This window comes from Nitrobacter winogradskyi Nb-255, assembly GCF_000012725.1.
Classification (GTDB): Bacteria; Pseudomonadota; Alphaproteobacteria; order Rhizobiales; family Xanthobacteraceae; genus Nitrobacter; species Nitrobacter winogradskyi.
Window position 1 is genome coordinate 645,001 of the sequence record NC_007406.1, and the last position, 115,343, is coordinate 760,343.

General features: G+C 61.9%; 103 protein-coding genes, 2 tRNA genes, 3 pseudogenes and 1 riboswitch (1 of these 109 running past the window's edge). Of the genes and pseudogenes, 52 read left to right on the top strand and 56 right to left on the bottom strand.

From position 1 onward, the window contains the following. From NWI_RS02980 to NWI_RS02990, 3 genes and pseudogenes are all read left to right on the top strand, one after another. Positions 1-1,391 carry the 3' portion of an FAD-dependent oxidoreductase gene (locus tag NWI_RS02980; protein ID WP_011313898.1) on the top strand. It extends 130 nt beyond the left edge of the window, so only the last 1,391 of its 1,521 coding nucleotides appear in the window; the start codon falls outside the window, past its left edge; it ends in the stop codon at positions 1,389-1,391. A 207-nt stretch (positions 1,392-1,598) separates the two neighbouring features. After that, a pseudogene (locus NWI_RS02985) lies at positions 1,599-2,153 on the top strand (methylated-DNA--[protein]-cysteine S-methyltransferase). Positions 2,154-2,373: 220 nt separating this feature from the next. Further along, positions 2,374-4,860, top strand: a complete 2,487-nt coding sequence (locus NWI_RS02990; RefSeq protein WP_011313901.1) for a TIGR02302 family protein — start codon at positions 2,374-2,376, stop codon at positions 4,858-4,860. Here the strand turns inward: NWI_RS02990 and NWI_RS02995 are convergent. Together NWI_RS02995 and NWI_RS03000 are read right to left on the bottom strand one after the other, a co-directional pair. Continuing rightward, positions 4,847-5,239 (bottom strand): response regulator, encoded by a 393-nt coding sequence (locus NWI_RS02995; protein WP_011313902.1) that lies wholly within the window; start codon positions 5,237-5,239, stop codon positions 4,847-4,849. The genes NWI_RS02990 and NWI_RS02995 overlap by 14 nt on opposite strands. 3 nt (positions 5,240-5,242) lie before the next feature. Next, positions 5,243-6,100, bottom strand: coding sequence for an MJ0042-type zinc finger domain-containing protein (locus NWI_RS03000; RefSeq protein WP_011313903.1), 858 nt, complete (start codon positions 6,098-6,100; stop codon positions 5,243-5,245). A gap of 153 nt (positions 6,101-6,253) precedes the next feature. Here NWI_RS03000 and ftsE point away from each other — a divergent pair, with 153 nt between their 5' ends. From ftsE to NWI_RS03020, 4 genes are all read left to right on the top strand, one after another. Then, positions 6,254-6,913, top strand: a complete 660-nt coding sequence (ftsE, locus tag NWI_RS03005) for a cell division ATP-binding protein FtsE (protein ID WP_011313904.1) — start codon at positions 6,254-6,256, stop codon at positions 6,911-6,913. Continuing rightward, positions 6,906-7,877: a cell division protein FtsX gene (locus tag NWI_RS03010; protein ID WP_041344701.1), complete on the top strand. Its 972-nt coding sequence runs from the start codon at positions 6,906-6,908 to the stop codon at positions 7,875-7,877. Before ftsE ends, NWI_RS03010 begins: the two co-directional genes overlap by 8 nt. Before the next feature lie 93 nt (positions 7,878-7,970). Further along, positions 7,971-8,696 (top strand): YdcF family protein, encoded by a 726-nt coding sequence (locus NWI_RS03015; RefSeq protein ID WP_011313906.1) that lies wholly within the window; start codon positions 7,971-7,973, stop codon positions 8,694-8,696. A 78-nt stretch (positions 8,697-8,774) separates the two neighbouring features. Then, the gene (locus NWI_RS03020; protein WP_011313907.1) at positions 8,775-9,554 is read left to right on the top strand and encodes a lysophospholipid acyltransferase family protein; all 780 of its coding nucleotides are present in this window, start codon (positions 8,775-8,777) and stop codon (positions 9,552-9,554) included. Positions 9,555-9,679: 125 nt separating this feature from the next. Here the strand turns inward: NWI_RS03020 and NWI_RS03025 are convergent, their stop codons facing one another. Further along, the gene (locus tag NWI_RS03025; RefSeq protein ID WP_011313908.1) at positions 9,680-10,264 is read right to left on the bottom strand and encodes a gamma-glutamylcyclotransferase; all 585 of its coding nucleotides are present in this window, start codon (positions 10,262-10,264) and stop codon (positions 9,680-9,682) included. A gap of 230 nt (positions 10,265-10,494) precedes the next feature. On the opposite strand from NWI_RS03025, the gene NWI_RS03030 reads away from it, so the two are divergent. Continuing rightward, positions 10,495-11,691, top strand: a complete 1,197-nt coding sequence (locus NWI_RS03030) for a DUF2125 domain-containing protein (protein WP_041345333.1) — start codon at positions 10,495-10,497, stop codon at positions 11,689-11,691. Positions 11,692-11,855: 164 nt separating this feature from the next. Here the strand turns inward: NWI_RS03030 and NWI_RS03035 are convergent, their stop codons facing one another. From NWI_RS03035 to NWI_RS03045, 3 genes are read right to left on the bottom strand one after another with little or no spacing between them, the layout of a single operon-like run. Next, entirely contained in the window at positions 11,856-12,791 is a 936-nt protein-coding gene (locus tag NWI_RS03035; RefSeq protein WP_011313910.1) for a prephenate/arogenate dehydrogenase family protein, read from the bottom strand. Beyond that, entirely contained in the window at positions 12,788-13,885 is a 1,098-nt protein-coding gene (gene hisC, locus NWI_RS03040) for a histidinol-phosphate transaminase (RefSeq protein WP_011313911.1), read from the bottom strand. The genes NWI_RS03035 and hisC overlap by 4 nt, the downstream gene beginning before the upstream one ends. Before the next feature lie 36 nt (positions 13,886-13,921). Beyond that, the gene (locus NWI_RS03045; protein WP_011313912.1) at positions 13,922-14,776 is read right to left on the bottom strand and encodes a chorismate mutase; all 855 of its coding nucleotides are present in this window, start codon (positions 14,774-14,776) and stop codon (positions 13,922-13,924) included. Between the two features lie 149 nt (positions 14,777-14,925). Further along, positions 14,926-15,005, top strand: a riboswitch (SAM riboswitch). A gap of 92 nt (positions 15,006-15,097) precedes the next feature. Between NWI_RS03045 and metX the strand changes: the two genes are divergently transcribed. The 3 genes from metX (at position 15,098) to NWI_RS03060 (ending at position 17,942) form a co-directional block, all read left to right on the top strand. Next, positions 15,098-16,297: a homoserine O-acetyltransferase MetX gene (gene metX / locus NWI_RS03050; RefSeq protein ID WP_011313913.1), complete on the top strand. Its 1,200-nt coding sequence runs from the start codon at positions 15,098-15,100 to the stop codon at positions 16,295-16,297. Between the two features lies 1 nt (position 16,298). After that, a complete protein-coding gene (gene metW / locus NWI_RS03055) occupies positions 16,299-16,988 on the top strand; it encodes a methionine biosynthesis protein MetW (RefSeq protein ID WP_011313914.1) in 690 nt (229 codons plus the stop codon). A gap of 327 nt (positions 16,989-17,315) precedes the next feature. Next, positions 17,316-17,942 (top strand): TIGR02594 family protein, encoded by a 627-nt coding sequence (locus NWI_RS03060; RefSeq protein ID WP_011313915.1) that lies wholly within the window; start codon positions 17,316-17,318, stop codon positions 17,940-17,942. A gap of 68 nt (positions 17,943-18,010) precedes the next feature. Here the strand turns inward: NWI_RS03060 and NWI_RS03065 are convergent, their stop codons facing one another. After that, entirely contained in the window at positions 18,011-18,787 is a 777-nt protein-coding gene (locus tag NWI_RS03065) for an MOSC domain-containing protein (protein ID WP_011313916.1), read from the bottom strand. A gap of 216 nt (positions 18,788-19,003) precedes the next feature. On the opposite strand from NWI_RS03065, the gene clpB reads away from it, so the two are divergent. The 4 genes from clpB (at position 19,004) to metB (ending at position 26,953) form a co-directional block, all read left to right on the top strand. After that, positions 19,004-21,640 carry an ATP-dependent chaperone ClpB gene (gene clpB / locus NWI_RS03070; RefSeq protein ID WP_041344703.1) on the top strand — a complete coding sequence of 879 codons (2,637 nt, stop codon included), beginning with the start codon at positions 19,004-19,006 and terminating at the stop codon, positions 21,638-21,640. A 311-nt stretch (positions 21,641-21,951) separates the two neighbouring features. Further along, on the top strand, positions 21,952-23,793 hold the full coding sequence (locus tag NWI_RS03075) for an assimilatory sulfite reductase (NADPH) flavoprotein subunit (RefSeq protein WP_011313918.1): 1,842 nt from the start codon (positions 21,952-21,954) through the stop codon (positions 23,791-23,793). A gap of 10 nt (positions 23,794-23,803) precedes the next feature. After that, entirely contained in the window at positions 23,804-25,534 is a 1,731-nt protein-coding gene (locus NWI_RS03080; protein ID WP_011313919.1) for an NADPH-dependent assimilatory sulfite reductase hemoprotein subunit, read from the top strand. Between the two features lie 234 nt (positions 25,535-25,768). Then, complete coding sequence (gene metB / locus NWI_RS03085) at positions 25,769-26,953, top strand: cystathionine gamma-synthase (RefSeq protein ID WP_011313920.1); 1,185 nt, start codon at positions 25,769-25,771, stop codon at positions 26,951-26,953. A gap of 230 nt (positions 26,954-27,183) precedes the next feature. Here the strand turns inward: metB and NWI_RS03090 are convergent, their stop codons facing one another. The 10 genes from NWI_RS03090 to NWI_RS03135 all read right to left on the bottom strand — a co-directional run bounded on the left by NWI_RS03090 (position 27,184) and on the right by NWI_RS03135 (position 36,682). Then, the gene (locus tag NWI_RS03090) at positions 27,184-27,567 is read right to left on the bottom strand and encodes a BA14K family protein (protein WP_011313921.1); all 384 of its coding nucleotides are present in this window, start codon (positions 27,565-27,567) and stop codon (positions 27,184-27,186) included. Between the two features lie 323 nt (positions 27,568-27,890). Further along, the gene (locus tag NWI_RS03095) at positions 27,891-29,000 is read right to left on the bottom strand and encodes an ATP-dependent DNA helicase (protein ID WP_011313922.1); all 1,110 of its coding nucleotides are present in this window, start codon (positions 28,998-29,000) and stop codon (positions 27,891-27,893) included. A gap of 112 nt (positions 29,001-29,112) precedes the next feature. Continuing rightward, on the bottom strand, positions 29,113-30,492 hold the full coding sequence (locus NWI_RS03100; RefSeq protein WP_011313923.1) for a sigma-54-dependent transcriptional regulator FlbD: 1,380 nt from the start codon (positions 30,490-30,492) through the stop codon (positions 29,113-29,115). 42 nt (positions 30,493-30,534) lie between these two features. After that, positions 30,535-30,885: a flagellar motor switch protein FliN gene (fliN, locus tag NWI_RS03105; RefSeq protein WP_011313924.1), complete on the bottom strand. Its 351-nt coding sequence runs from the start codon at positions 30,883-30,885 to the stop codon at positions 30,535-30,537. After that, positions 30,875-31,528 carry a FliH/SctL family protein gene (locus NWI_RS03110; RefSeq protein ID WP_011313925.1) on the bottom strand — a complete coding sequence of 218 codons (654 nt, stop codon included), beginning with the start codon at positions 31,526-31,528 and terminating at the stop codon, positions 30,875-30,877. The genes fliN and NWI_RS03110 overlap by 11 nt, the downstream gene beginning before the upstream one ends. Continuing rightward, complete coding sequence (gene fliG / locus NWI_RS03115) at positions 31,528-32,619, bottom strand: flagellar motor switch protein FliG (RefSeq protein ID WP_011313926.1); 1,092 nt, start codon at positions 32,617-32,619, stop codon at positions 31,528-31,530. The genes NWI_RS03110 and fliG overlap by 1 nt, the downstream gene beginning before the upstream one ends. Positions 32,620-32,625: 6 nt before the next feature. Next, the gene (gene fliF / locus NWI_RS03120) at positions 32,626-34,251 is read right to left on the bottom strand and encodes a flagellar basal-body MS-ring/collar protein FliF (RefSeq protein WP_011313927.1); all 1,626 of its coding nucleotides are present in this window, start codon (positions 34,249-34,251) and stop codon (positions 32,626-32,628) included. A 170-nt stretch (positions 34,252-34,421) separates the two neighbouring features. Then, entirely contained in the window at positions 34,422-34,697 is a 276-nt protein-coding gene (locus tag NWI_RS03125; RefSeq protein ID WP_002714638.1) for a DUF1153 domain-containing protein, read from the bottom strand. Between the two features lie 184 nt (positions 34,698-34,881). Further along, entirely contained in the window at positions 34,882-35,574 is a 693-nt protein-coding gene (locus NWI_RS03130; RefSeq protein ID WP_011313928.1) for a flagellar hook assembly protein FlgD, read from the bottom strand. Positions 35,575-35,584: 10 nt separating this feature from the next. Next, positions 35,585-36,682, bottom strand: a complete 1,098-nt coding sequence (locus NWI_RS03135; protein ID WP_244374958.1) for a flagellar hook-length control protein FliK — start codon at positions 36,680-36,682, stop codon at positions 35,585-35,587. Between the two features lie 734 nt (positions 36,683-37,416). Between NWI_RS03135 and mnmA the strand changes: the two genes are divergently transcribed. The 11 genes and pseudogenes from mnmA to NWI_RS03190 all read left to right on the top strand — a co-directional run bounded on the left by mnmA (position 37,417) and on the right by NWI_RS03190 (position 48,743). After that, positions 37,417-38,619: a tRNA 2-thiouridine(34) synthase MnmA gene (gene mnmA / locus NWI_RS03140; protein ID WP_011313930.1), complete on the top strand. Its 1,203-nt coding sequence runs from the start codon at positions 37,417-37,419 to the stop codon at positions 38,617-38,619. Positions 38,620-38,641: 22 nt separating this feature from the next. After that, positions 38,642-39,280, top strand: coding sequence for a class I SAM-dependent methyltransferase (locus tag NWI_RS03145; protein ID WP_011313931.1), 639 nt, complete (start codon positions 38,642-38,644; stop codon positions 39,278-39,280). A 40-nt stretch (positions 39,281-39,320) separates the two neighbouring features. Beyond that, positions 39,321-39,670, top strand: a pseudogene (locus NWI_RS03150) (hypothetical protein). Between the two features lie 107 nt (positions 39,671-39,777). Next, positions 39,778-39,854, top strand: a tRNA-Met gene (locus NWI_RS03155). Between the two features lie 93 nt (positions 39,855-39,947). Further along, positions 39,948-41,672, top strand: a complete 1,725-nt coding sequence (locus tag NWI_RS03160; protein WP_011313933.1) for a cation:proton antiporter — start codon at positions 39,948-39,950, stop codon at positions 41,670-41,672. A gap of 139 nt (positions 41,673-41,811) precedes the next feature. Then, a complete protein-coding gene (gene ribB, locus NWI_RS03165) occupies positions 41,812-42,888 on the top strand; it encodes a 3,4-dihydroxy-2-butanone-4-phosphate synthase (protein WP_011313934.1) in 1,077 nt (358 codons plus the stop codon). 88 nt (positions 42,889-42,976) lie between these two features. After that, positions 42,977-44,191 carry an acyl-CoA dehydrogenase gene (locus tag NWI_RS03170; RefSeq protein ID WP_011313935.1) on the top strand — a complete coding sequence of 405 codons (1,215 nt, stop codon included), beginning with the start codon at positions 42,977-42,979 and terminating at the stop codon, positions 44,189-44,191. A 218-nt stretch (positions 44,192-44,409) separates the two neighbouring features. Then, complete coding sequence (locus NWI_RS03175) at positions 44,410-44,640, top strand: hypothetical protein (protein WP_011313936.1); 231 nt, start codon at positions 44,410-44,412, stop codon at positions 44,638-44,640. A 54-nt stretch (positions 44,641-44,694) separates the two neighbouring features. Further along, a complete protein-coding gene (locus NWI_RS03180; RefSeq protein ID WP_011313937.1) occupies positions 44,695-45,669 on the top strand; it encodes an MvdC/MvdD family ATP grasp protein in 975 nt (324 codons plus the stop codon). A 4-nt stretch (positions 45,670-45,673) separates the two neighbouring features. After that, positions 45,674-47,395 (top strand): ATP-binding cassette domain-containing protein, encoded by a 1,722-nt coding sequence (locus NWI_RS03185; protein ID WP_011313938.1) that lies wholly within the window; start codon positions 45,674-45,676, stop codon positions 47,393-47,395. A 430-nt stretch (positions 47,396-47,825) separates the two neighbouring features. Next, positions 47,826-48,743, top strand: coding sequence for an MBL fold metallo-hydrolase (locus NWI_RS03190; RefSeq protein WP_011313940.1), 918 nt, complete (start codon positions 47,826-47,828; stop codon positions 48,741-48,743). Between the two features lie 3 nt (positions 48,744-48,746). Here NWI_RS03190 and NWI_RS03195 read toward each other — a convergent pair whose 3' ends face one another. Further along, the gene (locus tag NWI_RS03195) at positions 48,747-49,601 is read right to left on the bottom strand and encodes a DUF1499 domain-containing protein (protein ID WP_041344704.1); all 855 of its coding nucleotides are present in this window, start codon (positions 49,599-49,601) and stop codon (positions 48,747-48,749) included. 116 nt (positions 49,602-49,717) lie between these two features. Continuing rightward, the gene (locus NWI_RS03200; protein WP_011313942.1) at positions 49,718-50,656 is read right to left on the bottom strand and encodes a LysR family transcriptional regulator; all 939 of its coding nucleotides are present in this window, start codon (positions 50,654-50,656) and stop codon (positions 49,718-49,720) included. Positions 50,657-50,773: 117 nt separating this feature from the next. On the opposite strand from NWI_RS03200, the gene NWI_RS03205 reads away from it, so the two are divergent. Then, positions 50,774-51,655 carry a pirin family protein gene (locus tag NWI_RS03205; protein ID WP_011313943.1) on the top strand — a complete coding sequence of 294 codons (882 nt, stop codon included), beginning with the start codon at positions 50,774-50,776 and terminating at the stop codon, positions 51,653-51,655. Between the two features lie 224 nt (positions 51,656-51,879). Here NWI_RS03205 and NWI_RS03210 read toward each other — a convergent pair whose 3' ends face one another. Next, positions 51,880-53,484: a fatty-acid--CoA ligase gene (locus NWI_RS03210; protein ID WP_011313944.1), complete on the bottom strand. Its 1,605-nt coding sequence runs from the start codon at positions 53,482-53,484 to the stop codon at positions 51,880-51,882. 99 nt (positions 53,485-53,583) lie between these two features. Here NWI_RS03210 and NWI_RS03215 point away from each other — a divergent pair. Beyond that, positions 53,584-54,670: pseudogene (locus NWI_RS03215) on the top strand (extensin family protein). A gap of 203 nt (positions 54,671-54,873) precedes the next feature. Here NWI_RS03215 and NWI_RS03220 read toward each other — a convergent pair. Next, positions 54,874-55,539: a L,D-transpeptidase gene (locus tag NWI_RS03220; protein WP_011313946.1), complete on the bottom strand. Its 666-nt coding sequence runs from the start codon at positions 55,537-55,539 to the stop codon at positions 54,874-54,876. Positions 55,540-55,696: 157 nt separating this feature from the next. On the opposite strand from NWI_RS03220, the gene NWI_RS17830 reads away from it, so the two are divergent. After that, the gene (locus tag NWI_RS17830) at positions 55,697-55,852 is read left to right on the top strand and encodes a hypothetical protein (protein WP_187148009.1); all 156 of its coding nucleotides are present in this window, start codon (positions 55,697-55,699) and stop codon (positions 55,850-55,852) included. 202 nt (positions 55,853-56,054) lie between these two features. Then, complete coding sequence (locus NWI_RS16630) at positions 56,055-56,288, top strand: hypothetical protein (protein ID WP_081431695.1); 234 nt, start codon at positions 56,055-56,057, stop codon at positions 56,286-56,288. 232 nt (positions 56,289-56,520) lie between these two features. Here NWI_RS16630 and NWI_RS03225 read toward each other — a convergent pair whose 3' ends face one another. Both NWI_RS03225 and pdxH read right to left on the bottom strand, forming a co-directional pair. Beyond that, on the bottom strand, positions 56,521-57,312 hold the full coding sequence (locus tag NWI_RS03225) for an SDR family NAD(P)-dependent oxidoreductase (RefSeq protein WP_011313948.1): 792 nt from the start codon (positions 57,310-57,312) through the stop codon (positions 56,521-56,523). Beyond that, positions 57,309-57,950 (bottom strand): pyridoxamine 5'-phosphate oxidase, encoded by a 642-nt coding sequence (gene pdxH / locus NWI_RS03230; protein WP_011313949.1) that lies wholly within the window; start codon positions 57,948-57,950, stop codon positions 57,309-57,311. The genes NWI_RS03225 and pdxH overlap by 4 nt, the downstream gene beginning before the upstream one ends. A gap of 164 nt (positions 57,951-58,114) precedes the next feature. Here pdxH and NWI_RS03235 point away from each other — a divergent pair, with 164 nt between their 5' ends. Further along, positions 58,115-58,471: an RT0821/Lpp0805 family surface protein gene (locus NWI_RS03235; RefSeq protein WP_347335897.1), complete on the top strand. Its 357-nt coding sequence runs from the start codon at positions 58,115-58,117 to the stop codon at positions 58,469-58,471. Between the two features lie 120 nt (positions 58,472-58,591). Beyond that, the gene (locus NWI_RS03240) at positions 58,592-59,542 is read left to right on the top strand and encodes a DnaJ C-terminal domain-containing protein (protein ID WP_011313951.1); all 951 of its coding nucleotides are present in this window, start codon (positions 58,592-58,594) and stop codon (positions 59,540-59,542) included. 161 nt (positions 59,543-59,703) lie between these two features. Here the strand turns inward: NWI_RS03240 and NWI_RS03245 are convergent, their stop codons facing one another. The 3 genes from NWI_RS03245 to NWI_RS03255 form a co-directional block, all read right to left on the bottom strand. After that, positions 59,704-59,871 (bottom strand): hypothetical protein, encoded by a 168-nt coding sequence (locus NWI_RS03245; protein WP_244374960.1) that lies wholly within the window; start codon positions 59,869-59,871, stop codon positions 59,704-59,706. Positions 59,872-60,104: 233 nt separating this feature from the next. Continuing rightward, complete coding sequence (locus NWI_RS03250) at positions 60,105-60,737, bottom strand: acyl-homoserine-lactone synthase (protein WP_011313953.1); 633 nt, start codon at positions 60,735-60,737, stop codon at positions 60,105-60,107. Between the two features lie 80 nt (positions 60,738-60,817). Next, the gene (locus NWI_RS03255; protein WP_244374961.1) at positions 60,818-61,570 is read right to left on the bottom strand and encodes a helix-turn-helix transcriptional regulator; all 753 of its coding nucleotides are present in this window, start codon (positions 61,568-61,570) and stop codon (positions 60,818-60,820) included. Positions 61,571-62,140: 570 nt separating this feature from the next. Here NWI_RS03255 and NWI_RS03260 point away from each other — a divergent pair. Together NWI_RS03260 and aroC are read left to right on the top strand one after the other, a co-directional pair. Continuing rightward, positions 62,141-62,734: a histidine phosphatase family protein gene (locus tag NWI_RS03260; protein ID WP_011313955.1), complete on the top strand. Its 594-nt coding sequence runs from the start codon at positions 62,141-62,143 to the stop codon at positions 62,732-62,734. Positions 62,735-62,875: 141 nt separating this feature from the next. Then, on the top strand, positions 62,876-63,982 hold the full coding sequence (gene aroC, locus NWI_RS03265; RefSeq protein ID WP_011313956.1) for a chorismate synthase: 1,107 nt from the start codon (positions 62,876-62,878) through the stop codon (positions 63,980-63,982). A 112-nt stretch (positions 63,983-64,094) separates the two neighbouring features. Here the strand turns inward: aroC and clpS are convergent, their stop codons facing one another. The 8 genes from clpS to NWI_RS03305 all read right to left on the bottom strand — a co-directional run bounded on the left by clpS (position 64,095) and on the right by NWI_RS03305 (position 73,508). Further along, on the bottom strand, positions 64,095-64,400 hold the full coding sequence (gene clpS / locus NWI_RS03270; protein ID WP_011313957.1) for an ATP-dependent Clp protease adapter ClpS: 306 nt from the start codon (positions 64,398-64,400) through the stop codon (positions 64,095-64,097). A 130-nt stretch (positions 64,401-64,530) separates the two neighbouring features. Further along, positions 64,531-65,799 (bottom strand): class I SAM-dependent RNA methyltransferase, encoded by a 1,269-nt coding sequence (locus tag NWI_RS03275; RefSeq protein WP_011313958.1) that lies wholly within the window; start codon positions 65,797-65,799, stop codon positions 64,531-64,533. Beyond that, on the bottom strand, positions 65,792-66,547 hold the full coding sequence (locus NWI_RS03280) for a TlyA family RNA methyltransferase (protein ID WP_011313959.1): 756 nt from the start codon (positions 66,545-66,547) through the stop codon (positions 65,792-65,794). Before NWI_RS03280 ends, NWI_RS03275 begins: the two co-directional genes overlap by 8 nt. Positions 66,548-66,875: 328 nt before the next feature. Further along, entirely contained in the window at positions 66,876-68,804 is a 1,929-nt protein-coding gene (gene dxs / locus NWI_RS03285; protein WP_041344705.1) for a 1-deoxy-D-xylulose-5-phosphate synthase, read from the bottom strand. Between the two features lie 467 nt (positions 68,805-69,271). After that, positions 69,272-69,523: an exodeoxyribonuclease VII small subunit gene (locus NWI_RS03290; protein ID WP_011313961.1), complete on the bottom strand. Its 252-nt coding sequence runs from the start codon at positions 69,521-69,523 to the stop codon at positions 69,272-69,274. A gap of 97 nt (positions 69,524-69,620) precedes the next feature. Continuing rightward, positions 69,621-70,550: a histone deacetylase family protein gene (locus NWI_RS03295; protein WP_011313962.1), complete on the bottom strand. Its 930-nt coding sequence runs from the start codon at positions 70,548-70,550 to the stop codon at positions 69,621-69,623. A gap of 81 nt (positions 70,551-70,631) precedes the next feature. Beyond that, positions 70,632-71,399 (bottom strand): enoyl-CoA hydratase-related protein, encoded by a 768-nt coding sequence (locus tag NWI_RS03300; RefSeq protein ID WP_011313963.1) that lies wholly within the window; start codon positions 71,397-71,399, stop codon positions 70,632-70,634. A gap of 330 nt (positions 71,400-71,729) precedes the next feature. Then, complete coding sequence (locus tag NWI_RS03305) at positions 71,730-73,508, bottom strand: acyl-CoA dehydrogenase (RefSeq protein ID WP_011313964.1); 1,779 nt, start codon at positions 73,506-73,508, stop codon at positions 71,730-71,732. Between the two features lie 291 nt (positions 73,509-73,799). Between NWI_RS03305 and NWI_RS03310 the strand changes: the two genes are divergently transcribed. Together NWI_RS03310 and NWI_RS03325 are read left to right on the top strand one after the other, a co-directional pair. Further along, positions 73,800-73,874, top strand: a tRNA-Gln gene (locus tag NWI_RS03310). 573 nt (positions 73,875-74,447) lie between these two features. Continuing rightward, positions 74,448-75,799, top strand: a protein-coding gene (locus tag NWI_RS03325) for an IS3 family transposase (protein ID WP_148203761.1) whose coding sequence is annotated in 2 segments (ribosomal slippage) — positions 74,448-74,784 and positions 74,784-75,799 — 1,353 coding nt in all. Because the reading frame shifts where the segments join, the coding sequence is not laid out codon by codon here. A gap of 325 nt (positions 75,800-76,124) precedes the next feature. Here the strand turns inward: NWI_RS03325 and NWI_RS03330 are convergent. From NWI_RS03330 to NWI_RS03380, 11 genes are all read right to left on the bottom strand, one after another. Beyond that, positions 76,125-77,804 carry a hypothetical protein gene (locus NWI_RS03330; protein WP_011313968.1) on the bottom strand — a complete coding sequence of 560 codons (1,680 nt, stop codon included), beginning with the start codon at positions 77,802-77,804 and terminating at the stop codon, positions 76,125-76,127. 168 nt (positions 77,805-77,972) lie between these two features. Beyond that, complete coding sequence (pseC, locus tag NWI_RS03335; protein WP_011313969.1) at positions 77,973-79,130, bottom strand: UDP-4-amino-4,6-dideoxy-N-acetyl-beta-L-altrosamine transaminase; 1,158 nt, start codon at positions 79,128-79,130, stop codon at positions 77,973-77,975. Continuing rightward, entirely contained in the window at positions 79,127-80,128 is a 1,002-nt protein-coding gene (pseB, locus tag NWI_RS03340; protein WP_011313970.1) for a UDP-N-acetylglucosamine 4,6-dehydratase (inverting), read from the bottom strand. The genes pseC and pseB overlap by 4 nt, the downstream gene beginning before the upstream one ends. Positions 80,129-80,731: 603 nt before the next feature. Beyond that, entirely contained in the window at positions 80,732-81,058 is a 327-nt protein-coding gene (locus tag NWI_RS17415) for a hypothetical protein (protein WP_148203762.1), read from the bottom strand. A 61-nt stretch (positions 81,059-81,119) separates the two neighbouring features. Beyond that, positions 81,120-81,845, bottom strand: a complete 726-nt coding sequence (locus tag NWI_RS03345) for a cytidylyltransferase domain-containing protein (protein ID WP_011313971.1) — start codon at positions 81,843-81,845, stop codon at positions 81,120-81,122. 282 nt (positions 81,846-82,127) lie between these two features. Next, entirely contained in the window at positions 82,128-82,748 is a 621-nt protein-coding gene (locus tag NWI_RS03355; RefSeq protein WP_011313972.1) for a pseudaminic acid biosynthesis-associated methylase, read from the bottom strand. Between the two features lie 94 nt (positions 82,749-82,842). After that, positions 82,843-83,895: a pseudaminic acid synthase gene (pseI, locus tag NWI_RS03360; RefSeq protein WP_011313973.1), complete on the bottom strand. Its 1,053-nt coding sequence runs from the start codon at positions 83,893-83,895 to the stop codon at positions 82,843-82,845. A 168-nt stretch (positions 83,896-84,063) separates the two neighbouring features. Beyond that, a complete protein-coding gene (locus tag NWI_RS03365; protein ID WP_244374962.1) occupies positions 84,064-84,762 on the bottom strand; it encodes an NUDIX domain-containing protein in 699 nt (232 codons plus the stop codon). A gap of 80 nt (positions 84,763-84,842) precedes the next feature. Next, positions 84,843-85,505, bottom strand: coding sequence for an HAD family hydrolase (locus NWI_RS03370; RefSeq protein ID WP_011313975.1), 663 nt, complete (start codon positions 85,503-85,505; stop codon positions 84,843-84,845). Then, a complete protein-coding gene (locus tag NWI_RS03375; RefSeq protein ID WP_011313976.1) occupies positions 85,505-86,323 on the bottom strand; it encodes a class I SAM-dependent methyltransferase in 819 nt (272 codons plus the stop codon). Before NWI_RS03375 ends, NWI_RS03370 begins: the two co-directional genes overlap by 1 nt. Positions 86,324-86,491: 168 nt before the next feature. Then, the gene (locus NWI_RS03380) at positions 86,492-87,193 is read right to left on the bottom strand and encodes an MOSC domain-containing protein (RefSeq protein ID WP_011313977.1); all 702 of its coding nucleotides are present in this window, start codon (positions 87,191-87,193) and stop codon (positions 86,492-86,494) included. A gap of 140 nt (positions 87,194-87,333) precedes the next feature. Here NWI_RS03380 and NWI_RS03385 point away from each other — a divergent pair, with 140 nt between their 5' ends. Both NWI_RS03385 and NWI_RS03390 read left to right on the top strand, forming a co-directional pair. Further along, on the top strand, positions 87,334-87,639 hold the full coding sequence (locus NWI_RS03385) for a DUF7681 family protein (RefSeq protein ID WP_011313978.1): 306 nt from the start codon (positions 87,334-87,336) through the stop codon (positions 87,637-87,639). Positions 87,640-87,819: 180 nt separating this feature from the next. Beyond that, positions 87,820-89,415: a serine hydrolase gene (locus NWI_RS03390; protein ID WP_011313979.1), complete on the top strand. Its 1,596-nt coding sequence runs from the start codon at positions 87,820-87,822 to the stop codon at positions 89,413-89,415. Between the two features lie 202 nt (positions 89,416-89,617). On the opposite strand, the gene NWI_RS16635 is transcribed toward NWI_RS03390, so the two are convergent. Further along, positions 89,618-90,561 (bottom strand): IS630 family transposase gene (locus NWI_RS16635; protein ID WP_187147962.1). Its coding sequence is split into 2 segments (ribosomal slippage): positions 89,618-90,223 and positions 90,226-90,561, totalling 942 coding nucleotides; the frame shifts between segments, so codons are not numbered across the junction. Between the two features lie 429 nt (positions 90,562-90,990). Here NWI_RS16635 and NWI_RS03405 point away from each other — a divergent pair. The 7 genes from NWI_RS03405 (at position 90,991) to NWI_RS03440 (ending at position 98,559) form a co-directional block, all read left to right on the top strand. Then, on the top strand, positions 90,991-91,506 hold the full coding sequence (locus tag NWI_RS03405; protein ID WP_041344708.1) for an RNA polymerase sigma factor: 516 nt from the start codon (positions 90,991-90,993) through the stop codon (positions 91,504-91,506). A gap of 140 nt (positions 91,507-91,646) precedes the next feature. Further along, positions 91,647-92,660: a FecR family protein gene (locus NWI_RS03410; RefSeq protein ID WP_011313981.1), complete on the top strand. Its 1,014-nt coding sequence runs from the start codon at positions 91,647-91,649 to the stop codon at positions 92,658-92,660. Between the two features lie 111 nt (positions 92,661-92,771). Next, positions 92,772-94,295, top strand: a complete 1,524-nt coding sequence (locus NWI_RS03415) for a TonB-dependent siderophore receptor (protein WP_011313982.1) — start codon at positions 92,772-92,774, stop codon at positions 94,293-94,295. 53 nt (positions 94,296-94,348) lie between these two features. Then, a protein-coding gene (locus NWI_RS03425; protein WP_148203761.1) for an IS3 family transposase occupies positions 94,349-95,700 on the top strand; the annotation gives its coding sequence in 2 pieces (ribosomal slippage) (positions 94,349-94,685 and positions 94,685-95,700; 1,353 coding nt in all). 12 nt (positions 95,701-95,712) lie between these two features. Beyond that, the gene (locus NWI_RS03430) at positions 95,713-96,852 is read left to right on the top strand and encodes a TonB-dependent siderophore receptor (protein WP_011313983.1); all 1,140 of its coding nucleotides are present in this window, start codon (positions 95,713-95,715) and stop codon (positions 96,850-96,852) included. A 625-nt stretch (positions 96,853-97,477) separates the two neighbouring features. Then, positions 97,478-98,104, top strand: coding sequence for a helix-turn-helix domain-containing protein (locus tag NWI_RS03435; protein WP_049750616.1), 627 nt, complete (start codon positions 97,478-97,480; stop codon positions 98,102-98,104). A gap of 20 nt (positions 98,105-98,124) precedes the next feature. Beyond that, positions 98,125-98,559 carry a hypothetical protein gene (locus tag NWI_RS03440; protein ID WP_011313985.1) on the top strand — a complete coding sequence of 145 codons (435 nt, stop codon included), beginning with the start codon at positions 98,125-98,127 and terminating at the stop codon, positions 98,557-98,559. Between the two features lie 187 nt (positions 98,560-98,746). Here the strand turns inward: NWI_RS03440 and NWI_RS03445 are convergent, their stop codons facing one another. Further along, positions 98,747-100,285, bottom strand: a complete 1,539-nt coding sequence (locus NWI_RS03445) for a porin (protein WP_011313986.1) — start codon at positions 100,283-100,285, stop codon at positions 98,747-98,749. Positions 100,286-101,257: 972 nt separating this feature from the next. On the opposite strand from NWI_RS03445, the gene NWI_RS03450 reads away from it, so the two are divergent. From NWI_RS03450 to NWI_RS03470, 5 genes are read left to right on the top strand one after another with little or no spacing between them, the layout of a single operon-like run. After that, complete coding sequence (locus NWI_RS03450) at positions 101,258-102,151, top strand: branched-chain amino acid ABC transporter permease (RefSeq protein WP_011313987.1); 894 nt, start codon at positions 101,258-101,260, stop codon at positions 102,149-102,151. Next, positions 102,148-103,197 (top strand): branched-chain amino acid ABC transporter permease, encoded by a 1,050-nt coding sequence (locus NWI_RS03455; protein WP_011313988.1) that lies wholly within the window; start codon positions 102,148-102,150, stop codon positions 103,195-103,197. The genes NWI_RS03450 and NWI_RS03455 overlap by 4 nt, the downstream gene beginning before the upstream one ends. Before the next feature lie 25 nt (positions 103,198-103,222). Next, a complete protein-coding gene (locus tag NWI_RS03460; RefSeq protein WP_011313989.1) occupies positions 103,223-104,494 on the top strand; it encodes an ABC transporter substrate-binding protein in 1,272 nt (423 codons plus the stop codon). Beyond that, the gene (locus NWI_RS03465; RefSeq protein ID WP_011313990.1) at positions 104,491-105,309 is read left to right on the top strand and encodes an ABC transporter ATP-binding protein; all 819 of its coding nucleotides are present in this window, start codon (positions 104,491-104,493) and stop codon (positions 105,307-105,309) included. Before NWI_RS03460 ends, NWI_RS03465 begins: the two co-directional genes overlap by 4 nt. Further along, positions 105,309-106,013, top strand: coding sequence for an ABC transporter ATP-binding protein (locus NWI_RS03470; protein ID WP_011313991.1), 705 nt, complete (start codon positions 105,309-105,311; stop codon positions 106,011-106,013). The genes NWI_RS03465 and NWI_RS03470 overlap by 1 nt, the downstream gene beginning before the upstream one ends. A gap of 204 nt (positions 106,014-106,217) precedes the next feature. Here the strand turns inward: NWI_RS03470 and NWI_RS17420 are convergent, their stop codons facing one another. From NWI_RS17420 to NWI_RS03495, 5 genes are all read right to left on the bottom strand, one after another. Beyond that, positions 106,218-106,835 carry a c-type cytochrome gene (locus NWI_RS17420; RefSeq protein ID WP_011313992.1) on the bottom strand — a complete coding sequence of 206 codons (618 nt, stop codon included), beginning with the start codon at positions 106,833-106,835 and terminating at the stop codon, positions 106,218-106,220. Between the two features lie 99 nt (positions 106,836-106,934). Further along, positions 106,935-107,774 carry an ABC transporter ATP-binding protein gene (locus tag NWI_RS03480; RefSeq protein WP_011313993.1) on the bottom strand — a complete coding sequence of 280 codons (840 nt, stop codon included), beginning with the start codon at positions 107,772-107,774 and terminating at the stop codon, positions 106,935-106,937. Continuing rightward, entirely contained in the window at positions 107,771-108,436 is a 666-nt protein-coding gene (locus NWI_RS03485; protein WP_148203765.1) for a hypothetical protein, read from the bottom strand. The genes NWI_RS03480 and NWI_RS03485 overlap by 4 nt, the downstream gene beginning before the upstream one ends. A gap of 11 nt (positions 108,437-108,447) precedes the next feature. After that, positions 108,448-109,308, bottom strand: a complete 861-nt coding sequence (locus tag NWI_RS03490) for an ABC transporter permease (RefSeq protein ID WP_148203766.1) — start codon at positions 109,306-109,308, stop codon at positions 108,448-108,450. Positions 109,309-109,311: 3 nt separating this feature from the next. Further along, on the bottom strand, positions 109,312-110,640 hold the full coding sequence (locus NWI_RS03495) for an ABC transporter substrate-binding protein (protein WP_244374964.1): 1,329 nt from the start codon (positions 110,638-110,640) through the stop codon (positions 109,312-109,314). Here NWI_RS03495 and NWI_RS17835 point away from each other — a divergent pair. Further along, positions 110,639-110,860, top strand: coding sequence for a hypothetical protein (locus tag NWI_RS17835; protein WP_041344710.1), 222 nt, complete (start codon positions 110,639-110,641; stop codon positions 110,858-110,860). The two genes, NWI_RS03495 and NWI_RS17835, sit on opposite strands and share 2 nt — an antisense overlap. Before the next feature lie 125 nt (positions 110,861-110,985). Further along, entirely contained in the window at positions 110,986-111,828 is an 843-nt protein-coding gene (locus NWI_RS03505; RefSeq protein WP_081431696.1) for a Crp/Fnr family transcriptional regulator, read from the top strand. Here the strand turns inward: NWI_RS03505 and NWI_RS03510 are convergent, their stop codons facing one another. From NWI_RS03510 to NWI_RS03525, 4 genes are read right to left on the bottom strand one after another with little or no spacing between them, the layout of a single operon-like run. Next, positions 111,829-112,791 carry a HEAT repeat domain-containing protein gene (locus NWI_RS03510; RefSeq protein WP_011313998.1) on the bottom strand — a complete coding sequence of 321 codons (963 nt, stop codon included), beginning with the start codon at positions 112,789-112,791 and terminating at the stop codon, positions 111,829-111,831. It lies immediately after the preceding gene. A gap of 1 nt (position 112,792) precedes the next feature. After that, positions 112,793-113,026, bottom strand: coding sequence for a 4Fe-4S dicluster domain-containing protein (locus tag NWI_RS03515; RefSeq protein ID WP_011313999.1), 234 nt, complete (start codon positions 113,024-113,026; stop codon positions 112,793-112,795). 10 nt (positions 113,027-113,036) lie between these two features. Continuing rightward, positions 113,037-114,773, bottom strand: coding sequence for a fumarate reductase/succinate dehydrogenase flavoprotein subunit (locus NWI_RS03520; RefSeq protein ID WP_011314000.1), 1,737 nt, complete (start codon positions 114,771-114,773; stop codon positions 113,037-113,039). Positions 114,774-114,786: 13 nt separating this feature from the next. After that, positions 114,787-115,080 (bottom strand): gamma-butyrobetaine hydroxylase-like domain-containing protein, encoded by a 294-nt coding sequence (locus tag NWI_RS03525; RefSeq protein WP_011314001.1) that lies wholly within the window; start codon positions 115,078-115,080, stop codon positions 114,787-114,789. Positions 115,081-115,343: the final 263 nt, after the last annotated feature.

Consider the following 115,343-nt stretch of genomic DNA (forward strand, 5'->3'; position numbering starts at 1 on the left):
GGATTTTCGCGATCGACGCTCATTGCAGCCATTACCACGGACCGCTTGCTGACGGGATCGTTGTCGACGGCACCGTCCGCTGTCCATGGCATCATGCCTGCTTCGATCTCCGCACCGGGGAAGCGACCTGCGCGCCGGCCTTCAACGCGCTCGATGTCTGGCAGGTCGAGCAACGTGACGGCCGGATTTTTGTTCGCGAGAAGCGAGCGCGGCCGGCGGTCAGGATCGCGAAGCCTGATCACCCCGGCAAGATCGTCATCGTCGGCGGCGGCGCGGCGGGTTTTGCGGCCGCTGAGATGCTGCGCCGTCAGGACTACGCAGGCAGCATCGTGATGCTGAGCAGCGACGATGCGCCGCCGGTCGACCGGCCGAACCTGTCGAAGGACTACCTCGCCGGTTCCGCGCCGGAAGACTGGCTCCCGCTGCGTCCCGATGATTTCTACCAGCAGGCCGGCATCGATCTGCGGCTGCGCACGACCGTTACCGCCATCGATCCGTCCGCGCGCCAGCTTTCGATCAACGGCGATGTCATTGGCTACGATCGGCTGCTTCTGGCGACCGGAGCCGAGCCGGTCAGGCTGCCGATTCCCGGCGCCAATCTTTCGCATGTCCATACGCTGCGCTCGCTCGCGGATTGCCGCGCCATCATTGATGGAGCCAAATCGGCCAACCGGGCGGTTGTCATCGGTGCGAGTTTCATCGGCCTGGAGGTCGCGGCCTCGTTGCGCGCCCGCGGGATCGAGGTCCATGTCGTCGCCCCTGAGTCCCGTCCGATGGAGCGCATCCTCGGCGCGGAAATGGGCGATTTCGTCCGTTCGCTGCACGAGGAACATGGCGTGATCTTCCACCTGGAGAATACAGTCACAGCGATCGGCGAGAAGAAGGTGACAATCAGCAGCGGCGAAACGCTGGAAGCCGATTTCGTCGTCTTCGGCGTCGGCGTGAAGCCGCGCCTGGAGCTTGCGGAGAAGGCGGGATTGAAGATCGACCGCGGCGTGCTCGTCAACCAGTACCTGGAAACAAGCGCGCCCGGAATCTTTGCGGCCGGTGACATCGCGCGCTGGCCCGATCCGCGGTTCGGGGAGAACATCCGGGTCGAGCACTGGGTGGTGGCGCAGCGCCAGGGGCAGGTGGCCGCGCGCAACATGCTGGGACACCGCGAAAAGTATGACGCTGTGCCGTTCTTCTGGAGCCAGCATTATGATGTGCCGATCAATTATGTCGGCCACGCGTTGAAGTGGGACCAGATCGAGGTCGAGGGTAGTGTCGCTGACCGGGATTGCCTGCTGCGCTACAAGCATCTGGGGCGCGTGCTGGCGGTCTCTTCGATCTACCGGGATGTCGACCACCTCAAGGCGGAAGTGGCGATGGAGCGCGCGGTCGCCGCCTGACATTCAGCCTCGCGGTATACCCACCCGCCGGAGCAGGCGTGATCACGGGGTTTTCTCAAGGCGCGACCCAACGCAGGAATGCGCTGTGGCGTTTTCGAGCGAGGTGGAATCCGGTTCGCGTAAAGAAAACGCGCCAGATCAAAATGCTGGAGTCTTTCTCCACTTCCGTGAGGCGGTGAAGGACTTCAGTTTGCGACGGAGCGATCCGTGAGTGAACCGCCAAATGATCGCGGGTTCGCGCTGTTCGAACCGCGATCGGAATCTGCGGTATGGTCTGGACCGCGCACGGCATCGAAGCGGTGCAACTGCCGCTGCCGGAGGAAGACAAGACCCGGATGCGCCTTCGCCAGCGTTATCGGAGCCTCGCGGAGGCGGCTCCGCCCGCCGTCGTGCGGGCCGCGATCGACGGCGTGATCGCGTTGCTTGAGGGTAAGCCGATCGATTTATCCGGTGTGGTGCTCGCTCTCGACAGCGTAGGCGAATTCGATCGCCGCGTTTACGACATCGCACGGACCATTCCGCCAAGGCAGCACGATGACCTATGGCGACATCGCCAAACGCCTTGGCGGCGTTGAGCTGTCGCGCGATGTCGGTCAGGCGCTCGGCCGTAATCCGTGTCCGATCGTGGTGCCGTGCCATCGCGTGCTTGCCGCCGGCGACAGGCCGGGAGGTTTCTCGGCGAGCGACGGCGTCACGACCAAGCTGAGAATGCTCGCCATCGAGGGCGCGATCGTCAATCACACGCCGGGCCTTTTCGATTGACCTGTTTCGCGCAAAGAGCGGCTCCGGTCTGAAACCCGGCGGTCACGCCGTCCGCCGATGCCTCATTGCCGCCGCCGTGGTAGGATGCTGTTTGGCGGCGTTTTACAGCGATGCGGTTACCGGTTCGCGTGAAGAAAACGCGTCCAACAACAATCTGGAGCTTCGCTTCTGATTCAATCGGGAGCGGGGTTGTTCTAGCTTCAGCAGCGCGGAGAACGAGTTGAGCGGCGTTACCCCCGATCCATCCCGTCAGGATGACGATCCGCGTGCGTTGGCGGGAGTTGAACTGACGCGCGCCCTGCGGCGCGCCAGGTGGGTGATCGCGTGGGAAAGGGGCTGGCCGCATCTTGCGCGGCTGCTTTGCGTCGGCGGGCTGTTTCTGGCGATTTCCTGGGCCGGGGCCTGGCTGGTTCTGCCGGCTTGGGTGCGCGCCGTTGCTCTTGCCGCATTTGTTCTGCTCGCCGTCGCGGCGGCGGTGCCTGCCGTCAGGTTCCGCTGGCCCAGCCGCGAGGACGGATTGAACCGGCTCGACCGCGGCGCCGGCCTTCGCCATCGTCCCGTCACCGCGCTCGCCGACACGCTGGCGACCCGGGATCCGGTTGCGCAGGCTTTGTGGCAGGCGCAGCGCGCCCGCACGCTGACCGCGATCAAGCGTCTTCGCGCGGGGCTGCCGTCGCCGCGGCTGCCGCTGCATGACCGCTGGGCCCTGCGAGCGCTGGTGATGGTGCTGATGGTCGCCACTTTCATCGCGGCGGGCGGCGAGCGGACCGAGCGTGTCGCTGCGGCGTTCGACAGGAATGGCGCGCTGACCTCGGCTCATGTCAGGGTCGATGCCTGGGTGGCTCCGCCGCCTTATACCGGCAAGCCGCCCATCATCCTGTCGGCGACCGGCAAGGACGCCAATCCGTCCGATACCGCGCTTCCAGTGCCTGCGGGCAGCACGCTGATCGTGCGTTCGAGCGGCGGCAGTCTCGACGTCGCGCTCAGCGGCGGTGTGACCGAGAAGGCTGTCGCCGACAAGCCCGCGGAAGGCGCGAGCGAGCGGCATTTCATCATTGCCGCGGATGGCGCGGCTCAGGTGCGTGCGCCGTTGGGGCAGCCGCGATGGACTTTCAGCGCGATTGCCGATCGCGCCCCGGCCATTTCGCTGGCCAAGCGGCCGGAACGCCAGGCGCGCGGATCGTTGCAGATGTCCTACCGCCTGGAGGACGATTACGGCGTGACCGAAGCCCATGCGGCATTCTCGGCCCGGCCCGCATCCGCTGTAAACGATGGGACGGCCGCGCGCCCGCTGTTCGATCCGCCGCAATTCGCGCTGGTGCTGCCGAACGCCAGGCCCCGTAGCGGCATCGGGCAGACGGTTCAGGATCTGAGCGAAAGTCCCTACGCGGGCGCCGAAGTGACCTTGACGCTGACGGCGCGCGATGACGCCGGAAACGAGGGTCGCAGCGAACCGCTCGACCTGCGCCTGCCGGAACGCGTGTTCACCAAACCGCTTGCGCGCGCGCTGATCGAGCAGCGTCGCATCCTGGCGCTGGACGCCAATCAGAACAGGCAGGTCCATACCGCGCTCGGTGCTCTGCTGATCGCGCCCGAGGTGTTTACTCCCAGGGCGGGCGAGTATCTCGGTCTTTACAGCGTCACGAAGCAGCTTGAGGAAGCGCGCATCGACGCCCAGTTGCGAGAAGTCGTCGCCAGTCTCTGGGGGCTCGCCGTCAGCATCGAGGACGGCAACATCACCGATGTGGAGAAGGCGCTGCGTGCCGCGCAGGATGCCTTGAAGGAGGCCTTGGAGCGCCGCGCGAGCGATGAGGAGATCAGGAAGCTCACCGAGAACCTGCGCGCGGCGCTGGATAATTACCTGCGCCAGTTGGCCGAACAGATGCGCAACAATCCGGAGCAACTGGCGCGTCCGCTCGACCCCAACGGTAAGGTGATGCGTCCGCAGGATCTCGACAACATGATCGAGCGCATGGAGCGTCTGTCCCGCTCCGGCGACAAGGAAGCCGCCAGGCAATTGCTCGATCAATTGCAGCAGATGCTTGAGAATTTGCAGATGGCGCAGCCGGGCCAGGGCGAGGGAGCGGGCGAGGACCTGCAACAGTCGCTGAATGAACTCGGCGACATGATCCGCAAGCAGCAGCAGTTGCGCGACAAAACCTACAAGCAAGGCATGGATTCGCGGCGCGATGACGATGACGGCCAAGAGCGCGGCGGTCAGAATGGCATGGGCGGCCTGCAGCAGGATCAAAAGGCCCTGCATGACAGGCTCAAGACATTGCAGCAGGAACTCGCCCGGCGCGGCATGGGATCGAGCCAGCCGGACGACGATCTCGGCCAGGCCGATTCGGCAATGGGCCAGGCGGGCGGCCGGCTTGGCGAGGGTAACGCCGATGGCGCGGTCGACGCGCAGGGCCGGGCGCTCGACGCGCTGCGCAAGGGCGCCCGGAGCCTCGCCGAAGCCATGCAGCAGGGCGAAGACGGGTCGGGTGGTCGTGCGGGCCGGCAGAGCGGCGGTCAGACCGACCCGCTGGGGCGGCCGTTGCGGGGTCGCGAGTTCGGCAACGAGACGACAGTCAGGATTCCCGGCGAGATCGATGTTCAGCGGGTCCGCCGCATTCTCGAAGAGTTGCGCCGCCGCCTCGCCGATCCGTCACGGCCGAAGATCGAACTCGATTACATCGATCGGCTGCTCAAGGACTACTGATCGTTCCGCCGGTCTGCGTCGTCAGCGCGCCCGCGACCGCGGCGCGGATATCGGCCACCGAAAACGGCTTGGTGACGACATCATGCACGATGGCGTTGAGGCCCGACGCGCGCTCGCGCTGATCGGCGAAACCTGTCATCAGCAGGATGATCAGGCCGGGAAAATCGCGCGCGGCGGCAAGCGCCAGCGCGATGCCATCCATGATCGGCATCTTGATGTCGGTGAGCAGCAGATCGAAGGTGTGTGCGTCGGCTGATAGAATATCCAGCGCTTCGGCGCCGTCAGCCGCGGTCACGATCTCGTGGCCGTCCATGGCGATGGCGCGGGCGACCAGCGAGCGCATCGAGTCCTCGTCGTCGGCGATCAGTACCCGCGCCATCGGTTAGGCTCCATTTCCGGCGGCAAGATCCTGCCGGTTGAAGAAGCGAACATCGATACTGCGGCCTTCAGGTGGCGGCGACGCCAGCCGTGTCCGGAACCAGATGTTTTCACCAGGCTTGAGCGCGGGCTGCTCTAGAACCGCGTTCCACGCGTAGATCTCCGTTTCATGCGCGTCGCGGATGCTGAAGCGCAGGCGCGGCAGTTCGACCGGCTTGCGGGTTTGCGCCGCGATCATGCCCTCGATCACCAGAACCTGCTTCCCGTCGACGGTTTCGGTCGAGGTGGTGACGTCCTTGAACGCCAATCCGCGCAGGTTCACTTCCAGTCCGGCGAGCCGGTAGAACGTTGCGGTTTGCGGAAGCAGGCGCACGATGTCGACGCGCCAGATCACAAGAGCCAGCACAAGGGGGGCCATCGCAACGCAGAAGGTGTTCAGGGTGATCGTCGGCCGGTGAAAGACGAATAAGGACCTGAGCCGGTCGCGGAACCGCGAGGCAATGGAAAGCGCGCGTTTGTTATCCCGAGTCGTATTGTCCCGGGGGGTGTTGTCCTGCCGGGCCGGCGGCGTCCTGGCGACGGCAAGGTTCTGTTGCGGCATTCGGGTTTCGGGAGATTCCGGCAAATCGCTGGCGATCGACGGACTGTCGATCGACGGCATCTCGCCGGCGTCGGGAGGGTCGGTCCATCCCGCCATCTCGTCCGCTCCCGCCATCGTGGGGACGCGAACCCTGGCGATATTGTCCGGCGTCGCCCGCCATGTTTCCTTGCAGCGCGAGCAGCGGACGATGCGGCCCTTTCCGCCGAGCTTTGCGGGGTCGACCGCATAGGATGTCGTACAGTGGGGACAGACAATGTGCATGGACGAATCGCCAGAAGTAACGCTGTACGAAATCTACGCGCCGACCGTTAACGAATCGGAAACCATAACCGACGCACAAAAGGACGATTGCGGGGGCTCCATGATCTTGATTTGACGCGTCCTCACGCGAACCAGGAAATCGGGACACAAGGCTTGATCCGGTTCGAAAATGTCGGCTTGCGTTACGGGCTCGGCCCGGAGATTTTGCGTGACATCAGCTTTCATCTTCCCGCCCGCTCCTTTCAGTTTCTCAGCGGCCCGTCGGGCGCGGGAAAAACCTCCCTGCTGCGGCTTCTGTTTCTGTCGCTGCGGCCGACGAGGGGGCTCGTCAACCTGTTCGGTCAGGACGTCTCGCTGCAGAGCAAGGATGCGATCGCCGACCTGCGCAAGCGTATCGGGATCGTGTTGCAGGACTTTCGTCTGCTCGACCACATGACCACCTACGAGAATGTCGCGTTGCCGTTCCGGGTCATGGGCCGCGAGGAGTCGACCTACCGTCGCGAAGTGATCGATCTTCTGAAGTGGGTGGGGCTCGGCGAGCGGATGGATGCGCTGCCGCCGGTCCTGTCAGGGGGGGAGAAGCAGCGCGCGGCGATCGCTCGCGCGGTGATCGCGCGGCCGCAGCTTCTGCTGGCGGACGAGCCGACCGGCAACGTCGATCCGACGCTTGGGCAACGTTTGCTTCGGCTGTTCATCGAGCTGAACAAGTCCGGCACGGCGGTCATCATCGCCACCCACGACATCGCCCTGATGGATCAGTACGACGCGCGGCGGCTGGTGCTGCATCAGGGGCGGCTGCATATCTATGAGTAAGGCAGGGGACGGCCACGATGTGCTGATGGATCTCGGGCGCGAGCGCCCTCAGGTGCCGGTCCGCGCGCGCAACATGTCGCCGATCGTGCCGCGTGCGTCGATCGCCGGCCGCGCGCTGGTGGCCGTGGTCGCCATCATGACGTTTCTGGCGTCGATCACCACCGGGGCGGTGCTTCTGATCAACGCTTCGGCCTCGGAATGGCAGTCGGAAGTCGCGAGCGAAATCACCCTCCAGGTACGTCCCGCCGCCGGCCGCGATCTCGAGCAGGATGTCGCGGCCGCCGCCGCCGCGACCCGCGAGCAGCCGGGGATCCTCGATGTCAGGCCGTACACCAGGGAGGAGTCGGCCAAGCTGCTTGAGCCCTGGCTCGGCAGCGGGCTGTCGCTCGACGATCTGCCGGTGCCGCGCATGATCGTCGCGCGCGCAGCGCCCGGAACCAGGCTCGATCTGGAAGGGCTTCGCAGCCGCGTGACGCAACTGGCGCCCTCGACCAGCGTGGACGATCATCGCGCCTGGATCGACCGGATGCGATCGATGACCAACGCGACCGTGTTCGCCGGTATCGGCGTTCTCGCGCTGGTTATCATTGCGACCATTATCTCGGTATCGTTCGCGACCCGGGGGGCGATGGCGGCCAATCGTCCGATCGTCGAGGTGCTGCATTTCGTCGGAGCGAGCGACCGATACATCGCCAATCACTTCCTGCGCCACTTCCTGCGGCTCGGGCTGAGGGGCGGCGTGATCGGGTGCGTCGCCGCGATGCTGATGTTCGGGTTCTCCGAATCGATCGCGAACTGGTTCTCGGGAACGCCGGTGGGGGATCAGTTTGCGGCGTTGCTCGGCACGTTCTCGCTGCGCCCTTCCGGCTATCTGGTGCTGGCGGGCCAGACGATCCTGATTGCGGCGATCACCGCCTTTGCGTCCCGCCGCACGTTGTTCGCGACGCTTGATGAGATCGATTGAGCGGCCGCTCTGGACGAATGCGCCATTCTGACGCTGCCGGACTCCACTTCGCCCCAAAACGCATTAAAATCGGGGGCCAGGGACACCGAATGTATGAGTAAAGAAGCACGTCACGACAATGTGGAAGCTCCTCGCCGGGCGCCGGGCCGCCGGCGCGGTATGCTGCTTGCGACCCTGGTTGCCGCCGCCGGAATCGCCTTTGTCGGGGCGGCGGTCGGCTTCGTCGGATTTCTGTCGCAGCTGCGGGGGGTGGAGACAAAGCCCGCGGCTAACGCGGACGGCATTGTGGTGCTCACCGGCGGCTCGTCGCGGATTTCCGATGCCGTTGATCTGCTGGCCGGCGGCTACGGCAAGCGGCTGCTGATTTCGGGCGTTCATCCGACGAACGGGGTCAGCGATATTTCGCGCTCGCTGCCGGACAGCCAGCGGCTTCTGACGTGTTGCGTCGATCTCGATCGCTCCGCGGTCAACACCCGGAGCAACGCAAGCGAGACGCGGCGCTGGGTCGACGGGCAAGGCTTCCGCTCACTGATCGTGGTGACATCCAACTACCATATGCCTCGCGCCATCGTCGAACTGTCGCATGCGATGCCTGATGTCACCTTGATTCCGTTCGCGGTCATTGGCGAAAAGTGGCGCGAGGAGCCATGGTGGACAAGCGGCGCGACCTTGCGGCTCCTGCTATCGGAGTATGTCAAATACCTCGCCGCCGAGGCGCGGGTTCGGCTGGCTCATCTTGGCCTCGACCTCGAACTCCCGCCCGAAAACGCGGATCAGTCGACCGGCGCGATCCAGCCACGACGGCCGGCCTCGGGCTGAAGGGCCTTCGCTTCTGATTCAATCAGAACCGAAAAGGCCCTAGAATGCGCCAAATAACGCCCCGCAACTGGATGCGTGATGATTTCCATCTTTCTGCGCTCGCTGGTTTTCAACATTCTGTTCTATGTGACGATGGCGATCTGGATGGTTGCCGCGCTGCCGACATTCCTGATGCCGCGCGCGGTGCTCGTCAGGATGGCGAAGGCCTGGGGGCGCTGGAACATCTGGCTGATGCGCGTCATCTGCGGCACGCGCGTCAAAATTCTCGGCACCGGGAAAATTCCGAAAGGTCCGCTGATTTTCGCCTCCAAGCATCAGTCGACGTGGGAGACTTTCGCCCTTTTCAGCCTCATCGATCAGCCGGTCTTCATCCTCAAGCGCGAGCTGACATGGATTCCGTTCTTCGGCTGGTATCTGCTGAAGACGGGAATGATCGGCATCGACCGCAAGGCCGGCCTGCGCTCGCTGAAGATGCTGGTCCGGATGACGCGGGAGCAGGTGCGTCTCGGCCGCCAGCTTGTTATTTTTCCGGAAGGAACGCGACGCCCGATCGGAGCCCCGCCGTCCTACAAGAGCGGCGTCGCCATGATCTATGCCGAAGGCGGCGTGCCCTGTGTTCCGGTGGCCCTCAACTCCGGCCTGTGCTGGCCGCGCCGGACGTTCCTGCGCTATCCGGGAACGATCACGGTCGAATTCCTCGATCCGCTGCCGCAGGGTTTGCGGCGTGATGAATTCATGTCGCGCCTGACGGCATCGATCGAGGGAGCGACCGCGTCCCTGGTCGAGGCGGGGCGGCGCGAGCAGGCGCGGCTGTCGGGTCGGGTGAAGGACGCGGGAGCGGGCGGGGGTAGAGCATGATCCCGACCCGAAGGGCCGCGTCAGCGCAAAGTAGAAATCGGTTTTCGGATAAGATCATGCTCCAGAGCGAAGATATTCCCAAGAGATAACCACGGTTTCCGTTCGACGCCTCCGCGGCGGCGCGCCTACCTCGGCATCGGCGTATCGTTGTGCAGCAGTTCAGCCAGCTGGTGCAGCTTTAGGTCGCGAAAGCCCTGTGACTCGATCGACCTCACGGTCGACAGGACATAGTCCCGGTTATGTCCGGAGCGGCCGTGCCCCTGCCGGACGTAACGGGCCTGGTCCGCCAGAGTCAGCCGACCGGCATACTGGACGTGACCGCGATCGACCACATAAGCGAGCGCGCTGACCCGCCGTCGCGCGTCGTCCTCCAGCCAGACGGAGCGCGTCACCTCGCGGTAGACGTGGGTGGTCTGCTCGCGCTCCCGCAAATATGCGATCGTTGCCTCGCGCCGGCTGGCCGCAACCCGGAATGCGATGCCCCGGCAGGCGCCCCCCCGGTCGAGCCCGAGAACCAGCCCCGGTCTCTCGGGCGTCCCGCGATGGTCGAACGAATAGACGCAGAGCGCCCGGTGCTCGCCGATCAGCCGCGCCGGAACCTGCTCGGCGAAATCGAATCCGGGTCTCCACATCAGCGAACCGTAGGCAAATATCCAGAGATCGTTGCCGGAACTGTCGAAAGCCGTTTCAAATTGTCGCTGCACGCTCATCGCGCCCTGCTCAGGGCGTATTCCGTCATGTTTTGTATGATCAGGATACGCACGAGCCATTAGAAATAAGGATTTTTGACGGCCAACCGGGAGTCTCGCGTCGCCGAACAATGCTTTAACAGAGCCGCGCCCCCAGGCGAAGCGAAACCGAAAGGGGCTGGTTTTGCCGGCGTCGCGCGACTATGGTCGAAGACCCCGCCGACCCGGCCCACCAAGAGCCCGCCTTCCGCATGAATGCTGCCAACAACGCCTCCAGCAAGTACCGTCTTTGGCCCATTTTCGTCATGCCCGTGCTGGTGGTCATCGCCGCCGCCGCCTGGAGCGCGTTCTGGTTTTATGCGGCCTCGCAGGTCGATCAGACTGTTGATGCCTGGCGGGCGCGCGAAGCGGCGTCCGGACGCATCTATGATTGCGCCAAGCGGACGGTCGCCGGATTTCCGTTCCGTCTTGAGGTCCGCTGCGAGGATGCGACCGTCGAGCTGAGGTCGCAGACAGCCGAGCAGGCCGCGGCGCAGATGCCTCCCTTGACCGCGCGCCTCGGGGACATCCTGGTGATCGCGCAGATCTACACGCCCAGGCTGCTGATCGCGGAGTTCAAGGCGCCTGCGACGCTCTCCCGCCACGGTCAGCCGGTGATGGTCGTCGATTGGCGTGTCGGGCGCAGCAGCATCGTCGGACTGCCCGATACGCCGAAGAGCGCGGATATCGTTTTCGACGACCTTGCGATCGACCGCATGGTGGAATCGGTTCGGACACCGGCCGCACGCGCCGCCCATGTGGAGCTTCACGGCCGCACCGCGGAGAAGTCCACACTGGACAAGCCCATGATCGAGACCGCCGTGGAGTTGAGCGGAGCCACTCTTTCGGACATTCACCCGGTGCTGACGCAACCGTTCAATGCCGAGGTCGGCGCGATCGTTCACGGGCTGAAGGATTTCACGCCAAAACCCTGGCCGGTACGGTTTCGTGAATTGCAGGCGGCCGGCGGCCGTATCGAGATCAGGCAGTCGCGGATCCAGCAGGGCGATCTGATCGCGATCGCCGCGGGTTCGCTGGGGCTTACCGCCGACGGGCACCTTGACGGCGAATTGCACATGACAGCGACCGGTTTCGAGAAAATGATCCCAGCGCTCGGAATCGATAAAATGCTGGAGCAGGGCGTCCCGCAGGAGACTCTCGATAAGGTCGCGCCCGGCGTGAAAAGTAAGGATATCGACAATCTGTTCGGTGCGCTCGACCGGGCGATTCCCGGCCTTGGCAGGGCCGTGCGCGAAAACGCCAATGTCGGCGTCGCCGCGGGTCTCGCCGCGATTGGTCAGGAAGCGACGCTGGAAAACAAAAAGGCGCGCTCCTTCCCGCTGCGGTTCGTTGCCGGCGCGGTCTTCATCGGGCCGTTGAAGGTCGCCCAGACGCCGCCGCTGTTCTGATCGAGCGCTGATATCCACCTCGGCGATCATGCGCGGGCCCGACCTGCGTATCCATCATTCCTCGTAAAACGGGGCTCTATGATATGTTTTGACGCGTTTTCTTCACGCGAACAGGTCATCCATCCTCGGCTCATGCCCGAGGGCATGCTTTGCTCGAAAACGCTCTATGTCTTCTGGACATCGGTCTGCAGCCGTCCGAAATCGGGAGCCGCGGAATCCTGGCCGATCTCGACGATGCCGCGGCGGATCGCGCGGGTGCGGGTAAAGTGCTCGAAAAGCGCTTCGCCGTCGCCGCGGCGCATGGCGCGCGTCAGCTTGGAAAGATCCTCGTTGAAGGTGCCGAGCATTTCCAGCACCGCATCCTTGTTGGTCAGGAATACGTCGCGCCACATGGTGGGATCGGAGGCCGCGATACGCGTGAAGTCGCGGAAGCCGCCGGCGGAAAACTTCATCACCTCGGAGGATGTTACCTCGCCCAGTTCGTCCGCGGTGCCGACGATGGTGTAGGCGATCAGATGCGGCAGATGGCTGGTGATCGCCAGGACAAGGTCATGATGCTTGGGGGTCATGATCTCGACCCTGGCGCCGATCGCGGTCCAGAACGCGCGCAACCTGTCGACGGCGGCGGCGTCCGTTCCGTCCGGTGGCGTCAGGATGCACCAGCGGTTGATGAACAGTTCGGCAAAGCCGGAATCCGGGCCCGAATGCTCGGTGCCGGCCACGGGGTGCGCGGGCACGAAATGCACTTCGGCGGGCAAATGCGGGGCGATGTCGCGGACGACGGCACCCTTCACCGATCCGACGTCGGAGACGATGGCGCCCCGCTTGAGGTGAGGCGCGATCTGCTGCGCCACTGAACCGCACGCACCGACCGGAACGCAGAGGATCACGAGATCGGCGCCGTCAGTGGCTTCGGCGTTGGTGTCCACCACGCGATCGACGATGCCGAGCTCCATCACCCGCGCCCGCGTTTTGGCGGAGCGCGCCGTCGCGACGATCTCGCCGACAACGCCTCGCATACGCGCGGCGCGCGCGATCGAGCCGCCGATCAGGCCGAATCCGATCAGCGCGAGCCGCCCGAATAACGGTTCTGCGGTCATGTCCGCGCCATGAAGTCGCGCAAGCCGTCCGCGACCAGGCGGTTGGCTTCCTCGGTGCCGATGGTCATGCGCAGCGCATTCGGCAGGCAGTAATTGTCGAGCGCACGAAGCACGAGGCCGCGCCGGGTCAGGAACGCGTCAGCTTCGGACGCCGTCCTGCCCCTGGCGTCCGGGAAGTGGATCAGGATGAAGTTGGTCACGCTGGGCGTGACCTTGAGGCCGAGATTTGTCAATTCGTCCGTCAGCCAGCTGCGCCACTTTTCCGTATGCATGCGGGTCATCTGGACGTGCGCGGTGTCCTCGATCGCGGCCGCGGCCGCAAGCATGGCCGGCGTCGAGACGTTGAAGGGACCGCGAATCCGGTTCATCGCATCGACGATATGCGCCGGGCCGAACATCCAGCCGATCCGCAGCGCCGCGAGGCCGTGGATCTTGGAGAAAGTGTGCGTGAGCACGGTGTTTTCCGTCGTCGCCACCAGTTCGATGCCGAACTCGTAATCGTTGCGCGACACATAATCCGAATAGGCGCCGTCGAGCACCAGCAATACGTGCGGCGGCAGCCCCGCTCGCAGTCGCCTGATTTCGTCGAACGGCAGATAGGTGCCGGTCGGGTTGTTTGGATTGGCGAGCCAGACCATCTTGGTCTTCGGCGTGACCCGCTCGAGAATTGCGTCGATGTCGGCGGTGTAGCCGGTCTCCGGCGCGACGATGTTTGTCGCCCCGTTCGCCATGGTCGCGATCGGGTACACCAGAAAAGCGTGCGTGGTCGAAATCGCTTCGTCGCCGTGACTGAGAAAGGTGTGCGCCAGCAGGTTGAGGATCTCGTCCGAGCCCGCGCCGCAGATGATGCGGTCCGGATCGAGGCCGTAGGCGCGTCCGATGGCTGCGCGCAGAACGCGTGAGGTGCCTTCAGGATAGTCTTCAAGGTGAGCAACTGCATCGCGGTAAGCGTCCATCGCCTTCGGCGAGGGGCCGAACGGCGTTTCATTGGCCGACAGCTTGAACACTTTGCGGCCCGCCTCCGGCGCCGGACTCTTGCCGGGCGTGTAGGGTGCAATATCGAGAATGCCGGGATTCGGCACCGGTCGGGACATCATTTGCTCCGGACTATAGCGCGTTCGAGCGGGACATTACGGACGATCGGCCCCGCCGGACGAGGGCATCGTATAGCGCGTTGCGTGGCTGCCGACGAGAGCCGTCGAGCGCACCGACGCGCCGGCCTCGATCAGCGCGGATTTGATCGTGTCGAGGGTGGTGTCGCCCGTAATGGATACCAATAGCGCCGCGCCGTCGAAGGCGGTATCGGGCACGGCGACAATCTCGGCGAGCGGCGACAGGGTGCGGGCCGTATTGGCGTTCCAGCCGGAAACGCGCACGCTCCAGGTCTCCACTTCCGTGACCCGCGCATCGTCGGCAACTCGTGAGATCACGAACACCGGCAGCGCGGCCGGATGATCGGCGCGCTCGATGAAGGGCAGGCGGGCGATGATCCTCGGCGCGCCGTCGGCTTCCAGAGCAAGCCACCATGGCGTCCGGCTCGATGTCGCCGAGACGAGTCCGAGGTCGCCTTTCGCATTCGCCACCGCTTCCACGGCGGCCTGCGCATTGAAATGCGGCACGAAGGGTATGGTGAAGCCGAAATGAAAACGCGCGGAATCCCGCATCGCGGATTCGCCGAGCGACAGATCGGCATGCAGCGAGAACGGCGCCTGGACGTAGGTGAAGGTCGCGATGATAACGCGCCAGATGCTTTCGACGGTGTCGAGCGGCAGGATGCCGCGATGACGCTGCGCCAGCCGCCGCATCATGTCGGCCTCGCGCGCCGGCCGGAACGCTGAGCCGACCTCCTGGGTCTGCTTCACCGATATCAGGCGGTCGATGATGTCGCCGCGCCGCATCAGCAGGTTGTGAACCTGCTCGTCGATGGCGTCGATCTCCTTGCGCAGTTCCTGCAGGGATCGCGGCGCGGGGGAAGGCTTCGTCATGGATGCAACCTGTCGGCCGCATGGAGGAGCCTCGGCCAGCGGTCCGCTTCTAACATTCGTATCCCGTTTCAGCGAGCCTTGTTGCGAATGCAGAAAGCGATCACCAGCCGATCCGCTTCTTGACGAGAAGCGCGCCGCGGATTATTTTTCTCCTGTTCCGTGGTCATTTGAGCCGGCCGGCTTGCAGCCACGTTAAACAACTCGCTAAACAGGCCGGGGACAGCGAAATCCTGATCCCGGCCGAACCCAAGTTCGGGCCGGGTTTTTTGTGGCCTGCGATCCGGGGGCTTCCCGCAGCCTCCGGCGGAGGTCAGCGGCAGGATGGTGAAAGTGCAATCGATATCGGGCCCGGCTCACCCCGAGCATCGTGCCCAGGAAGCAGACCATCCTACCTCGCAGGTCGCGACGTTCGATACCGATCAACCGCTCCCGCTCGATTGCGGCGTCGATCTCGCGCCGTTCCAGATCGCCTACCAGACCTATGGCAAGCTCAATCCCGCGAAATCCAACGCCATCCTGATCTGCCATGCCCTCACCGGGGATCAGCATGTGGCCAACCCTCACCCGGTGACCGGAAAACCCGGCTGGTGGGTGACGCTGGTGGGGCCCGGCAAGCCGCTCGACACCAGCAGGTACTTCATTATCTGCTCCAACGTGATCGGTGGCTGCATGGGCTCGACCGGCCCCGCCTCGACCAATCCCGAGACCGGCAGGGTGTGGGGTCTGGACTTTCCCGTCATCACCATTCCCGACATGGTGCGCGCGCAGGCCATGCTGATCGACCGCCTGGGAATCGACACGCTGTTTTCGGTGGTCGGCGGCTCGATGGGCGGCATGCAGGTGCTGCAGTGGTGCGTGGCCTATCCAAAGCGGGTGTTTTCAGCGCTGCCGATCGCCTGCAGCACGCGCCACTCCGCGCAGAACATCGCGTTTCATGAACTGGGGCGGCAAGCGGTGATGGCCGATCCCGATTGGCGCGAGGGCCGTTATGTCGAGCAGGGCACCCATCCCCGCCGGGGTCTTGGCGTGGCGCGGATGGCCGCGCACATTACTTACCTGTCGGACGCGGCGCTGCATCGCAAGTTCGGGCGGCGGATGCAGGACCGCGAGCTGCCGACGTTCTCGTTCGATGCGGATTTCCAGGTGGAGAGCTATCTGCGCCACCAGGGATCGTCATTCGTCGAGCGCTTCGACGCCAACAGCTATCTCTATCTGACGCGGGCGATGGACTATTTCGATATCGCTGCCGATCATGACGGCGTGCTGGCCGCCGCGTTTCGCGGGACCCGCACCCGGTTCTGCGTGGTTTCGTTCACGAGCGACTGGTTGTTTCCGACCGCCGAATCGCGGGCGACCGTGCATGCGCTCAATGCCGGCGGCGCGCGGGTCTCCTTCGCCGAGATCGAGACCGATCGCGGCCATGACGCCTTCCTGCTTGACGTTCCCGAGTTCTTCGATATCGCGCATGCGTTTCTGGAATCGGCTGGAAAAACCCGTGGCCTGGCCGATGCGGAACGATGAGATGAGCGCGGAGCAGCCGTCCCTGCCGTTGGATGAGGTCGCTTCGCGGCCGGTCGACCGCTATCGCAGCGATCACCTCCTGTTGGCGGAGATGATCGAGCCCGGCTCAAAGGTCCTGGACGTCGGATGCGGCGACGGCGATCTCTTGCAACTGCTCGAGACGCGAGGCATCAGCGGCCGCGGCATCGAACTGTCGCGCGAGGGCGTCAATCGTTGTGTCGCCAAGGGTCTTGCCGTGGTGCAGGGCGACGCCGATACCGATCTCGTCAACTATCCCGACGACGCCTTCGATTACGTCATCCTGTCACAGACCCTGCAGGCCACGCGGCAGCCGAAAATGGTGCTGGAAAATCTGCTGCGGATCGGCCGCCGCGCCGTCGTGTCGTTTCCGAATTTCGGCTACTGGAAGATGCGTGTTCAGCTTCTGGTCGGCGGTCACATGCCGCGCACGGACAATCTGCCGGCGACATGGTACGACACGCCGAATATCCATTTTTGCACCATCAAGGATTTCGTCCAACTCTGCGACGAGATCAATGTGAAGATGGAACGTGCGGTCGCGCTTAATCTTTACGGCCGGCCGCTGCGGTTCAACGCGCCCTGGTGGTTCTGGAATATGTTCGGAGAACAGGGCGTGTTTCTGCTCAGCCGCGCGGAGAAGATCGCCAGAACTCCGGGACAGGACGAGTAGACGCCCTTTCGTCCAGTCCGTTCAAAACGGGGTTCGATCATCCGCGTGACGGTCGCGTTGCGACGCAGCAGGCAGAGCGGGCCTCGACCGCGCGACGGCTTGGACGACAAGTTGATCAAAAAATTCCATTTTAAGTCAATGATTTGGAAATATCGCGCTGCGGTGCGCAGTTATCGCAATGCAGATATGCGTTACGCGCAATGCAGGTATGACTTCAAAAAGCCCGATCATATGATTACAAGGCGCCCGCGTTTTTCCCAGCACGACAAAAGAGCGGATTTCACCGCGCAGCGGGTGGGAATAGGGAGGTGTCACAGGGGAGCATGAATGTTCCAGTTAGTTGCGTTGCGCTGGATGCCGCGTATTTTGGCACTGGCGGTTTGTTTCGTGGCTGTCGTTGCATTTGCGATGCCGGCCTCGGCAAGACCTTATCATCGCGCGGGGCATCACGCGCACGTTCATCATTATAAGCACCATCATCATATTCGCCGGCATTATGGGTATCGTCATCACCGATACCGCCACGCGCGGCGCTCTCACGCGCGCGGGTGGAGGAACGCCAGCGCCGCGCTTACGCCGAAGAGCGGATTTTCGGGCGGCGGTCTGGTCTCGAATATCGTTGCCGAAGCTCGCCGTTACATCGGGGGCAACCCGACCGGCCGTCGCCGGTTGTGGTGCGCGCGATTCATGAACATGGTTCTGAAGCGCGCCGGGCATCAGGGGACGGGCTCCGACATGGCGCGTTCGTTCGCGCATTACGGCCGCAGGGTTTCCGGCCCGCAGGTCGGCGCCATCGCCGTCATGACAAGACGCGGCGGCGGCGGTCATGTCGGCGTCGTCAGCGGCGTCGATCGGCGCGGCAACCCCATTGTCGTATCCGGCAATCATGGTCGCCGGGTCGCGGAGTCGGTTTATCCGCGCAGCCGCGTCTACGCCTATGTAGTGCCGCACTGAAGCGAAACGGCACGGACGTTGTCCGTGCCGTTTTACCTTTGCCTGGGACATGCTTTGCGCGAAACGCCCTATTCCCGAAACGTTTCGATTCCGTCCTCGATCCTGACCGTGCCGCCGGTAACGACTTCCGCATAGATTCCGCAGTCGCGATGTCCCAGCGTTCGCGCCAGCGCGTTCGGAATATCGAGATCGCGCGCGCCGGTTTCCGGGTCGACGTTGGTGGCCGTGCATCGGACGATCCGCTTGACTACCTTGAGCCTGATGTCTCCGATCGCGAGCGTGTGGCCGAGCCGGTCGAGTTCGCTCCAGGCCGGCCAGCCACGGACGTACAGGTTGGCGCGGAAGCGTAGCGGGTGAACCGGCTGACCCACCATTTGTTCGATCGCGGCGACGCTGTCGAGGTTGATGATCGAGACTACTTTTCTGGCGACGTCCGAAAAGCTGTGTCCGTTGCCGACGAGAACCCGAGGCGGTCCCTTTAGCTCTTGCGCGAAGGTCGTAGCGAAGAACCGTTCAATCGCGGCGCGGCCCTCCACTGTACCGAGGTCGGCGCGCGCCGCCTCCTCGCCGCCGGTCAGGATTGTCAGGACCCGGCTGGCGTCGTCATAGCGGCTTTCGAGCGTGGCGAGCCGCTCGTCGCGCATCAGCATCAGAAACCTGGACTTTGGAAAATACCGGGGCGCGGCAGGATCGAATCCGGTCGGACCGTTCTCGATCGCATAGGAACGGTCACCGGGAACGGTCCCGCCGGGGGTCAGGGTCGTGTGTCGCAGAGGCTCGGCGGACAGGCCTTTGACGGGATAGCGGTAAAGCGCCGCAACGGTTGCCTTGGAAGATCCGGACATGACGCTCCTTACAAGATTCTCGCGAGGCTTGTCATCGACGCTATCTCAAACGCCCTTCATTTTCCGGGAGGCTGTTCCTACATCTGCCGCAGGCCGAATTGAACGATCCGGCGAGCCGGTCGCTGCCGGTTGAGGAATGTCAATGCGGCCGGCGTATGCAACGAGGATGCTGCTTCTGTGCTTTCGGGGCAGGGGCGGCAGGCCGGGGAGACTCACATGAACATTGAAAAATATACCGAGCGGGTGCGCGGGTTCATCCAGTCGGCGCAATCGCTGGCGATGCGTGAAGGCCATCAGCAGTTTACACCGCTCCATATTCTGAAGGTGCTGCTTGATGACAGCGAAGGTCTGGCGGGAAGCCTGATCGACCGCGCCGGCGGCAATTCGCGCGCGATCCTGAAGGCGACGGAAGCCGCTCTCGACAAGATGCCGAAGGTGTCAGGCGCCGGGGCGGGCCAGATTTATCTCGCGCCGGCGACGGCGCGCGCGTTCGATGCCGCGGAGCAGGCGGCCGGGAAGGCCGGCGACAGCTTCGTTACCGTCGAACGGCTGTTGCAGTCCCTGTCGCTCGACGCGGATAGCGACGCGTTCAAATTGCTGAAGGACGGCGGGGTCACGCCGCAGAACCTCAACGCGGCGATCAACGCGCTGCGCAAAGGGCGGACCGCGGATAGCGCCACGGCGGAAAACGCCTATGACGCGTTGAAGAAATACGCCCGCGATCTGACCCAGGCGGCGCGCGAGGGCAAGCTCGATCCGGTGATCGGCCGCGACGAGGAGATCCGCCGCACCATCCAGGTGCTGTCGCGGCGCACCAAGAACAATCCGGTGCTGATCGGCGAGCCCGGCGTCGGCAAGACCGCGATCGCGGAGGGACTGGCGCTGCGTATCGTCAACGGCGATGTGCCGGAGAGCCTCAAGGACAAGAAGCTGCTCGCGCTCGACCTCGGGTCGATGATCGCGGGCGCGAAGTACCGCGGCGAGTTCGAGGAGCGGCTCAAGGCGGTGCTGCAGGAGGTGACCTCCGCCGATGGCGGCATCGTCCTGTTCATCGATGAGATGCACACGCTGATCGGCGCCGGCAAGGCTGATGGCGCCATGGACGCCTCCAACCTGCTGAAGCCTGCGCTGGCGCGCGGCGAACTGCATTGCGTCGGAGCGACCACGCTCGACGAGTATCGCAAGCATGTCGAGAAGGATGCGGCGCTGGCCAGGCGCTTTCAGCCGATCTTCGTGTCCGAGCCGACGGTCGAGGATACGGTCTCGATCCTGCGCGGTCTCAAGGACAAGTACGAGCAACATCACGGCGTCCGCATCGCCGATAGCGCGCTGGTCGCGGCCGCCACGCTCTCTCACCGTTATATCACCGATCGTTTCCTGCCTGACAAGGCGATCGATCTGGTGGATGAGGCGGCGGCGCGGCTCAAGATGCAGGTCGACTCCAAGCCGGAAGAACTCGATTCGCTCGACCGCGAGATCGTGCGGCTGAAGATCGAGCAGGAGGCGCTGAAGAAGGAGAGCGACGCCGGCTCCAGAACGCGTCTTGAGAACCTCGAGAAGGAACTGGCCGATCTGGAGAAGCGGTCGGCGGACCTGACCTCGCGCTGGAACGCCGAGAAGAACAAGCTGTCTGATGCCGCGAGGCTCAAGAGCGAACTCGATCAGGCGCGGATCGAACTCGCCAACGCGCAACGGCGCGGCGAATATCAGATAGCCGGCGAACTGGCCTATGGGCGGATTCCCGAACTCGAAAAGCGTCTGCAGAGTATCGAGGCCGGCGAAAGCAATACGATGATGAATGAAACCGTGACGGCGGACAGCATCGCTCAGGTGGTGTCACGCTGGACCGGCGTTCCCGTCGACAAGATGCTCGAGGGCGAGAAGGAGAAGCTGCTGCGCATGGAGGAAAGCTTGGCGGCGCGCGTCGTGGGGCAGGGTGAAGCCGTGCGGGCGGTGTCAACGGCGGTGCGGCGTGCCCGCGCCGGTTTGCAGGACCCCAACCGTCCGATGGGTTCGTTCATGTTCCTGGGACCGACCGGCGTCGGCAAAACCGAACTGACCAAGGCGCTCGCCGCCTATCTGTTCGACGATGAGACGGCGATGGTCCGCATCGACATGTCGGAATACATGGAGAAGCACTCGGTGGCGCGGCTGATCGGCGCGCCTCCCGGCTATGTCGGTTACGACGAGGGCGGCGCGCTGACCGAGGCGGTGCGGCGTCGTCCCTATCAGGTCGTGCTGTTCGACGAGATCGAGAAGGCGCATCCGGACGTGTTCAACGTGCTGTTGCAGGTGCTCGACGACGGCCGCCTGACCGACGGACAGGGCCGCACCGTGGATTTCCGCAACACGCTGATCATCATGACATCGAACCTCGGTTCGGAATTCCTGGTCAATCAACCCGAAGGGGAAGACACCGGCGCGGTGCGCGAGCAGGTGATGGAGATGGTGCGCGGGCATTTCCGTCCCGAATTCCTCAACCGCGTCGACGAGATCATCCTGTTTCATCGGTTGCAGAAGAGCGAGATGGGCCGGATCGTGGAAATTCAGTTCTCGAGGCTGCAAAAGCTGCTGGAGGATCGCAAGATCGTGCTCGATCTCGACTCCGCGGCGCGCGACCGGCTGGCCGAGAAAGGCTGGGATCCCGCCTACGGCGCGCGGCCGCTCAAGCGCGTGATCCAGCGCAGCGTGCAGGATCCGCTGGCTGAAATGATCCTGGCGGGCGCCGTCCGCGACGGCGACCGGGTCGTGATTTCAGCCAGGGACGGCGTACTCACATTCAATGGCGAGGCGCCGCCGGCGGCTGATATCGAGCCATTCTCGCGGCCGGTGCCCAGGCGCAAGCTGCACTGAGGCGCGCCTGTTCAAGCCTTCCTGCGCCCGCAGGAGGCTTGACGCCGCCGTCACGCGAATCTCATGAATGCTCCCAGTGCAATTCTAAAAAAGGCCGATATTGTGAAATAATCATTTCGTTCTGGCCGCTCATGGAAGGGTATTATTCTTTGTTCTCAATAATGCTTGTTTTCTTTGGCGAACCAGCCCTATTCAAAGGGCCGAATTGTCGAAACGGATGCAGAGGCTTTCCATTTCGTGCGGCGTCTCGACCAGACCTGTGAAGTGTCAATCGCGGCGGCCGGCAGTTCGCTCCCGAGGTTTTGCTTGCGATGACAAAATTGGAATTTCCAGGTTCAGCACTCACGACGGATCAGTGGACGCAGGTCAACCAGCTCGCGACGTCTCTCAGTCATGAACAGGCGATCTGGATCAGCGGCTATTTCGCGGGTCTCAGCCATCGGGCCCGGGCTGGCGCTGCGGCCACGGAAATCGTGGAGCTTGCACCGCCTTCGCAGGTCGGCGCCGACGGCGCTGCTGCGACGCGGCTCCTGACGGTCCTGTTCGCAAGCGAGACCGGAAACAGCAAGACCCTCGCTAAAGCGCTGGTCGAAAAGGCCGCGGCCCAGGGAATCCAGGCGCGTCTCGCCGATATGGCTGAGTACAAGACGCGCGGCCTCAAGGACGAGCAGGATCTGCTCGTCATCACCAGCACTCACGGCGAGGGCGATGCCCCGCAGACCGCCGTCGGTTTCTTTGAATTTCTGGAGAGCCGCAAGGCTCCCAAGCTGCCGCAACTGCGTTACGCGGTGCTGGCGCTGGGCGATTCGACCTACGAGAAATACTGCGAGGCGGGCAAGCGGGTCGACCGGCGGCTCGAAGAACTGGGGGCGCAACGGCTCGCCGATCGTGTCGACTGCGATGTCGATTACGAGGATGCCGCCGATGCGTGGATCGCATCGGTCGTCACCAAGCTTGCGCCGGCCGCGCAGGCGCCTGCCTCCGCTCCGGGTGCATCGGCGGCGACGATGCGGAGCGGTGCGCCGTCGCCTGCGACATTCGATAAAAAGAATCCGTTTCAGGCCGCGGTCATCGACAATATCGTGCTGACGGGACGCGGATCGACCAAGGAAACGCGCCATATCGAGTTGTCGCTGGCGGATTCGGGTTTGACCTATCAGCCCGGCGATGCGCTCGGCGTGGTGCCGCGTAACGATCCGGCGCTGGTGGAAGCCATACTTGAGAAACTGTCGCTGTCCGCCGACGCTCCTGTCACGGTGAAGCAGGGTACGATAAGCCTTGGTGAGGCGCTGAGCGGCACATTCGAGATCACGGCGCTCACGCCGCGCTTTCTGGATCTTTGGTCCGAACTCACGGGCTCCGATGAACTGCAGGCGTTGCGCGCGCCCGATCAGAAGGAGGCGCGCGCGGCCTTCCAGCACAACTATCACATTCTGGATGTCATCGGCCGTTTTCCGGCCCCCGGCATCGATGCCGCGCGGCTCGTCGCGGGTCTCAGGCCGTTGCAGCCGCGGCTTTATTCGATCGCTTCGAGCCTTGCCGCCGCCCCGGACGAGGCGCATCTTACGGTCAGCACGGTGCGCTATACGCTGCACGACCTGCCGCGCACCGGCGTCGCATCCGGCTATCTTGCCGCGCGTACCGAGGCGGACGCCACGGTTCCGGTCTACATCCAGTCCAACGATCACTTCCATCTGCCGGATGACGATGTGCCGATCCTGATGATCGGCGCGGGCACCGGCGTCGCGCCGTATCGTGCTTTCATGCAGGAGCGTGAAGCCAGCGGCGCATCCGGCCGGTCATGGCTGTTTTTCGGCGAACGCAATTTCCGCAGCGACTTCCTCTATCAGGTCGAGTGGCAGGAACTGCTCAAGAATGGCGTGCTGAGCCGGCTCGATCTGGCGTTCTCGCGGGATGCCGCGCCCAAGACCTATGTGCAGGATCGCCTGCGCCGCCAGGGCCGTGATGTTTACGCATGGCTCGAGGAAGGCGCGTATGTCTACGTCTGCGGCGACAGCGCCCACATGGCGCCTGACGTTCACGCGGCGTTGACCGAGATCGTCGCCGAACATGGCGGCCTCGATCGCGAGGAGGCGGGCGCCTATCTCTCGGCGCTGCAGCGTGATCGCCGTTATCGGCTCGACGTTTATTGAGGCCAGTTTGGTGGACGCAAAGACACAACCCGATCGCAGCCGCGATGTCTCCCAGCCGCTCGACAAGCTCGGACCGGATGAAACGCTGAAGGCCAACAGCGACTATCTGCGTGGCACGATCAAGCAGAGTCTGGCCGACGAGATCACGTCGGCGGTGACGGCGAACGACGCCAAGCTGATGAAGTTCTTCGGAATTTATCAGCAGGATGACCGGGATATCCGCGACGAGCGACGGCGTCAGAAGCTGGAGGCGGCGTTCTCGTTCATGGTGCGGGTGCGGCTGCCGGGCGGCGTGTGCAGTCCCGGCCAGTGGCTGAAACTCGACGAGCTGGCGCGCAACTACGCGGGCGACACGCTGCGGCTGACCACGCGCCAGACGTTCCAGTTCCATCGCGTTATGAAGCACAACCTGCGCAGCCTGATCCAGGGGCTGCGCGATATCCTGCTCGACACCAGGGCGGCCTGCGGCGACGACACCCGTGGCGTCATGAGCACCGTCAATCCGGACCTGTCGAAGCTGCACGCCGAGGTTTATGCGCTCGCCAAGCGAGCGAGCGACCATGCGGTGCACAGGACCGGCGCCTACAAGGAAATCTGGTACGAAGCCGAGCGCGAGCAAACCGATGGGCCGGAGGAGCCTTTCTACGGACGCACCTATATGCCGCGGAAGTTCAAGATCGGCTTCGCGATTCCGCCCAGCAACGATATCGACGTCTACGGCCAGGATCTCGGCTTCATCGCCATCGCGCATCGCGGCAAGCTGAAGGGCTTCAACGTCGCCATCGGCGGCGGCCTTGGCCGGACCGATCAGTCGCCGAAGACCTATCCGCGACTGGCCAGCGTGATCGGCTATATCGACGCGGACAAGCTGTTTCCGACAATCGACGCGGTGATGTCGGTCCAGCGCGATTACGGCGACCGTCTCGACCGCTTGCACGCTCGCTTCAAGTACACCATCGACGAAAAGGGCATCGACTGGATCAAGGCGGAAACCGAACGCCGTCTCGGTTTCGCACTCAAGCCCGAGCAGCCCTACACCTTCACCTCGAACGGTGATCCGCTCGGCTGGGTCAAGGGCGAGGATGGTCGCGAGCATTGCGCCCTGTTCATCCAGAACGGCCGCGTGATCAATACGCCGGACCATCCGATGATGGATGGCTTGCGGGCCATCGCGCAGGTCCACAAGGGTATGTTCCGCGTCACGCCGAACCAGAATCTCATCATTGCCGACATCGCCTCCAGGGATCGGCCCGAAATCGAGGCGCTGATGAAGGAATACGGGCTCGATCAATTTGAGACCCGCAGCGGCTTGCGCCTCAACTCGATGGCCTGCGTCGCGCTGCCGACATGCGGTCTGGCGATGGCCGAAAGCGAGCGCTATCTCCCGGATCTCCTCACCAAGATCGAGGCGATTCTCAACACTTACGGACTGACGGACGACCCGATCACCATCCGGATGACCGGATGCCCCAACGGCTGCGCGCGTCCCTATATCGCCGAGATCGGCCTCACCGGCCGCGCGCCCGGCAAGTACAATCTCTATCTCGGCGGCGGCTTCCACGGCGAGCGGCTCAACAAGATGTATCTGGAGAATGTCGGGGAGCCCGCGATTCTGGAGGCGCTCGACAAGACGCTCGGCCATTATGCCCGCGACCGCAAGCCCGGCGAGCACTTCGGCGATTTCGCCATTCGCGCCGGCTATGTCGTCGAGGTCAAGGAAGGGCGGTTCTTCAACGATTGAGCTGGGGCCTGTGACTGGTTTCCGCGAACCGGCTTTTGTTCTCGAAGCGAGAAGATAGCGCTGTCCTATAACGACGCACACTCTTTGTGATCCATGCGCCGCGAACTGCGCCGGCGTTCCGGAATCGTTGTGTTTCGACGGAAGTGCTTTAAATAGGCCGAGACCGGCCGGCCGTGATATCCTGAACGGAATCGTCGCGGGTCCTCGCATTTTCATCGAAAGTCCACGAACGTTATGTCCGAATCCATGAATCCGAGAACTGTCGCGGCCGCAAACGGCATCGCGGCGGAAGATACTTTCGGAGCGGTGACGCCGCCGATCTGTCTGTCGAGCACTTTCACCTGGCCCGGATTCGGGCGCAAGGGTCCGCACGATTATACCCGCACCAGTAATCCCACGCGGACGCTGCTGGCGGATACCCTCGCCAAGCTCGAGGGTGGGGCGGGCGCGGTGGTGGTGTCCTCGGGCATGGCGGCGATCGATCTGGTGCTGTCGCAACTCTCGAGCGACGATATCGTGATCGTGCCGCATGATTGTTACGGCGGCACTCACCGTCTGCTTCTGAACCGCCGTGACCGGGGTCACTTCAAGGTGCGCTTTGTTGATCAGAACGATCAGGCGGCGCTGGCGTCCGCCTTGAAGGAAAAGCCCAGGCTCGTCCTGATCGAGACCCCGAGCAATCCCCTGATGCGCATCGTCGATATCCGGGCGATTGTCGCTCAGGCGAGAACGGTCGGCGCCAAGGTTGCCGTTGACAATACCTTTCTGTCGCCCGCGTTGCAGCGGCCGATCGCGCTGGGCGCCGATTTCGTCATTCATTCAACCACGAAGTATCTCAACGGCCATTCGGACATCGTCGGCGGCGCCGTGATCGCAGCCGATCCCGCTGACGTTGAGGCGTTGGAGACCTGGGCCAATATCGTTGGCACGACGGGAGCGCCGTTCGATTCCTTCCTGGCGCTTCGAGGCATCCGCACGCTGTTTCCCCGCGTGGAGTGCCAGCAACGCAATGCGCAAGCAGTTGCCGAGTTTCTCCTTTCTCATCCTCTTGTCGCCGCCTGTCACTATCCGGGGCTGCCGTCGCATCCGGGGCATGCCGTCGCCAAAGCCCAGCAATCCGGCTTTGGCGCGATGCTCAGTTTCGAACTGAAAGGAGGCGAGGTGGAAGCTGGCCGCTTCGTCGAGGCGGTGCGGCTTTTCTGTTTCGCGGAATCGCTCGGCGGCACCGAGAGCCTGGTGGCTCACCCGGCCACGATGACCCATGCCGGAATGTCGGACGAGGCGCGCAAGGCCGCCGGGATCACCAGCGGTCTTATCCGGCTTTCGATCGGACTGGAGGATGCCGCTGATCTGATCGCCGATCTTGATCAGGCTCTTGCCGCGATCGATCGATCGGTTCGATCAAAGGCGAGCGCCTGAATCGCGACGTCCGTCCTCAGGACAAACACGCAAGAAAAACGCGGAGCCGGTTGGCTCCGCGGCAGATCACTCGGACGCGAGCGGCGATATCGCATTTTCGAGCAAGGCATGACATCCTCGGGCTTGACCCTGGGACGGGCACCTGTTCTCCAGAAGAAAAGGCGCCTGATCAAAAAGAGGTCGCTCCTGATTGAATCAGAAGCGACTGCTTTTTCCCTCGAATCGCGGCGTTATGGGCAGGGGTGACGATAGCCGTCCGTGCCGAGATAGGTTCCGGACCTGGGGTCGTAGGAACGGAAGCGCTGCGCGCAATAGGCCATGTTCTGTTGCGCCGCCGCAGCAGCATTGGCCTGACCGGCTGCAATCGCGCCGCCGACAATGGCGCCAGCCGCCAGGCCGCCGATCAACGCTCCGGCGCCCCCTCCGTAACCCCGACCATAATACCCAGGGCCATAGTACCCGCGACGATAATACTGAACGGTTTCGATCGAGGACGGACCAGCCGTGCTCACGCCTGATTGAGCCATGAGCGGTGCCGCGGTCGCCGGAACGGAAAACGTGAGCGCAACGGAACCGGCGAACAGGGCCGTCAACAGAATTTTCGATCGCATCATTCAAGCTCCTCAACGGTGGGTATTATGGCCGAGACATGACTCGAAGGGATTTGTTCAGAATGTCACGTGCTCAAAGTGTCACATGCTCGTGATGTTAAGCGTCACATGCTCGTGACGTTACAAGCCGGCGGGGCTCCGGGGTGCCTCGGGGTCCGTAATTTCATGTGACCGATCATTGCATTGTGTTAGTGCCCGAAGATCGCCTTACGGTTCATTTTCTTAGTTCGATGATGGCATGAAGGCAAGCTGGCCCGTTCGAGCGAATTCTCCGCGACGGCTTGCGTGGATCGTGCGCGATGCGGCCGTGCTGTCCGGATGAACCGTTACACCACGACGCTCAGCCGCTTTGCCGCGCGTGTGATGCCCGTGTACAGCCATCGCGCGCGGCTGTCCTGAAATGCGAAGCTCTCGTCGAACAGAACGACGTCGTCCCATTGCGACCCCTGCGATTTATGCACCGTCAGGACGTAGCCGTAGTCGAACTCGTCGTAAGGTTTGCGCTGCTCCCACGGAATATCCTCGATGCCTCCGGCGAAGCAGTCCTGTCGTACCGAGACCTTCGTTACCTTGTGCGCAAACTCCTCATCGGGCGACAGCCGCATCGTGATGATCTTTGACCTTGAGACAGCGCGCGCCTTCACACGCCACAGTCCGCCGTTAAAGAGCGCCTTCTTGCGGTTGTTGCGCAGACAGACCAGCTTGTCGCCCGCCACCGGCAGCGGATCCTCGATGTTCTGCCGTTGCCGCATCCGCATGTTGTAGGCGCGACGGGTGTTGTTGCGCCCGACGAGCACCTGATCGGCATCCATCACGCGCGCGGGATCGAGTTCGCTGCGCGGCACCACCTCGCTTTCGCCGTAGCGGCCGATGTCGAGCTCGCGGCCCTCGCGTACATCCATGGACATGCGCACGATCGGGTCGTCCTTCGCCTGCCGGTGCACCTCGGTGAGCATCGCGTCCGGGGAGGCGTTGGTGAAGAAGCCGGCGCCCTGGATCGGCGGCAATTGCGCGGGATCGCCCAGCACGAGCAGAGGACAGTCGAACGACATCAGGTCGCGGCCCAGCTCCGCATCGACCATCGAGCATTCGTCGATCACGATCAGCCTGGCCTTCGAGGCGGGCGCGTCGTCCCACAGTTCGAAGCTCGGCTGCTCCTCGCCGGATTCGCGGGTGCGGTAGATCAGCGAATGAATCGTCGATGCGCCCCCGCAGCCCTTGTTGCGCATCACCAGCGCGGCCTTGCCGGTGAAAGCCGCGAACTTGACCTCTCCATCGACGCCGTCAGCGATATGACGCGCCAGCGTGGTCTTGCCGGTTCCGGCATAGCCGAACAGGCGAAAGACGGCGGGCGTGCCGTTCCTGCCGGGTTTGGCTTTGAGCCAGTCGGCGACGGCTTTCAGCGCTGTATCCTGATGCGGCGTGAAGGAGGTCATGATCTCGAAGCGTGGGGGAGCCGGCGGGGCGATGCCGCGACTCGCGATCTTCGAAAGCTAACCATTCGCGGAGCGAGCGCAAGGCGCCTTGCCCTGCTCTGCATTCGGATTGTCAGGCCGTCGCTATGAATGCGCGGTGGTCGCTGTTACCGGCGGGCGTGATCGCGATGCCGTCGTCGGCGTATTCGTTCAGCTTGTTGCGCAGGGTGCGGATCGAGATGCCGAGGATGTTGGCGGCATGAGTCCGGTTGCCGAGGCAATGCTTCAGCGTTTCAAGGATCAGGTCGCGCTCGACATTGGCGACGGTGCGGCCGACCAGCGCGCGCGTCACCTGCTCCGCGGCGAGCGTGGCATGGGCCACGGCCGGCGCGGTCCTGATGAGATCGAGACGGTCGCCCTCCGGCGTCAGGATGGCGTCGGCGCCGATTTCGTCGCCATTGGCCATCAGCACCGCGCGGTGGATGGTGTTTTCCAGCTCGCGGACATTACCCTGCCAGCGGTTGGCGCTCAGCACGCGCCGCGCGTCCGCCGAAAGCGGGCGTGCCGGCACGCCGTTGGCCGCGGCATATTTCCTGATGAAATGCTGCGCCAGTTCGATAATGTCCGCGGGACGCTCGCGGAGCGGCGGTATCTTCAGGTTGACGACATTGAGGCGGAACAGCAGATCCTCGCGGAAGGTGCCCTGCCGCACGGCGTCCGCAAGGTTGCGGTTGGAGGTCGCGATGATGCGGATATCCACCGGCACCGGCCGGGCGCCGCCGACCCGGTCGATCACCCGTTCCTGGATCGCGCGCAGCAGCTTTGACTGAAGCCGGACGTCCATTTCGGATATTTCGTCGAGCAGCAGCGTGCCGCCGCTGGCCTCCTCGAATTTGCCGATCCGGCGCGCGATGGCCCCGGTGAACGCGCCTTTCTCATGGCCGAACAGTTCGGATTCCAGCAGGTGCTCGGGGATCGCCGCGCAGTTGATCGAGATGAACGGCCGTTTGGCCCGGTTCGAGCGCGCGTGAACATGGCGCGCCAGGACTTCCTTTCCGGTCCCGGATTCGCCGGTGATCATGACAGAAGCGTCGGAGCCTGCGATCTGCTGCGCCAGCTTGATGACCCTGGCCATCGCCTCGTCGCGGTAGACCAGATCGCGGGAATCGTTCGCCACCGCGGCGAGGACCGCGGCGATCAGTTCCGGGTCCGGCGGCAGCGGGATGTATTCCTTGGCACCGGCGTGGATCGCCGCGACCGCCGCGCGCGCATCGCTGACGATGCCGCAGGCCACGATCGGAACGTGGATATGCTCCGCCTCGAGCCGGAGCACGAGGTCGCGGATATCGAGACCGACATCCACCAGCAGGAGATCGGCGCCCTTGCCGCCGCGCACCACCGCCATCGCCTGTTCGTTGCTCTCTGCGTGGGTGACGGAGGCGCCATTATCCATGGCGATCTTGGTGGCGGTCGTGAGCTGGCCTTTCAAGGAGCCAACAATGAGAAGCCGCATGATCTGCTCCTGTTAATATTCCCGTGCCCGTAGCGCTGGCGTTCAGGCTTTCTCGGCCTTGATGATTTCAGTCATGGTCACGCCGAGCTTGTCTTCCACGAGAACCACCTCGCCGCGCGCCACGAGCCGGTTGTTGACGTAGATATCGATGGCTTCCCCGACCCGCCTGTCGAGTTCCAGAACGCTGCCGGGCCCGAGCTTGAGCAGCGCGCCGACATCCATCCTGGAGCGGCCTAGCACGGCGGATACCTGGACGGGCACGTCGAACACCGCCTCGAGGTCGGAGGCGACCCGCGAGACCTGCTCGTCCTCGCTGTATCCGACGTCGTCGATCGACGGCGCGTCGGCGGCGTTGAGGTCGGGAAGCGGAACCTGGGTGTCGTTATCGCTCATTGTTCGCTACCATGCCTTCAGTACTGTTCGGTTTGCGCGACGCCATGTAGCCTCGCACCAGTTCGTCGATCCGGGTGTCGATATCAGCCCGTTCCAGCACGATCCCTCCGTCGGCCCATTCGATCCTGCAATCGCCGGTCGCGACGTCGGGCTCGGCGAGGATGACGAGTTGTCCGGTAAACCCGGTTTGCTTGGCCAGGCGCTCGATCTGATCGCGCGCCGCGTCGTAGAGTTGATCGTTGATCCGGACCACGAGGTGCGGCGTCGACACCAGATGCCGGACACTGTCGCGGACCAGCGCGATGATATCAGCCGATGGCTCGGCCGAGATCAGTGCGCCGCACAGCTTGCGCGCGACCGCAACCGCGACATCGACCGCTTCGGTCTCCATTCGCGCTTCGATGCCTGCGAATTGTTCGGCGACAGCCTTGATGTTTGCGGCGATGCCCTCCATCGCCGCCGCCATGCGGCGATCGCTCTGCACCCTGGCTTCGCGCTGCGCGGCATCGAAGCCCTTTTGATAGGCCGCCGCCTCGGCGGCAGCGATCCTCTGCGAAATCTCAAGAGCCGTCGGCGCCCGCTCCCTCGACTTATGAGGAGCCGAGAAGTCCGTATCGAACAGGAATTTCGCCGGAGCGCCCATCAGTAGACCAACTCGTCGTCGGCGCGGTTTTTCGAGAGCATGATCTCGCCCTTGGCCGCGAGGTCCTTGGCGAGATTGACGAGCAGCGCCTGCGCCTCATCGACGTCGCGCAGCCGCACCGGGCCAAGCGCCGCCATGTCGTCCATAAGCATCTTGGCGGCGCGCGTCGACATGTTGCCCATGAAGAAGGCGCGGACCTCTTCGTTGGCGCTCTTCAGCGCAATGCCGAGCTTGTCCTTGTCGACGTGCCGCATCAGGGTTTGCGCCGAGCCGGCATCGAGCTTCACCAGATCGTCGAAGGTGAACATCAGCGCCTTGATGCGTTCGGCGGCTTCGCGGTTTTCGTCTTCCAGCGCGGTGATGAAGCGGGTCTCGGTCTGGCGGTCGAAGTTGTTGAAGATTTCCGCCATCACCTCGTGAGCATCGCGGCGGCGGGTCTGTGACAGGTTGGACATGAATTCGCTGCGCAGCGTCTGTTCGACGCGCTCGATCACTTCCTTCTGCACCGCTTCCATCCTGAGCATGCGGCCGACCACATCGAGCGCCATGTCCTCGGGGAGGATGGCCAGCACCCGCGCGGCATGTTCGGGCTTCAGCTTCGACAGCACCACCGCGATGGTTTGCGGATATTCGTTCTTGAGATAGTTCGCGAGAACCTCCTCCTGAACGTTCGACAGCTTCTCCCACATGTTGCGACCGGCAGGGCCCCGGATCTCATCCATGATGCCGCTCACGCGTTCGGCGGGGAGGTATTGATTCAGAAGCCGCTCGGTCGCATCGAAATTACCCATCAGCGCTCCCGACGCCGACATCCGCGACACGAATTCAAGCAGCAGGTCCTCGACCACATCGGCCTCGACCGTGCCGAGGGTCGACATGGCCAGCGACAGATCGCGCACCTCGTCATCGTCCAGCATGGCCCACACCTTGCCGCCGTACTGTTCACCCAGCGCCAGCATCATCACGGCCGCCCGTTGCGGCCCGCTCATCGGCTTGGACCTGGGCCGGGCGCCTTGCCGGCTCGCAAGCGAGGCGACGACGCTGTTGATGTCGTTGGCGTTCTGGTTGGTGGTGGTTTGCGGGACGGTCATGTCGGGTTACGCGGGTTCGGCGAGCCATTGGCGGATGATGGAAGCGGTTTCGGCCGGGTTGCGCTCCGCCAGTTCACCGACCCGGTGCACCGACTGCGCATGGACCTGCCCCTGCACCTGGGCAACGTCGATCAGTTGCGCGGTGGCGTTGCTGCCGGGGATGAGATTTTGCCCGGTTTCCGTGGGTTGAGCGCTGGCGTCGGCCGGAACCGGGAGCGCGGCGGCCGGTTGCGCGCTGGGCGTGGCCGGCTCGGCGGCCAGGATGCGCTGGACCAGCGGGCGGATCACCATGAACGTCACCACGAGGCCAAGCAGCGCCATGACCCCGAGCTCGAAGACATACATCACGTCGTCCTTCGTCAGCGTCATCATTCCCAGCCATCCGGTCGGCTCGGCGAGCGGCACGACAACGGGCGGCTCGGCGAATTTGAGGTTGACGACCTCGACCTGGTCGCCGCGCTTCTGATCGAAACCGATCGCCGAGCGCACCAGCGTTGCGATGCGGTCGAGCTGTTCCTGGCTGCGTTCCTCGTAGACCATCTGGCCTTTGTCGTTCCTGGCATAGGCGCCGTCGACGAGAACGGCGACCGAAATGCGGTTGACGCGGCCTGCTTCGGTCACCTCGGTCTTGGTGGTCCGGGAAATCTCGTAGTTGTTGGTTTCCTCGCTCTTCTTGCTCTGGTCGCGCGCGGTGTTCGGATTGTCCGACGGCTGATTACCGGGCAGTTCGTTGTTGACCGTGACCTGGCCGTTATTGTCGGCCGTCAGGGAGGATTCCTCGCGGGTCTGGCTGGATCGCAGCACCCGTCCTTCCGGATCGAACTTGTCCGAGGTCTGGGTGATCTTGTTGTAATCGAAGTCGGCGGAGAGCTGGACGCGGGCGCGGCCGTTTCCGACCACCGACGATACGATCGCCTCGACCTGACTGCGCATGCGCTTTTCGAATGCGGCGCGTCGCTCGTCTCCGGACACGCCGTCGGCATCGGTCGCCGAGCCGTCGGCAAGCAACTGGCCGGTTTCGTCCACGATGGAGACCCGCTGCGGCTTCAGTCCGTTGACGGCGGAGGCGACGAGATGGCGGATGGCGCGAATCTGCTGCGGTTCGAGGCCGCCCCGGACGCGCAGGACGATCGAAGCCGAAGGCTGGGGCGCTTCGCGCGTGAAGAGCGGCCGCTCGGGCAGCACCAGATGGACGCGGGCGTCCTGAACGCGGTCGATGGCGCGGATGGTGCGCGCGAGTTCGCCTTCCAGCGCGCGCAGCCGATTGATGTTCTGGACGAAGCTGGTGGTGCCGAGCGCATCCGACTTGTCGAAAATCTCATAGCCGACGCCGCCGCCCTTGGGCAGGCCCGCCTCGGCGAGCTTCATCCGCAGCCGCGTCACCTTGTCCTTCGGCACCATGATCACGGCGCCGTCGTTACGAAGCTCGAAGGGAATGGCCTGGCGTTCGAGGTCCTTGATGATGCCGGAGGAGTCCTCGACGCTGAGATCGGTGAAGAGAGTCGTCATCTGCGGCGTCGTCACGCGCATGATGACGAACGCGAAGAAACCGATCAGCACGGCGGTGACCGCGACCATCGCCATCAGCCGGGATGCTCCCAGGCCTTTCAGAAATGCCAGCAGACCTTGCAACGAACCAGCCCCTTGGACCCGGTCCTGGAAGACCGGCTCGGCAAATATTGCCTACGGTATGGTTTCGATATGGTTAACGGTGGTTAAGACCCGTGACGAAATTGCAAAACAAAAGAACCGGCATTCGAATGAATGCCGGTTCTGAATGCGAAGCATCCTGAGGAGAAGCCCTACTGGCGATACTGCTGAATGCGGGTGGTGCGCAGCCCGGCAAGGCCATGCTGGTCGATCGAGAACTGCCACGACAGGAATTCATCGACGGTCAGTGTGTAGCGGCTGCAGGCTTCCTCCAGCGAGAGGAGTCCGCCGCGTACCGCGGCGACGACTTCGGCCTTGCGGCGGATGACCCAGCGTTTGGTCCCGGGCGCCGGCAGGTCCGCGATCGTTAGGGGACTGCCGTCGGGTCCGATAACGTATTTCACCCTCGGGCGGTGAGGTTCTGTCATGGCGTACTCACAAACTCTAAACCATTGAACTCGCCGACGAACCTACGCCCCGCGGCTTAAAATTTGCCTAAGTTCAGGGCTTCAATACGATTCTCCTTTGAAATGCCGTTCCGCACGCGGCGCCTGGCCGCGTGCCGGATCGCCCGGATAGGAGGATGAATGGACCGCCGTCAGCCACCCGCCGTCAATTCACGATGCGCCTGATCTGGTTGATGGTGTAGGTCTGGCCGCTGATCGACAGCAACGGAGGTGACTGGGTCAGATCGACGGAATTGACCTGGCCTTTAATCTGGGTCGAGACCCCGACCGGGTTTCCCGACGCATCGACAGCCGTCGCGGTCAACGTGTATTGGCCGTCGGGCCATTGGGTGCCGTCATTGCCGAGGCCGTTCCAGGAGAATGCCTGATCGTCGCCCGCATCGACGCCGTAAGAACCGGAGAAGACATTCTGGCCCGTGCTGCTCGCGATGTTGATCGTGAGAGTGGAGGCGGTCGGAATACCGAGATGCCACGTGACCGCATTGTTGGCCATGGTTGCGGTGCCGCCGTCGATCACGGCGTTCTTGCCGACGAAGTCGAGCGCCTGGGTGGCCTGCGTGGTCTGCTGCAGTGAGACCAGGTTCGAAAGCTGGTCGTTGGTCTTCAGTTGCTGCTCGACGCCTGCGAACTGGACGAGTTGTTGGGTGAACTGATTGGTATCCAGCGGGTCGAGCGGATTCTGGTTCTGCAATTGCGTCGTCAGCAGCGTAAGAAAAGTCTGGAAGTTGCCGGCCAGCGTACCGGTGCTGGATGTTGCCGATGAAGCGGCGGAGGAGGCAGGCTGCGCCGTTGCGCCGGACACCACCTGCTGAACCGCAGAACCCACTGACGTCGTCATCTCCGTCTCCTTAAACCCTGATGTCGAGGCCGCGATTCGATCCGAGGATCCGGCCATAATCCCGTCCGGCTGCTGCGACCGGGATATCCTCCTCCGTCACGACCAGATGGCGGTTATGACGGCCGGCGCCGTCACGCGCGTCGTGCTCCTGGGAGGATTGATCCCGCAGGCTGAACTGAAGGCCGCCGTCGCTCGTCCTCAGGCCGGCGTCCTGTAGCGCCCGCTGGAGGTGCGGCGCATCCTGCCGCAACATCGCAAGCGTTTCCGGCTTCTCCACCGTCAGATGCGAGGTCACCCGGCCCTGGCGATCGACGTCGAGACGGACATCGATGCGGCCGAGGTCGGCGGGGTCCAGCCGGATTTCGAAGCGGCTCCTGCCGCTCAGGGCCGTGACGGCGATCTGGACCGCAAGCCCGTTCAGCGGCACGGCCGCGCCGGTGGCCATCGCGACATTGTACTGCGGCGTCGCCGGGGTTGTGGCGTTGGATGTGGTCTGCGGCTGCGCAAGAGCACCGTTGATGTCCAAACCCTCGACCTGACCTGATTGCGGCTGCGCAGCCGCGGCGTCCGGAGCGCGGGCGGGATGCGGCGCGCTGGTCGCCGTTTGCGTGGAGAACGTGGCGGTCTCGGACGCAGCGTTCTTCGCGCTCTCGGCGGCATCATGCCTGTGATCGGCGAGAGCGGCGTCGTGCGGCGGGACGGGATCGCCGCCTGCCGCCGGCTGCGCCGGCAAGGCCGGCATATCCGGTTCGGGCTGGATCCCCGTGCTGACCGATGCCGTTGTTCCGCCCGGCGGCGCACGGTCGAGCGTCCCGGCTGCCTTCGCGGTGCCGGGCGCTGCTGTTGCGACCGCCGCCGCCAAGGCGCCTTCGGTCTGCATGACGGTCCGCAGCGCCTGACTGGTATCGGGCATCTCTTGAAGGACCGCCGCGGCGACGGCTTCGGTATCCGTCGCGAGGGTCGGGTCGATGCCGGCATTCGCGGGCGATGTCTCCGTCGTCCCGGTCTGCTGCGCCAGTGGCGCTTCCGCGGCGTCGGGTCCCGGATCGGCGGGGATTACCACGACAGGCGTCGCAACCGGCACGACCACCGCAGGCGGGGTTGCCATCGTCTCCGGTGAAGCGCCGGGGTCGGCCGTGTCCGAAACCTCCTGTGGAGGGTCGAAAGCATTTCCGGTCGGAGCGATTTCGGGATCGTCGTGTTTGGGCTCGTGGGGGGCTGCGGCGCTCGGTCGTTCCGCGCGCACGGAGGATTGCCGGATATCCCTGCCGGTTTCCACGGGATTTGACTGAGGCGGCGGGGCGGACGATGCTTGGAAGTTTCGGGGAACAGATGGACGTGCATTGAGCGGATCACGCGAATTCCCCGGCTGCACGACCGCGACATCCGAACCTTGCATGCTGGCATCGACCAGGGTTCCGAAAGCATCGCCGAACGGCCGGTCGCCGCGCTGAGAACTCGGTGGCGCGCTTTGTAAAGACACACTGGCGGTGGGTTCCGTCGTCACGCTACGCACAGCCAACCTCTTGCTGATAGAGTCGTCGAGGCAAGCAGCAAGGACCGGGCCATGTTGCGGGAGAGAAAATAATGATGACAACCAATGAGTTATAGAACCGGATGGGGTTGAATCCTCCGATCCGGACTGCTTTCTTTCTGCCCGGCGGCAAGATTTGCCGTTCGCGGTCGTCGTCTGGCCGTGATTGCCTCGCAGGAATACGGACTATATTAAAGGCTGGTCTTTCGGTTGGCTTGGACGGAGCGGAATCCGCTCCTGAACACTGAAAGGTTTCCGATTCGCAAGGCGGATGTGATCTTGCGCGGTCTCATGAATTGACGGGATCAATGCTCAACAGTCTGGATTTGGAAGGTCGTCCTCAGGACACCCGGGTCGTGGTCGCCATGTCGGGCGGCGTCGATTCGTCGGTGACGGCCGCGCTGTTGAAGTCGGAAGGGTACGACGTCGTCGGGATAACCCTGCAGCTTTACGATCATGGCGCCGCGACCCACCGCAAGGGCGCCTGCTGCGCCGGCCAGGACATTCATGACGCGCGAAACGTGGCGGCGCGGCTTGGCGTCCCGCACTATGTGCTGGATTACGAAAGCCGCTTCCGCGAAACCGTGATCGAGAATTTCGCGGACAGCTATGCGTCGGGCGAGACGCCGGTGCCTTGCATCGAATGCAACCGGCAGGTCAAATTCCGCGATCTGCTGGCCACCGCGCGCGAGCTTGGCGCGGCTGCGCTGGCGACGGGTCATTACGTCTCCTCGCGCCGTTTGGCCGATGGATCGCGCGCGCTGCTCTGCGCGGCGGACACTGACCGCGACCAGAGCTATTTCCTGTTCGCCACCACGAGGGAGCAGCTCGATTTTCTGCGCTTTCCGCTCGGCGATATGACCAAGCAGCAGACCCGCGAACTGGCGCGCCGCTTCGGTCTATCGGTCGCCGACAAACATGACAGCCAGGATATCTGCTTCGTGCCGACCGGCCGCTACACCGATATCATCAGCCGGTTGAAGCCGAACGCGATGGTATCAGGCGATATCGTCGATCTCGACGGGCATGTCATCGGCCACCACGAGGGTATCGTGCATTTCACGGTGGGACAGCGCCGCGGGCTCGGCATCGCTTCCGGCGCGCCGCTTTACGTTCTCAGTCTCGATGCCGCGAACCGGCGCGTGGTGGTGGGGCCGCGCGAGGCGCTCAAGATGCATCGTATCGTCCTGCGCGACGTCAACTGGATCGGCGATGGCGCGCTCGATCGCGCGATCGGCGCCGGGCTTGAGCTGTTCGTGCGGGTGCGCTCGACTCGCAGACCCCAGCCGGCATGGCTGCGCGTCGTCGACGGCCGCTACGAGGTCGAACTCGTCGCCGGCGAGGAGGGCGTATCGCCCGGTCAGGCCTGTGTCTTCTATGATGGGGCGGAAGGGCAGTCTCGCGTGCTCGGCGGCGGATTCATCGCGCGCGCCATGGCGCAGCGCGCCAACGAAGCCGCGGCTCAGAGCGGCACGCTGGCACAATCTTTCGCCGCCGAGTTGCGCGGGTAGGTATCCGGGACGCACGGGAAGCATGGCTAACGACATCGACCGCGCGGGCGTCGCCAGGGCCTATGGCCTGTGGGCTCCGGTATATGATCTGGTGTTCGGCAAGGTCTTCGATCCCGGCCGTCAGTCCACGATCGAAATCGCCAATGCGATCGGCGGGCGCATCCTCGATGTCGGCGTCGGCACAGGACTGTCGTTGTCGGATTATGCCTCCACGACGAAATTGTATGGCGTGGATCTTTCCGAGCCGATGCTGCGCAAGGCACAGCAACGGGTGCGTTCGCTGAACCTCACCAACGTCGAAACGCTGGCGGTGATGGATGCCAAGAATCTCGCGTTTCCCGATTCCTTTTTTGACGCGGTGGTGGCGCAGTTCGTCATCACCGCGGTGCCGGATCCCGAAGCGACGCTTGACGATTTCGTCCGCGTGCTGAAGCCGGGCGGAGAACTGATCCTGGTCAATCATATCGGCGCCGAAGGCGGGCCGCGCCGCGTGTTCGAACTGGCCTTCGCGCCGTTGGCCCGGCGGCTTGGCTGGCGTCCGGAGTTCCCGTGGGCCCGCCTGGTGAACTGGGCCGCGAAACATGGCGGCGTTACGCTGTCGGAACGTCGCCTGATGCGACCGCTCGGACATTTTTCGCTGATCCGCTACCGCAAATTCTGACGGCGTCGGAACCTCCGCTGCCGCGATTCGTTGCCGCTCCATGCGGATGAGAAATCTTTCCCTGTTGATGGCTTTCGTGGCGTTCGCCGATGTTGCGTTCGCGCAGGCCCCGCCGTCGGTGGCCACTCCGCCCGGTACGACGGCGACGCCGCCACCTTCGCCGAATTCTCCGAAATGCGCTCCTCACGATGCACCCGCGCGGAACGGAACGGAACGGCGGGCGAGCGCAAGCAGCCGCTGGGCGACAAGCTGGCGAAGTCCGATGGCGTTCTGTGCCCACCTCCGGGGATCGATCCGGAGATTCGCGCGCCGACCCCGGAAGGCGGCAATACGCCGGTGATTCCGCCGCCCGGCACTCCCGGCGGCGATCCTGCCGCGCGGCCGAAATAAGCCTGATCCATTCGATAAACCGGCATATCCCGCGGCTTTGCTTGACACGCCCGTAAGCGGCTTTTTATATGCCGCGCGTTCACGGCGTCGTCGATTGTGAACATTGTGGCGAGGTAGCTCAGCTGGTTAGAGCACGGGAATCATAATCCTGGGGTCGGGGGTTCGAGTCCCTCCCTCGCTACCATTCCTTCTCACATGTAGTGTTGCAGGCCCGGCGAAGTCGGCTGTGACGACGCAGCTTGCCTGAGCGTTCGAGATATGCGAGCGGCTGAGAGGAATGCACCAACTCATCGGCGACATCACGCTTTGCATCCTGTTTGCCTGGGGTCTCGGGCTGGCCGCGCATTTTTCCCGGCAGCCGCTGATCCTGGCCTATCTGCTGGCCGGGTTCTTCATCGGCCCGTTCGGAATGGGATTGGTCAAATCGCAGGAATCGATCCGGACCATTTCCGAACTCGGCCTGATCTTCATGCTGTTCATGATCGGCCTGGAAATCGACCTGAAGAAGATCATGCGCGCGGGGCCGGTGATCCTGATCGCCGGCGGCGGCCAGTTGCTCGGGGGCTGCATTCTCGGCGCGCTGTTCTTCGTGATGATCGGTCTGCCGTCCGGCGGGTTCGACGCGCTCTATCTCTGCGTCGCGTGTGCGCTCTCGAGTACGGTCATCATCGTCAAGGTGCTTTACGAAAAGCATGAACTCGATACGCTGCCGGGCCGCGTCACGCTCGGCGTGCTGGTGCTGCAGGACGTCTTCGCGATCCTGTTCCTGGCGGTCCAGCCCAGTCTCGACGATCTTCACATGTCCATTGTCCTGCTCTCGATCGCGCGGGTCGCCACGCTGGTCGCGACCGCGCTGATCGTCAGCCGCTATGTCCTGCCTTTCCTGTTTCATCAGATCGCGCGCCGGCCCGAACTGGTGCTGCTGGGCGCGCTGGCGTGGTGCTTCCTGATCGGCGAAATCGCTGAACGGTTGCATCTGTCCCGCGAGATGGGCTCGCTGGTGGCCGGGGTCTCGCTCTCGACCTTCCCCTACGCGCTCGATGTCACAGCCAAGGTGACGACGCTGCGCGACTTCTTCATCACGCTGTTCTTCGTCGCGCTGGGCATGACCATTCCGATTCCGAACGGATCGGTGATCGGGCTCGCGCTGATGATCGCGGCCTTCACCGTGGCGAGCCGTCTCGCCACCACCTTCCTGCCCCTGTACCTGATGAGACAGGGACTGCGCGCCAGCCTGCTGCCGGCCATCAATCTGGCGCAGATCAGCGAGTTCTCGCTCGTCGTGATTCAAACCGGACTGATTGCAGGTCACATCCAGAGCGAGACGGCGAGCGCGGCGTCGTTCGCGTTCGTGGTGCTGGCGGTGCTGAGCACGTTCGCCATCGGCCGGAGCGATCAGCTCTCGCGGCAGGCCATCAGGTTTCTGAAGCGGCTCGGCTTTCGGGATCTCGATCGCCTCCAGGCAGGCGAGGGGGGGCATGGCGCAGGGGCTCATGGCGAGCCGCGACGCATTGTCATTCTTGGATTCTTCCGGGCCGCCAGCGCGCTGCTGAACGAGATCGAACGCCGGGACGAGGCGATGCTGGACCAGATCGGGGTGGTCGACTTCAATCCGCTGGTGTTCAAGACCCTCTCCGCCCGCGGCCTGCAAGTCACTTACGGCGACATCAGCAATGTGGATACGCTGGTCCATGCCGGGGTCGGCAGAGCCGAGATCATCATTCTGAGCGTGCCGGATTCGCTGCTCAAGGGCGCCAATAATGAAAAGCTCGTCCGTCACGTCCGCGCGCTGAACCCGACCGCGAAGATCATCTCGAGGGCGGACCGGTTATCGGACGTCGAGGATCAATATGCCGCCGGCGCGGATTACGTGACGCTCACCCGCCTGACCGATGCGCAGGAATTGTTCGCGGCGATCGAGGCTGCGGAAAACGGACTGCTGGCCGACAAGCGCGCAGAGACCGACGCTCTCCTGGAAGGGCGGCGGGAGGTGCTGCCTTAGCTGATCCAGGCGCGGGGTTCACCCTGCCGGATCATATATATGATGGCATGGTGGTGCGACCGCTTTTGCGGAGCGCCTCGGTTGCGCCGCCGCCCGCTCTGCGTCATACGAGCTTCCGTCAAACGGGAACGCGCGGACCATGCCCCATCCGATACCGGAAATCCTCCAGGCCTTTGCCAACGGCGAAATCGTGGTCGTTACCGACGACGAGGATCGCGAGGGGGAGGGCGACCTGATCGTCGCGGCCTCGCTCTGCACCGCGGAGAAGATGGCGTTCGTCATCCGGCACACGTCCGGCATCGTTTGCGCGCCGATCACCATGGACGACGCGCAGCGGCTGCGGCTCGATCCGATGGTCGCGCATAACGAGTCCAACCATACCACGGCCTTCACCGTCTCGATCGACTACAAGCCGGACGGCGGCACCGGCATTTCCGCCGAAGAGCGGGCCTCCTGCTGCCGTGCGCTCGCCAATCCCAATTCCGGCGCCAGCGACTTCGCGAGGCCCGGCCACATCTTCCCTCTGATCGCGCGCAACGGCGGCGTGCTGCTGCGCGCGGGCCATACCGAAGCGGCGGTCGATCTTTGCAGGCTGGCGAGCCTGCCGCCGGTCGGCGTCATCAGCGAACTGATGAACGACGACGGTACGGTGATGAAGGGCGAGCAGGTGGCCCGGTTCGCTGACGCGCATGGGCTCAGGCATGTGACCATCGCCGATATCATCGCGTACCGTCAGGCGCGCGAGAAGCTGATCGAACGGGTCTCGGAATTTGCAATCGACAGCCCGATAGGGCCGCTGCAGGGCTATGCCTATCGCTCGCCGTTCGATTCCATAGCGCACGTCGCGTTCGTCTATAACGGCATCGGCGACGGCAGGAATGTCCTGACCCGTTTCCACAAATCCAACATCGTGCGCGATATCTTCGCCGGGCCGAAGCGCATGGAGAATGTGCTCGAACACTTCAGGAGGGACGGCCGTGGCGTGCTGGTCTATCTGAGGGACGGCGCCGCGGGAGTGCCGGTGGCACCGCTTCCCGAAGAAGGTTCAGCGGAAGCCGATCGCAACAGGCAATGGCGGGAGGTCGGCGTCGGCGCGCAGATCCTGCGCGATCTCGGGGTGACGTCGATCCGGCATCTGACATCGTCGGCGTATGACTACAAGGGACTTTCCGGTTTCGGCATCGAGATCGTTTCGAACGAACACCTTGAAACCTGACGGTGGCTGCAGCGTTGGATTACGGATATACTTTCATCGATCGTGACCTTGCCGACATCGGTATCCGGAACGGCGTGAAGGGATTGTCATGAGTGTTCGTCCGCAGAGCAAGGACAAGCCCGCGCCGGTCAGTTTCCAATGGGATGATCCGTTCAGGCTGGACGATCAGTTGACCGAAGACGAGCGCATGATCCGCGACACCGCGCGGGCCTATGCGCAGGACAAGCTGCTGCCACGCATCGTTAAAGCCTATCAGGACGAGAAGACCGACCGCGAGATCTTCAATGAGATGGGCGAGCTTGGTCTGAACGGCATCACCCTTCCGCAGGAGTATGGCTGCGCGGATGCCAGCTACGTCGCTTATGGCCTCGTCGCGCGCGAGATCGAGCGCGTGGACTCCGGTTATCGCTCGATGAATTCGGTGCAGTCCTCGCTGGTGATGTATCCGATCTATGCCTATGGCGACGAGAATCAGCGCAAGAAGTATCTTCCCCGGCTCGCGACCGGGGAATGGGTCGGCTGTTTCGGACTGACCGAACCGGACGCCGGTTCTGATCCCGGCGGCATGAAAAGCCGCGCTGAGAAAGTGTCGGACGGCTATCGGCTGACCGGTTCGAAGACGTGGATCTCCAACGCGCCGATCGCGGATTTGTTCGTAGTCTGGGCAAGGTCGGCGGCGCATGACAACCAGATCCGCGGCTTCGTGCTCGAAAAGGGAATGAAGGGCCTCTCCGCTCCGAAGATCGGCGGCAAGCTCAGCCTGCGGGCGTCGGTCACCGGCGAGATCGTGATGGATGGCGTCGTGGTGCCGGAGGAGAACCTGCTGCCGAACGTATCCGGACTGAAAGGCCCGTTCGGTTGCCTGAACCGCGCGCGCTACGGCATTTCGTGGGGCGTGATGGGCGCGGCGGAAGACTGCATGCACCGCGCGCGGACGTACGTGCTCGAACGAAAGCAGTTCGGCCGCCCGCTGGCGGCGGCGCAACTGGTGCAGAAGAAGCTCGCGGACATGCAGACCGATATCGCGCTTGGGCTTCAAGCTACCTTGCGCATCGGACGGTTGATGGACGAGGGCAGGATGACGCCGGAAATGATCTCCATCATCAAGCGCAACAATTGCGGCAAGGCGCTCGATATCGCGCGGGCCGCGCGCGATATGCACGGCGGCAACGGGATTCAGATCGAATATCATGTGATGCGCCACGCCGCGAACCTTGAGGCCGTCAATACGTATGAAGGCACCCACGACGTCCATGCGCTGGTGCTAGGCCGCGCCATCACCGGCATCCCGGCGTTTTCCTAAAGTCGTATCCCGGTTCTCCGATCCGTCACGCACGGGCCTGGACGCCGCCCGCCATTTTTTTGCCATAGCTGTGATCGGGGGGTGGCAGGGGAACATTCATTCATGGCAGAACGTCTTCCTCTGCTTCGGCCAAGCGGGTTGGGGGCAACCAACCGGGTCGCCGCCGCGGGAGAGCTTTTCGTGCGTTCGCAAGAGAAACTTTCACAGGAGAAGATCGAATGAGACAGCAGACCGGTAGCGAACCGTCCAGCCAGCAGCTGGCGTTCGTGATGCTGAACGCCCGTCCCGTGGACATGGACGTGGCGGACGCTGAGTCGGAGGGGTACTATGATCCGATGAGCCAGACCTGGATTGCTCCGCTCCACGCCCAGATCAGCAGCACCTACAGTACTCACCGCACGGCCGGCGGCGCGACCTCCAGCGACACGACCCATCGGCGGGACGACTAGCCTGTCCAGCCACCGCGCCGCTGGCCGGCGCGGTGGCTTCTCCGGCATCGCGCCATGAGCGAAACCAGCCCAATCCTCATCATCACGGCGAAGCTCGACACTCACGCGGATGCCGTCATCAGCGAGTTGAAGGCGCGTGGGCAGCCGTTCTTCCGCCTGAACACCGACGATTTTCACACCGAGTACAAGACCGTGCTGCGTTCCGGCGATCGCAGTGTAACGTTCGAGGACATCTGGGGCCGCTCGGTCCGTTTTCCGCATGATGTTCACGCGATATGGCACCGCAAGCCGATCGAATCGAACAATCCGCCGGGCGTGGAGGAGTGCGGCACCGCGGATATGATCCAGGGCGAGACGCTGGAGCTTCTCAACTCGCTGAGCTGCTTCCACGACCGGCCCTGGTACAACAACCCCGAGAGCAACCGGGTGTCGCAGCGCAAGTTTCCCCAGCTCTGCCTGGCGAGCGAGCTTGGCTTCCGGGTGCCGCGCACCCTGATCACCAACGACCCCGGAGAGGCTCGGCGCTTTGCCGCTCAGACGCAGGGCAGCATCCTGTGCAAGGCGATGAAGGAGGCGGGTTACTCGACCCCGAACGGATCGTATTTCATCTTTTCGCGCCAGGTCGGCCAGGATGAATTCGACGCACACGCCGACCGCATCGCGCTGTGCCCCACGCTGCTCCAGGAGTACATCGAGAAGGCCTACGAACTGCGCGTCACCGTCATCGGCGATGTGGTGTTCGCCTGCCGGCTGGATTCCCAGGCCGACGAGGCGGCCAGGATCGACTGGCGGATGGTGACGCCGGACCGGATCGCCCACAGCATGGTGACCCTGGACAACAAGGTCGAGGCTGCGCTCAAGGCGATGATGCGGCGCTTCGGCCTGCGTTTCGGCGCCTTCGACCTGATCGTGACGCCCGAGGGCGAGACCGTGTTCGTCGAACTCAACCCCAATGGCCAGTGGTACTGGATCGAGTTGACCACCGGCGCGCCGATGGCGTCCGCCATGGCCGACCTCCTGAAATCCTGATTCCATGAACGCCTGGGACGCTCTGGTCGAAGGCCGCCTGGGAAGCGGGCCCAGGGCGTTCTGGGAACTGTACCGCGAAGCCTGCCGCGCCGAGGCCGGCCGGTTCGCGCCCGCGATCGCCGCCTCGCTCGCGCTCGGCCTGCTCGCGGTGCTGCCGCCGATCCTCATCGCGCAACTGATCGACCGGGCGGAGGCGGGGGTCGGCGCGATGGGCCTGCTCGCGCTCGGCGTGCTCGCCGCCTTCGCGGCGCTCGCGCTGCTGGACGCGGGCCTGACCTGGCTGCGTCACCGCTTCACCATCGCCGCGCAGGTCCGGCTGCGAGCGCGCATCGCCCCGGCGCTGCTGATCACCGGCCTGCGGTTGCCGCTGCATAAGCTTCGGGACAACAGCCGCGCCACCATGATGCGCTCGTTCGACGACCTCGATGAGACGCTCGGCTTCATCGCCGGCACCATGCCGGAGTTCGTCACGGCGGCGATCCTGGCGGCGAGCTATGCTGTGCTGCTGCTGGTGGTCCATCCGCTGCTCGCCGTGGTGTCGCTCGGCGCAACGGCGCTCGCTTTTGTAACGGCGGCCGTGCTGGCGCGGCGCAGCCGGAACGCCTTTGCGTCCTGGATTCTCGACCGGGACCGCGCTTTCACCGTGATCGTCGAAGCCTTTGCCTCGCTCCTGACGATTAAATCGATGAACGCCCATCGCGCGATCGCGGACCGTTTCGCGGACAAGCTGAAGGCGGAGAACGCAAGCCTGGCGGCGATGCGCCAGCGCATCGCCGACACGGAGGCCGCGAGCCGCGGATGGCTGACCTTCGTCCCCGGGATCGTGGTCGTCGTGGGTGTCTGGATGGTGAGCCGGGGCGAGCTTAGCATCGGCGAACTGGTGTTGTTCCTCACGGTCTCGGCGTCGCTGTCCGGGCCGGTCGGCAGCATGTGCACGCACTGGGAGGCGGCGCAGCGCACCATGGCCGCAATTGCGCGCATCGCCGAACTGCGCGCCGCGGAGCTCGAGGACCTGGATGCTGACTCGGGCCGGGACTGGAGCCCCGATGCCGGGCTCTCGCTCGCAGGCGTCGGCCATCGCTATGCGGCGGACGCCGCTCCCGTGCTGCGGGCCGTCGATCTCGCGCTCGATTCGGGATCGCACATCGCCGTCACCGGCCGGTCGGGCGGCGGCAAGACCACGCTCGCGCACATCGTCGCAAGATTCATGCAGCCGAGCGAGGGTGCTGTGCTCGCCGGCGCGGCCGACGCCGCGGGCATCGGCCTGACCCCCTACCGCCGCCGCGTCCTGATGCTGCCGCACGAGACGGAGATTTTCAGCGCCAGCATCGCCGACAACGTCACCCTGTGGGACCGCTCCTTCTGCCTTCCGGAAGTCATGGAAGCGCTGCGGATCGCCGGCCTTGGGGAGGTCGTGGACGGACTGCCCCGCAGACATGACACGCCTCTGTCCGCCGACGGCGAGCCGCTCTCGGCGGGTCAGCGCCAGCGCCTGGGGATCGCCCGCGCCCTGATCCGGCGTCCCGACGTGCTGATCCTCGACGAGGCCACCTCGTCGCTCGACCCGCAGACCGAGGCCGAGGTGATCGCGAACGTCCGCGCGGTCATGCAGGGCCGCACGCTGATCGTTATCACCCACCGCGAGGAACTGGCTGCGCGCTTCGGCCGACGGCTCGCGGTCAAGGGCGGCGGCGCGGCCTATCTGCCGGGTTTGGAGCCCGGCTGACCGGTCAGGCCGAGCCGCGTGCGGCGGCGAGATCGAGGGGTGCGGCAGTCATCCGAACTTGCGCTGTCCTTCGACCGGCTGATTCCTCGGTCCGGTCGAACAAGGGGATATTTGGCGACGCCGGATTGTGTGCGATGGATGCCTGCGCCTAGAGCGGGATGAGGAAAAGTGTGTAGCGGTTTTCCGCCCGCATCCCGCTCTAAAATGTTGGAATCGATCACGTTCATGGTTTTGAATCGATTCGATCCAAAACCATCGTGATCTAGAGCATGATCCGATCAAGTTGAATCGGACCATGCTCTAGAAATGGTTGTCTGGTCGCATTTTCTTGCGGCGAACCGGTATCCACTTCGCCGGAAAATGCTCTAAGGCGAAATCGTCGAACATTCCGCTGGACGATTTGTCCGGCAATGACGGCTTGGGTCAGTTCATGTCCGACACCGAAGACATTCCCTTCAACCGGGATTTTCCGTTGAAGCCAGGCGTTGCCGAGGAAGTCATGCCTGGGGTCCGTCGCGTGCTGTGCGATAATCCCGGTCCTTTCACCTTCACGGGAACGGTGAGCTACATTGTCGGGCGAGGCAAGGTGGCGATCATCGATCCCGGCCCTGACAGCGAGGCTCATGCGCGGGCGCTGCTCGATGCGGTGAGGGGCGAGACCGTGACGCACATCTTCGTCACCCACACCCACAAGGATCATTCTCCCAATGCGGCGCGCATCAAGGCCGCCACGGGCGCGCGGGTTTATGCCGAGGGGCCGCATCGCGCCTCGCGCCCGCGCTTTGAAAGCGAAAAGCACAAGCCGGAATCGGGCGCGGATCGCGGCTTTGATCCGGACGTCCGGCTTGGCGACGGCGACGGCGTGACGGGCGAGGGATGGGCGCTGGAAGCCGTGACCACGCCGGGCCATACCGTCAACCACATGGCCTTTGCGTGGAAGGATCGCAGTGTTCTTTTCGCCGGCGACCACGTCATGGGCTGGTCCACCTCGATCGTGGCGCCGCCGGACGGTTCGATGACGGACTACATGGCGTCGCTCGAAAAACTCTCGATGCGCGACGAGCACCTGTATTTCGCCGGTCATGGCCCGGAGATCCGGGATGCGCCCCGCTTCGTGCGCTTCCTTGCGCGGCATCGCAGGGCGCGCGAGGTTTCGATCCTGCATCGATTGGCGAAAGGCGAGGCCGATATCGCGACTTTGGTTCGCGCCATCTATATCGGGCTCGACTCGCGGTTGTCCGGCGCCGCCGGCTATTCGGTGCTTGCGCATCTGGAGGATCTGGTGGCGCGCGGCCTCGTGCTCACGGATGGCGATCCCGTCATCGAAGGGCGCTACTGGCTTGCTTGAGGCCTATCGCTTGACCGCGCCCCTGGCAGGCGGTTTGACCGGCACGGGCGGCTCCTTCACCGCTTTATCGACGACGTTTTCAGCCGCGATATTGATGTCGTCGATCAGGCTGCTGACCCGCGCGGCGTTACTGCCGAGATCGTGCTCGAAATAACGCGAGGAGGAGCGGATATCGATGCGTGAGCCGTCTTCTGTCGGCATGATGCGGATCGCGACATCTTCGCGAAAACCCATGACCGGCGTTCTCGCCACGGCCTCGATATGGCCGGACTGCCGCGGCGGCTGCGGCGGGCGTTCATCGATCACCAGCCATTTGCGCCGCGTGACGAGCCGCCGGACGATGTCGAAGGCCTGCTGGGCCGTGAGGTCCAGTTCCACCGGCTCGATCGCGGGATACGCCGCGCGTTGCTGCTCGGCTGAATAAAGACCGGCATAGACGGCGGAATTAGCGCCATCCATGCCGCGCAGCCGCGCCAGCGCTTCAAAGTGAGGCGGGTTGACCGGATCGGTGGTGATATCGTGGATCGGCGGCAGGTTGCGATGTCGCACGGCGAGGTATGCCGGATAGGCAAGGACCAGCACGTTCAGCAGCAGCGCTGTCAGGATACGGCCTATGCCGCGTGAGCCGTCGCGCCACAGCGCGACAAGGCCTGCGAGCGCCAAAAGGACCGACAGCCCGGCGCAGGCGAGTGCGCCCAACAAGGTCGCGAGCGCGGGCTTGCTCTCGAGGATGCCGAACCTCACGGCGGCGACGGACACCACCGTCGCGACCGCCGAGAACACCGCGAGCCGCCGCGCCCAGGTCGCCAGCGCGGAGAACGGTTCGGTTTGATAGCGTGCGGAAAACCTGCGGGCCATAAAGCGGTTCGTTGCGGCGGCTCGTCTTCGCCGGGATCGTCTATAGCGTTTCGAGCAAAACGAGTGTTCGCGTAAACAAAGGCTTGATCCTGATTCCATCAAAGCCGGAAAATTTTCTAGCGCATTTTGTGCGGCGGAGAAATGTCGGCGTCCGCGCGCGTCAGCACGGCGAACTCCGCCGCCAGGAAATCCAGAAGCGCCCGCACCGAAGGCAGGAGACCGCGCCGCGATGAAAACACGGCGTGGACGATTCCGGCGCGCGGCGTCCAGTCCGGCAGTACATCCACCAGCGCGCCGCTTTCAAGATCGGCCTTCACCATCATTGTCGGAAACTGTCCGACGCCGATGCCGCGCAACGCCGCGAAGCGCAGCGCCACCATGTCCTCGGTGATGAAGCGGGGCGTGTGCGGGATCCGCGCGGTGCCGGCGTCGGGACCGTCGAGTGACCACTCATGGGGGTGATGTGGCGACTGCCAGCCGATGCTCGGCAGGTGGGCGAGGTCGGCGGGGACGGGCGGGTGGCTCAGTTTCTTCAGCAGCGACGGGCTCGCCACCAGCCGCTGCGCGCTCTCCGCCAGCACCCGCATCACGAGGTCGTTGTCTTCCAGCGGCGGAAACCGCACCCGGAGCGCGATGTCGATCCCATCCGCGATGACATCGACGCGGCGCGGCGTGCTCTCCAGATGGACCTCGACATCGGGGCACTCGGCCATGAAGCGGGCGATCATCTCGCCGACCTGGAAGTAGAGGAGCGGCGGCGGGCAGCTTATCCGCACGATTCCCTGCGGCTTGGTGCGCGAGCGCTCGATCAGATCCTGCGCAGCCTCCGCCTCCACCAGCATGGCGACGCAATGGCGGTAGTAGTCCTGGCCGATGCCGGTGACGGTGAAGCGCCGGGTGGAGCGCTGGATCAGCCGGACGCCAAGCCGGGCTTCGAGCGTCGCCATGCGCCGGCTGAGTCGCGATTTCGGAATGCCGAGCGCGCGGGCGGCGGCGGCGAAGCCGCCGTGATCCACCACCTGGACGAAAAAGTAGAGGTCGTTGAGATCATGCATATCGTTCCATCAATAGAACGTTGAGGCGCGATATTGCCAGCTAGCGGGTTCTTTGTCTCGCTCATATTGTTGATGCCAAGACGGCGGCCGATCCGGCTGCGTTACGGAGTGACGATCATGAGAAAGGTTCTCGGTGTTTTCAGCGGCCCCCGGCAGCATTGGGTCGGCGATGGCTTTCCGGTCCGCTCGCTGTTTTCGCACGCCAGCCACGGCGACCATGTCAGCCCGTTTCTGCTGCTGGATTATGCCGGCCCCGCCGATTTCACCCCGGCGGAGCGACCGCGCGGCGTCGGCGTCCATCCGCATCGCGGTTTCGAGACCGTCACCATCGTCTATCAGGGCGAGGTCGAGCACCGCGATTCCACCGGCAACGGTGGGCTGATCGGGCCTGGGGACGTGCAATGGATGACGGCCGCCTCGGGCATCCTGCACGAGGAGTTCCACTCCCGCGCCTTCACGAAGAAGGGCGGCGCGCTGGAGATGGTGCAGCTCTGGGTCAACCTGCCGGCCAGGGACAAGAACGCGGAGCCTGGCTATCAGACCTTGCTCAACGCGGATATTCCCTCGGTCGACCTGCCGGACGGCGCGGGCCGGTTGCGGGTGATCGCGGGAGAGTTCGACGGCCGCAAGGGGCCTGCGAAAACCTTCACGCCGGTCGGTATCTACGACGTGAAGCTCAATCGCGACGGCGTTGCGACGCTTAACCCGCCGGAGGGGCACACCGTTGCGGTGGTGGTGCTGAAGGGCACCGTACTGGTTGGCGGCAGCGAGATTGCCCGCGAGGCGCAGTTCGCGCTGCTCGACCGCAATGGCGGCGAGGTGACCATCGAGGCCAATGGTGATGCCTTGGTGCTGATCCTGTCCGGCGTACCGATCGACGAGCCGGTGGTGATGCGCGGTCCCTTCGTCATGAATACGGAGGGTGAGATCCGCCAGGCCATGATCGATTTCCAGAGCGGCCGTTTCGGCACTCTGGAGCCGGTCGGGGCTGGTGCCTGACCAACAACGCTCGCGGGAGGCGGTACGCCGCTTCCCGCTTTTCTTTTGTCTTTTTTCTTTCGTCTTTTTGAATCCGTTTAGCCTGAAGAAAATGCTCTCGATCAAAACGTGCGCGTATTCTGATCGCAAAACCGGTATCCACTTTTCCGGGCCATGCTCTAGAAATGGTTGTCTAGTCGCATTTTCTTGCGGCGAACCGGTATCCACTTCGCCGGAAAATGCTCCTAGCCCTTGAACTGTTCGCGCAGCGCCGCCTTCAGGATCTTCCCGGTGGCGGTGTGGGGGATGCTGTCGACGAACGCAACGTCGTCAGGCATCCACCATTTGGCTATCTTGCCGTCCATGAAATCGAGCATCTCCTCGCGCGTCACGCTCTCACCCGGCTTGACCTGCACGATCAGGAGCGGGCGTTCGCCCCATTTCGGATGGGGCAGGCCGATCACGGCGGCTTCCGCCACCTTGGGATGGCCAACGGCGAGATTCTCCAGATCGATCGACGATATCCATTCGCCTCCCGACTTGATCACATCCTTCGATCGATCTGTGATCCTCAGGTAGCCGTAGCTGTCGAGCGTGGCGACGTCGCCGGTGTCGAAGAAGCCTTCCTCGTCAAGGATATCGTCATCGACGCGATAGTAGGCGGCGGAGATCGCGGGACCCCGCACCTTGAGCCGGCCGGGGGTCTTGCCGTCCCACGGCAACTCGTTGCCGGCGTCGTCGGTGAGTTTCATTTCGACCATGAACGGCGCGTATCCCTGCATCTGCAGCCGATCGAGCCTGGCGTCTCCCTTGAGGTGGCTGAACGCGCCTTGCAGCGCTCCGACGGTGCCGCGCGGCGACATCTCCGTCATGCCCCATGCGTGGCGTACCTCGATGCCCATGTCGTCGAACGCCTTGATGATCGAGCGCGGCATCGCCGAGCCGCCGCAGATCACGACCTTGAGGTCCGGCAGCTTGAGGTTGTCTGTCTCCATATGCTGGAGCAGCATCAGCCAAACGGTGGGAACGCCCGCCGCGAACGTGACCTTCTCGCCAGATAGCAGTTCGTACACCGATGCGCCGTCGAGCCTGGCGCCGGGCATGACCAGCCTGGTGCCCATCGACGGCGCGGAGAACGCGGTTCCCCAACTGTTGGCATGGAATAACGGCACAACCGGAAGGAGCGTATCCTTCGAACCAGCGCCGAGCGCGTCCGCGTTGTTGACGATCATCGAATGCAGCACATTGGAGCGGTGCGAATACACCACGCCTTTCGGATCGCCCGTGGTTCCCGATGTGTAGCACATCGCCGCCGCGGTATTCTCATCAAAGGTTTTCCAGGCAAAGTCGCCGTCGGCTTCCGCGATCCAGTCTTCGTACGCGACCGCATTTTTCAGCGAGGTCCGCGGCATGTGAGCCCCGTCGGTGAGAACCACATAGCGCTCCACGCTCGGCAACCTGCCGGCGATCTTTTCCAGAATCGGGACGAAAGTGATATCGGTCATCACGATGCGATCAGTCGCATGATTGATGATCCAGGCGATCTGGTCCGGAAACAAGCGGGGATTGACGGTATGGCAGACCGCGCCAATACCCATGATGCCATACCAGGCTTCGAGATGACGCCAGGTGTTCCATGCGAGGGTGGCGACGCGGTCTCCCAGCCTGATACCCTGGCGATCGAGCCGTTGCGCGAGTTTCAGCGCGCGGCCGCGAATCTCGGCGTAGTTGGTGCGATGAATCGGACCTTCGACAGATCGCGTGACCACCTCGCGCCCGGCATGAATCCTTGCCGCGTGATCGATGATCCGATGACACAGCAGAGGCCAGTCCTGCATCAAGCCGAGCATTCGAGCGTTCCTCTTGATTCGTGCTCCGGATTGTCCTTGTTCCGCGGGACCGCCATCACATTTAACGCGAGGCGTGAACACCGCAAACCATCGGTTGGCATGGCAGGCCGCGACCGGTGGGTCGTGGCGGCGATCGCGATCCTGTTTATGCCAGCAGCGGTGTTGGCTGAAAGCAGGACGCCGTTGCCGCAACCTCGCCCGACCATCGGTCCCGCCTCCGACCGCAGCGACAGAATGCATGCGGGGGCGCCGGAGCATCCCGTGGCTCCATCGGCGCCTTCCGCCTGCCGCCTGGCGCTGACCGATGCGGTGGCCATCGCTCCGAGCATTCCGGCTATCACAGGGCCTGGCGCGTGCTGGCGGTACCGATCTGGTGCGGCTCGAGGCCGTCGTGCTGCCGGATCGGACGCGTGTTCCGGTCAAGCCGGCCGCCACGCTGCGCTGTACGATGGCTTCGGCGATCGCAGACTGGGTTCGAGCCGATATAGCGCCGCTGGCGGAAAGGCTCGGAAGCCGGGTCAGCGAACTCGACAATTTCGATTCGTTCGAGTGCAGAGGACGCAATCGCGTTGCCGGAGCGAAGCTCTCAGAGCACGGGCACGCCAATGCGCTGGACGTTCGTTCAGTCAGGATGTCCAACGGCCGGACGATTACCCTAACCGACCGCAGCGTCCCGCGCGAGCTGCGCGAAAAGCTGCTGAACTCGGTCTGCGCGCGGTTTACGACCGTCCTCGGGCCGGGTTCGGACGGCTACCACGAGGATCATATTCATCTCGATCTGGCCGGACGCCGTAACGGCTACCGGATATGCCAATGGAAGATCGACGATCCGATGCCCAGGGTTGCGCCGTTGCTTCCGCCCGAGCGCCCCGCGAAAACCTCGCTGCGCGAACCGGCGGAAGAAAAGAATAAAAAGGAGAAGGCGTCGGAAGGGGTCCCCGAGCGTGCGGCGGCGTCTGGCGTCGCTTCCCAGGCTTCGGATGATCCGCCCCAACTCCCGGCTGCGGTGCCGATACCGCAAAAGCGACCGCTTTCCCGCACGGAACCAGGCAAGGTCGCGGAGGATGCGAAGCCGTCGCCGTCCGTTTCGAGGTCATCGACGAGGCTTTCAGCTACCCGTTCGGCGAAGCGAAAACACAGACCGCGCCTCGATCTGCCACCGTTCCTCAGGCCGCTGTTCAACTGATCGTCAGCGAGAGCAATTCGGGACCATCCTCGAGCTTGACCCGAGGATGATACCGATTGTTGGGAAAACGCGTCAGATCAAGATCAACGCATCGGATCAAAATCATAGTGTCCCGCTTTGCGGGAAGCGGAAGGAAACTGGCGCGAGATGAGGAAAGTGTGATGCGGTTTTCAGCCAGCATCACGCTTTTCACGACGCTTCCGTCAGTTCACGCTTCCGTTGCCGCCCCACGAAGCCATCCGCGCGCTGCGCCTCGGCTCAAGCACGACCACCATCGTTCCGACCTTGACGCGATCATAAAGATCGATGGCGTCCTCGTTGGTCATACGAATGCAGCCTGAGGAGATCGAGGTGCCGATATACTCCGGCTGGTTGGTGCCGTGGATGCGGAACAACGTGTCCTTGCTGCCCTGATAAAGATACAGCGCCCGCGCCCCAAGGGGGTTATCCGGTCCGCCCGCCACCCGTGACGGCAGTCCTCCCATTCGCTTGTGAATGTCGGCCGTCGGAATCCAGTCCGGCCACTCGCGCTTGTTGCCGACCCTTGCGATGCCGGAGAACGCCAAGGCTTCCTCGCCGACGGTGACGCCGTAACGGATGGCCTTGCCGTTATCGAGCACGTAATAGAGGTAGTGGTTGTCGGAATCGACAAGGATCGAGCCCGGCGCTTCCTTGCGGTGGTAATCGACGATCGCGCGGCGGAACGAGGCGGCAACCGGCGTTCTCGCGTAGGAGGCCTTGGCTAACAGATCCTTGTCGCGCGGCTTGAAGCTGCTGGTGTCGGCGGACTGGTATTGAGTGGCCATGCAGCCCGACAGCATCAGGCCCGCGACCAAAATCCCGAGCTGCTTGATTCGAAGAAACGACATGTTGTTTTCCAAATGCCCACTGAAATCCGGACGGAGCTAAGATTCTCTGGGCGCATTATTGTCGAATTTCCCTCGAATTCCAGTGCTCAGAAGCCTCGGTCCTTACGTGGGGCCGCGGCTGTGGTATTTTTGCCGCAAATACCGAGCCTTAATCGGGGTGGCGCAGCGTTCCAAGACCGGAAAAGAGGCTCATTCCGGCGTACTGAAAATGAACAGGCGGCATTCGCCTCCCGTTGCGGCGGAGGCTCTTGCAGATGCCGGGATCTATCGCGCCGACATCGATCCCGATAGCGCGAAAGCCTGGTCTCGATAGACCGTCTTGATAGACCGTCTCGTTCGCTGCGATGCGGCCCTACATAGTCTTCAAATGGAAAACAGGCTGGAAGATCGGCTTCCGGGCGCGGTGCTTGCGTCAGCTCTTGCCACAAGTTTGCTCGTAAAATTTGAGTGTTCGCCTGAACGCTTTCCAAGAAGGATTGCTGCCATAACCCGAGCGTGAAATCTCGGGAGTTACAATGGTTGAGAAAGTCGTAACGGGGGATCGCAACGTCCTCGATTTTCGCAGCTATCAACGGTTGCGTAGATTCAGCGCGGCGAATGCGGTCGCGCATGGTTCGTCTGCTTCCATGCGCACCTGCCGGCATTGCGGCGCCGCGTTGCTCGACGGCGAGGACGACGACGATTGCTCCAGCGCGGGTCTTGCCGCGCCGGCATTGCGAGCGCCGCCGCGAAGGTCTTGCGCGGAGTGAAAAGTCTTGCGCGGAGTGAAGTGTTTTAACAGCGATCGCTCCGCGATGGCGTGAGCCCTCTCTCCTGCTTGCGGGCGGGCCGGGACGGCAAGGGCTCGCTCTGAGAGTTTTGAGAGGCAACTCCGTCCACCGGAGCATGATCCGATCAAGTTGAATCGGACCATGCTCTGGAAATGGTTGTCTGGTCGCATTTTCTTGCGGCGAACCGGTATCCACTTCGCCGGAAAATGCTCTAAACGTGCTGGCCGCCGTTGATGTGGATCTCCGCGCCGTTGACGTATGAACTGGTCTCCGTGCACAGTACGTAGACGATTTTTGAGACCTCGTCCGGCGTACCGAGGCGGCGCAGCGGAATCTGGCGCTGCACGATTTTCTCGGTGCCAGGCGACAGGATCGAGGTGTCGATCTCGCCCGGCGCGATGGCGTTGACGCGCACCCCGATGCGGCCGAAATCCGCCGCCATCTCGCGGGTGAGCGAGGCCAGCGCCGCCTTCGATGTCGCATAGGCCGCGCCGGCGAACGGATGCACGCGCGAGCCGGCGATCGAGGTGACGTTCACGATGGAGCCCCTCGCGGCCTTGAGTTCGCCGATCAGCCCGCGCGCCAGCATGATCGGTGCCATGAAGTTGACGCGAAAGACCTTTTCCCAGGTCTCCATGTCGGTGTTCAGCGAGCCCAGCCGCGAGCCGCCCTCGCCCTTTGGCGAGATCGCGGCATTGTTGACCAGCGCGTGCAGCTTGCCGCCCTCGAGGCGCGAGCGGATTTCCTGGATCGCCTCCATCGTATTGTCGGGATCGGACAGATCGACCTGAATGTGATCCTCAGGGCCGGCGTCCCACGGACATTGCTCAGGGAAGGGGTGCCGGGAACAGGTGATGACGCGCCAGCCGGCGCTGGAAAACCGGATCACGGTGGCGTGGCCGATGCCGCGACTTGCGCCGGTGAGCAGCAGCGTGCGGCGGGGCGCGTGGGGGTCGGCCACCGTCGCCATCTCGGTTCGCGGCTTTGCCTTGTCGGGGGTCATGGATACAGCCTTGTCTTGGTCCACGGCACGTCGAGCGCGGAGCGGCGGAATTCGATGCGGTCGTGCAGGCGGAAGGGACGGTCGTGCCAGAATTCAAACTGCAAGGGCGTGATCCGCCAGCCGCTCCAGCCCGGCGGCCGAGGCACGGCGCCAATGGCGTATTTTGCGGCCTCCTTCGCGATTGCCTGCTCGAACGCGAGGCGGCTTTCGAGCGGACGCGACTGCCTGCTGGCCCAGGCGCCGATCTGCGCCTGCCTTGGGCGGGTGGCGAAATAGGCGTCGGCTTCCGCATCGGTAACGGGCGTCACCGGCCCGCGCACGCGCACCTGCCGGCGTAGCGACTTCCAGTGAAAGAGAAGCGCCGCTTTCGGGTTCGCGGCGAGTTCGCGGCCCTTGGCGCTGGCGATGTGGCTGTAGAATACGAAGCCCCTGGCATCGAAGCCTTTCATCAGCACCATGCGCAGATCGGGCAGGCCGTCGGCATCCGCGGTGGCGAGCGCCATGGCGTCGGGATCGTTGGGTTCCGATGCTGTGGCTTCCGCGAGCCACGCCTCGAAAAGGGCAAAAGGCTCTCGGGCTTCCGTGAAATCACCGGACGTTAACTGGCTTGTGTGTTTGATGTCCGTGGTGTCGTTCATAAGGGGTCCACAGGTTGCGCCGGTCCGTCGTCGAGAGTCCGTTGCGGTCCTTATACAGCGCAAACCTGTATAGGGCACATCTGCGCGTCGGCCTATCTGCGATCAAGCCTTTTGCCGCCATCGTGGCGGCGATTATGATCGGGGCGACGGCCGGAGGCTGCAGCGTGGCGCGGAATCATGCGGCTTTCGCGCAGATGGAGGATGGCGAGGCTACCGGATCGATCGCCGCGCGGGCACATGCAGGTCCGACGGATACCGATCTCGCTTTCGCGCGCACGGCCGCCTCCGACGTGCTGACCAGAGGGAGCAAGGATGCGAGCCAGCCGTGGGAAAACCCCTCGACCGGCGCGCGGGGCTCGGTAACGCCGCTGGCGCAAGCCTATACCGCCGAGGGCCGCACCTGCCGGGATTTTTTGGCGAGTTACGTTAACGAAAAATCCGAAAGCTGGTTGCAGGGCGCGGCTTGCAAGGCCCGCGGCGGCCAGTGGGAAATCCGGTCCCTCAAACCCTTGCGAAGCTGACGCAGAATGTCCGCTGCGAATAGGCTGACGACCTCGTTGCAAAAATGCCACGGATACCCCAAATGATGAGCGCGTGGGTCCGGGGGCCCATTGTCCAGATTCCTGAAGGAGACGTTAAGGATGCGCGACCCCTATGAGGTCCTGGGGGTGCAGCGGGGTGCCAGCGCCGCCGCCATCAAAAGTGCCTTTCGCAAGCTCGCGAAGAAGCACCATCCCGATGCCAACAAGAACGATCCGAAGGCCGCCGAGCGGTTCGCGGAGTTGAATTCCGCCAACGAGATCCTGGGCGACGAGGTCAGACGCAAGCAGTTCGACCGCGGCGAGATCGACGCGGACGGCAAGCCGCGGTTCCAGGGTTTCCCGGGCGGCGGCGGTCCGCGCGGCCAGCGGCCCGGCGGCGGCTTCGAGCAACACGGCTTCCGCGGCGGCGGCCCCGGTTTTGACGGCGGGTTTGAGGATATCCTCAACAGCATGTTCGGCGGCGCGCGGGGTGGACGCCGGCCCGGTGCGCAGCCGTTCGACTTCGAGTCCAGCACGTTCGGTACGCCTGATCTCGATCTCAACGTCGCCATGACGGTAACGCTCGAGGAGTCGCTCAAGGGTGGAGAAAAACGCATCCGCCTGCCCAGCGGCAAGGAACTCAATGTCAGGATTCCGCCCGGCGTCACGTCGGGCCAGCAGATCCGGCTGAGAGGACAGGGCGAAACCGTGCCGGGGCATCGTCCCGGCGATCTCCTGATTACGGTGACGGTTGCGCCGCATCCGTTCTTCAAGGTCGACGGCAGCGATCTGCGCGCCGAACTGCCGATCACGCTCTATGAGTCGGTGCTGGGCGGCAAGATACGGGTGCCGACGCTCGGCGGTGCGGTGGAACTGTCGATCCCGAAGAACACGTCGGGCGGCCGCACCTTCCGCCTCAAGGGCAAGGGTATCCCGAAGGGCGGGGTCACCGGCGATCTGTTCGTGACGACGCGGATCGTGCTGCCCGATGGCAATGATGCCGAGCTTGAAGCGCTGATGGAGAAGTGGCGTGACGCGCGCTCCTACAACCCCCGTGGCGATCTGGGTTAGCGCGCTCGCGCCGGCGAACCTTGATCGCGCGACGGGATGGCCGGGATGCCCATCCCGTTGTCGCGCAACCGGGCTTGAGGATGCACGGCGAACTTGGGGGCTTGTCCTCGGCTGGCCATGTTAGTCACGCCGATGGACAGCGGTTTTGACGCGAGCCGATCTTACTGCAGTTGCCGGCGGCCTCCAGCGCGCTTTTCAGCGCGCTTGATCTCGTTTGAACCGATGACGGCCTGCATCTCCTCATAAAGCTCAAGTTTCGCCATTTCGAGAAGCAGTTTCACCAGGCCGAGATCGAGTTGCTGGGACATCTCCCAGGCGTCATCGATCAATTTTTCAACCGCTACATATCTTTCGAGATGTATTAACATTGTCGTGCCGCTCCACGCGAGTATTGGCCATGAAAAGATGATTGCTGGTGATTGAAACCGCCGAACTTCTGGTACGAAACGGCCTGAATCTTTGGCTAGAGTCCGTTTCAACTGCGTTGAATCAGACTCGTCGCTATTTTTCGTTTGAGCATGATCTTCTCCGAAAACCGGTTTCCACTTTTCGGGATCATGCTCTAGGCACGAAGCCGCTGGTCGGCTTCAGGCTGGGCGACAATGGCCGGGACGATATTGCCGCGCACTTCCTGAAGTTTTTTCAGCGTGCGTCGGTCGAATGCGGCGGTGACGGCAATGATCGAATCTTTGCCGATCTGCTGCGGCAATCCGAGGGGCGTCACGCGGAAGTTCAACTGCACCAGGCGAAGGAGCCACAACGGATTCATCTCGATGATGATCTTCTGGACGCCGCTCGCCAGGCCCCATTCGACGATAGCGGACAAAAGCAGGTTGCCGACCGGGCTCAGAATGCGTCCGCGATCGCGATGTTGCCGCGTCACGCAGTAGCGAGTCCATTCCCAGATATGCGGTCCTACGGGGAAATCCCCTTCGCACAGGTGCGGAAGCACTTCCGTGAGAAGGTGCGGACGCATCGATGGTAACATTCGCTGATAGCCGAGAACGCGATCTTCTTCGATATAGAGCATGTGAAGCGCGCGCCCGTCGTCGAACTGGTCGATCTCCCGGCCGTCAGGTTTGCGCAGATCATCCCAGCCCATCTCGTCGACAAAAACATTGTGACGCAATCGATAAGCCTGCTCCATCTCGTACTGATATGAACCGATATTCTCAGCCGTTACGATGTGAATCATTTCAAATTCTCCGCCTGTAACCCACGTCGAGTTAGGACGAAGGAGAGGCGGCGAACAAGTACGCGAATCCGTACCTTGACCTATCGGATAAGATTGTGTCTGAGCGCTACTGCGACGGTCTGGGTGCGGTTCGTCGCGTTGAGCTTGGCGCGAAGCTGGCGTGCGATCTTGTCGACCAGATGTTCTGAAACCTTCAGGATAACACTGATCTCCCAATCACTTTTCCCCTCCGCCATCCATTGCAGGATATCCATTTCCCGTGGCGTGAGGTTTACTGGAGCAGGTTTGTATTTTTGCCCGAGGGCGCGCGCGAACGCGTACATCGCGATCAGTTGAAGCTGGCCCCGGAGTATGGAAGGGACTTCGGCTCGCTCGCTTGCCAGGGAAAAGCCGGCGGTTTGACCGTTGAGGGTGATCATCGGAACGGTGAAACCGCACCCCAGATTGAACTCGCGTGCTTCCCCCATGACGCGTGTCGGCGCGGGCGTGTTTCGATAGGTTGGTTCGAGCTCGGACCATAAAAATGGCTCGGTGGAGGTATTGACCCTCTGTATGGTAGGGTCATCGAACAGGTAACCTTTCGTGAAATAGCGCTCGCTCCACGCCTTCGGCCACCGATGCAGGACGACATTCGAGATCTGCTGCTCTGCGGTCATCCCTGGAATAGGAATGATTCCCGCAAGCACGTGAGAAAAGCCAAGCGGTCGCGCGACATCGACAACGGCATCGGCGATCTCCGCCGGGGTCGAGGCCTTGTCGACCCTTGCGATGAAAGTCAGGGTGTCGTCCAGCGTCCGTCGCGACATTGTAACCCCCTGCTGTACTGCCTGCATGGCAACTCGGCGATTTCCTAAGAAAATTCTAGATGGTTCATCAGCTTGGCGATCCGTTCGCCTCGACCTAGTCCACACCCGCGGTTCTGATTTCGCAACGCGGCAAAATGCTCAGATTTCTCAATCGTGTGGTCCGACCATAGTAGGATGAAACGATGTTTGAGCCAGTCCGTAGTTCCACTATTCAGTCGGGAAAAGGGATCAGGGCGCTATTGAAGCCCTTTTTGGCGAAGTTTTCGAGACTCTAGAATGTCGCCATTCATTTTAGTATGGGAAGTCACGAATGGGTAGGGATATCGTGGCGGACCGACGATCCCGAAACGCGCGCTGCGAAGCGAGGTCAGCCGCCCCGCGGGTCGCGGGCTGAGTGATCGGCGGGTGGGCGGTCCAACGCTCGCTGTATTTCCTTGAACCGAATAGTGTATATGTCGGTCATCTTGTCTGCCCATCAACCATCGCCGTCATGTCCAGCCTGGCGTCGCAGGTGTTCCCGGCCTCTCAGCATTGCAAGGCGAGAAGTTGGAATGACCTCATCGATTCCAGCCGGTCATCGGTCCGGCCGCCCTTGATATGCCCACCATCTATTACGTCCGTCACGGCAAGACCGAATGGAACGCCCTTGGCCGTTTTCAGGGCTTGCAGGACATTCCGCTCAATGATCTCGGCCGCGCCGAGGCGGTGAAGGCGGGGGACATTCTTCGCAAACTGCTCGCGCGCGAGGGACGCGATCCCTTTGGGCTGGGCTTTGTCACGAGCCCGCTTATCCGTGCGCGCGGGACCATGGAATTGATGCGCGGCGCACTGGATTTGTCGCCTCATGACTATTCGGTCGATGACCGGTTGCGCGAAGTCGGCTACGGGCATTGGGAAGGTCTGACCCTAGCGGAGATGAAGGCCGCCAATCCCGATGTCTTTGCCGCGCGTGAGGCTGACAAGTGGAGCGTGGCGCCGCCTGGCGGGGAAAGCTACGCCTCGGCCACCGCCCGGCTGCGCGACTGGTATCGCTCGCTGAGAACCTCCACCGTCGCGGTCGCGCATAGCGGGACGGCGCGGGCGCTGATGGCCGTGCTCGGCCTTCAGACCGCGCAGGCGGCCGCCAGCCTGCGCATCGAGCAGGGGGCGGTGTATGTGCTTGGCGAGGGGGAGATGATCAAGCATGGTTAAGCAGGAGCAGAAGCAGCGCTCCTGCTCCCGGCCGCTCCGTGCTTCCGGGGAGGATAGCGGCAAGCTCGACGCCAGCGCGAATGTTGCGATTCTCGCAACATGCCGCTACGAGAAGTAGCGATTTCGCGCTTCGGATTGTTGATGTCCCACAATACCTTCGGTCACCTGTTCCGTGTCACGACCTTTGGCGAGAGCCACGGGGTCGCGATCGGCTGCGTGGTCGATGGTTGTCCCCCGATGCTGCCGCTCACGGCCGAGGAAATCCAGCGCGATCTCGATCGCCGCCGTCCCGGCCAATCGCGGTTCACCACGCAGCGGCAGGAGCCGGATGCGGTGAAGATCCTGTCCGGGGTCATGCCGCACCCCGGCACAGGCGAGCAGGTGACAACGGGTGCGCCGATCGGGCTTCTGATCGAGAATACCGATCAGCGATCGAAGGACTACTCCGACATCAAGGACAAGTTTCGCCCCGGTCATGCCGACTTCACCTATGAGGCGAAATACGGCATCCGAGACTATCGCGGGGGCGGGCGCTCCTCGGCGCGCGAGACCGCGATGCGGGTCGCCGCCGGCGCCATCGCGCGCAAGGTTGTCTCCGGCATGAGGGTGCGTGGCGCTCTGGTTCAGATGGGGCCGCACAAGATCGATCGGGACAAATGGGATTGGGACGAGATCGCGAGGAATCCGTTCTTCTGTCCCGACAAGGACAAGGCTGCGTTCTTCGAGAGCTATCTTGACGGCATCCGCAAAAGCGGCTCCTCGATCGGCGCCGTGATCGAGGTGGTGGCCGATGGGGTGCCCGCAGGACTTGGCGCGCCGATCTATGCCAAGCTCGACGGCGACCTGGCCGCGGCGCTGATGAGCATCAATGCGGTCAAGGGCGTGGAGATCGGCGCCGGCTTCGGAGCCGCCGCGTTGACCGGGGAGGAGAACGCCGACGAGATGCGCAGTTCTTCGTCCGATATGGGCAACCACGGCCCGGTGTTCACCTCCAACCATGCCGGCGGCATTCTCGGCGGCATATCCACCGGTCAGCCCATCGTGGCGCGGTTCGCGGTGAAGCCGACGTCGTCGATCCTGTCGCCGCGCAAGACCGTCGATCGCAACGGAGCCGAAACAGACATCTTCACCAGGGGCCGTCACGATCCCTGCGTCGGCATCCGGGCGGTGCCGGTGGGAGAGGCCATGGTTGCCTGCGTTCTGGCGGATCATGTCCTGCGACATCGAGGGCAGGTCGGCGCGAGTTAGAGCCTTTCCGCTTCTGATGGAATCAGAAGCGGGGCTCTATGATTTTGTTTTGACGCGTTTTCTTCACGCGAACCGGTGTCCACTTCGCTCGAAAAACGCTATAAGTCTCTGATTACTCTTCGGGCTCGGTGGTGAACAGCAGCGGAAAGCCCATGCTGCGCCCGGCATCGGTGGCGCGGGTTGCCTTGGTCTCCGCGATGTCCCTGGCGAACACGCCCACCACGCAGGAGCCGAGCCGGTCAGCGGTGATCATCACCTTATGCGCCTGGCCATCCGTCATGTTGAATTCGGCCATCAACACCGCCACCACGAATTCGCGCGGCGTGAAGTCGTCATTGTGGAGGATGACCTTGTACAGGCGCGGCCGTTCGATTTTGGTTTCGGCCTTTATTCGCGGCTTGATGGCGATATCGCTCATGTCGGCTGCCCTTGGAGCATGCTTCTGATTGAGTCATTTGACGCGTTTTCCCCGCGAACCGGTGGTCATCTCCGGGGTAAACCCCGCGGACATGCTTCTCGGGAGCGCTATGGGTTTTCACGGCTGAAGCTTAACGCCGGCGCACGAATTTCGCGACCAGTTCGACATGCGCCGAATGCCGGAATTGGTCGACCGGCGTCACGGCCTCCAGGCTGTAGCCGCCGTCGACGAGAATGCGCGCGTCGCGCGCAAACGTCGCCGCGCTGCACGACACCGCGACAATGACGGGAATCCTGCCGGCGGCGAGTTGTTTGCTTTGCGCCTCCGCGCCCTGTCGCGGCGGATCGAATATGGCGGCGTCGATGTCGCGCAACTCCTGCGCCATCAGCGGACGGCGGAACAGGTCGCGGGACTCCGCCTTGATCGGCTTCAGTCGGGAGGCGGTGTCCGCGGCCTTTTGCAGCGCCGTCACCGCCGCCGCATTACTGTCGAAGGCCGCGACCGGCGCCCGCATCGCGAGCCGCAACGCGAACGGGCCGACTCCGCAGAACAGATCGACGATGCGCCTGGCCTTGCCGCAATGCACGGCGACCAGCGCCGCCAGCGCTTCCTCGCCTGCCACGGTCGCTTGCAGGAACGAACCCGGCGGCAGGACAAGCCGGGCCGCGCCGATCTCGATCATGGGAGCCGCGCGCATCAGCACCAGTTCGCCGTGGCGGGTCAGCCGCGCCAGCCGATGCGCCTCCGCGAGGCGCGAGAGTGTCGCGATCAACGCAGGCGGCAGTTGCCCGGAACTGCGAACGTCGACATCGAGGCCATTGCGGGTCGCGGTCATCTGGATATCGAGCGGCTTGTTCGCAGGCTTCAGCGCCACCGCCAGTTCACGCGCGGCGTCAATCGCGCCGTGAAGGGCGGGGTCGAGCACCGGGCAGGCGTCGATCGGCACGATGGCATGGCTGTTCGGCGCGGCGAAGCCCACGCGCAGCTTGCCGCCGTCGCTCCGGGCATGGAGGGTGATCCGCCTGCGGCCGGCGCCGTGAGCGTCGATAAGTTCGTCCACGTCACAATCGATGCGGGCCTGCGCCAGCGTGTCGATCACGATCCGCCGCTTCCAGGCGCGGTAGGCCTCCGGCCGCCAGTGCTGGATCGCACAGCCTCCGCATGCGCCGAAGTGAGAACAGAACGGAGCGATTCGGTCCGGGCTCGCTGCCTCGATGCGGAGGAGGCGCGCGCGGCCGGCGTGGCCGTCGAACGGTTCGATCTCTACGGTTTCTCCGCCCAGTGCGTAGGGGACATGGACGTTGCCGCTATCGGTCAGGGCGACGCCATCGCCGCGATGGCCGACGTGATCGATGGTCAGGCGCTTCGTGCCGCCGGTCTGGAGTCTGGGTTCAGCCACGGCGGGCGCCGAGGAAGAATTCGATGTTGCCGTCGCCGCCCCGGATCGGGGACGGGAAAATCTCGATATGGCTGCACCCCAGGGTCGACGCGAAGGCGGCGATATCGTCGCACACCGCCCGGTGCACCGCCGCGTCGCGGACGATGCCTTTCCTGATCGCGGCGCGCGGCGCCTCGAATTGCGGTTTGATCAACGCCAGCAGGTGCATCTGCGCCGCCGCCAGCGCCAGCGCCGCCGGCAGGATGGCTTTCAGCGAAATGAAGCTTGCATCCATCACCACCACGTTCGGCCGCTGCGGCAGCCGTTTACCTTCCAGCGAGCGGATATCGGTGGACTCCATCGATACCACCCGGGGATCGCCGCGCAGGCTCGGATGCAGTTGATCGTGGCCGACATCGACGGCGAACACCAGCGCCGCACCCTCGCTCAACAGCACTTCGGTGAAGCCACCGGTCGAAGCGCCGACATCAAGGCAGACATGGTCCTCGATTTCGACCGGATACGCCGCGAGCGCGCCGGCGAGTTTCACGCCGCCGCGCGATACGTAGGGGTGCGCGGGTTGCGCCTCGATCGCGGCGCTGACGTCAACCGCCTCGGAAACCTTCGTCACCGGCTTTCCGTCGGCGGTCACGAACCCGGCCTCGATCGCGGCTTGAGCCCGCGCCCTGCTCTCGAACAGGCCACGCTCGACCAGCAGGACGTCGGCGCGCTTGCGGGCGCGGGGTTCGCTCTTTTCGCGGTTCGCCATGGTGATCTCAAACCCTAGAGTTTCGCTTCTGATTGAATCAGAAACGAAACTCCAGATTAGTGTTCTGACGCGTTTTCTTCACGCGGACCGGTGTCCATCCTCGGGTCAAGCCCGAGGACATGTTTCGCTCGAAAACGCTATAAGGCCGGCCGGAAACCGCTCCGATGCGCGCCGATGATGTAGCCAGCCTTCATCGCGAAGAGTGCTTGCGACGAAGCTATTCGGTCGGGTTTTCACCGGCCGCGCCGGATTGCCTGGCTCGGCGTAAACTCGGCAAGCGCCAATTTTATCGCGCGCTTGCAATGACGGCGAGCGTATCAGGTGGTGCTCACGCCAGCTTGACGGTCTCGGTGTTGACGTCCTTGCCGAGCGCCTCGAATACCTTGGCGACGATGCCCTTGGCGTCCAGCCCGGCGCGCGCGTACATCGCGGTGGGGGTGTCGTGGTCGAGAAACTCGTCCGGCAGGATCATCGAGCGCACCCGCACCAGGCCGCCGTCCAGCGCGCCGTTGTCCATCAGCGTCTGCATGACGTGGGAGCCGAATCCGCCGATCGAGCCTTCCTCGATCGTGATCAGCACGTCGTGCTCGCGCGCGAGCTTCAAAGCCAGATCGACGTCGAGCGGCTTCATGAAGCGGGCGTCGGCGATGGTGGTGGACAGGCCATGCGCGGCAAGCTCGTCGGCCGCCTTTTCGCATTCGGCGAGGCGGGTGCCGAAGGATAGCAGCGCGATCTTGCTGCCCTGACGGACGATGCGGCCCTTGCCGATCGGAAGCGGAACGCCGACTTCCGGCATTTCCACGCCGCGGCCTTCGCCGCGGGGATAGCGTACCGCGCTGGGGCGGTCGTTGATCGCGACCTGCGTCGCCACCATGTGCACCAGTTCGGCCTCATCGGCCGCCGCCATGATGACCATGTTCGGCAGACAGCCGAGAAAAGCGTTGTCGAACGAGCCGGCATGTGTCGCGCCGTCGGCGCCGACGAGGCCGGCGCGGTCGATGGCGAAGCGCACCGGGAGCGACTGGATCGCCACGTCGTGCACCACCTGATCGTAACCGCGCTGCAGGAATGTCGAATAGATCGCGCAGAACGGCTTGAAGCCCTCGGTGGCGAGACCGGCGGCGAAGGTCACCGCATGTTGCTCGGCGATGCCGACATCGAAGGTGCGTTCCGGGAACGCGTTGTTGAAGATGTCGACGCCGGTGCCGGACGGCATCGCCGCGGTGATGGCGACGATCTTGTCGTCCTTCTCCGCTTCCTTGACGAGGCTTGCGCCGAACACGTTCTGATAAGAAGGCGCGTTGGGCTTGGATTTGGACTGCGCGCCGGTCGAGATGTCGAACTTGACCACCGCGTGATATTTGTCGGCGGCGGCCTCGGCGGGCGGATAGCCCTTGCCCTTCTGGGTCACCACGTGAACCAGGATCGGGCCGTTCTCCATATCGCGGACGTTCTTCAGCACCGGCAGCAGGTGGTCGAGGTTGTGGCCGTCGATCGGGCCGACATAATAGAAGCCGAGTTCCTCGAACAGCGTGCCGCTGTTGGTCATGAAGCCGCGTGAATATTCCTCGACGCGCTCGGCGCGGTCGGCGATCATTTTCGGCAGGTGCTTGCCGAGTTGCTTGGCGGCTTCGCGCAGCGAGCGGTAGGTTTTGCCGGAATAGAGCCTGGACAGATAGGCGGACATCGCGCCGACCGGCGGCGCGATCGACATGTCGTTGTCGTTGAGAATGACGATCAGCCGCGAGTTCATGGCGCCGGCATTGTTCATCGCCTCATACGCCATGCCCGCGGACATCGCGCCGTCGCCGATCACGGCGATGACGTTGTTGTTGCCGCCGGAGAGATCTCGCGCCACCGCCATGCCGAGGCTGGCCGAGATCGAGGTCGAGGAATGCGCGGCGCCGAACGGGTCGTAGTCGCTTTCGGTGCGCTTGGTGAATCCGGACAGGCCGCCGCCGGTGCGTAGCGTGCGGATGCGGTCGCGCCGGCCGGTCAGGATCTTGTGCGGATAGGCCTGATGGCCGACATCCCAGATGAGCCGGTCACGCGGGGTATCGAAGATGTAGTGGATCGCCGTGGTTAGCTCGACCACGCCCAGACCTGCGCCGAAATGCCCCCCCGTCACAGACACCGCGTCGATGGTCTCAAGGCGCAACTCGTCCGCCACCTGCCGGACCTGCTCCACCTTGAGCTTGCGCAGGTCGGCGGGCGTGCGGATAGTGTCAAGGAGAGGGGTGCTACTGAAATCGGTCACTGCGACATTTCCAATTTGACATGTTCGGAAGCGGCGAACGCACGCTGGTATTTTAACGCAGCAGACGTTCAAGAGCCGTGAAAGCTCCCGAACCGAGAAGCTTGAATCCGAAGTTTAACGGAGGCTCCGGCGGAGAATTGTGATATAGGTCACTATCTATCGGATCTGGTCGTCCAATCATTTTTGCAAGCTGCTTGAAGCGCTTACTCCGCTTTTGCGCCGGCCTGCCGGGCCGGTGGGCGTTGTTCCAGAAGCATTTACACTAAACCCGCCGCCAAAGCCAACGGGCAGCCTCCTGTTGAGTAGGGGAGACTCTGCGGCGGGTTCAAGAGTTCCTGAACCGCGCTGGGGGAATATCAAGGTGGCCCGGAGGGACGCCAGGGCTTTTGGCCTTCCGAACCCTCGCGAAATTCTAAAAAAGATAATCCATTCAAAGGGATTTCAACCCATTGAACCGGCGCGCGGTCTTACCGGACGTCGAGCGGCTCGGTGCCTGTGACATGGCCGGACGCATCCGTGGTGATTTTCTCCACCCTGGCTTCCGCCCGGCGCAGCAGTTCCTCGCAGCGCCGTTTCAGGGCTTCTCCGCGCTCATAGATCGCGACCGACTCCTCGAGCGCGACCTTACCGTCCTCCAGACGCTTGACGATCGTTTCGAGTTCCTCGATCGCAAGTTCGAAGGAAAGCGTGTTCACGTCAGCGGGGACATTTTCGGCCATCTGGTTTTTCCGGCTGGGCTGTTCGGGCGGATATTTGCTTGGGCGGACTATGAGGCTTCGCTGGATTATCGCGGCACACGGACTATTACGACCAGTGTCACGCGCCCATCAGAGCGGCGACATGAGCGGCCACCGACTCCCCCAAAGCCTTCAGATCATAACCGCCCTCGAGCACCGAGACAATTCGGCCGCCGGCTGTCGCGTCCGCGACATCCATCACCTTGCGGGTCACCCATTCGAAGTCGCTCGCGGCGAGGTTGAGGGTCGCGAGCGGGTCGCGGCTGTGCGCGTCGAACCCCGCGGAGATGACGAACAGTTCGGGCGCGAATTTCCTGAGCCGGGGAAGGATGAGGTTCTCGAACGCGGCACGAAACCTGGCCCCGCCGTCGCCGGACGCCATCGGCGCATTGACGATGGTGTCGTGATCGCCGCGTTCGCTGCTGGCCCCGCTGCCGGGAAACAACGGCATCTGGTGCGTCGAGCAGTACATGACCGACCTGTCGGCCCAGAAGATATCCTGCGTGCCGTTGCCGTGATGCACGTCGAAATCCACCACCGCCACGCGGTCGATCCCGTGCTTGCGCTGGGCGTGCCGCGCCGCGATCGCGGCCTGATCGAAAAGGCAGAAGCCCATCGCCCTGCCGGTCTCGGCATGATGTCCGGGCGGACGCGTGGCGACGAACGCGTTGCTCGCATGGCCGGCGATGACGGCTTCGGTCGCAGCGATCGCGCCGCCGACGCCGCGCAGCGCCGCCTCCCAGGTCCCCGGCGACATCGATGTGTCGCTGTCGAGATAAATCAGACCATTCTCCGGCGAGAGATGCCGGAGTTCCGCGATGTAATGCTCGTTATGGCAGAGGGCGACTGAATCCAGCGATCCCTGCGGGGCTTCGCCGCGCGCCAGATCCTTGAAGTGATCCGCGGTCAGCACCTCATCGATGGCACGTATCCGATCCGGCCGCTCCGGGTGACCGGGCGGCGTCAGATGATCGAAACTGGCGGCATGGGTGAGAACCAGCGTGGTCATGAGGTGTCCTGGCCGCCGCGCAGGCATCGCACGGCAGCGAAAGTCAATGTACCGGGTTGCGCCGGGTTCCGAAAGTCCGCGTTATCGCTTCTTGCGCGCAAAGAATGCCTCGAATGCGGCAATCGCTTCTTCCGAGCGCAACCGCTCGCTGAACAGACGGCTTTCCAGATCGATCCGGCGCGTCAACTCCTCCGGCGGGGTTTTCAGGAGCTTGCGGGATAGCGCGACGGCCTCCGCCGGCAGTGCGCAGATTTCCCGCGCAACCTTTTCGGCCTCGGCCCCGGCCTCGCCCGCCGCGACCACGGCATTGACGAACCCCGACTCGCGAGCCTCATTCGCGCTGAGCGTGCGCCCCATCACCAGCATGGCGAAGGCGCGCTGATATCCGATCGATCGGGGCGCGAGCAGGCTGGATGCGCCCTCCGGCACCAGGCCGAGGTGAATGAAAGGGGTCGAGAACGTCGCCGAGTTGGCGGCGAGCACGTAGTCGCAGTGGAACAGCATGGTGGCGCCGATGCCGATGGCGATGCCTTCCACCGCCGCGATCAGCGGCTTGGCGTTCCGCGCCAGCGCGTAGAGAAATTTCACGGCGTCGGAAGCGGCAGGCGCGACGTCCTCATCGCCGGACGTGCCGTCCTTGAGGAAATCGTCGAGATCGTTGCCTGCCGTGAACATGCCGGAGTCGCCGGTGATGACGATGCAGCGGATCGCCGGATCGTTCTGCGCGCTCTCGATGGCGTCGCTCATCGCGCGATACATATCGCGGGTGATAGCGTTCTTCTTCTCGGGACGCCGCATGGTGATGACGCGGGTGGCGTCGTTGTCGCTGACTTGGAGATGGCCTGTCATCCTGTGCTCCGAGGCTGCCGGCGGGAACGGCATCCGGCATGGCGGTTCACGGTAGGCGAAGTCCTGAATCCGAGCCACCTTGGAATCGAACCTGCCAGAGTCCTTCACCGTTTCATGTGGAAGCGGTGACGGACTCTATCTTTACGTTTTAATGCGTTTTCTTCACGCGACAGGTCATCCACTTCGCCGGAAAATGCTCCAGCGCGGGATGAGGAAAAGTGTGTAGCGGTTTTCCGCCGCATCCCGCTCTAAATATTGGGAATCGATCACGTTTATGGTTTTGGATCGATTCGATCCAAAACCATAAACGTGATCTAGCGTCGCCGGAACTCACGCCAGCAGAACCGTGTCGGCGCCGTTCACGGCGTCTGCGCCGTCGATCACAGTGCGTTCCAGCGCCGGAGCCTGCACGGCGATGGTCTCGGCGAAGAAACGCGCCAGCGTGACATAACGGCGAGGGTCGCCGAATTCCGCGCTGGATTCGCGCGCCGCGAGCGCTTCCTCCGCGAGCTTGCATCCGCCGAGCGTCGATCCGAACAGGCGCAGATAAGGCGTGGCGCCCGCCAGCGCATCGTTAGGCGACGATTCGAGCCGCTCCAGCAGCCATTTGCCCGCGCGTTCGAGCGACCCGAGCGCATCGCGCAGTCTCTCGCCGGTCGTGCCGAACGCGGGATCGTTCGAGGCTTCCACGCGCTTGACGGTGTCCGAGAGTTCGTCGAGCAGCGCCGACACCGCCGCGCCGTCATCCGCCGCAAGCTTTCGCGTCACCAGGTCGATCGCCTGGATGCCGTTGGTCCCCTCGTAGATCGAGGTGATGCGCGCGTCGCGGTAGTGCTGCGCCGCGCCGGTCTCCTCGATGAAGCCCATGCCGCCGTGGACCTGAATGCCTAACGATGCGACCTCGTTGCCGATGTCGGTCGAAAAGGCCTTTGCTATCGGCGTCAGCAGCGCGCCGCGTGCGGCGGCGGCCGTGCGCACGTCGGGATCGGCCGCGCGCGCCGCCATATCCAGCGAAACGGCGGTGGCGTAGCAGATGGCGCGGGCCGCGGCGGTGAGCGCGCGCATCTGCATCAGCATGCGCTTGACGTCGGGATGGGCGATGATGGGGCTCATGCCGTCTGACGTGCCGGCGGCGCGGCCCTGCCTGCGCTCCCGCGCATATGCGAGCGCCTGCTGGCTGGCGCGTTCGGCGATGCCGACACCCTCGAGGCCGACACAGAGCCGGGCCTGATTCATCATCGTGAACATGCACCGCATGCCGCGATTTTCCTCGCCGATCAGATAGCCGATCGCGCCGCCGTCATCGCCCATGGTCATGGTGCATGTCGGCGAGCCGTGGATGCCGAGCTTGTGCTCGATGCCGCTGGCGTGGATGTCGTTGCGCGCGCCGAGCGAGCCGTCCGCGTCGACGAGGAATTTCGGAATCAGGAACAGGGAAATTCCCCTGGTGCCGTCAGGCGCATCGGGCAGTCGCGCAAGCACGAAATGCACGATGTTGTCGGTCATGTCATGGTCGCCATAGGTGATGAAGATCTTGGTGCCGAAGATCCGATAGCTGCCGTCGGATGCGCGCTCGGCGCGGCTGCGCAGCGCGCCGACGTCCGAGCCCGCCTGCGGCTCGGTCAGTTGCATCGTGCCGGTCCATTCGCCGGACACCAGCTTTCCGAGATAGATGGTCTTCAGCGTGTCGCTGCCATGCGCGGCGAGGGCTTCGACCGCGCTCAGCGTCACCAGCGGGCACAGGCCGAAGGCGGTGTTCGCCGCGCTCCAGATTTCGGTGCAGGCGGCGTTGATGGCAAGCGGCAGGCCTTGTCCGCCGAAATCCTCCGGTCCGGAGACTGCGTTCCAACCCGCCGCCGTCCAGCGCCTGTAGGCATCGGCCCATCCCGGCGCGGTCGTCACGCGGCCGTCTTGCAGCCGCGCGCCGTGCCGGTCGCCGGCGCGGTTGAGCGGCGCCAGCACGTCGCTCGCGAAACGGCCGGCTTCCTCCAGCACCACGGTCGTTATTTCGGCATCGAAATCACCGTAATGGCCGGCCTCGACCGCGGCCCGGAGCCCGGCGCCGTCGAGAGCGAGGAGCATGTCGCTGATCGGTGCGCGATAGGTCATGACGGTGCCTCGCGAGCAAGTGCCTGACAGAAGGACGGCCTGTCAAATTGTGAGCCATGAGCGGTCTTTCCACGAAACCGCGCGGCTCTCAACCTTTTCAGGCGGGGCGGGATGTGGTCCGTCTAAGGGGCGCGCTCCGGTTTGGGGCGGTCATTCCCATGAAGGGAGGGCGGATTGAACCGGGTCAAACCGCTGTCGAGCGTCTCCGGCCGGTTGAAAAGGCAAGGCACTATCTGTAGATCGTCGGGACTCGAGTGTTCGCGAGACCATGGTTCGTGCATTTCGGGCCGTTGGGGCGTAGCCAAGCGGTAAGGCAGGGGATTTTGATTCCCCCATTCGGAGGTTCGATCCCTCCCGCCCCAGCCATCCGGTCCGATACTTAGAGAATTTCTTCTTTTGCGGTTTCGCGAGACCCGAAGCGCGGCTAAACGGCAGATGGGTGGCGGGCGGCGATCATCCCTACGCGCGATCTTCCCACGCGACTGGCTGCTCAAGCGGCTTTCCGAACAACCGGACGTGACCTTGCGCGCTGCTCGCGGAGCTGGCCGAGCCAAGGTCAGCTATTATGTGGTGCGGCGATTCTTCGAGCACGAAGCCATCAGCTTCAAGAAGCCCGCGCGCCGGCGAACAGGATCGTCCCGACGTCGCGCGGCGGCCGGCGCAAAAGTATCAGGCTGATCGCCATTTCGACATCCGATGGAAGCAGTTAAAAGGCAGATTGAGTTCATGCGCGATGGCTCTCGACAGCCTGTTAACAACCGACTTCCGGCATGGCGTTTACGGTGTTGAAATTATCCGCCCACGCGACAGTGGACGGACCGGTTAATTCCGGGAAGCTGCAGCTTGTGCAAGTTTGTCCGCCGTCAGGGCTCTTGAGACAGTTTAGGGGTTTTCGGGAAGGGAGGATTTCTGGATCATCGCAGCCAATTTGGAGCGCAGATGAGACAGAAATCCGGGCCGGAGAAAGCACCGGCAGAGCAGGTCGTGAAGGACATCCGCCGGGCAACGCGCCGGCAGTTCTCGGCTGAAGAGAAGATCCGCATCGTGCTGGAAGGCGTGCGCGGCGAGGAGAGCATCGCCGAGCTGTGTCGGCGCGAGGGGATCGCCTCGTCGATGTATTACGGCTGGTCGAAGGAGTTCCTCGACGCCGGCAAGCGCCGTCTCGCTGGTGACACGGCCCGCGCCGCGACGTCGGACGAGGTGAAAGAGCTGCGCCGTGAGGCGCAGGCCCTGAAGGAGGCCGTGGCCGATCTCACCCTGGAAAACCGCCTGCTGAAAAAAAGCATGCTCGCGGATGGGGAGGACGACACATGAGGTATCCTGCATCCGAAAAGGCCGAGATCATTCGCCTGGTCGAGGCCTCGCATCTGCCGGCACGGCGAACCCTGGACAAGCTCGGCATCCCGCGCGCCACGTTCTATCGCTGGTACGATCGCTATCTCACCGGTGGGATCGAGGCTCTGGCCGATCATCGCTCGCGGCCGGATCGTGTCTGGAACCGGATTCCTGACCCAATCCGGGCCGAGATCGTCGAGCTGGCGCTGCGCGAAACGGAGCTGAGCCCGCGCGAGCTGGCGGTGCGCTTCACCGACGAGAAGCGCTACTTTGTCTCGGAGGCGTCGGTATATCGGCTGCTGAAGGCTCATGATCTCATCACCAGCCCAGCCTATATCGTCATCAAGGCGGCGTCTGAGTTCAAGGACAAGACGACAGCGCCCAACCAGCTCTGGCAAACCGACTTCACCTACCTGAAGATCACGGGTTGGGGCTGGTATTATCTCTCGACCGTGCTCGACGACTTCTCCCGCTTCATCGTCGCCTGGAAGCTCTGCGCCACGATGCGGGCGGATGACGTCACCGCCACGCTCGATCTGGCTCTGGCGGCATCGGGGCTCGACCAGATCACGGTCGCGCATCGGCCGAGGCTGTTGAGCGACAACGGCGCCTCATACATCTCGGCCGAACTCGCTACCTGGCTCGACGGCAAGGGCATGAAACACGTTCGCGGCGCGCCGTATCATCCCCAGACGCAGGGCAAGATCGAGCGCTGGCATCAGACCCTGAAGAACCGCATCCTGCTGGAAAACTACTATCTGCCCGGCGACCTTGAACGGCAGGTCGCGGCCTTCGTCGAGCACTACAATCACGGCCGCTATCACGAGAGCATCGATAATCTCACGCCCGCTGACGTCTACTTCGGCCGCGGGCAGACCATCCTCACCGAACGCGAAAGGATCAAACGCCAGACCATCCACCAAAGACGCTTGCAGCATCACCTGCAGGCCGCCTAACCTCAAACCCAGATGAGCCAGAACCTCCGTTCCCGTGACCCCGGAACAGTCTCAATTCATCTGACGACGGACAGAGCGCCTTGAAGCGACTTCGGACTGCCGCAACACTTTATTGCTCGAAGGTTTATACTGCGATGGTAGCGTAATGGCGTCCGGAAGCAAGGGATCGTTGGTAAGGCGTCGGAGCACGAATCTGGCTTACAGGGGCCGATAGGGAAAGGGATGCTTGCGGCGCTCCTGCTGCGTTCTGGGCCTGTTGTGTGGCGCGGGCGCAGCAGCAGGGAACTTAAAATCAGAATCCGTTCCTGCCTGAGCAGGAATCACTCTAACGGGAGCACCCAGGATCCCGGTCTGACGTCTGTTGATCAGAACCCTGCAAAGATTGAGCCTTGGTCGCAAATCGTTTCGAACTCATCTCCGGAAACGCCTCTTTCGAAATCAGCATAGGCAGGTCATTTCGGAGAAACCACTTCAGATTTATGAAGAGGGGATCTTCTTCCAGTCTAAAATTCGACAATGCCAGCGTCGCACTTCGAAAGTATTCGTCAGGAGGCCAGCGCTTATCAGGAACCAAGATCGATTTGCTCCGAAATCCTTGAAGCAGGCAATAGGAATAAGCCAATGCGCGCTGACGTTGCTCTGCCGGCATCGACCAGGCCTCTCGCGACACACTCATCAGAATGCTTTTGAGAGCTTCCATGCTGGATGCCTCCTCGATGATACCAAGACCCGAGAACTTATCCTCGCCCGTCGCGATCATTCTGTGTCCAGCCGCGGCCATTTCGTAGAGAACTGTTCCACGAACCGTGAGACCGGCATCGCAATGCTTCATCACCTCACCAGCGCTCAGGTCGCCATCTGCAAACCCGACATTCTTGATCTCCGCGCAGTATTCGCGCAGCCTATCCCACGAACGCTCCCGATCGTAGATCGCGTTTAGCGGGTGCGGTTTTATAATCAAGTTGAGGTGTGTCAGTTGCCGCGCAAGATCAACGACGTCGACGATAGCTTGCCAGTAATCGTCCGAGAGTTGTTTCGGCCGCGTCAGAGGAGCGTCCTGAAACACATGCGCGAATACGCAAACCGTCGGATTTTTTGGGTCAACGCCGCAGTTCTCAAGGAAGTCTTCGCGCGAAACTGGTGGCTGATCGACAGCATCGCGGTTCAACAGCGGGTCGATCGTCCGTGCCAGCGTGGCTTCGACAGCACCGTCGAACAGGTCAAGTCTGGGATCACCCAATAGAGCTTGATCGAAAGCGTAACTTTCCAGCATTTCTTTTAGGTCGCCGGGAAGACCGGACGATAAATCTGTTAGATCCCGATATCGCGTAACAGCAATCGGGATGTACTGTTCGACCAGGAATGTTGGTGCGCCGCGCATGGCCGAGAAATCAGCGATCTGCCCCGATACTGAATAGCCAATGTGCCCCAATACACTCGCTCGAACCGACGACTGTCCAAGCACCATGGCAATAGCTTCGTAGTCCGCCGACACGAGTTTCGCGATTGCGATGAGTTCGTCGCTCAGATCGTCGATGGTGCTAGAGCCAAATCGTCTCAGAAACTCGTTGTAAATCAGAAGACCGCGTCGGGGGAATTTCGGTTCTGACAACAATCGAACGGCGTTCCTGAGAGAGGGTCCCGACTTGTCCTCTAATCGCCCGAGAAGGTCGCTCTCTACATTGGCTGACCAGACCGGATCGGACAGCAAACGGTTGCGAAACTCGGAAATGTTGTAAAAGCGACTGACGCCGAACGAGCGAGCGATAGCCTGTTTTGCTTCAACGTCTGTCTTTCGATCATCACCGAAGTCATCGGTGAAAATCCCGACGATCTCACCTCCCCAAATGTGCTGGATACACTTCGCAACCACGCAATTTGCGAACAGGTGGGAGTGCACATTGGCATTGTGATAAAGGTCAAGAACGATGACGCGCTCGGACCGGGGTGGGGTAGAGGATGTCCAGAATCGTCGATTTTCTTCCAGAAATTCGCTTATGCTCATCGTCCCACGGAGATCCTCTGCGATCCGTTCGTCAAGTTTACAATCGCGGAAACCCACCCGAAGAGGTCACGTCCCAGCCTCGCTCCATCCGAGGTCCGGTCGGGCGTGCTTTCGCACTCGGCAGATCTTCCGTTCTTGCGGCTGAAGTCTCAAGATACAGCCAAACTTTCAAGCTTCGAGCGCGTAGGATAGCCGTTCCATGACGTAATCCTGCTGATCGACGCTCAGGTTTGGGTGAATAGGCAACGTTAGCGCGAAGTCGTAATATTTCTCGGCAGCCGGAAAATCTCCGCGAGAGAATCCCAGGGCGCGGTACCACGGTTGCAGATGGACCGGTATGTAGTGGACGTTGACACCTATACCTGAAGCGCGCATCGCCGCAAAAACCTCGGCGCGAGTACGTCGCACGGTTTGATCCAGTTCAATGACATACAGATGCAGTGCCGAGAGAGTGCCCTCCGGCACGAACTGGCGGATCACGGGAAGACCGGCAAGCCCTTCGTGATAACGCGCCGCGATCGTCTGACGCCGGGCAACGAACTCGGCGAGGCGATCAAATTGCCTCACGCCGAGCGCCGCCTGGATGTCGGTCATACGGTAATTGAAGCCGAGCATCACCTGTTCGTAGTACCAAGCGCCTTCGGGAACAGCGGTCATATCAGCGGGATCGCGCGAGATGCCGTGGTTGCGCAGCAGACGCATGCGATGCGCGATCTCCGCAGAACGCGTGGTCGCGGCGCCGCCTTCTCCTGTCGTCACGATCTTGACGGGATGGAAGGAAAAAACGGTAACGTCGGCGAACTCGCACGAACCGATGGGCCGATTCTGGTAGTATCCGCCAACGGCATGGCTCGCATCTTCAAGAATGCGGAAGCCGTGTCGGTCCGCCAGACGGCGGATGGCGGCAAGATCGGCGGAAGTGCCGGCGAAGTCCACTGGAGCGACGACCTTCGGCAGGGTGCCGTCGCGCTCGGCCGCTTCGAGCTTGCTGGCGAGTGCCTCGACATCCATGTTTCGGGTCTTGGCGTTGATATCGACGAAATCGACGGTCGCGCCGCAGTAGAGACCGCAGTTGGCGGAGGCCACAAAGGTGTTCGGCACGGTCCAGAGCCGATCCGATGGGCCGAGCCCGAGCGCAAGACAGGCGATGTGAAGAGCCGCGGTTGCCGAGGAAAAGGCTACCGCTTCAGGCGCGTCGACTGTCCGCGCCAACGTCTCCTCGAACCTGGGGACCATCGGCCCCTGGGTCAGGAAGTCCGACCGAAGGACGTCGACGACCGCCTCGACATCGGCGCTAGAGATGTCCTGACGGCCATAGGGAATCATGTCCTGGTCCGTTCATAAAATTCCCGGATTTGCTCCACGGAGTAACGGACCGGGTTTGTACCGGAGTTGTACTCGAAACCCCGCGTTACGGGAGCGCCAGTCTCACGGAGACGGTTCTCCAAATAGTCACAACCGCGATCGTGAAACTTGATCGACGGTCGCATTACATAATGGTCACTGAACTCAAGCGTCAAATGGCTATTATCCGCAGGGCACAGTATTTCGTGCAGCTTTTCGCCCGGCCGGATACCAATCAAGTTCTGTGGCAGGTGCGGCGCCATCGCCGTTGCAAGGTCGACTATCCGGATCGACGGCAACTTCGGTACGAAGATCTCGCCGCCTTGCATGCGTTGGAAGCACCTCAGAACGAAGTCCACGCTTTCCTGCAGCGAGATCCAGAAACGGGTCATGGCGGTGTCGGTAATCGGCAATGACGTCGCGCCTTGTGCCATCAGTTTCTCGAAGAATGGGACGACCGATCCGCGCGAGCCGGCAACGTTGCCGTAGCGCACGACCGAGAAGGCGGTACGTCGCCTGCCTGCCATATTGTTGGCCGCAATGAACAGTTTATCCGATGCAAGCTTGGTGGCGCCATACAGGTTGATCGGATTGGCCGCTTTATCGCTTGAGAGCGCGATCACCTGCTCAACGTTGTTGGCAAGCGCGGCTGCTACAATATTCTCCGCGCCATGAATGTTGGTTCGGATACATTCCGTTGGATTGTATTCGGAGGCCGTCACCTGTTTCATGGCGGCAGCATGAACGATGCAGTCGATTCCACGCGTCGCTTCGATCAAACGCGCGCCGTCACGTACATCACCGATCAGCCAGCGAATGCAGGGTGCATTTACTTCCTGCTGCATCTCGAACTGCTTGAGCTCATCACGTGAATAGAAAACGAGGCGCGCCAGGTCGTAGCGTTCGAGTAGTATGCTCGCAAACTTGCGTCCGAATGAGCCTGTACCGCCGGAAACAAATACGGATTTGCCGTTGAACACCTGGACCTCTCTTTACCTGGGAATGGCGTAACCGAAGTCCGCGCGATGTCAATGACGGGACAGTCAGATTAAATCAACGAAGGGCACGTCGTGGCGGTCGTCCGGCCACACAGAAAGTCGTCCACCCTATACTCCGACTCACTTTTGTTCAGACACGCAGCAGATGACGTAGCCGGTTGCCCTGAGTGAGCCACGCTGCCAGCGAACCGCGTTCTGATCTCCGCACATCGTTAGGGGATGGATGCCGTTCATCAAGGCGCCAAGCCCGCCCCCAAGCCTGTAGGCGAGCACTTATCAGAAACCGGCTATCCCTGCGCTGGTTCGGGATAGTTGTGGATGTCATGAGATCCGCGCGTCCCGGCAGCGATTCCGCGCTAGAATGCGAGGGTGTGAACGGGTCCGGACAATCGAGCTTGCGCTTTTTAGTTCTTAAACGTCTGTAAAACTCATCAAAGTCGTTCCTCCTTTCCATCTTCCGGTATCGCCCCGAACTGCTCCGTACCAACAGGCCGCAAAGCGGCAGGCTTTTCCTCCGGTCTGGACAAGTGAACCTGTTGGTGCCGATCGGTCGTACGTCGAAGTAATCCTAGAGCGGAATCACGTTTAGCCTCTCTTTGACCGAATAAACAACTCATTCCAAGCCAAATAAATGACCATCATGCCAGCAATATACGTTTGCAATCTCGGCGCGTCAGCACCAATCTTGGTTGCGGCGTCAACGATCATCCAAACGCTTTGTCGAGCGCAAATTGGGATTGCCGGGCATTCTGCGTGAACGAACGGAGGACGTTCTGTTCCGTTCCCACTACGATTTGCGATGGTGATTTCTGAATGGAACGGACTTTCTGCTCGGATCGTCACCGGATGCGCGATTTCGAGCGCCGCACGATGACCTTCGCAGCCTTCGTCCGCCCCCGCAATGATCCGCATCAATGCCTGGGCGCCTTATACGCTCTGCTCGACGCCCTGATTAATCCTTCTGGATCGCCCCTTAGATGGTTTTCTGTTGAATGTGAGAGTTGATTGTCATGAGCCTCGGATGTGCTTTCAGAAGAGCCTTTAAGGCAGCGTAATCCATCTCCGCCGCACGATGATGTTCAATCAAAAGTTTGACGAGTTTGAAGTCGTCGTCGGTGTCGACGGTGATGCGCCAGTCGCTGAGATCGTCTTGATCCGTGTAGGACTCGTGGTGAATATCCGGCATCGATGTCCGAATATAACTTGTCACATGCTCGCGCTCGGACGATAGCCTCGCGTTCTCCGCGGCAAAGTCCAGTGAACGTCGGGAAAAAATTTCGAAATCCAGGCCGCGGGGGTAGGTCCGTTTCTCCGCGTTCGAGAGATAAACGGATCTGCTCTTCAAGCTCAGATAGATATCGAGGCCAGCACGGATCAACTCCGGGCAGATGAGAGGGCAGTCCGACGTCACGCGGATCACATGGCGAGCCTCGTGCGCGCGCGCCGCTCCTTGGTAACGTTCCAGTACGTCATTCTCGCTGCCTCGGAACACCGGAACGTCAAGTGCGGCGCAGAGTTCGACGACAGGGTTGTCGGACTGATTCGTTGTCGTCGCGACGATCACGGGAACGCCGACCTCGGCGAGGCGACCGAGATGCGTTTCGAGAAGGGTGCGCTCGCCGGCGCGCATCAAGATCTTGCCCGGAAGGCGAGTGCTTGTCATGCGCGCCTGAGTAATGATGACGGCTTCATTCGACATCGCGGCCACCGGGAGCGGCGTTCATCACATGGCCGGCGTCTTCGTTCGTGAGATGGATACGGAACATCGGCAGATTCAGCCTGGATTGTAGATGGTGCAATGGATTTGCTGGTTCGGCGGTGGTTCTTGCTGGCGGCTGTTCTTGCTGGCGGCTGTTCTATACCGAACCCTTGGAAGATTCGCATACTCGAAAGGCGCCGACCACGAGCCAGCATCCTGACGCTGTGCGTAGCGCAGGTCAGTAACACCCCGTTGATGCTATTCCTGCTTCTTGCGGACTGATCAGGCTCGCTTTTCCATCAAGAACCACGTTATGTCGTCTGCAGGGAATACCGGGTCTCGATGATAGATGAATCCGTAGTCGACAAGTTTTAGATCGGGGAATCTGTCCATCATCTCGCCGGCGAAATCCCGTTTCCACAACCGCCCGCTGTGACCACGATAGCTGATCTCGACCACGGAAGGATTGTAGTACTCCGCCGTGAGGACATAACGATTGCTGGCTTGATAGAGCCTTTCATAAGCCACCGGCAGCATGTCAGGATTGAGGTGGATCAAGACGCCGACGGTAAACGCCAGATCGACCCCTGGCCACTCGACTGGTTCAAACAGCGTCGTATTGGAAGCAGCTATTCCGGGTATCGTCGCCAGCCTTTCGAAGGCTCGGCTGTTTATTTCGATGGCTTGAAACGCTGCGTGTGGAAGCAGGCTCTTGAGGGCCAGAATATTTAGGCCGATGTTGGCGCCAAGCTCCCGAGCCGACCGGATCTGGCTACATCGCTGGACAACTCGGGAAAACATCGCGATCTTGGCGGCCACCAGTTCCTGACTTTTATTCCGGTCGATATAGTTGTCGCCAAACTCTCCGGCCCAGAATTGCTCTTGTTCTGTAATCTGGGTCATAGGTATTGCTTCCTCTTTGATTCCGCCCCGATCCTCCCGACGGGTTGCCGTGAGAAGGTCTTGAGGTCGATTAGCGCGCGCGATGGTGATATCGTTACGCGATCACTGACCACTTTATCGCCTCGCCATAGGCGATGTCGCGCGCGGCGGTGCGGCCGATGACGCGGGGTAGATACTTTGGCGGCAGGCCAAGACCGGGCCGAATGACGCGGATATTCTCGCTCGTCAGAAGCTCTCCCGCTTTGATCGGCTTGACTGCATAGATCGAGCGGCGAAACTGTCTGTTGGCCTTCTCGCTCTGGGCGAGGCCATAGTCGACATAACCGAGCGCGGACCACGCGGACTTGCAGTCGTCGACCAGCCGCCTGAACTCGTGCGGTTCGAGTGAAAACGCCGCGTCGGGGCCTCCATCGGTGCGCGAGATCGTGAAATGCTTTTCGATTATGGAGCCGCCCAGCGCGATCGAGGCGACGCAGGCGGCGGAGCCTGGCGCGTGATCGGAAAGGCCGGACACGACGTTGAAGGCCTGGCCGAGATGCGCCACGGTGCGCACGTTGGCTTCCTCGATGGGGGCCGGGTAGGCGCTGGTACAGTGCAGCAGGGCGATGCCGCCGGCGCCGTTGTCGCGCGCTGTTTCGGCCGCCTCTTGAATCTCGCCGAGATTGGCCATCCCGGTCGAGATGATCATCGGTTTGCCCTGTTTGGCGACATACTTGATCAGCGGCAGATCAATCACCTCGAACGACGCGATCTTGTAGGCGGGCGCATCGAGAGCCGCGAGCAGATCGACGGCGGTTTCGTCAAAGGGACTGGAGAAGATCGTGATTCCAAGCTCACGCGCTTTCGCGAACATTTGCCCATGCCATTCATATGGCGTGTGAGCCTGCTGGTAGAGTTGGTGGAGCCGGTAGCCGTCCCACAGGCCACCCTTGATCAGAAACTCCTCGCCATCGTGAGGGATGGTCATCGTGTCGGCGGTATAGGTCTGGATCTTGACCGCGTCGGCGCCGGCACCGGCGGCGGCTTCGATTATCTCCAGCGCCTTCGAAAGCTTGCCGTTATGGTTTGCTGACAGTTCGGCGATGATATAAGGAGGATGGTCCGCGCCGATCTTGCGTCCCTCGATGATCAAGTCCGGGCTCTGCATCAAAATTTACGCTCCTGGTGCGAACTAAAAGGCGCTGTCGCTTGGCGGAAAGCCGCCGCCTCGGAAGCTTGTTTCCGGGGTTCGCGCGCGGCGAATATCAAGGCTGCATTGAGGTTGCCACCGATCTTGGTTGCCGCAGTCTTGGTTGCCGCCGGTCTTGGCGGTGAATTACTCCAAGCGCTTATAGTGTGGGTCTTGCGTGACTTCAAAGGTGTTGCTCAGGAAGCCTGAGCACACGCCCGGTTGCATCAGAGTGTCCAAAACGGCCGCGGAAACAGCGCTCAACGAGCGAGCCCGGTCGCGCCGAAATGCCTGGACTTCGGCGAATGCAATGATTTCAAGCTCGGAGTATTCACGATTCTCAAGGGCTGCGAAGCGGCGCTGGATTTGCGCAGCGGAGCAGGCGGTCGCGAGCATGATTCCGACGTCGGTGACATGGCTTTGCGGATCTTCGACGAGTGCAACGGCTCTGGAAGGCGCTGACAGGTCGGACGCTCGGATGCCGGTTTCCTCCTCGAGCTCGATCAGGATGCATCGTTCGAGGCTAACCTGTCCGGCCGACCCGACCGCCGTGTCTTCAACGCCGCCGGACGGGACCAGCTCCCAGCACCCGGCGTCCATCTCTGAGCGATCGCTGCGCCGGCCGAATAAAATGCCATCCGGACAAGACAGGGTACCGGTGACGGCGAGCGGCTTGATCTTCAGCGCTGCATGAAGGCTCGGCTCGCGCCGTTGGGCAAGGAAGTATCGGTACTCCGAGATCCAGCCGACGATCGTTCTGGCATCACAATAATCGACGCTGAACAATCGCCCGTTGTAGATCTCTTGGGAGCGTAGCTCTTTTTCGCGCTGCCAGATTTCGTCCACGCGCGCCTCGATATCCGGGTCGATGTGTGGCGCTGCGGCTCCCAGCGTTACTCTCGGCTCCGATTGGAGCAGGCGAACATTCAGCATGCCGGCACTCTACCAAGGAGATCGGTGAGACGTTCGATGAATACGACCTGGCCCGGCCACCCGGCGCGATCTTTCGGGGGCGCCAGTGCCCACGTTTTGAGTCCCGCGGCAACTGCCGCCGTCGCGCCGATGCGGGAATCCTCGACTGCGTGCGACAGGGCGGCCGAGCAGTTCAGCCGCCTCAGCGCCCTGATGTAGGGTTCGGCGGCGGGCTTGCCAGAGGTCACCTCATCGCCGCCGACGACATCGTCGATCTTGTCGGCGAGCCCTGCGACTGCGAGCCATCCTTGCGCGGACAGTTTTGGCGACGACGTAACGACGGCGATCTTCAACCCGCGCTCGCGAGCGTGAGCCAGCAATTCAAATGCGCCGGCGGCGGGACGCGCGCTATGATGCGCTTGCGATACCATCGCCGCGTATTTCTGCAGGAGATCGGCCGGTGTTCCCGGCAGTTTGTGAGTCATCCTCAACCGCTCGATAATCTCGCCGAGTGGCGGTCCGTTGAGCCGCTGAAACTCGGCCTCGTCGCCGCTCGCGCCGAATGAGGCGAGAAAGGAATGGTAAGCGTTTTTCAGGGCCGCCACGCTGTCGGCGAGCGTGCCGTCGAGATCCAGAAACAGACCGCTGTGAAGTGGGCTGGCGTCAGCTTCCGGCATCAAGGTTTCCGACAGACGAACATCCGGCCTTGTCCAAAGGCGCCGAAGGCGCGCGATAGCTCCGGCGACCCCGCCAGGGTGAGCTGGGTTGCCGCGTGGACCAGCGGATGGTCGTAATCCACAGCGCCCCCATTGATGGCCGGGACCAGCACATAGAGCATCAGGTCGTGAAGCGAAATGAAATCCTCGATCTCGACTTCAAGGCCGAGCGTTTCGAGGTGCGGCAGGATGCGTGTCTCGTCGAAGAAGAGGTTGAATGCGGCGGGCGTGCGCGCGGGCAGGTTCAGCAGCGTGCGGCAATGATTCTGCCGATCATAGGTCGCGGTCGAGTTTTCGATCATGATGAGATGTCCGCCCCTCCGCACTCTTGCGGCAAGGCTGGTGATCGCGCGCATCTGCAGTTCGACCGATTCGATGTTGATCAGGCAGCGATCGGTAAAAACGACATCGTATTGCGCCAGCAATCCCGCCGCCGCCGAAAGTTCGAGCGCATTGCCGATCAGGAAGCGGGACCTGTCCTGGAAGCCGCTGGCAACGGCTGCTTCACGCGCGGCGTCGATCATTTCCGCAGTATAGTCGATGCCGTCGAGTTGCATGCGCGGAAATTGCGCGGCAAGCCCAAAGCAGTTCAAGCCATTTCCGCAACCGACTTCGAGAACGTGCGCCGGCGCATCGCCAAGCCCGAACATGGACATCCGGCGCGCCAATGCGTCGATCTCGAGCATCTTCGCGGTTCGGGTTCTGGTGGTGGCTCCGATCGCGGTGCCGAATTTTGATGCCCAGTCCCGCCAATGAGCCCTGACCTGTTCGGGATCCATAATTCCTTTCCATCTGCCTCTTCAGCGGCTCGCCTGATATTCCGAAGGGTTTGATAGCCCGACTGCACGCTTGGATTCAATGGAAGGCGCGTTAGACTTTGGCAGGTTCGTGAACGGCGGCTTTGTCAGAGGATGATTGCTGGTTCGATTCCGGCTTTAGGCTGCCGTTTATTTCTCATAGGGTTCTGGCGTTTCGACCCGGCGAGACCAGCTTTCGATCTTGCCTGATGCCAATCGAGCCAGGGCCAGGCGTCGCCAGCTATCCGGGAGACCCGGGAGACCGGCCAGCTCAGCCAGTGCCGGCCGGTTCATTCGGTCGTGGTAGAGAAGGTGGGAGGTTCTGGTGAGCGACCAGGCAGGGTTTGGCCTTGCGATCAGGCTGCCGCAGTCGCCTGCTGCGAGAATACCCGGCTCGATCACTCTGAAATACCAGCCGGTTCGTCCGGTGTCCTGTACCCTCCGAGCCATGTCGGGCACGTCAAAGCGCAGATTCAGCTTCCAGCAGGGCTGGCGGCCCTGGCTGACCTCGATCACGGCTGATCCGATGCGCCAGCGATCGCCGAGGCAAAGACCGGTCTCGCTTGCGCCATCAATAACAAGGTTTTCACCAAAGGCGCCGGGCCGGAAGCGATTGGTGCGATCCGGTAATTCTTTGGACCATGTTGTGAAGTGTGAGATCGAGTAGGCGTGGATGGCCTTGTGCGGCCCGCCATGGTGTTTGCGATCGGCCTGTTCGTCTCCCTCAAGTCCCAGGTAGCTTACCGGCAGTGGATGGTGAACCTGGTGCTTATCGATGGCGCTGAGCGCTCCCGATGAGCCAAGAGGAGAGACCCCGCCGATGCGGAGTTCGAGCACGTCAAATCGGGCCATGGCCTGCGATACCTCACCGCGCGACAGTTGATGAAGTCACACCTACCATTCGGGGGCGATCCTGAGAAAACTCGCGGGGGGGGGGAGGGCTTGTCGGGCGGTCGTTGGGATAGCCAGACAGTATCTCCACCTGTACGGCCGTGTCCGCCGATCTTTCGTCAAGCTTTGGCTGGATAGAGTATTTGTTCCGTTCAAAGGGTGGCTCGATGTCAAAGCGCGTAACCAAAACAAAATCTTGCAGAGACCGGGAAAAATTGGGAGTTTTGCGGGTCAAGGATCACCGAAAAATCGAGGAACGTATTCTCAGATTGCTTGATCGATACGAAGCCTCGCCAGAGACGGACAAGCGTTGGCTGGATATTGGACGATCCTGCATCGAGCAGGGTTTCATGGCGATCAACCGGGCTGTTTTCGAGCAGAAGCGGGCTGAATTGCCGGAGGATTGATCAGGGTGGACAGGTCGCCTTCAATCTCCGGCGTTCGTGCGCGCTACAAACGCCGCGCCGTGGGCGTCCGCTGTGTCTCATCGCCATCGACACGTTTCGCGGCATCGTCTGCGCCGGCCGGGACCGCCCCGTCGCCGTGGGGACGTTATGCATCTAAAAGCGGGTAGCTGAAGGCCTCGCATGTTCTTGCAGAAATCTGTTGTCGCATTTCGCCCGAGGGCAATCCTCGCAAAGCTGGTCGCCTCGTCCTTGGTCTGGGCTTGTGCGGCGATACCGGGTTTTGCGGAGACATCGCCTCCCCAGACCTCAGGCGTACCCATTGCCGACGGTCAGATCGACGAGGCCGTGGCGGGTCTCGACGCGATCGCCACCGGCGTCATGAAAAAGACCGGCATTCCGGGCATGGCGGTTGCGGTGGTGCGTGATGGCAAGATCGCCTACGCGAAGGGTTTCGGCGTCCGGAAAGTTGGCGAGAACCAGCCGATTGACGCGAACACTGTTTTTCAGATCGCATCGCTTTCAAAATCTATCGCGGCCACCGTCGTGGCTCGCCAGGTCGGCGCGGACGTCGTCAAGTGGAACACGCCTGTCCAGGCGCACTTGCCCTGGTTCAGGTTGATGGACCCGTGGGTGACGCAGCATGTCACGATCGCCGATTTGTTCAGCCACCGTTCGGGGTTGCCGGACCACGCCGGCGACGATCTAGAGGATCTCGGCTATGGTCGCCGAGCTGTGCTGGAGCGCCTGCGCCTGCTGCCGCTTCACGGTTTCCGGGACGTCTATGCCTACACGAATTTCGGGCTGACCGCGGCGGCGGAAGCCGTCGCCGCCGCATCAGGCAAGGACTGGGAAAGCCTGTCTGAAGAGGTTCTTTATAAACCGCTCGGGATGAGCGCGACCAGTTCGCGCTTTGCTGATTTTGAAAAGCAGGCCAATCGCGCCATTGGACATGTAAGGGGCGGCGACGGCTTCCAGCCAAAGTATCAACGCCGGCCCGATGCGCAGTCACCCGCAGGCGGTGTCAGTTCGTCGGCAAACGATCTTGCCCGATGGCTGGCGTTGGTGTTGCGGAACGGCGAATTCGAAGGCCGGCAGGTCATTCCAGCGGATGCTCTGCTTCCAGCCATGACCGCCGAGGTCGTTTCGATTCATTCCCCTTCAGCCGATGCGAGAGCCAGCCTGTACGGATATGGATTTGGCGTCGGAGTCACGCCTGCGGGACGAACAATGATCAGTCATTCCGGGGCCTTCGCGCTGGGTGCAGGAACCCATTACACGATCATCCCTTCGGCCGGGATCGGGATCGTCGTGCTGACCAACGCGGAACCGGTCGGCGCGGCGGAGGCGGTCGGGGCCTCGTTCATGGATCTTGTTCAGTTCGGGAAGATCACGCGGGACTGGCTTGCTGCCTATAGCGGGGTGATGGCGCAGCTTACGGCGCCGGCAGGCGATCTCGTCGGCAAGTCGCCGCCCGCTAAACCAGCGCCGGCTGCCAGTTCTACATCCTATGTTGGCCGCTACGGCAGTCCCTATTTCGGAGATGCCGAGATCGTCGATGCAAACGGTCATATGGAGCTGAAGATCGGCCGTTTGAGCCGATCGTACACGTTGACGCACTGGGATGGCGACGTGTTTTCGATCAAACCTTCCAGCGAGAACCAAACCGACGGTTCGGTGTCGTCGGTTACTTTCAAGCGAACTGGCGACGAGCCGGCCAGCGAACTGACTATCGAGTTTCTCAACGACAATGGGCTCGGCCAGTTCATGAGGCGCTGAAAACATTCTCCCGGAGGAATTCGGTCGGCCGCCAGGCGCCAACACCCTCTATCGGGAGAGGATGGCAACAGGAATTGAATGCGTTCTCCAGATAATGGAGTTGGGAAATGGCGCAGCCTGTTTTTCTCTGCCACCTTTCTTAAACTAATTCTAAATCATTGAGTTTGCACGCGAAGTATTCTGCCGCTAGAGCATGATGAGTTTAGATTTGGTTGTATCCTGCATTGACGAAGTAGTTGGCGCATTCAGCCGGTGCAACGGTTTCGAGGATCGGAGCGATAGCATTGTAGACGGCCTCGGTGGTCCGCTGCGCGGCTTTGCGTAGCCAGTGTTTGAACTTGGCAAAGAACTGCTCGATCGGGTTCAGATCAGGCGAGTATTTCGGCAGGTAGAAGAGCCGGGCACCGGCGGCACGGATGACGCGACGCACGGCGCTGGCCTTGTGCGAGCCGAGGTTGTCCATAATGACGATGTCGCCGTGCCGCAGGGTCGGGACCAGAACCTTCTCGATGTAGAGAAGGAAGGCTTCGCCGTTGATCGGCCCCTCGATGAACCACGGCGCGGTGATGCGATCGTGGCGCAGAGCGGCCATAAAGGTCATGGTCTGCCAGCGGCCATGCGGCACCTTGGCTCTGATGCGTTGACCGCGCGGCGCCCAGCCCCGCAGCGGCGCCATATTGGTTTTGGTCCAGGTCTCATCGATGAACACCAGCCGAGTGGGATCAATCCGATCTCGATACTTGGTCCATTGCGCTCGCCGACGGGCGACATCGGGACGATCCTGCTCTGCAGCAATCAGCGTCTTTTTTTGTAACTGAGCTTCACAGCGTGAACGAACTCCCACATCGTGCGGTAATCGACCTTAAGGCCACGCTCGGCAAGTTCGGCCACCAGCCCGCGCACGGTAAAGTCCTTTCGGCACCGTTGCAGCAGCCATTCGCGGTGCGGCCCCGCAATCTTCTTTGGCCTATAGCCGCCGATCTGGCTTGGCGCGACGCTGCCGGTCTCGTGGAAGCGTTGTACCCAGTTGATCGCCGTGCTGATGCCCACCCCAAACTGGGCCGCAGCCTGATGCCGCGACAGGCCGCCTTTAACGACAGCACGCACTACCCGCTCACGAAGGTCGTTCGAATAGGCTCGTCCCATCCATGCTGGCCTCCTTCCCAGTCAGCATGTTGAATCAGATGAATTCTGATTTGGGAATCTCAATCGATTCAAAATAAACCCATCCCGCTCTAGGGCCACCGACAGGGGCAGGACCGCGTCCGTCGTTATCCGCGGATTGGAGACCCGTGAACGGGCGGTTGCGCATCGGTGTGGGCGCCAAGGGAGCGGCGATTACCAATGTCCTGGGTATCAGGGGTAGGTGGAGAATGCCGACCGACGAAGGCGCGTCGGCTCATCTCGATTGAGGGGACGAATGTATCGTGAGTATGCTTTTTGCAACGTTCCTTCGTAGCGCAAACCTGAGGTCGCTCGCGACACGCCGACACCGTTTCCACGGTCGGCAGAAAGCTGATTGCGCAGGGACAGGGATGAGCCCGCTTCCGTGTCGTGATTCAGAAGAGGGCACGGATGGCTGAGTCCTTGAGTGCTGCCTTCCTGCTGCATCGGCGATCCCTGATGTGGAGCGTGATGCGGATCGTGCGCGATCCCCAGACGGCCGAGGATCTTGCGCAGGAGACGTACCTCCGTGCCGCGCGGGCTGCCGAGAGCGGCCCGATCGAACATCTGGAAGCTTTTCTGTATCAGACGGCTCGCAACCTCGCGCTCGACCATCTGCGACGACAGCGGACGCGAGGCAGTGTGCAGCTTGATGGTCTCCCCACCGCGGAAATCGAGAAAGTCCCGGCGAATTCTCCGACACCGGAAGGCGTGGTCATCGAGCGCGAGCGGTTGAACCGATTCTGGCAGGCTTTGAGCGCGCTTCCGGAACGGGCGCAAACCGTCGTCGTGCTCAGCCGCGTCGAAGGGTGGCAGAACGGACAGATCGCCAGTCATCTCGGCGTTTCCGAGCGCACGGTCTTCAACGACCTCAAGCTGGCGATGGCGCATTGCCGCGACGCGATCCGACGTCTTGATGAGGGTTGAGACCTTCTCTTGACCGCCAGCCGGATTTCTCCTCCCGAACCACATGGGTCGGCCGCCGGTCCCGACTGATTTTGCCGGATTCCAGTCGACCGAACGTCTCTGGTATAAGGCTGCGGCATAGCGAAGACAGGATGGTCTGAGTGGCACACGACGGCGCAGAGGACGACAAATCCGGAGGGGCGTTTACCCATCCGGACCCGATTGTCGATGAAGCGCTTGAATGGCTCGCCCGCCGTCAGAACGCGCCGCTGGAGCTGGCGGAACAACGGCAATTTCAGGAATGGCTGCTGCGAAGCCCACGCCACGGCGAAGAGTTTCGTTATCTCGAGGCGATGTGGAGATCCCCTGAACTCGGGAAAGCGGCTGAAGGGCTGCCAGCCGCCGCGCGCGGTTCGGTGAACCGACGCCGGCTGCTCTCGGCCGCGCGCTACGTTCAATCGTGGTCACTGCGGGGCGTCGCCGCCGCCGCCATCCTCATGATCGCCATCGGGGCGTGGCAATATCCGGCTCTGATGTTGCGGTGGCAAGCCGATTACATCACGGCAACCGGCGGCCGGGCGCAAGTGTCGTTGCCGGACGGCTCGACGATGCTTTTGAACACCGCTTCGGCCGTGTCGATCGACTTCACGAACGGACGGCGACAAGTGACCCTTCTGGAAGGCGAAGCCTTCTTCGATGTACGGCACGATCCGGCGCATCCGTTCCGCGTTGCCGCTCACTATGGGGAAACCGAGGTGAAGGGTACGGCCTTTGCCGTCAGGACTGAAAGTGATCAGGACACCATTGTTCTTGAGCGCGGCCGCGTCGAGGTCAGCCGGTTGTCGGATTCCGGCGATCATGTCGAACTCGATCCCGGAGAGATGGTGACAGCCACCGCGAAAGCTCTCTCCGTGGTTGCCAGGCGTGACCCGTCGGAGATTCTCGCCTGGCGCGATGGCCGCATCATATTCGAGAATCAACGCCTGGCGCACGTGCTGGATGAACTGCGCCGCTATTACGACGGGATCGTCATTGTCGCCGACGCGCGGGTGGGTGATCTCGTCGTCACCGGCAACTATCGGCTTGATGACGTGCCCGGCGCCATCCGCACGCTTGCCGATGCGGCGGGCGCAACCATGAACCGTCTGCCCGGCGGAATCATTCTGCTGCGATAGCACCGGGTTTTTTTGCCGGATCGCCTCTTGTCGAACGTCATCTGTTCGAGGGCGAGGCGCGCACGCAGCGCGGGACCGACCCTCGATTGAATCAGAGGGCGGGGCTTGAAGATGAGGCAGGGCGACCTGAACGGCGGCAGCGGACGCGGCGAACGCGTGATAAGAGGACGACGTTATCTATCGTTCCTGCTCTCCACGGCAATGATCGGTTTTACCGGAATGCTCGGCGTTGCGCCTGCGTGCGCGCAACAAACGCGCCAGGCGGTGACTTCCCAGCCGGTGAATTTCTCGATTCCCGCGCAGCCGCTGTCATCGGCGATCAACGCATTCATCCGCGCAACGGGCTGGCAGATCAGCTACTCGTCGCAGCTTGTACATGGCAAGACATCGGTCGCCGTGGTCGGCGCCATGCCGCCATCGGCGGCGCTGCAGCGCCTCGTTTCGGGCACCGGGCTCAGCGTACGGATGGGTGGTTCGGGTTCCGCCGCATTGGTCGGCGCGGCCGGCGCGGCCGATGCGGCGGTTGCCCCGGTCGCCGGCGCGATCTCGCTCGACACCATCGATGTGCAGGGCGCGACGTCGAGCGATCCCGGCAGGACCGAGGGCACCGGCTCCTACACGACCAGCGTGGCGTCGTTCGGCAAGAATCAAACGCTAAAAGAAACGCCGCAGACAGTCTCGGTCATCACGCGCCAGCGCATTCAGGATCAGGGAATGACGACGATGGAGCATGCGCTGGAGCGCACACCCGGCATCACCGTCGTGCCATACAGCACCACAGATTCAACTATATATTCCCGAGGTTTTCCTGTCACAAACCTTCAGATCGACGGCAACAGCCCGCAATTTGGAGGAAGCATGATAGGTCAGGGCTTCACCACATCCCAGTTTGACCTCGCTATGTTCGATCGCGTCGAGGTCCTGCGCGGCTCCGACGCGCTCTACGGCACCTCGGGCGCACCGGGCGGCGCAATTAATCTTGTGCGCAAGAAGCCGACCAAACAGTTCCAGATGAACGCGCTGCTCCACGGCGGAAGCTGGAACAACTATCGTGGCGAACTGGATGTCGGCGGTTCGCTCACCGAGAACGGTGCGGTTCGCGGGCGCTTTGTCGGGACCTATCAGGATCAGAATTTTTTCTACAATCACGGCAAGAGCAACAGGTATCTGCTTTATGGTATCATCGAAGCTGATATCACCGACAGCACCATGCTCACCTTCGGCGCCAATGTCATGCGCCAGGATCAGGCTGGATTTTTCCGTGGGCTTCCGCGCTATGCGAACGGTGACGACCTCGGCCTGCCGCGCAGCTTCTCTCTCAATCGGCCCGAGGACACCTGGCTGCTCAACAACAATATGATGTTCATCCGCCTCGATCAGGAACTCGCACCCAACTGGACCCTGGGCGTCGAGGCGACGCGCTCGATCAACGAGATTTTTCGCCGGGACTTAACCTGGCAGGGAGGGATCAATCCGATCACTGGCATGGGTCTGACCGGCTATGATTGGGAGTACGATTACCGTGCACCGCAGTTCACGCTCGACGCTGTGCTGAAAGGATCGTTCGATCTGTTGGGCAGGGAGCAGAAGCTGACTTTGGGTGTGTCCGCCGTCAGGGCTCTTGAGACAGTTTAGGGGTTTTCGGGAAGGGAGGATTTCTGGATCATCGCAGCCAATTTGGAGCGCAGATGAGACAGAAATCCGGGCCGGAGAAAGCACCGGCAGAGCAGGTCGTGAAGGACATCCGCCGGGCAACGCGCCGGCAGTTCTCGGCTGAAGAGAAGATCCGCATCGTGCTGGAAGGCGTGCGCGGCGAGGAGAGCATCGCCGAGCTGTGTCGGCGCGAGGGGATCGCCTCGTCGATGTATTACGGCTGGTCGAAGGAGTTCCTCGACGCCGGCAAGCGCCGTCTCGCTGGTGACACGGCCCGCGCCGCGACGTCGGACGAGGTGAAAGAGCTGCGCCGTGAGGCGCAGGCCCTGAAGGAGGCCGTGGCCGATCTCACCCTGGAAAACCGCCTGCTGAAAAAAAGCATGCTCGCGGATGGGGAGGACGACACATGAGGTATCCTGCATCCGAAAAGGCCGAGATCATTCGCCTGGTCGAGGCCTCGCATCTGCCGGCACGGCGAACCCTGGACAAGCTCGGCATCCCGCGCGCCACGTTCTATCGCTGGTACGATCGCTATCTCACCGGTGGGATCGAGGCTCTGGCCGATCATCGCTCGCGGCCGGATCGTGTCTGGAACCGGATTCCTGACCCAATCCGGGCCGAGATCGTCGAGCTGGCGCTGCGCGAAACGGAGCTGAGCCCGCGCGAGCTGGCGGTGCGCTTCACCGACGAGAAGCGCTACTTTGTCTCGGAGGCGTCGGTATATCGGCTGCTGAAGGCTCATGATCTCATCACCAGCCCAGCCTATATCGTCATCAAGGCGGCGTCTGAGTTCAAGGACAAGACGACAGCGCCCAACCAGCTCTGGCAAACCGACTTCACCTACCTGAAGATCACGGGTTGGGGCTGGTATTATCTCTCGACCGTGCTCGACGACTTCTCCCGCTTCATCGTCGCCTGGAAGCTCTGCGCCACGATGCGGGCGGATGACGTCACCGCCACGCTCGATCTGGCTCTGGCGGCATCGGGGCTCGACCAGATCACGGTCGCGCATCGGCCGAGGCTGTTGAGCGACAACGGCGCCTCATACATCTCGGCCGAACTCGCTACCTGGCTCGACGGCAAGGGCATGAAACACGTTCGCGGCGCGCCGTATCATCCCCAGACGCAGGGCAAGATCGAGCGCTGGCATCAGACCCTGAAGAACCGCATCCTGCTGGAAAACTACTATCTGCCCGGCGACCTTGAACGGCAGGTCGCGGCCTTCGTCGAGCACTACAATCACGGCCGCTATCACGAGAGCATCGATAATCTCACGCCCGCTGACGTCTACTTCGGCCGCGGGCAGACCATCCTCACCGAACGCGAAAGGATCAAACGCCAGACCATCCACCAAAGACGCTTGCAGCATCACCTGCAGGCCGCCTAACCTCAAACCCAGATGAGCCAGAACCTCCGTTCCCGTGACCCCGGAACAGTCTCAATTCATCTGACGACGGACACTTTGGGTGCTAATATCAACAGGCTGGATCTCCACCTGTTGAACCGAAAAAACCTGAGTATGTGGGTAGGATCGATGCGTAACAGCATCTTCCAATACAACCCTGCCGACTATCCTGCCGGACCCTACGTTCCTAATAACGATAACACCTACAAAATCTTACAGAAAGGCGTGTATGGATCGTTCGTGGCTCATGTCGCGGACCCTCTGAAGCTGATTTTCGGGGGGCGGTTGAGTTGGTACAGTTACAATAGTGCCATTAATGCTGTTGACCAGAACACGGGCGCTGTCACCTCCACATCGTTGACGGCATACGAAGACAACAAGGTTTTCACGCCTTATCTCGGCATGGTTTACGACCTGACCAGTCAATGGTCGGCCTATGCCAGCTTTGCCGAGACCTATCAGCCGCAGGCTTTCAACTTAAGGGGGCCTCTGCCCGGCACTCCGCTTGGCCCTATCACGGGGCGCACCTATGAGGTCGGCGTCAAGGGCAGCCTGCTCGACGGCCGCTTGAACACGACGTTTGCGCTATATCATGTGAAGCGCAACGGTGAGGCGGTGCGGGATTTCGCCTATCCGGCTACTCCGGGCGATCTTGGCACAAATTGCTGCTGGCTCGGTGACGGCCGCATCGTCAGCCAGGGCGTGGATATCGAGGTCAACGGCGAGGTCGCCGCCGGCTGGCAGGTTTCGGCCGGCTATACTTTCAACGACAACGAGAACATAGCGGGCGGCGGCCGCTACAACGCGTTCACACCGAAGCATCTGTTCAAGCTGTGGACGAGTTACGATCTGCAAGGGCCGCTTGAGGGCTTCAAGATCGGCGGCGGCGTGACCGCGCAAAGCTCATTCTACCAGACCGGAACATTCGCCGGGAATCCGTTTAGAATTACCGAGCCGGGCCGCGCGGTGGTGGATCTGTTCGCGCAATACCGTCTCGATGAGCACTGGACCCTGGCTCTCAACGTCAACAACCTGTTCGACAGGACATACTACCAGGCCATCGGAGCTTTCTACCTCGGCAATTTCTACGGCGCGCCACGTAATTTCCTGCTGAGCGCGCGGGCGAGGTTCTAAGCATCACTCGCGGTGGCTTCAGCGCGGCTGCGAACGAGTTCGATGTCAGGCAGCCGATCGTCGGCAGGCGGGGCACGGCCTTCGGGGCCGTTTCCAGTCGTGCAATTGGACCCTCCGCTCCATGACGACACAGGCGGGATAATAGCTTCTTAGCGCCACCACAATGTCTCCGAGATGCACCGTGTCCACGTGTGAAACACGAAGGTGCGAGAACTCTCTTTCGCGCCAATCCGTTCGTACGGGTCGTCGCGGATGATATTAGCTGCCGCAATCCCATCACTCAGAATGGCTTTATCGCGGAGCGGTGCATTCTGCGAAGTTTATCGTTTTCTTTTGCCGCTGATTGTGAGGATCACTCCGCTTCGCCAATATAGGGCGAAACGACTCTCGATCGATGCAATTGAAATGGTGAAGCCGTGGGAAAAAGCAGCGCCGCGATTATTGACTTTCAGCCTTATCTGGAGCGGCGCAGGTGCGCAGCGAAATCCGGAGGAGCCTGTGGTCCGTCATCGGCCAGCCAATTCCCATACGCTTTTCCGTTCATGTGGCTGACGGTGCCTGTCGTCATTGTGTTCCCGACATGGGTATCAAGGCCCGGATCCACGGAGTCCGGCCCGATCATCGCATGAGCAAGCTCGGCACGAGCCAGATTTACCATCAAGGCGATGGAAGCGGTCTGGATTGCATTGAACTGCCGGTGATTGTCGGAAAGAATCTGCGCCGAATCCGGTTGCGGCAAGGTTTGTCGCTCGAGCGACTGGCCAAGCAATCGGGCGTGAGCCGCGCCATGCTTGGCCAGATCGAAACCGGAAAGAGCACGCCGACCATCGGTCTGCTTTGGAAAATATGCACCTCGCTCACTGTTCCGTTCGCCAGCCTGATAGCCGTCGGCGATCCGGAAGGAATCATCGTTCTGCGCCGCGACGGATCGAAGCTGTTGTCATCCAATCAGGGACGGTTCACCTCCCGGGCTCTGTTTCCGTTCGATAGCGAACGACGAACTGAGTTCTATGAACTCCGGCTCGCCCCGCTCTATTGCGAGAACGCCGAAGCTCATGCGGCGGGGACCCGCGAGAATCTGGTGGTTGCCAAGGGATCGGTCGAAATCGCCGTCGGATCGGCGCGGCCAACGACTTTGAGCGAGGGAGACGCCATGCTGTTCGAGGCGGACGTTCCGCACGCATACCGCAATCTCGGCACAGACGAGGCAGTTCTGTATCTGGTGATGACCTATGCGCAGATGATCGGCTGAGGCCGGCGCGCAAATCGTCGATGTTTTACGGCCCTCACTCGTCCAGCCTGAAACAAAACAAGGGCAGAACCAGTCTGCCCTTGTCCGAACTCAACCGGCTCGTTCGATATCGTCAGGCTGCCTTCGCCTGCATGACGCACATCATCGCCATCCCACCGCAGCACATCATCATCGGCATGCCGTTGTTCGCCATGTTCATCATGTTCTGGCAGCACTGCATGAACATGTCCTTCATCGACGCATCCATGGGCTTCATCTCGCAGGTCATGCCGTTGGCCGTCATCGTGCAGGTCATCTGGCACATCATGGTCGGCATCGACATCATGCCTCCCATCGGCATCATGCCATTCATCATCATGGGCGACGTCATGGGTGACGCGCCGCCCATCATGGGCATCATCATCTGCATCGCTGGAGTCATGTGCTTGTCCCTTCAAGAGGTGAATGATCTCTAACTATCGATCCAGATGGTAGATACTCCTAATTCGAGCTTCAATTGGAGATTGTTCGTGCTGTTCGCTTTTCTCCAATAAGGTGCCGAACCGTCCAATACAGTAGCCGGATCCGCTGTGATAACGGCGATCCGTCCAGGATATCAGACGGCTTGGAAAGCGAGAGTATCCTCACGGCGCGATGCGGTCTTCACCACGCGCGCTGGGCGCGGAACATGACGGTCCAGACCTCCTGATCCTTCACCGCATAATTGCCCCCCGGCTTGCTGACAGCCCAGTTGGGAGGAACAGCCGCGACGCCGGCGAACTTCTGATCCAACATGCTGTAAGCCGCTTCCGTCGTGAACGTCAGATTCTTGACCGGCGTCCAACGAATGTTCGCGCCGACCTGCCCGATGTTGTAATCCGGATTGCAGGTGGAGAGACCCCCGCCGAGGGCGCCAGGAATTGATACGCCGCACATGTAGGCCTTGGCTCCGCCGGTGTACCTGACCGATGCGTAGGCGCCGAATATCGAGCTGCTCCAGTACTGATTCCAGTTGTGAACGTAGGCGCCGCGCATGCCCCAGGTCGTGACCAGCTCTAGATCGCCGTTGGGCGCGTAGACGGAATCGGGCGCGAAGCCGAAGCCGACGCTGCCCACGCCGAAGCCTGAATAGATCGTGCTGCCGCCCGCCTGAGCAGCCATGTCCTGGATGTTGTAGCGGGTTGCGCCGTTGGTATAGACGGCCGAGACGTTGATCACGTCGCCCGGACCCGTCGGGATGTTTCTGATCGTCAGAGCGAGCTGACCGGCCCAGCCCCACTTGTTTCGGGGGCCTCCAGTGGTTTCATCGCCTCCGTAGTAGGCGGGGTTGTTATGATGCGCCGCGGCCGACGCCTGGAACAAGCCCCAGGCCTGGTCGACGCGCAGTTGGCCGACGATATCCGGAAAGGTGGTTCCGGCATTCGCGCTGAGGCCGTAGCCGAAGAGAGGGGAGCCGAAGAAGACGATGCCCAGAAACGGAGGGCTGATGATGGTGCCCGGCGATCCCACTCCGAGGTTGTGAATGCCGGCCTGATAATACGCGCTCGGATCCTGCACGCCGATCGAGCCTGATATGCCATCGCCGAACTCCGCGGTGTAGGTGAACTGGTTCACCCCCGTGAACGCGCCGCCGCCGCCGACGAGACCGTCATAGATGTTGCCGGGATAGTTGCCCCAGGGAGCGGTGAACTGGGAGACAGCTTTACCCATCGTGAAGCCGGCGAACTGAATGAAAGCGAAGAACACGTTAAGCTGGCCGCCGGAGATTCCGCCGGTCGGATTCCCGTCATACGCTGTCCCGCCGACGCGCAAGCCTGCATAGCCTCCCGAGGTCCAGGTGAAGCCCCCGTCGAAGTAGCTGCGAACCACGCCGTAATCCGTTGCGGTGCGTGTGTCGAAGGTCAGGTCCGCGCGCGCGCGCCAGGTGAAAGCGTTGGAGTGACGATTCTGCGCTCCGGCCTGATTCGAGGTGTTGCCCATGAAAATCGCATTGGTGTTCACGCCCAGGTCGGCACGCATATAGCCGCCGAGCTTGATGCAGGTTTCGGTGCCGGGGATATAATAGAAGCCGGCGCCATACAGGGAGCAGACCTTTACGTACTCGACGGCTTTCGCCTTCAACGGAAGATCAGCGGCCCGAGCCCCGCTCACGACGACCAGAGCTGTCGTCGAGCCGAGAAAAAGATTCTTCATCAAATTCATTATCAAACCCCAAGTTGCTTTGTCATGGCGGGTTCGAGTCTGCTGAGCGCAGCACTGGAAGAACGTTTCTCGCAGTCCATGACCGACGCAGCCGTCTGCAAATGCCGCGCGCCCCTCATCGCTGAAGAGGACGTGCGGCCACTCAAAGAACGACAACCATCTAAAATTAGGACGACTTGTGATGCGTAAGGCCCGTGGCCTGTCGATATAGCTATCGACACACATCGAATGGTGTCAACATGAAGACGGCATCAAACAAAACATAAGTATGGTCATGACTCGAAGCGCCGAGAAGAAGAAAGATCTTGAGCGTTCGGAGTCTGATCAGCAGAATTCTGTACCACCTCGCGCGTACGTCTGAAGCTTCAATAGAAGGCGAACTTGATGCAGGTTGTCGTCACTCACATTGCTGTCGCCGGATGTGACGCGATCTATATGAAGATAGACGCTGATGAATCGTGTGCGATAACAGGGTGCAGATCGTCGCTGCTGATACGTGCGTCAGATGGGAAAGAAAATCTTGAATGTGTGAAGTGTTCTCCGAAGAATATCGTGCCACGTTGTTCGTACTTCCAGGGCGTTGCGAGCGCCACGAGAGACAACGCGTTGAAACGGAGTCTGGAATCTTAGTCGAATCGGAGCGGCGCCTATGCCTGATCGGCGGACACACGTCGAATGTACCAACATGCGGAGGTGATCCGTATGGTTCTCAGGAGATCGTCAATCGTATTCCGTCGAGCCGTTACATCGCAGACTTTATGAGACGACCAACGAGAGGTGTTCGAAAAGTTCTCGTACTTGATAGACGCAACGGGTGTTCTCAAAAGAAGATTATGTGCGGATGCCGATCCGTCGGACGCAGAAGATCACTTGCAATGCGCAAAATACGTAAAATAAATCTGCTTCTCATTTGCTATAGAATCTTCACGCGTTGAAAGAGCGCGATGTATCCGGAATGGTGGAGCGCGTGACTTGAGTCTCGAATTATTTCTGACGGTGGCACTCAACGGTCTTACCGTCTCCGCACTCTACTTCATCGTGGCGATCGGATTCTCGCTCATCTTCGGTCTGATGCGCTCCGTGAACATGGCGCACGGAACGCTGTTTCTTGTCGGCGCGTATGCCGGCGTCGCCGTTTTCTATCCGCTTTACGACGACGGCAACGCTTATGCCTGGATCATCGCGTTGGCCGCAGGAATTTCCGCATCGGCGATTCTTGGTGTCGTTTTGCAGATTGTCTTTCTTGGCTGGATGCAGGGTCAGGAGCTGCGCCAGACGCTGGTGACGATCGGAATCTCCATAATCGTCGCGGATCAACTCCTGGCGATTTTTGGCGGACTGAGTCAGCAGTTCTATGCGCCCGACATTCTGTTTGGGTCGGTGCCGGTGCCATTCGTTCAAGGCGGTCAGTACTCGACCTTCCGTCTGTTTCAGGTGGTGGTGGCGATCGGTGTCGGCTTCGGTCTTTGGCTGATCCTGCAACGGACAAAGCTCGGCATCGTGGTGCGCGCCGGTGTCGATGACCGGGCGATGCTGGCGGCGCAAGGCGTCAACGTGCCGCTCATCTCAGTTGTCATTTTTGCGATCGGCGCCGCTCTTGCCGGCCTGGCCGGGGTCATAGGTGGCACCGCGCAGCCCTTCGGCCAGGAGAAGGATATCGAGTTCCTGCTGACATCACTTGTCGTGGTTATCGTGGGCGGCATGGGATCGTTACCCGGGACGGCGCTCGGCGCACTTCTGGTCGGAATGGCCGAGCAGTTCGGACAATCGTTGTTCCCGGCTTACTCGGTGATGCTCACATTGCTCATCATGGTAGCGGTCCTCGCGTTCCGGCCTCACGGTCTTCTGGGAAGAAAACTATCATGAGTGACGCGGCTTCCACATCTACTACGGAGGTCGTCGGACGCTCCTTTGCTTTGTCGTCCCTGATCACTTCCGCTGTTCTGATAGCGCTTGTTACGCTTCCGGCCGTTCTGCCTGAGTTCTGGACGGTTAATATATTCGTCCGAGCCATGATCTTTGGAATCGTGGCGCTCTCGCTTACGTTCCTTGCTCATTACGGCGGGTTCATCTCGCTCGCCCAAATGGTTCCCGCCGGCGTTGCCGGATACACGATTGCCGTGACCGTACCGGACGCCATACCGGCGAATGGCTTTCAGCTTCCTTACGGCCCGGCCGTCGCTCTCGCTCTGGTGCTCTCGACCGTTGCGGGGCTTACCATTGGCGCCGTCGCGGTTCGCACACGGGAGATCTATCTACTGATGATCACGCTCGCGATCGCGGTGAGCTTCTATTTCTTCGTGCAGGCCAACGTCGAATTCCTCAATGGCTATGAAGGGATTCGCAATGTGATGGGCCCGGATATTCTGAGCGTTCCCTTGCGCACGCCTGCGATCTTCTACCATGCGGTCCTCGCCGTGTCCGTGGCCCTTTACGCGCTTGTGATCTACGTCAGCCGCGCTCCACTTGGGCTAGTCCTGCAGGGCATTCGCGATAATCCGCGGCGAATTTCGGCGCTTGGATTCAATGTCGCCCTGCATCGTATCGTGGCGTTTGGCCTTGCCGGCTTTATCGCGGGGGTCGGTGGCGTTCTGCTCACCTTCTACAACATTGGAATTTCGCCCGGCACCGTGTCCACCCATGCCACGATCAGCATTCTAATCATCGCGGTGATCGGCGGCCTCGGCCATCCCATCGGCGCGTTCATCGGCGCATTCATTTTTACGATCTTCGATACTTTCGCAGCCGACATCTACGACCGCGACCGATTTAATACGCTTATAGGCGCGGTCTTCCTGACGATTGTCGTTGCTTCGCCTGACGGGATCATAGGGCTGATCAAGCGAGGGAATGCCTTGCTCGCGCGCGATCGAAGCCCGGTATCGCGCTCACAAACCTCTATCGCTCCTTAACAAAATTCATTTGAGGACCACGACCATGGCAATCAATCCCACCCGGAGGCAAGTCCTTCAAGGCGCAGCAGCCATTGCCGGCTCCGCCGTGTTCGCTCCCGCCATCCATGCCGACCCAGCTCCTATCAGGCTGGGCACACTGGCCTCGCTGGAGGGGCCGCTCGCCATCAACGGGCAGGATGCCTATCGCGTCGTTGAGCTCCTTCTCGAGGAAGCCGGTTACAAAGCGGGCGGCCGCAAGATCGAATGGATTCGAGAATCATCGAATGGCAAACCGGACGTCGCGCTCGCACGGACCCGCAAGCTAATCGAGCAGGACAAGGCGGATGTCGTGATCGGGCCACTGGCGGGAGCCGAGGGCATCGCGGTTCGAGATTATTCGCGCACCGTGCCGAACAAGACCTTCATTAACGGCTCGTCCGCATCGCAGGACAATACGCTCCGAAATTCGTCGTCGAACTATTTCCGCTTCAGCACGGACGGGACGCAATGGACCGCGGGGCTCGGTGAGTACACGAAGAATGTCCTCAACATCGGCGAAGTCACGGTTGTCGCTTCCGACTACGCCTTTCCTTATTCGCAGGTGTTCGGGTTCAGTCTTGAGTTCACGCGGGCAGGGGGCAAACTCAACTATCTCTGGACGCCGTTCGGAACGTCCGACTACACCTCGCTGATCGCGCAGATACCAAAGTCGTCCGGAGCGCTCTACGTCGTCTATGGCGGCTCGGACGGACTGGCTTTCCTTACCCAGTATGCGCAGGCCGGCGGCTCGCTGCCGCTTCTGGGCGGAACCCTTCTTGCGGATCAGACGCTGTTCTCCGCCCGCGGTCCCCACCGCAAGGTGCTTGAAGGCACCATATCCGCCGGCCCGATCGGGGATCACTACGACAACCCGGTCTGGAAGGATTTCCAGGCTCGCTATGTCCGACGCTGGAGCAAGGATGTCGGGCAGCAGACGCCCGGTACGCTTGCGTTTGCCTATTCCACCAACTTGCAGGCGACGCTTCTCGCGCTCAATGCCGTGGATGGCGATCTCTCGGGAAATCAGGAGGCTTTCCGAGAGGCGCTGCGAAAGCTTGAGTTCAAGAACTATATCGATGCTCATGTGAAGCTCGATCACAACAGGCAGGCGATTTCCGACAATTTTCTCACCAAGGTCGAGGTACAGGACAAGCGGTTGCAGTCGGTGGTTATCAAGAAGGTTCCGAATGTGAACCAGACTCTTGGATTTCCCGAAGACAAGTATGTCGCGCTCGGCGCGCCGTCCCGCAACAACACCGGAAATGTGAAGATATGACAGCCGTCGACAGTAGCCGGAGACAACCGGAGTCTCGAGGAGTCCTGCGGATATGTGCCGCGACACGATCTCGTCCGCCGACACTCGAATTGTCGGGGATTGGCTTCAGTTTCGGTGGGGCGCCGGTCCTCTCAGGAGTCGATCTTGTCGTCGCGCAGGGTGAGCGTCGCGTCATTCTGGGACCGAACGGCGCCGGAAAAACGACGTTGTTCAACGTCGTTTGCGGTGACTATTCACCGAAAGCCGGATCCATTCGATTTTCTGGACGTGACATCACGGATTTGAAGCAGCATATGCGCGCCCGCATCGGTATCGCACGCACTTATCAGAACTCGCTTCTGTTCGACGGGCTCACCGTGCTGGATAACATCTTTCTCGCCATACGAGGCGTCAGAAGAAACAGGTTCTCGCTTTTGCGTCCCAGAGCGAACGATCGGGATCTCGCGCAAGCGCGAGAGATCGCGGACCGTGTGCGCATTTGCCATCTGTTGAACTCAGACGTGCGTGATCTCTCGCACGGGCAGCGTCGCCAGTTGGAGCTTGGCATGGCGCTTGCCGCGGAGCCGAAGCTTCTCATGCTGGACGAGCCGGCCGCCGGTCTTTCGCCTGGCGATCGACCGGAACTGCTAAGAACGCTGCATGAACTGCCGCGTTCTCTGACACTCGTGGTGGTGGAGCACGATATGGATATCGCCTTGCCGATTGCCGATATCGTCACGGTGATGAAGGACGGAGCGGTCGCGATCGAGCGGACACCTGACAAGGTCGAGCGCGATCCCGCTGTGCAGGCGATTTATCTGGGCGAGGCTGCGTGATGTTGTCAGTCGCCGATCTGCACGTCAACTATGGCCGCGCTGAGATCCTTCATGGGGTTTCACTTGACGTTGGTGATAAGCCGGTGTCCGTTGTCGGACGCAATGGCATGGGAAAAACCACGTTCTGCTATGCCATCATGGGAATGATACCGGTTCGGAGCGGTTCTATCGCGCTTGATAACGAGCCTCTTGATCGCAAGTCTGCGATGCAGGTCGCCCGGCGTGGAATTGCGATCGTTCCCCAAGGAAGGCGGGTCTTCCCCTCGCTTTCTGTTGACGAACACCTCAAGCTCGCGAGCCGGAGCAGGAAGGCGGCCTGGACTCCAGAACGGATCTACGAGACTTTTCCCCGACTAGCGGAAAGAAGATCGAACGGCGGCGCGCAATTATCGGGGGGCGAGCAGCAGATGCTTGCCATAGCCCGCGCGCTACTGCGCAATCCAAGACTGATCATCATGGACGAACCATCGGAAGGATTGGCTCCCGTGATTGTCGATCAGTTGATCGATACGCTGAGGAAGCTGACACTCGACAAGATCGGTCTTCTGTTGATCGAGCAGAACCTGAGAGTTGCGACTTCCGTTTCCGACACGGTTGCTGTCATGCTGGGCGGAAAAATTGCGGCTACGCTTCCGGCGAAAAGATTGAGTACGGACGAGGCGCTTCAGCGTCGCTACCTTGGCGTAAGTTCGGCTTTACACTAGAGCATGACCCGATCAAGTTGAATCGGACCATGCTTTAGAAATGGTTGTCTGGTCGCATTTTCTTGCGGCGAACCGGTATCCACTTCGCCGGAAAATGCTCTAATTGATTATTCTGAGCTCGCCCATTGGCATGGCCGGAAGCGGTTGGTCGAACACCTTTGGGGTGTGTGATAGTCGCCGTCGGAGCGATTGGAGCATTCTCGGCTAGTGCTTGCCGGGAGGTCTCGGCGTCGATGCAAGAAAGCCGGCAACCTCCTCGATGTCATCGTCGGATAAGCGCCGCGCAATGTCAGCCATGACCTTATCGTTTCCGCGAACACCGGATTTGAAGTCTTTCAACTGCTTCGCCAGATACCCCGCATGTTGAGCCTCGAGCCAGGGTTCGAGGTTGGCATCGCCATTATGGCATGATCGGCAGGCTGGAACTCCTGCTTTCGGTACACCGGATTCAACGATCGTCTTCGCACGGGAGATGTTGTTGTTCTCACGACTTTCCGGCGAAGGCGCAGAAAGCTGACTAAAATAGGCGGCTGCGAGCTCCAGCGCATGATCCGGGAAATCACCGGTCCCGCTCATTTGTCCATTATCGTTGATTCGTAGCCCGGAGCGAAAGTCACGCAACTGCTTTTCGATATAAGCGCGCTTTTGACCCGCGAGCTTAGGAAAATGCGCGGTCGCGCTTATACCGTCGACACCATGGCAATTGCCGCAAGCTTCCCAAGGTCGATCTGGCGCATCGACGATAGCATCAGCGAACGCATGTCGGACGAGAAGCGCAAAAGCAGCCAGGCTGGTCATGCCGACAATAAGGAAGCGCGACATTAGAGCATGATCCCAGAAAGTGGAAAACGGTTCTTGGATACGATCATGCTCGACCAAAAGTTCAGGCTAGAGTCTGATTCAACGCAGCTGAATCAGACTTTAGCGGTTCTGCTGCTGGAAAGCCTTGAGGCTTTCGGCGCGGATCCTGGCGAGGCAGGACTTCTTGATGCGAATGAACGTATCGTCGGTCAGAATGTCGGGACTGCGCGGACGCAGCAGGGGCACGTCTTGATCCGCGATGATCCGGCCCGGACCGGCGCTCATGACCACGATCCGGTCGGCAAGGAAAATCGCCTCGTCGACGTCATGGGTGACAAAGACGACGGTGGTCTCAACTTCACCCCAGATGCGCAGTAAGCTCTCCTGCATCATTGCGCGCGTCTGCGCATCGAGCGCTCCAAAGGGCTCATCCATCAGCAAGACGCTCGGATAATTAGCGAGCGCACGGGCAATGCCGACACGCTGTTGCATGCCGCCGGAAAGCTCTGCGGGGTAGCGTTTTGAGAATCCGGATAACCCGATCATCGTCAGAAAATGATCGGCGATCGCCAATGCTTCAGCACGACTCTTCCCAGCACGCAGAGGACCGAAAGCGATGTTGTCGCGAATGCTCTTCCAGGGAAAGAGAGAGTACTGCTGAAAGACCATGCCACGTTCGGGACCTGGCCGCTCAACGATGTGGCCATCGACCCTGACTTCGCCAGACGATGGTCGGATGTAGCCTGCGATGCAATTGAGCAAGGTGGACTTGCCACAGCCGGACGGACCAAGCAGGCAAACGAACTCGCGCGGCCTGATCTCCAGCGACGTGTCGAAAATGGCGCGGCGTCCCCTGACGTCCTCGCCGAAGCGAACCGTCACGCGATCGAGAATGATATGGCCGGTTTGCGCCGGCCGGCGGATCCCGGTTTCGGCCGGCTGAGCGAGAGTACTGTTCACGCGATCTCCGGAAGCAATCCTGTCCGCCGCACCGCGGATTGAACGGTGAGGTTATGACTTGCGAACCGTAACGTCGACATGGCAAGAATAATAAAGCCCACGGATACGATCCAAACTCCAAACGGCTCAAGTGCGAACGCCAGGCCGACATCCAGTCCAAGAAGAGCAAGTCCAACGATCCAGGTCGGCGTTCCGCAGCATACAACCCAACTGAGGGAGATGCTGACTAGGCCGACCGTCACGGCTCCGAGGCCGGTCATCCCGACAAGACTCCGCCTTTCAAGATGAAAGCAGGAGTGACGCGCCGTCCTCCAGAGCAGCGCATTCACGCTGATGAGCACAGAGGCGATCGCGATCATAAGAAGCTTTGACGGCGGAATTCCCATTGTCCATTCGGCAATGCCGTGACCGTAATCATAGTCCATGTAGCCGATCTCGAAGATCCATTCATTGAGAATGATGGGGATCATATCTGACACAGCCGGGGTCGAGCGGATGATCCGCGCTACATTGGCCGGATAGTCGTATGCGGTGATGTAGTTCGGCAAATGACCGAGACGAAAATAGAGAACCGCGATCTGCGCTCCATAGTACACGACGACAAGTCCCGCGCTTGTCAAAACCAGGAGGCTCCAATGCGCGCGGACGGTCTGCGCGATCACCTTGAATCCTGTCATCGCGGGTTCCTTTGCCAGGCGAGCAGAGGTCTCGTCAGCAAACGAACCGCATGGGTCGAAGCCGTCCCCAGCAGGCCGATGACGATCATGCCGACAACGATCTCCGGATAAAGGATCAGCGAATAAGCATTCCAGGTGAAATAGCCGATGCCGTACTGTCCGCTGATGATCTCGCCGGCGAGCAGCGAGAACCAGGACACGCCCATGCCGATGGCGAGCCCCGTGACGATATGCGGCAAAGCGGAAGGCAGTACGACGTGCTGGAAAATGGCCAGACGCGAAGCTCCGAGGGATTGCGCCGCTCGTACCAGAATCTCCGGTGTTTGCTCGACGCCGTGAATCGTATTCAGCAGAATCGGAAACATGGCGCCGAGCGCGGTGATGTAGATGATGGAGGATTCTTCAGTCGGCCACATCAGGATGGCGAGTGGAATCCACGCCACGGCGGGAATCGGCCGGATAATCTCGACATAAGGCAGTATGACCGCGCGCGCCAAACGCGAGCGGCCGACCGCTAATCCCAGCCCGATGCCGAGCGCAGACGCGAGCGCGTAAGCGATCGCGATGCGACGCAGGCTATACAGAATATGGAAATAGAAACGCTTGTCCCCGAGTTCGTGCCAAAAGGCATTTGCAACCTGAATCGGGGTCGGCACATTGTCGAAACGGACGTAGAAGTCGAGGCTCGTTAGCGTCGCCCAGTACCAGAAGAGAAGTCCCGCGGACAGCGAGGCAGCGGCGATCAACACGCTCAAAGCCGCCGACCTGAATCCGTTGGGAAGGCTGACGATACGCCGGGGCTCAGCCGGCGCATCCGTCAACATGCCATCACTCACGGACGCGATTTCATTGGACATGACCTAGATCGCCTGCCTCGCGATCGCTTCCGTGAACGTTGAAACCTCTCCGCCTGTCTTCGCCGCATAGGTCTCCGCCGGATCCTTGCGAAGAAAAGCGGTATAGCTTCCATCCTTGTTGCGGACATAGAAGGCTGTCGTTCCGAACAGCTTAAGTCCGGTGTCGTGATCATAGACATAGGCGGCATTGATCTTCACGCCCGTCGCCTGAAAATCGGCCGCGGCCTTCAGGAAAGCCGCCGTCGTCGGGTAGGAAAGGATGCCGTCCTTCGCGTGCCAGATCTCGTTCGGCAGGTCCCGATTGGCGATGAGCGGGTCAACGATCTCCTTACTCTGAGCGGCATAATCAAGCCCAAGCTCGGCATAGGCTTTCTTGACGTATCGGTCGTCGACCCATTCCTTGAAATCGAGCGGCGGCGAAAGGTCGGCGCGCGCAAGAACTCCATGATCAAATTCAAGGGTTTCGATCCACTGCGGCTTCAGCGTGGGATCGACCGTGAGATGCCCGCCCCGCGAATAATAGAGATACAGCACCTCCTTTTCGACGCCGGTCCATTTCTCCATTTGCGCAGCCGCCAGAGCCGGATCCTTTTTCAGCCATTCACCGGCATCGTGAATCGCCTTGATGAAGGCCACGATGATCTCAGGATACTTGTCGACGAAATCCTTTCGAACAACGACACCATGCAGATAGGGGACACCTGTTTGGCTTCCGTCATAAATTTTTCGTCCGGTGCCGCGGTATTCCATGATCTCCGACCACGGGCAGAAATCCGCATGCGCGTCGATTTTCCCCGTGGCGATATTCGCGGCGCCGACCGATGGAGCCTGATTCTTCAGATCCACATCGCTCAAGGAAATATGCGCATCTTCGAGGGCCTTGATGAGCATCCCCCAGGCGGCGCTCCCGTACGGGGTTGAGATGGAACGGCCCTTCAGTTGCGCAAGAGAATAGACATTCGATGACGCGGGAACGACGATGGCGTTACCCGCTCCGCGAAGGTTGTAACCCGTGCTCGACACCAGACTTGTGTTCAAGCTTTTCGTGGCCTGGAACTTGGCGCCATTCACGATGACGGGGTAATCTCCCATCACGCCGATGTCGAGCTTTCCAGCCAGCATCTGGTTGGTAATGGGTCCGCCCGACGCATAATCATCCCACTTGAGATTATAGGTGACGTCGACATACTTTCCGCTGCGTGGCAGGTGCTTTTCGAGAAGCTTCAGCTCCTTGACGATGATCCCGGCGGCATAGGTATCGGTGCACATGCTCTGATGACCGATGCCTATCGTAATGGCTTCGGCGTGGACGATGTTCGTCGCACCTAGCATGCTGATCATCGCAGTCGCGATGCCAGCAGTCATGTTAGCAACTCTGAAAGAGATCATGGAGTTGTCTCGCGATATCAAATTCGACCATCGAACCATCGAGTCGAACGGGAGGGAGCTGAAGCAATTACTTGCGCTCCCGATCGACCGGATCGACGACGTCGTCGTACCGCATCAAGCGACAGGTCAAAGATTTTCTCACGATCGGCGGATTGGAGGATGAATCAGTTCGACCGGGATAGATCCACGTGTGAACCTTACTTAATTTCGGTTCGGATCGATCAAGCGGGTAGACTTTGCCGCAGTATCGATTTTAGGTTGCGCTCGAAATCAACAGGCAAGCGGCATATGACGACCGTCAAGCACGTTACTGCGATCGCGCCTTCCAGATTCTTGGGACAGTCGCGCGTCATCGCTCGCCTGCATGGGCCTGACGAAGAGAGGACTTCGACGGGTTCGAGCGAACTTGTGAATGCCGCCGCTCGCTCCGCGCTGTTCATGAGCGAAACCATTGAGAGCCTGAATGTCGGCGCGCGGTTTCTCGACCGCCTGTCCGTCGAGCAGCGCGCGCAAGTTCGCGCAGCCGGCCGCGGCCTCGTCGTGCGGCAAGGAGATCCCGTCTTCAGCCAGGGCGAGCATCACGATGGGATATTCATCATCGACCGCGGTCAGGTACGGGTCTATTACTCCGCGCCGTCCGGCCGCGAGATTACCCTTGCCTATTGGACGCCGGGGCATTTTATCGGAGGTCCGGGCGTATCCGGCGGCGGCGTGTACATGTGGTCTGGCGTTGCCATTGAAGATTGCGCGATTACGATGCTGCCAAGCGCCGTGCTGCGGAAACTTCTGCTTCAGATGCCGGACTTCGCGCTGGCGATGATCGACGGATTGATCGCCAAAGGAGAATGCTATTCGTCGATGGCGCAGATGCTGGGAACGCGGTCCGTCATCGAAAGGCTTGCGCAGTATCTGGTGAACTTGTCCGAGCTATATGGAATCGACGGCGGCGACGCGATCATCATTAATCGCAAGGTCACCCATGATCAGATCGCCGCGATGGTCGGATCGACCCGCCAGTGGGTCACCATGATGCTGAAGCGATTTCAGAATGAGCAGATCATCGCCATAGATGGCAACATTATGCGGATCAAGCGTCTCGATATGCTCAAGAAAATTCTGTTTCGGGAATAGTCAATCCGGGCCGAGCCTGTTGAGAGCCCAGAGCACCGTCTTGCGAACATCCGGATCCGGATCAAGAGCATGTTCTTCCAGCGCCTCACGCGCGCTTGGTTCGGAAATCTCGCCTAGCGCCGCGGCAGCCTCCTTGCGAACGGACGGAACGTCATCGGCAAGAAGCGGCACGATCGCGGGAACGGCGTCGGGCGTGCCTAGCCTGCCCAGACTCTGCAAGATCTTCTGCCGCACCTGCCAGTAGCTGTCGTCGAGCGAGCGTATGAGCGTTTCTGACGTCGACGGCGAACCCACGCGCCCGATCGTTTCCGCCGCTGCGGCCCGCACCTGCCAGTCATCGTCCGCAAGCGCATCGGCCGACGCCTGGGCGGCCAATTCGTTTCGCGCGAAAGATAAGGCGCTGATGGCGGCTAACCGCACGCTGGCGCTGGCATCCTTCGATGCGTGAATAAGCGAGGGCAGCGTATCAAGGCGTTTGAGATATCCGATCACGCCGACGGCTTGAGCCCGTACCGCGGCGTCGCTGTCTGCGAGGGCCACAACGGCGGAGCTCAAGGATGCGTTCACCTGCAGCGCTTTCAGCGCGCGAAAAATCGCCGCCCGCACGAAAGACGAGCCGTGTGACACAAAAGGAAGCAGAACCTCGCTTACTTCCGGATCGCGAAGTTCCGCCAGGCTGTCCGCCGCTGCCCGAGCCACATCCGGAACCGGGTCGGTCACGGCTTGCACCAGGGCTTCGGCCACGTCCGAGCCATCGAACTCGCCGAGCGCGCGCGCCGCCTGCAACCGGACATCCGACGACGAATCGGCAGTCGCCCGCGACAAAAATGAAACCGCCGCGCTGTTCGACGTTTCGGCGAGCTCGATGACCGCGAGACGCCGAACGGAGGCATCCGAACTCGAAAGCCCCCGGGCGATCTCGTCCACGTCGCCGAAATCCTCGAATGGTTCAGGATGCCGCATCTCAGCGCAACAGGTATGGAATGTTGACGGTCACGGCGCCGGTCGGACAATCGGTTTCGCACGGCATGCAGTACCAGCACTCGTCGTATTTCATATAGGCCTTGCCCGTGAGATCACTGATCCGCAACACATCGAGCGGACAGACGTCCACACACACCGTGCATCCCTTGTCAGCGATACACTTGGCCTCGTCCACAACGACCGGCACCGTCGTTGGCGTATGAGCAATAGGCATGGTATCCTCGTCAAGCAGACTTACGGATGCGTTGGCGATCATAGGCGGATCGCTCCGATTCCTCGATCGGAACGATATAGGCGGCGACCGGCCGTTTCTCCACGATCATCCGCCCATCCTGCTTGCGAAGGATGCTGTGGCAGAACCACTCGTCATTGTTCTTCTCCGGAAAGTCGACCCGATGATGATAGAACCCCCAGCGGCTCTCCGTGCGAAACAGTGACGCCGCCGCCGCCATGTCCGCGCAGTCGATAATCGAGGCGGCTTCCAACGAACGCATCAGCTCGTGCGCGTCGCGTGCCACCATGCGGTTCTCGAGATCCTCGCGCACTTCCGCTAGCCGCATCCGGCCAAGCTTCATCTTGGCCGTCACCTTGGGCGGCTGAAGATAATCGTTCACTAGACGGCGAGTCTTGTACTCAATCTGGTTTGGAGGAATGCCGTCCTCACGTTTCGTAGGCGCCAGGACACGGGCCTTCTCGCGCTCGACCTCGCTGAGGTCATAGTCGGAAAGATCGATCTCCTCGGCAAAACCGGCTGCATGTTCACCGGCGACCGCGCCGTTCGTGAACGCCCCGAGCATATAGTTGTGCGGGACGCTGGCCATATCTCCGGCGGCGTAAAGTCCCGTCACCGTGGTCCGCGCGAATTCATCGACAAACACGCCTGACGCGCTGTGACCGGAGCAGAATCCGATCTCGGAGATGTGCATTTCGATCATCCGCTCGCGATAATCCGTGCCGCGATTCTGATGGAAGCGCCCCCGTGACGGCCGCTCGACATTGTGGAGAACCGCCTCGATCTCACTGATCGTGTCGCCATGGAGATGGTCGAGTTTTAGAAAGACAGGACCCTTTCCGGACTGCAGCTCGTTATAGAACTCCTGCATCATCTGCCCGGACCAATAATCACATTCGATGAAGCGATTGCCGTTGTTATTGGTGGTGTAGCCACCGAAGGGACCGGCTACATAGGCGCAGGCAGGACCATTGTAATCCTTGATCAGCGGATTGATCTGGTAGCACTCGAGGTTCGCGAACCCCGCGCCGGCGTGATACGCCATCGCGTAGCCGTCACCGGAATTGGCGGCGTTCTCGTATGTCCCCCAGAGGTATCCGGATTGCGGCAGGCCGAGCCGGCCGGCAGCGCCCGCGCAAAGGATCACGGTCTTGGCGCGTATCACCAGGAATTCCGCGTCACGCGTATTGACGGCGATGGCGCCGGCAACCTGACCGTCGCGGCCGGTCAATAATCGGGTCGCCATGTAACGGTTGGAAATAAGAACCTTCTCGCGGCGCAACTGCCGATAGAGCGCCTTCTTGACAGTATCGCCATTAGGCATCGGCAAAACGTATGAACCCAGATGATGGACTTTCTTGACGTCGAAATCACCATTCTCAGTCTTCTGGAACTTGATGCCGAACCTGTCGAGCTCCTGAATCATCTCGAAGCATCGCGACGCATACTTATAGACCGGAGCCTGATCGCATATGCCATCATTCGCGATGGTGATTTCCTTGGTGTACTGCTCCGGCGTCGCATAACCGGGGATGACCGCGTTGTTGAGGCCATCCATGCCCATGGCAATCGCCCCTGAACGTTTCACGTTCGCTTTCTCGAGAAGTATCACGCGCATGTTCGGGTGGCGGCGCTTCGCTCGATAGGCCGCCATCGGCCCGGCCGTCCCGCCACCGATCACCAGAACGTCGCACGATACTTCAGTTGAACCCTCCCTGATCTCGTCCATCGCAGTCGCCCTCTCAGTTTGGAGTCTGGCCGGCGAGTTCGCGCAGATAGCACCACGGATAGATTCCACGATCATGTCCATCCGAGAACGAAAGACGCAAGGCGTAATTCCCGATCGCTTCGATGGAGGTCACATGTAGATCGGGCGGAAGATAAAGCTCGACGCCATCGGCCTGGCGGCGAATTTCCGTGGCCGCGCGGCTGGCGCGGCGGAGCCGTTCCGCTTCAAGACGCCGGACGCCGCAATCATGCCAGGTCAGTGCCAGCACCGTGGCGCCTTCAACGAGTTCGACGTTGGTCGGCTGCATTCTCGCTCCAATCGTTATTGCAGTCGTCTTGTACGGCTGATCCGACGGGCGACGCGCGCAATAAATTGCTTTTGCGAGCTGCAAGTGGAGAATGCGCGCGTACCGAGCGAATGGCCATAAACTATGAGAGATAAAACGATGCGTGACTTTCTCTCATTCAAAACAAACGTGGCGCGCTTTCGGAAATAACAGCGATAGCATTGTTATTTTCTTTCACGTATCGACATTCGCCGTTCTGCTGCGCATCATCTTGTCGTCATGGT

Coding starts and splice junctions, on each gene's coding strand:
- NWI_RS03415 (WP_011313982.1), top strand. CDS start 92,772: ATGAGGCAGGGCGACCTGAACGGCGGCAGCGGACGCGGCGAACGCGTG.
- NWI_RS03240 (WP_011313951.1), top strand. CDS start 58,592: ATGCGCGACCCCTATGAGGTCCTGGGGGTGCAGCGGGGTGCCAGCGCC.
- NWI_RS03095 (WP_011313922.1), bottom strand. CDS start 29,000: ATGACCTCCTTCACGCCGCATCAGGATACAGCGCTGAAAGCCGTCGCC.
- clpB (WP_041344703.1), top strand. CDS start 19,004: ATGAACATTGAAAAATATACCGAGCGGGTGCGCGGGTTCATCCAGTCG.
- NWI_RS03375 (WP_011313976.1), bottom strand. CDS start 86,323: ATGGATCCCGAACAGGTCAGGGCTCATTGGCGGGACTGGGCATCAAAA.
- NWI_RS03225 (WP_011313948.1), bottom strand. CDS start 57,312: ATGACCCCCGACAAGGCAAAGCCGCGAACCGAGATGGCGACGGTGGCC.
- NWI_RS03090 (WP_011313921.1), bottom strand. CDS start 27,567: ATGATGCGATCGAAAATTCTGTTGACGGCCCTGTTCGCCGGTTCCGTT.
- NWI_RS03170 (WP_011313935.1), top strand. CDS start 42,977: ATGAGTGTTCGTCCGCAGAGCAAGGACAAGCCCGCGCCGGTCAGTTTC.
- NWI_RS03025 (WP_011313908.1), bottom strand. CDS start 10,264: ATGAGCGTGCAGCGACAATTTGAAACGGCTTTCGACAGTTCCGGCAAC.
- NWI_RS03205 (WP_011313943.1), top strand. CDS start 50,774: ATGAGAAAGGTTCTCGGTGTTTTCAGCGGCCCCCGGCAGCATTGGGTC.
- NWI_RS03145 (WP_011313931.1), top strand. CDS start 38,642: ATGGCTAACGACATCGACCGCGCGGGCGTCGCCAGGGCCTATGGCCTG.
- NWI_RS03505 (WP_081431696.1), top strand. CDS start 110,986: ATGACGACCGTCAAGCACGTTACTGCGATCGCGCCTTCCAGATTCTTG.
- pseI (WP_011313973.1), bottom strand. CDS start 83,895: ATGCAGAGCCCGGACTTGATCATCGAGGGACGCAAGATCGGCGCGGAC.
- NWI_RS03035 (WP_011313910.1), bottom strand. CDS start 12,791: ATGACCGCAGAACCGTTATTCGGGCGGCTCGCGCTGATCGGATTCGGC.
- NWI_RS03470 (WP_011313991.1), top strand. CDS start 105,309: ATGTTGTCAGTCGCCGATCTGCACGTCAACTATGGCCGCGCTGAGATC.
- NWI_RS03280 (WP_011313959.1), bottom strand. CDS start 66,547: ATGGCGAACCGCGAAAAGAGCGAACCCCGCGCCCGCAAGCGCGCCGAC.
- NWI_RS03330 (WP_011313968.1), bottom strand. CDS start 77,804: ATGAGCATAAGCGAATTTCTGGAAGAAAATCGACGATTCTGGACATCC.
- NWI_RS03445 (WP_011313986.1), bottom strand. CDS start 100,285: ATGAATTTGATGAAGAATCTTTTTCTCGGCTCGACGACAGCTCTGGTC.
- NWI_RS03100 (WP_011313923.1), bottom strand. CDS start 30,492: ATGCGGCTTCTCATTGTTGGCTCCTTGAAAGGCCAGCTCACGACCGCC.
- NWI_RS16630 (WP_081431695.1), top strand. CDS start 56,055: ATGGTTGAGAAAGTCGTAACGGGGGATCGCAACGTCCTCGATTTTCGC.
- NWI_RS03435 (WP_049750616.1), top strand. CDS start 97,478: ATGAGCAAGCTCGGCACGAGCCAGATTTACCATCAAGGCGATGGAAGC.
- mnmA (WP_011313930.1), top strand. CDS start 37,417: ATGCTCAACAGTCTGGATTTGGAAGGTCGTCCTCAGGACACCCGGGTC.
- NWI_RS03020 (WP_011313907.1), top strand. CDS start 8,775: ATGATTTCCATCTTTCTGCGCTCGCTGGTTTTCAACATTCTGTTCTAT.
- NWI_RS03125 (WP_002714638.1), bottom strand. CDS start 34,697: ATGACAGAACCTCACCGCCCGAGGGTGAAATACGTTATCGGACCCGAC.
- NWI_RS03160 (WP_011313933.1), top strand. CDS start 39,948: ATGCACCAACTCATCGGCGACATCACGCTTTGCATCCTGTTTGCCTGG.
- metW (WP_011313914.1), top strand. CDS start 16,299: ATGAGCGCGGAGCAGCCGTCCCTGCCGTTGGATGAGGTCGCTTCGCGG.
- NWI_RS03390 (WP_011313979.1), top strand. CDS start 87,820: ATGTTCTTGCAGAAATCTGTTGTCGCATTTCGCCCGAGGGCAATCCTC.
- NWI_RS03220 (WP_011313946.1), bottom strand. CDS start 55,539: ATGTCGTTTCTTCGAATCAAGCAGCTCGGGATTTTGGTCGCGGGCCTG.
- NWI_RS03195 (WP_041344704.1), bottom strand. CDS start 49,601: ATGGCCCGCAGGTTTTCCGCACGCTATCAAACCGAACCGTTCTCCGCG.
- aroC (WP_011313956.1), top strand. CDS start 62,876: ATGTCCCACAATACCTTCGGTCACCTGTTCCGTGTCACGACCTTTGGC.
- NWI_RS03290 (WP_011313961.1), bottom strand. CDS start 69,523: ATGGCCGAAAATGTCCCCGCTGACGTGAACACGCTTTCCTTCGAACTT.
- NWI_RS03000 (WP_011313903.1), bottom strand. CDS start 6,100: ATGCACATTGTCTGTCCCCACTGTACGACATCCTATGCGGTCGACCCC.
- pdxH (WP_011313949.1), bottom strand. CDS start 57,950: ATGAACGACACCACGGACATCAAACACACAAGCCAGTTAACGTCCGGT.
- NWI_RS03250 (WP_011313953.1), bottom strand. CDS start 60,737: ATGATTCACATCGTAACGGCTGAGAATATCGGTTCATATCAGTACGAG.
- NWI_RS03380 (WP_011313977.1), bottom strand. CDS start 87,193: ATGGCCCGATTTGACGTGCTCGAACTCCGCATCGGCGGGGTCTCTCCT.
- NWI_RS03300 (WP_011313963.1), bottom strand. CDS start 71,399: ATGACAGGCCATCTCCAAGTCAGCGACAACGACGCCACCCGCGTCATC.
- NWI_RS17415 (WP_148203762.1), bottom strand. CDS start 81,058: ATGCGGATCATTGCGGGGGCGGACGAAGGCTGCGAAGGTCATCGTGCG.
- NWI_RS02995 (WP_011313902.1), bottom strand. CDS start 5,239: ATGGCGCGGGTACTGATCGCCGACGACGAGGACTCGATGCGCTCGCTG.
- NWI_RS03405 (WP_041344708.1), top strand. CDS start 90,991: ATGGCTGAGTCCTTGAGTGCTGCCTTCCTGCTGCATCGGCGATCCCTG.
- hisC (WP_011313911.1), bottom strand. CDS start 13,885: ATGTCCCGACCGGTGCCGAATCCCGGCATTCTCGATATTGCACCCTAC.
- NWI_RS03440 (WP_011313985.1), top strand. CDS start 98,125: ATGTTTTACGGCCCTCACTCGTCCAGCCTGAAACAAAACAAGGGCAGA.
- NWI_RS03355 (WP_011313972.1), bottom strand. CDS start 82,748: ATGACCCAGATTACAGAACAAGAGCAATTCTGGGCCGGAGAGTTTGGC.
- NWI_RS03010 (WP_041344701.1), top strand. CDS start 6,906: ATGAGTAAGGCAGGGGACGGCCACGATGTGCTGATGGATCTCGGGCGC.
- NWI_RS03495 (WP_244374964.1), bottom strand. CDS start 110,640: ATGCTAGGTGCGACGAACATCGTCCACGCCGAAGCCATTACGATAGGC.
- NWI_RS03525 (WP_011314001.1), bottom strand. CDS start 115,080: ATGCAGCCGACCAACGTCGAACTCGTTGAAGGCGCCACGGTGCTGGCA.
- NWI_RS03185 (WP_011313938.1), top strand. CDS start 45,674: ATGAACGCCTGGGACGCTCTGGTCGAAGGCCGCCTGGGAAGCGGGCCC.
- NWI_RS03370 (WP_011313975.1), bottom strand. CDS start 85,505: ATGCCGGAAGCTGACGCCAGCCCACTTCACAGCGGTCTGTTTCTGGAT.
- pseC (WP_011313969.1), bottom strand. CDS start 79,130: ATGATTCCCTATGGCCGTCAGGACATCTCTAGCGCCGATGTCGAGGCG.
- NWI_RS03030 (WP_041345333.1), top strand. CDS start 10,495: ATGAATGCTGCCAACAACGCCTCCAGCAAGTACCGTCTTTGGCCCATT.
- NWI_RS03065 (WP_011313916.1), bottom strand. CDS start 18,787: ATGTCCGGATCTTCCAAGGCAACCGTTGCGGCGCTTTACCGCTATCCC.
- NWI_RS03135 (WP_244374958.1), bottom strand. CDS start 36,682: ATGGCAACCCCGCCTGCGGTGGTCGTGCCGGTTGCGACGCCTGTCGTG.
- NWI_RS17835 (WP_041344710.1), top strand. CDS start 110,639: ATGCTGATCATCGCAGTCGCGATGCCAGCAGTCATGTTAGCAACTCTG.
- NWI_RS03015 (WP_011313906.1), top strand. CDS start 7,971: ATGAGTAAAGAAGCACGTCACGACAATGTGGAAGCTCCTCGCCGGGCG.
- NWI_RS03210 (WP_011313944.1), bottom strand. CDS start 53,484: ATGCTCGGCTTGATGCAGGACTGGCCTCTGCTGTGTCATCGGATCATC.
- NWI_RS03045 (WP_011313912.1), bottom strand. CDS start 14,776: ATGACGAAGCCTTCCCCCGCGCCGCGATCCCTGCAGGAACTGCGCAAG.
- NWI_RS03200 (WP_011313942.1), bottom strand. CDS start 50,656: ATGCATGATCTCAACGACCTCTACTTTTTCGTCCAGGTGGTGGATCAC.
- NWI_RS03075 (WP_011313918.1), top strand. CDS start 21,952: ATGACAAAATTGGAATTTCCAGGTTCAGCACTCACGACGGATCAGTGG.
- NWI_RS03260 (WP_011313955.1), top strand. CDS start 62,141: ATGCCCACCATCTATTACGTCCGTCACGGCAAGACCGAATGGAACGCC.
- NWI_RS03510 (WP_011313998.1), bottom strand. CDS start 112,791: ATGCGGCATCCTGAACCATTCGAGGATTTCGGCGACGTGGACGAGATC.
- NWI_RS03305 (WP_011313964.1), bottom strand. CDS start 73,508: ATGACCTATCGCGCACCGATCAGCGACATGCTCCTCGCTCTCGACGGC.
- NWI_RS03175 (WP_011313936.1), top strand. CDS start 44,410: ATGAGACAGCAGACCGGTAGCGAACCGTCCAGCCAGCAGCTGGCGTTC.
- clpS (WP_011313957.1), bottom strand. CDS start 64,400: ATGAGCGATATCGCCATCAAGCCGCGAATAAAGGCCGAAACCAAAATC.
- NWI_RS03465 (WP_011313990.1), top strand. CDS start 104,491: ATGACAGCCGTCGACAGTAGCCGGAGACAACCGGAGTCTCGAGGAGTC.
- NWI_RS03130 (WP_011313928.1), bottom strand. CDS start 35,574: ATGACGACGTCAGTGGGTTCTGCGGTTCAGCAGGTGGTGTCCGGCGCA.
- NWI_RS03060 (WP_011313915.1), top strand. CDS start 17,316: ATGTTCCAGTTAGTTGCGTTGCGCTGGATGCCGCGTATTTTGGCACTG.
- NWI_RS03460 (WP_011313989.1), top strand. CDS start 103,223: ATGGCAATCAATCCCACCCGGAGGCAAGTCCTTCAAGGCGCAGCAGCC.
- NWI_RS03520 (WP_011314000.1), bottom strand. CDS start 114,773: ATGGACGAGATCAGGGAGGGTTCAACTGAAGTATCGTGCGACGTTCTG.
- ribB (WP_011313934.1), top strand. CDS start 41,812: ATGCCCCATCCGATACCGGAAATCCTCCAGGCCTTTGCCAACGGCGAA.
- NWI_RS03430 (WP_011313983.1), top strand. CDS start 95,713: ATGAGCCAGAACCTCCGTTCCCGTGACCCCGGAACAGTCTCAATTCAT.
- NWI_RS03110 (WP_011313925.1), bottom strand. CDS start 31,528: ATGGGCGCTCCGGCGAAATTCCTGTTCGATACGGACTTCTCGGCTCCT.
- NWI_RS03455 (WP_011313988.1), top strand. CDS start 102,148: ATGAGTGACGCGGCTTCCACATCTACTACGGAGGTCGTCGGACGCTCC.
- metB (WP_011313920.1), top strand. CDS start 25,769: ATGTCCGAATCCATGAATCCGAGAACTGTCGCGGCCGCAAACGGCATC.
- fliN (WP_011313924.1), bottom strand. CDS start 30,885: ATGAGCGATAACGACACCCAGGTTCCGCTTCCCGACCTCAACGCCGCC.
- NWI_RS03345 (WP_011313971.1), bottom strand. CDS start 81,845: ATGTCGAATGAAGCCGTCATCATTACTCAGGCGCGCATGACAAGCACT.
- fliG (WP_011313926.1), bottom strand. CDS start 32,619: ATGACCGTCCCGCAAACCACCACCAACCAGAACGCCAACGACATCAAC.
- metX (WP_011313913.1), top strand. CDS start 15,098: ATGGTGAAAGTGCAATCGATATCGGGCCCGGCTCACCCCGAGCATCGT.
- NWI_RS03255 (WP_244374961.1), bottom strand. CDS start 61,570: ATGCAGGCAGTACAGCAGGGGGTTACAATGTCGCGACGGACGCTGGAC.
- NWI_RS03295 (WP_011313962.1), bottom strand. CDS start 70,550: ATGACCACGCTGGTTCTCACCCATGCCGCCAGTTTCGATCATCTGACG.
- NWI_RS03180 (WP_011313937.1), top strand. CDS start 44,695: ATGAGCGAAACCAGCCCAATCCTCATCATCACGGCGAAGCTCGACACT.
- NWI_RS03190 (WP_011313940.1), top strand. CDS start 47,826: ATGTCCGACACCGAAGACATTCCCTTCAACCGGGATTTTCCGTTGAAG.
- NWI_RS03490 (WP_148203766.1), bottom strand. CDS start 109,308: ATGTCCAATGAAATCGCGTCCGTGAGTGATGGCATGTTGACGGATGCG.
- NWI_RS17420 (WP_011313992.1), bottom strand. CDS start 106,835: ATGTCGCGCTTCCTTATTGTCGGCATGACCAGCCTGGCTGCTTTTGCG.
- NWI_RS03515 (WP_011313999.1), bottom strand. CDS start 113,026: ATGCCTATTGCTCATACGCCAACGACGGTGCCGGTCGTTGTGGACGAG.